The following is a 115,343-nucleotide window of genomic DNA, read 5'->3' as shown; positions in this document are numbered from 1 at the left end:
TCCATCACTATTGATATAAGGCCTACTTTTTATAAGATGTACGTTAAAATAACTTCATATTCTCGGAATTTAAGTCCAAGAGAGTATCTCTGGGAACCAGATGCTTTAAACCCAGAAAATAAAGGAGTCCGTTTTCGATATGTAATTATTCCATCCAATACAGCAACCGGTAAAAATGCTAGTTCACCATCAATTAAAAACTCTTTTGAATACACTAAAAAAGAACTTTCAAATAATGGAATCGATATAAATGATTACTACGCTGTTTGTGATTATTATGGTATAGCATATTAAGCAGATAAAACATAAATGTTGATCCAGGTTTGAGGTTTATATCCACTTTTATCTTTCCGTGCAAATTCTATCCAAGAGAAACGTTTTTATAAAACGCTGTAAATAAAGGCATGAGTAATATTCTTTAACACTAAACAAAACAAAAACCAATGAAAACAATTAAAATAACACTTACAATAGTCGCCCTAGGCTTAACTACTTTTTGCCAAGCGCAGCAAACCCAAGACAAATCAAAGACAGATACCACTAAACAAATGAACCTTCTAGACGAGCAGACAAAGGTCTTTGGTGAAGTTTTTAATCTGATGGGAGCGGGAGCGGATAACCCCGTAGGTGATGCGACTAACTATCTTGAATTGATAGAAAACATGGATATCTCGGATGAGATGAAACAGACCCTTCGTAATCAGTACGAAATAATTAATTTAGGCAACGACCCCACAAAGAAAGAAGAACTCAAAGCAAAGGTCAGTAAGATGTTAAATGATGCTAAATCAGAAGATGTTAAAAACTGATCGTGAACCATAAGTAAAGATTCGAATCTGTTAGCCATCCGTTATAAAGAAGTATCAAAGGCATGCTTTTTTTTACCCCCAAAAGATGAAGAACCTCGGCTCACCCCGAGGTTTTTTACTCCCCAATGTTAACCTTTACTTTCCGCTACCATTAAAGTGAAACTAAACGTATCACCTTAAAAAAAATATCATGAAAACACCAACAACCTTCTACCTCGTGCTACTGTTAGGTATGTTTCTACTAAACGCCGCTTGTTCCAAAGACGATGGGCCAGAAGCTCCACCCCCGGCTGCGGAAGAACAACCAAAAGATGAGGAAAAACCTAGCGAAGAAGAAGAACCTGCCAACCGCGCACCCGAGACATTTAATTTGATCGGGGTAACGGACGGTGCCGTTGGTGTAGATGTATACCCTACTTTTAGTTGGCAGGCCGCTACAGACCCTGATGATGATGCCGTGAGTTATGACCTATATTTAGGATTGGCAGAAGACCCTACGGAAGTCTATGCAGAAAACCTAAGCGATACGAGATTAGAACTAAGCAACCGTTTAAATATCTACGACACCTATTATTGGAAAGTTATTGCAAAAGACGCTAAAAACGCCACAATAAGCAGTAGTATAAACAAATTTACGGTAAGAGGGCTAAATTTCACTGCTGAACCTGTAGTAGAAGAAGCAGCTTTTTCAGGAAGACAGTCTCACACATCAATCGTTTTTGACAACAAATTGTGGGTCATAGGGGGCTATGACGGAAATTTTAAAAATGATGTCTGGTTCAGTACCGATGGGAATATTTGGACCGAAGCTACGGCAGACGCCCCGTTTTCGGCCAGATATGGTCATACCACAGTTGTATTCGATAACAGATTGTGGGTCATAGGGGGCAATGACGGAAATTCTAAAAATGATGTCTGGTTCAGTACCGATGGGAATACTTGGACCGAAGCTACGGCAGACGCTCCGTTTTCGGACAGAAGTTCTCATGCTACCGTTGTATTCGATAACAAGTTGTGGGTCATAGGGGGTGGGATTTTCAGAAATGATGTCTGGTTTAGTACCGATGGAAATACTTGGACCGAAGCTACGGCCGAGACCCCGTTTTCGGGCAGATATGGTCATACCACTGTTGTATTCGATGACAAATTATGGGTCATAGGGGGCAGGGGCACTGGTGGAGGTTTAAGAAATGATGTATGGTTTAGCACCGATGGTATTACTTGGACCCAAGCTAAGGCAGACGCCCCGTTTTCGGCAAGAGATGGGCATACCACAGTTGTATTCAATAACAAATTGTGGGTCATAGGGGGGTATGATTTATACTCTAAAAATGATATCTGGTTCAGTAATGATGGAAATACTTGGACCGAAGCTACGGACAATGCTCCATTTTCTCCAAGATCTGGGCATACCGCCGCAGTATTTGACAACAAATTATGGGTCATTGGAGGCTCTTCAAGTGAAGATGGTCGTATGAACGATGCATGGGCTTTTGATTAAGATTAAAGGAAAAAACCACGGCTCATGCCGTGGTTTTTTCCTTTATCAATTCTGCCTCAAAGAGACTTTCAAAATGTTTCAGCAACTTTTCTTTTACTTCGTTCAGGTCTACTTCTTGTTTCCCCAACTCTACATTTAAAGAAGTAACGGCCTTATCCTTTATGCCACAGGGAATCATTAAATCAAAATAACCTAAATCCGCATTTACGTTTAAAGCAAACCCGTGCATGGTTACCCAGCGGCTGGCACGTACGCCCATGGCGCATATTTTTCTTGCGAACGGAGTGCCCACATCCAACCAAACTCCGGTTTCTCCTTCGGAGCGTTCGGCTTTCAAACCATATTCAGCCAAAGTAAGAATGACCATTTCCTCTAAAAATCGCAGGTATTTGTGAATGTCCGTAAAGAAATTATCCAAATCTAAAATAGGGTAACCTACTATTTGTCCAGGGCCGTGATACGTAATATCTCCTCCCCTGTTGATTTTATAAAACTTTGCGTTTTTTGCATCTAGTTCTTCCTCGCTAATCAAGAGGTTGGCAAAATCACCGCTCTTGCCCAAGGTGTAAACATGTGGGTGCTCTACAAACAAAAAATGATTGGGTGTGGGTTCATTGGCTTGTCCCCTACGATTCTTTATTTTTAAATCTACGGTCTCCTTGAACAGGGCTTCTTGGTAATCCCAAGTTTCCTTATAATCCTTTAAACCTAAATCCTGCAAATAGACCTTCTTGTTCATGCTACAAAGATATGAAAAGGTAATGTCCTAATTCTCTAATTCTACCTCGATCAATATAGACTCCGGGTCTTTCAGCATTTCCATAAAACCAACCTCGTAGATCATGGTCTTTCCGTCCATTGAAAATGTAGCATCCTCCACATTGGTAGATTTTACCCGTTTGGGAAAATGGTATTTAAAGGTATACGTAGAACCGGACAAGAACATTTCGGCACTTGAAAGGCTATCTATACTTTGCTTGAACAAGTCTTGGTCCACAATAGCTGCAGAACGCTTAAATTTGTTCTTTTTAAAGCTATAACTCACTTCCGTAGCTTCGTTAGCGGAATTTTTTGGCATGGGTTTACTTCCTGCCGCCGGACCAATGCTACTTGCACTTTGAAAAGCATTAAAAGCATCGTTAATTTCGGAAACGTCCTTGAAATCGGTAAACATATCAAAGTTCATGATTCCTTCTTCGGCATTGACCAACATATGAAGGCTAAAAGGCTCTAACTTTTTTAATTGAGCTTGCTGTTCAGAAGACAATTGGGCTATACTATCCTTTTTATATCGTAGCAAATCTTTAAAAACCAAGGTAGAATCTATAACTTCTTCCAGCTCCGTAGAATCTGTTGAAGGTAACATTTGGAGCATTTCGCTTCCGTCAAAGCCAATGTTCATCTTTCCCGTTCCATCTTCATTAAAATGTATTTCCTCCGTAAAATTACAGGCTACGAATAATACGGTAATGAACACGATTACCAATGCTCTAAAAAATTTCATAGTATGGATTTTAATTGGGGTTGTTCAAAATAACCAATGCAGCTATAACACCAGGTACCCAGCCACAGAAGGTCAAAAGTAGAACAATTAAAAAGGACCCACAACCTTTTCCGATGACCGCAAGCGGAGGAAAAATAATTGCCAGTAAAACACGTAAAAAACTCATTTTTGATATAATTTTATTGATTGATGATGTACTTCTTTGACGCTTATATCTACAATTTGTTACAGAATACGGAGCAAAAAGAACTCAGTAATTTTAAATTTTACCGCTCTCCAACTCATTCTTCGTAACAAACAAAGTGCCAAGCTCGTAATTTCATATTGTATCATGCATATAGTAAACCACCTATAGCTTATATTTGCAGCCTTAAATAGTAAAAAATGCAACTTTCGGAACAAGAAATTATTAGAAGAGAAAAATTGACCAAATTGCGCGAATTGGGCATTAACCCCTACCCCGCTGCACTATACCCTGTTGATGCTACATCAAAGAGCATTAAATCTGATTACAAGGAGGGTAAAAAGGTGGTCATTTCAGGTCGTTTAATGTCCAGAAGAATTCAGGGCAAGGCTTCTTTTGCCGAGTTGCAGGATAGTGAAGGCCGTATACAGGTATATTTTAACCGAGACGAAATCTGTCCCGGTGAAGATAAAGGCCTTTACAATGACGTCTACAAAAAATTGTTGGACATAGGTGATATCATAGGTATTGAAGGGGAACTCTTTACTACACAAGTAGGCGAAAAAACCGTGATGGTCAAAAACTTTTCGCTCTTAAGCAAATCGTTACGTCCGTTACCGTTGCCCAAGAAGGATTCCGAAGGCAATGTGTACGATGAGTTTAACGACCCGGAAATGAGATACCGCCAGCGGTATGTAGATTTGGTGGTCAACCCTAAGGTAAAAGAAACCTTCATCAAGCGTACCAAGATTACGAACAGTATTAGAGAATTTTATAATGCCGCGGGATATTTAGAGGTAGAAACCCCTATTTTACAGCCTATACCAGGTGGTGCCGCTGCAAGACCGTTTTTAACGCACCACAATGCCCTGAACATTCCATTGTATTTACGCATTGCAAACGAACTCTATCTTAAAAGATTGATTGTAGGGGGATTTGACGGTGTTTACGAGTTTTCAAAAGATTTCCGTAACGAAGGTATGGACCGTACCCACAATCCGGAGTTTACCGTAATGGAACTCTACGTTGCCTACAAGGATTACAACTGGATGATGGATACCACTGAAAAGCTTCTCGAGAAAATTGCTCTTGACGCCAACGGTACTTCTAAAATTACAGTGGGTGAAAACGAAATTGAATTTAAGGCTCCTTATGCCCGTGTGCCCATTCTTGAAGCTATAAAAATACACACCGGTAAAGATGTTGCCGGTATGGGCGAAGAAGAACTTCGTGCTACAGCAAAAGAACTTGGCCTTGAAGTGGATGAAACCATGGGGGTAGGTAAATTGATAGATGAGATTTTTGGCGAAAAATGTGAGCATCATTACATTCAGCCTACTTTTATTACGGACTATCCAAAAGAAATGAGTCCGCTTACCAAAGAACATAGAGATAACCCTGCACTTACAGAGAGGTTTGAGTTAATGGTAAACGGTAAGGAATTGGCTAACGCTTATTCTGAGCTGAACGACCCAATTGACCAACGGGAACGTTTTGAAGATCAACTAAAATTATCCGAAAAAGGAGATGATGAGGCTATGTTCATTGACCAGGATTTCTTGCGTGCCCTTGAATACGGTATGCCACCAACATCCGGTATCGGTATTGGTATAGACCGTTTGGTCATGCTTATGACCAATAATTCTTCTATACAAGAGGTATTGTTCTTCCCGCAAATGAGACCGGAGAAAAAAGCGGTTGAACTTACGGACGAGGAAAAAGCAATTGTTGCCCTTTTAAAACCTACTGGTGAAATGGACTTGGCAGAACTGAAGACCAAAGCCGGACTAAGCGGTAAAAAATGGGATAAGTCTATGAAGGCATTATCAAAACACGGACTTACTTCAGTTGTTGTTGATGGTGACAACAAAACAGTACAATTAAAACAGTAAAACTTTACTTCACTTAATATAAAAGAGCCAATTCATTCTAGATGAATTGGCTCTTTTCGTTTGACCCATTTTTCACTTATTACGGATTTGCAATCTTAAATCACAAATTCACTGTTTATACCTCTGTTTTATCATCTTATTTTTCATATTTTAACAACTACGAAGCACCTTTAGTGCTAAATACGTTATTACGTTACTGGTAATTATCCTCTTTTAATTTTCATTATTTGAATTTAGGCTTTGGGGGATTTTTCCATAAATAGCCTTTAACTTAATACAAAGTATGTTGCACACGTTGCGTAGATTTCCAAGGTCTTAATTTTTTAAGTTTTCTATATTGAAGTCTATTTTGAGCTGAACACAACACCCGGTTATGAAAAAAAATTCATTACATAATTGCCTCAAGTATCTTTCTATGGTAATAAGTGTAGTACTATTCAATGCTTGTCAATCTTCACCTCCCGTTGATTTTAGCACTCAAATAAAACCTATACTCAACAATAAATGTATTACTTGTCATGGCGGTGTTAAAAAGAGTGGCGGCTTTAGTCTACTTTTTGAAAATGAAGCTTTTGCCGAAACGGAATCGGGCGTAGCGGCTATAATACCCGGTAATGCCGCGGGTAGTGAGATGATAAAAAGACTACATGAAGAAGACCCGGAGCTTCGCATGCCTTACGAGAAACCCAAGCTTACAGACGAAGAGATTGAGCTATTGACCCGCTGGATAGACGAAGGTGCTAAATGGGGGCAACATTGGGCGTATTCACTTCCCCAAAAAGTAGAAGTTCCTAAAGTCAATATGGAAGCGAGTTTTGCTTCTGAAAGTGCTTCCAGTTTTGTAAAAAATGATATTGACCATTTTATCCTTGCCCGACTAAACGAAAAAGAACTACAACCCAATCCTTCCGCAGAAAAAAATATAATTGCCAGAAGGCTATCCTTAGACATCGTGGGGCTTCCGCCTAGTCAAAAATTGCTCAATCGTTTTGAGTCTGGAGATTTATCCTATGAAGGCTTGGTAGACACTTTACTTAACAAAAAGACTTACGGTGAAAAATGGGCCACTTGGTGGTTGGATTTGGCTAGGTACGCAGACTCCAAAGGTTATGAAAAAGATTTGGAGCGAAGTATTTGGAGATACCGTGATTGGGTCATAGAAGCTTTTAACCGAGACCTTCCTTACAATCAATTTACCATTGAACAATTAGCGGGAGACCTATTACCGGACCCTTCTCCCGACCAACTCATAGCAACGGCATTCCACAGAAATACAATGAACAACGATGAAGGCGGCACTGATGATGAGGAGTATCGGGTGGCTACCGTTATTGATCGTTTGAATACCACTTTTGAGGTTTGGCAGAGCACCACCATGGGCTGTGTGCAATGTCATAGCCATCCATATGACCCATTCAAGTACGAGGAATATTATAAGTTGATGGCCTTTTTCAACAATTCGCGAGACGAAGACACGCCCGGTGAATCTCCCGTTCTCAAATTCTATACGCCCGAACAACAACAAAAAGTAGACAGGCTAATCAATTGGGCCAAAACACATGGAGGTGAAACGCAGGCCAAAACCTACAAAGACTTTTTACAGTTTACCGAACCCGTCTATAAATCGCACTTTTTTAAGGAAATCAACAATGGCTCCTACGATGACCACGCCTCCGTGGTTTTATGGGATAAGGGAAATTGCATCATAGAAAACGGATACACCAACAATGCCAGCTATGTGTACCTCAACTATCGTTCGCACTACGACGGCACAAAATTCATTATCCGTGAAAGGGATGCCGAGGGCCCGATTATAGGCGAGTTCACCATCAACAAACAAAAACAGAATATTACGGCCCGCTTTCCTATAAAGAAATTGGACCGTCAGGGCGATATTTATATCGAAACCCATAACGCCAATGCCAAAAAGGAAGCCAACCTGATGAATCTTTATTGGGTGACCTTTATTCCCGATTTACCGGGCGAAGGCCAAGCCGGATATAAAGAAATGGGCGTTAACCTCATGGAGGCCCTTAACACAAAAACCCCGACCGTACCTATAATGGTCGAAAATCCCGATTACATGAAGCGTACTTCCCAACTGTTCGATCGCGGCAGTTGGATGTCGAAAACCGATACCGTAGAACCGGGCACCCCAGAGAGCTTAAACGCATGGAACCCCGATTGGCCCGCCAACCGACTCGGACTGGCCCAATGGATCGTAGATAAAAAAAATCCCTTGACCGCAAGAACCTTGGTAAACCGGGTATGGCACCAAATCTATGGCAGAGGCCTTGTCTCTACCGTAGAGGATATCGGTTCGCAATCGGATGCCCCTTCGCACCCGGCCATGCTCGATTGGCTTTCCCTACGGTTTATGAACGAACACAACTGGAGTATAAAGAAATTGGTGAGGGAAATCGTGATGTCGGGCACCTACCGCCAGAGTTCCGAAAGTACTCCCGAAATGTATGAAATAGACCCTGAAAACGAACTTTACGCCCGTGGCCCTAGAATGCGTTTGGGAGCGGAACAGATCAGGGACCAAGCCTTGGCCGTTTCGGGACTTTTAAGTCCTAAAATGTACGGACCGGGCGTTATGCCGCCCCAGCCCGATGGTGTTTGGCAAACCGTATATAGCGATGCCCAATGGGTCGAAAGCAAAGGGGAAGACCGATACCGCAGGGGCATATATACATTTTTAAAGCGGACGAGCCCCTACCCTTCGTTCTTGACATTCGACGCAGGAAGCCGTGAGGTTGCCACGATCAGAAGAACCGTGACCAATACCCCCTTACAGGCCTTGGTTACCTTAAACGACCCCGTTTACTTGGAAACCGCCTACCATTTGGCGAAAAACAACTACCGGCCAGACGACATTGAACAAAGTATTGCCCTGAGTTATAAAAAAGCAACTTTTAAGGAAATAAGCCCTAATAGACTAGAAGCCTTAAAAGCCCTATACCAAACTTCCTTGGCGGAATTTCACAAGAACAGTGAAGCTTCAAAACTATTACTTTCATTTGAAGAGAAGCCTACGGCCGAACTCAGTGCGCTTACCCTTGTGGCCAATGCCATTATGAACTTAGATGAATTTTTAACGAAAGTATAAGCCGTGAAAGACCAAATCGAAAGACTCATTCAAGAGAAACTGGCCCGTGAAGCACAGGAAAAGACCCGAAGGCACTTTATAAAAAGTTGCGCACAAGGACTTGGCGGACTGGCCCTGAGTTCCATTTTCATGGGATGCGACCCGCTCACGAAACAGCCAAAAAAATCAACGACCACATTTTCGGAACGCGACCTTAATCCTTTGGCCACCTTGCCCCCGCACTATGGACCAAAGGTCAAATCGGTCATTTACCTGCACATGGCCGGAGCCCCGTCGCAGCTCGAAATGTTCGATTACAAACCAAAACTTCACAGCCTAGATGGCCAAGATTGTCCGCAATCTTTATTGGCCGGAAAAAAATTCGCCTTTATAAAAGGTACCCCAAAGTTAATGGGCCCACAGGCCGAATTCAAACAGGAAGGCGATTCAGGCAATTGGGTCTCGAACTTTATGCCCCATTTTAAAAAGGTAGTAGACGATGTCGCCTTTTTAAAGGCAGTGCATACCGATCAATTCAACCACGGCCCGGCACAACTTTTTATGCATACGGGTAGCGCCCGTTTAGGTCGCCCCAGTATTGGCGCATGGGCCACATACGGCCTGGGCTCTGAAAACCAGAACCTACCCGGCTTTGTTGTTTTGACCTCTGGCGGAAACACGCCCGATGCCGGAAAAAGTGTCTGGGGAAGCGGATTTTTACCTTCCGTCTACCAAGGGGTGCAATGCCGCTCTAAGGGCGATCCCGTACTTTATCTTGAAGACCCAGATGGTATTTCCAGGGATTTAAAGAAAAGCACCATAGACGCCATTACCAAAATTAACAAGGAGGAATACGCCAAGTATGCCGATCCTGAAATTCTGGCGCGGATCAACCAATACGAAATGGCCTACCGCATGCAAATAGCGGTTCCCGAGGTCATGAATATCAATAATGAGCCCGAACATATTAAGGAGATGTACGGGGTAGAACCCGGCAAAGAATCGTTTGCCAACAATTGTCTGCTCGCCAGAAAACTGGTGGAGGACGGGGTGCGCTTCGTTCAATTGTTCGATTGGGGCTGGGACAGCCATGGCGTGGTACGTTCGGGATCTATCGATAAGGGCCTCCGAAATAAATGTACCCAAATAGACCGGCCCATAACCGCCCTGATCATGGATTTAAAACAACGCGGACTCCTAGACGATACCCTAATCGTATGGGGAGGGGAATTCGGCCGAACGCCTATGCAAGAAAATAGGGGGAATAAAGAAATGCCCTTTAAAGGAAGAGACCATCATGGTGATGCCTTTACCATGTGGATGGCCGGTGGAGGCATCAAAAAAGGTGCTTCACACGGTCAGACCGACGATATTGGTTTTTCCGGAATCGAAGGCCGTGTATCGGTTCACGACGTACATGCCACTATTTTACACTTACTCGGTTTTGATCACGAAGAATTCACCTATGAATTTCAGGGCAGGCCGTTTCGCTTGACCGATGTAGAAGGCAATATCATCAAAGAAATCTTATCTTAAATAACAATTATAATATCAACCCTACCATTTATGAGAATGCCACTGACCCTTGTTGTACTCCTTTTTTCTTTTATAGGACTTTCCCAAAAAAAACAAATACAGTTCTTCCAGACCGATTGGGGCCGACAGATTTCTTGGGATGCCTTTTGCGAAAAAACAAAGGCGGCCGGTTACGACGGTATAGAGACATGGTTTCCTAGGGACGAAAAAAGCCAGAACGAACTAAAAACGGCCCTTGAGAAATACGATTTAAAAGTCGGTTTCTTGAACGGCACCAATAAATCGATTCCTTTTAAGGAAAGTTTAAAGCAATACACCGCGAATTTTAAAACCCTGGTCTCGTGGAACCCTGTGTACATCAATTGCCATACGGGAAGTGATTTTTTCACTTTTGAACAGAACAAGGCCTTTATTGACGCTGCCAACAAAATAGCCAAAGAAAGCAACATTCCTATTTATCATGAAACCCACCGTGGACGATTTAGCTTCAACCTTCCCGACACCAAAAAATACCTTTCTGCCATTCCTGAATTAAAACTGAACTTAGATATCAGCCATTGGATGGTCGTTCACGAGTCGCTTTTACAGAATCAAGATAAAGAGCTCGAAGAAATCGTAAACCGCTCACATCACATCCATGCCCGTGTAGGTCATGCCGAAGGCCCACAAGTAAACGATCCCGAAGCCCCTGAATGGAAGAAAGCGGTAGAGCGCCATATGGACATTTGGGAAAAAGTGATCCGTAAACAATGGGAAGGCAAAGACGTTTTTACGATTACTACCGAATTCGGTCCCGCAGACTATATGCCCACTTTACCCTACACCCAACTACCCGTGGCCGACCAATGGAAGGCCAATGTCTATATGATGAAGTTGCTAAAGGAACGATTCAACATCGATTAAACGATTAGGCATGGATGTTCTGAAACAACTTCTTGGAAGGTTACACCCCCTTGTGGTCCATCTACCGATAGGCTTCATTATGCTAGGGCTCCTTTTGCAAGCATATGACCGTAAAAAGAAAGAATACAACGCGGTATTATCGCTCATTTATCTTTGGGCCGGTATTAGCGCCAGCCTTGCCTGCCTTACCGGTTACTTACAATACCTGGGTGAAGGCTATGCCTTTGACACGGTAAAATGGCATTTGTGGTCGGGCATTGCTACGGCCTTGTTTTCGTTTTTGATGTATGCCCAATTAAAAGGGATCCAAGCGGTTGATTTTTTGTCGAAGCTCCCTATGGTGGGATGGTCCGTTCTCTTCTTTATTTTGGTTTCCTTTACCGGCCACCAAGGGGGGAACATTACCCATGGAGAAGATTATTTGATAGAACCCCTACCAAACTCCATAAAATCGGCCTTAGGCTTTGAAACATTTGAAGAGAAAGAAATCAGTCTCAACGAAACCAATTGGCAAGAGGCCCTCATCTATGAGGATGTCATCAAACCCATATTGAACAACAAATGCGTGAGTTGCCACAACCCGAAAAAAGCCAAGGGCGAACTCTTGTTGAACTCAGAGGAAGGTATTTTGAAAGGAGGCGAGAGCGGGGCCGTAATCGAAGCCTCAAAAGCTTCGGAAAGCGAGCTGTTTACAAGGCTCATACTGCCTATGGATAATGATGACCATATGCCTCCCGAAGGGAAAACACAGCCATCAAAAGAAGAGATAGATCTGGTACGTGCTTGGATAGATGCAGATGCACCTTTTGATAAAACCATAGCCCAATCCGGTCTAGAAAAAACTCTTTTTCTTTCTTTCTTCCCTCAAAAAGAGGATTTTGACCACCCCAACATAGAAATAGCTGCTGTAGCCCAAGAACAGATCAAAGCTATAGAACAGTCTGGTGTACATATTGATCAAATAAGTAATTCTTCTAATTTCTTGAGTGCTTCCTGCATTAATAAACCCGATTTTACAGATGCCGATTTTGAATTGTTACTACCCATTAAGGAACAGATATCCAGACTTGATTTGGGACATACAAAAGTTACCGATGCCATTTGTTCCAAACTGGCTCAATTACCAAACCTGACCATCCTCTCTTTAGACCATACTGCTGTTACCGGAAAGGACTTTCAACTTTTAACTTCATTGGAGCATCTAAAATCCATAAACCTAACAAGCTCGGCCATCAAGGCAAATCAGCTAGCAGTTTTAGACAAACTAAAAAGCTTACAAAAGCTCTATTTGCACGATACGGAAGCTATACCTGAGAACACTTCTTTGAATACTTCAAAAATTACCGTTGTTTTTGGCAATTATCAGCTTCCACCAATAGCATCGGACACTATTGTATATTAATTTTCAAAAGAAAAAGAAAAAGTCTAGTTTTAGGAGCACCAATTCAAAACTATGGAATCCAGTAAAAAAGCGGGACTTTTTTTAGGCCCCATTCTTTTTTTCATTATTCGCTTTTTACCGTTTGACCTGGTCTCCGATAAAGGAGATGCCGTAATTGCCGTTGCCGTTTGGATGGTAGTTTGGTGGATTACCGAAGCGGTTTCCATCTCCGTAACCGCACTACTTCCCTTACTCCTCTTTCCTATATTAAAGATTATGGATATTGGTGAGGTTGGGGCAAATTATGGAAGTCCTATAATTTTCTTGTTCTTTGGTGGTTTTGTTCTGGCCTTGGCTTTGGAAAAAGTGAATCTCCACAAACGCATTGCCCTGAATATTATAAAAATAACGGGTACTACTCCCAACAAAGTTGTCCTTGGCTTTATGATCGCTACGGCGGCATTAAGCATGTGGATCAGTAACACGGCCACTACCGTGGTCATGTTGCCCATTGCCATGTCCGTTATAAATCTTTTGGTGAACGATGCAGACGGGTTTACCAAAAGCGATAGGAATTTTGCCCTTTCGGTGATGTTGGGTATTGCTTTTTCAGCTAACGCAGGAGGTGTTGCCACAGTTATTGGCACCCCACCCAATTCGGTAATGATCGGTCTTCTAGAAAACGAATACAATATAGAAATCTCCTTTTTAAAGTGGATGGTCCTAGGCGTTCCATTCTCCGCCTTAATGATATGGATCAGTTATTTGGTTCTGGTAAAATGGATGTATCCCAATCGAGACCTTGTATTTTCAGCATCAAAAGACGTCATACATAATGAGTTAAGAAAATTAGGCCCAATGAGCGGAAAAGAAAAAATGGTCCTTGCTATTTTTGGTGTTACTGTTTTCCTGTGGATTTTTAGAACGGTCATAAACGGTATTTTCCCTGCCCTTAAATTAAACGACACCATGATCAGTATTATGGCCGCCATTGCTATGTTCGCCATACCCTATAATATGAAAAAGGCAGATTTTATCATTGAGTGGAAAGACACCCAAAAATTGGCTTGGGGCATCTTGATCCTCTTTGGTGGTGGATTGGCATTGGCCAAAGGCATGTCCGTTAGTGGTATTGTAGATATGGTTTCCGCAGCAATTGGAGACAGTAACGTTAGCATACTGTTTACGGCCATACTCCTTATTACCCTCATGCTCTTTATGACCGAGCTTATGAGTAACGTAGCCTTGATTGCTGTACTGGCCCCAGTAGTGGCGGGTATAGCCATTGGTTTGGATATTCCCGTTCTTTATTTGCTGATTCCCGTTACCATAGCCAGTAGTTGCGCCTTTATGCTTCCCATGGCTACCCCGCCCAATGCCATTGTCTTTGCCAGTGGTTATGTAAAAGTGAACGAAATGGCCCGTGTGGGTGTTATCCTTAATATTATTGCTGTTGCCCTATTAGTTTTGATGTTTCAATTTGTAGTGCCTTTACTATTTTAAAATGGGCCAAACATCTGGCCCTGTATCCATATTATCTTAAGGGTAGAGGTCATTACCCGAAAAATCCGGATTTTATGAGAAGTTCGGTCTGCTTGTTCCTTCATTTTGTTATTTTTATCAAATTCGGTATAACAAAAAAATAGCGTTACCACTTATCCACTAATTTAATCGCTCTTGATGAAAAAAATAGTTCTCCCACTACTAGCTTTAGTACTGTTCAGCAGTCATATCATGTATTTGAAATTGGATTCTTATTTTCTAAAACCTAACAAATCTGCAACCATCCAACTGTTTAATGGCACTTTTGACAAGAGTGAAAATGTAATAGACAGAGATCGCATGCTAGATGTTAGCCTGCTAAACAACGGTAAAAGAATTAAAGTAGACGAATCTCAGTGGAGCGAAAAGGATAGCATTACTTTTTTAAACTTCAGAACCGGTGAACCCGGTACTTATGTAGTAGGAGTTTCTACAGCGCCTAGATCTATTGAAATGGATGCCGAGGCATTCAACACCTATTTGGAGCATGAAGGCATACAAGATATGCTAACATGGAGACGAGACAATGATGCTTTAGAAAACGATGCCAATGAGCGGTATTCCAAACATGTAAAAACCATTTTTCAAGTTGGGGACAAACGGACGGATGATTGGCAGAAAGAACTAGGGTACCCCATTGAATTTATACCACTTGATAATCCGTATGAATTGAATACCGGAGACGATTTTAAATTTAAACTGTTATTCAAGGGGAAACCTTTAGCAAACCAACTGGTATACGCCAATTACAAAGGCAATTCGGAAGAACACAGTCATGGAATGGGCGAGAATGCCCATAGCCATACCAGTAATCCTGAAGCCAATACACCAGAAAACAACGAGACAAATCATAGTCACGACCACAACAAGGAAGAAGTCCATAGTCACGAAAAAAAACAAGAAAAACATAGCCACGATCATAAAAAGAAAGAAAGTCATAGCCATGGAAAAGGGGAAGAAACTCATAGCCATGATCATAACACGAAAGAAAATCATAGTCATGGCACAACCCAAGAAACCCATAGCCATGACTCCAAAGAAGAAAACGCCCATAGTCATGATCCAGAGGTGAGCGGCCACACCCACACTTCCGGACAGCAGCTTAGAACCGATTCCCAAGGAATGGCAACCGCTAAACTTACCGCAGATGGAATCTGGTATTTACAGACCATTCATCTAGAAAACCTGGAAGAGGAAGAAATTACACATGAGTCTAACTGGTCCACCCTAACCTTTGAGGTTTCTCATGCGCATGGAGCGGATACACATACCCATGCCCCTGTAGAAGAAGAAATCCCTTCTTACGTTTATTGGGTAGGCAGCTTATTTTTAGTAGCTATATTATTCTTTTGGTTTAACAGAAAACAATAAATGAACCCACTTTTAAAAAAACTTCCGGTAACATTACTATTTCTGCTTACTCCGTTATTATTGGCTGCTCACGGCGTAAGTTCAGAAGACCAACAAATACTCAATAATGGTGGTTTGCTCTCTTACATTTATGTTGGGGCAAAACACATGGTTACCGGGTATGACCACCTTTTGTTTTTAGTGGGGGTAATTTTCTATTTAAGCGGATTAAAAGACATCGTACGCTTTATTACCGTTTTTACCATAGGACATAGTGTAACCCTAATTGGGGCCACCTACTTAGGCATTAAGGCAGATGAACATTTAATAGATGCCGTTATTGCCTTGAGTGTCTTCTACAAAGGATTCGAGAATTTGGGCGGTTTCAAGAAGTACTTAAAATTTGAATCGCCCAACCTTTTATTGATGGTCTTTATTTTTGGGCTTATCCATGGTTTTGGCCTATCAACTAGACTACAGTCTTTTGATGTAGGAAGTTCTCAGTTTCTTGCAAAAATCGTCAGTTTTAATATTGGAGTGGAATTGGGACAGATTTGTGCATTGATTCCCATTGTTTTTATAATCACACAGTGGAAATCCAAAAAGAGTTTTTCCGCTTTTTACAAAGCGGCCAATGTCTACCTCATCATTGCAGGAATAGGCCTATTTATCTATCAGATGTACGGTTATTACTATGGAGGCCACTAAACAACTCATAAACATACACTTGCATATTTCCTAAAGCAACAAAATTAGGAATCGTATATAGGTAAAAAAACAAAACCCCTGATTTCAACAGGGGTTTAGCTAGCTAATTCAAATAATTTACAATGGTTAATTGTTCCTTATATACGGGTCAAACCCGCTAGGTAGATGTTTTTTTGTATCAAAATCTAGAGCAATTTCATCATTCTCGTCAATATAATTGAACCCTTCAACATTTTCAGGGAATGCATACGCATCAAAGCTCTGTGGAAGGTACTTTTCTGTGTTGATGTTTACCTCAGATTCGGCCTCAATAAAACTAATTGCATCTAAATTGACATAGATGTCATTGGCATCAAAATCTTCCGGTAAATAATCCGCAGTATCAAAGCCTAAATCAAAATAGGTATCCTCATCTATATAGTTTATAGAATGAATAACCGTCTCATCTTTTTCGGTCAAAGGGTCAGCTGCAAAAACTCCGTTTGCAAATATAAGACCCAATAGCATACTTATTTTTAAACTCTTCTTGTTCATAACGTTGTAGGTTTGTTTATGAGTCTATATAACGCAGAAACATCTCTTTATTGTTCGTTATATTTTGTGGGAGCTTTCCTAAAAAAGAAGAAATAACCAAATTCGCAATAAGCAAGTTCAAACACTACGAAGTTCGCATTTTAAGGACTCTAAATTTATATTACACACACCTTTTAAAGCTTATTTTTATGGCGATAAATTTTCGTTTTTTTTCCTGACGAACAGTACGTTACATACCGTAAACATAGGTTATCGGGGTTTTTATGCTTTATATCGATTCTTAAAAAAGATTGTCTCAAAAAAGTCACACACACTCCACATCCATTTTCAAACCGGTCCAGAACAAAAAATATCAAAAGTGCTATATTTACGAATATTAGTAAGAATCTCATGTTGGCACTTATCAATTCTATTTCATCACATTAAAACTTCTAATTACAATTTACATGTTCAAAAAAGTTTTCCCCCAATTAGTTTTCTCATTACTCGTTATCAGTTCCTTATCCGCCGAAGCCCAGATTTTCAAAAAGAAAAAAGATGACATTGAAAAGTCGGATAAAAAGGGAGATGACAAAAAAGATAAAATAAAACCATACGGAAAAGTTATAACGAAAGACGCAAAAACCGACAAAGGTCTTTTTGATGTACATATTGTTGATGAAAATCACTTCTACGAAATACCGGATTCCCTTTTCAACAAGGAAATGTTGATGGTGAGCAGGATTTCAAAGACGGCAACAGGCATTGGTTTTGGCGGTGGTAAAATCAACACCCAGGTACTTCGTTGGGAAAGAAAGCCAAAAAAAGTCTTGCTTCGCGTTGTTAGTCATGGTGTTGTTGCCGCAGATTCCTTACCTGTACATGAAGCTGTTGTAAACTCCAATTTTGAACCTGTACTCTATGCCTTTGATATCAAGGCCATTAAAAAGGATACCGTTAACCCGTCTACGGTAATTCAGGTAAACGAACTTTTTGAAAAAGATGCGCAAGCCTTGGGCATGCCAGACTCATACAGAGAAAAGTATAAAGTCTCTCGTTTGGACGAAGCAAGAAGTTATATTGAGTCCATTAAAAGTTATCCTTTAAACGTGGAAGCGCGGCATGTAAAAACGTACTTGGCAAAAAAACCGCCAAGTAACGGCAGTCTTGGTTCTATTTCTATAGAAATAAACAACTCTATGATACTCTTACCTGCCAAACCTATGAGGCGTCGTTATTTTGATGAACGCGTAGGTTGGTTTACAAGCTCTCAAACAGATTATGGTTTAGACGTTCAAAAAAGCAAAACTGTAAAGTACCTAGATCGCTGGCGTTTGGAAGTCAAAGATGAGGACTTGAAAAAATATAAAAATGGCGAACTGGTAGAGCCCAAAAAACAGATTGTATATTATGTAGACAGGGCTACACCAAAAAAATGGTTGCCTTATATAAAACAAGGGATTGAAGATTGGCAGGTTGCTTTTGAAGAAGCCGGTTTTAAAAATGCCATAATTGCAAAGGAGCCACCAACTGTTCTGGAGGACCCAGATTGGTCTCCTGAAGATGTACGTTATTCCGTAGTACGTTACCTAGCCTCTCCCATTCCTAATGCAAACGGCCCACACGTGAGCGACCCACGAAGTGGTGAAATACTGGAATCCGATATTAATTGGTACCATAACGTAATGACCTTATTGCAGAACTGGTTCTTTGTACAAACGGCAGCAATTAATCCTGATGCCAGAAGTACAAAGTTCAAAGATGAGATTATGGGACGGTTAATTCGTTTTGTATCTGCTCATGAGGTAGGTCATACCTTAGGTTTGCCACACAATATGGGCAGTAGCGTTGCATACTCGGTAGATTCTCTTCGCTCGACCTCATTTACTAAAAAATACGGTACGGCTCCATCTATTATGGATTATGCCCGGTTTAACTATGTGGCCCAACCAGAAGATGGAGACGTTGCCCTTATGCCTAATATTGGTATTTACGATAAATATGCCATTAAATGGGGCTACAAACCTGTTCTTGATGTTTCAATAGAAGAAGAAAATAAAATTCTGGACGCTTGGATTTTAGAGCATGCCGGAGATCCCTTGTACCGTTTTGGCCATCAACAAGTAGGTGATATAGTAGATCCAAGCTCCCAAACAGAGGACTTGGGAGACGATGCCATTAAAGCCAGCTTATACGGTATTGAAAACCTAAAGCGGATAGTACCCAACCTAATTACATGGACAAAGGAAGACGGAAAAACCTATGAAGACCTAGATAAATTATACGGACAGGTCATTGCACAGTTCAACCGTTATATGGGGCATGTTTCAAATAATATTGGCGGGGTTTATGAATATCAAAAAACCTATGAACAAGAAGGTGACGTTTACATACCGGTTACCAAGAAACACCAGCAAAATTGTATGGCCTTTTTACAAGACCAACTTTTTGTAACACCGCAATGGCTTATTGACCAGAACATCTTTAACAAGATTCAATACTCAGGTTTTGTGGAAGAAATTAGGGCCATGCAGACCAAAACTTTAGATAATATCCTAAGCTTAGGAAAATTACAACGTTTGGTGGAAAATGAAACCGCCAATAAAGCGGAAGCTTATAGTTTAACAGATATGATGAACCAACTGCGTAACGGCATCTGGTCAGAACTCAATACAGGAAGCGCTATTGACACCTATAGAAGGAACTTACAAAAAGCACACGTTGAACGCTTAAATTATTTGATGACCGCAAAAGACCAAAAGAAACAACCGGATTTTGGGGGCTATCGAAAATCAACGGTGGTGCATACCAGCCAATCGGACATTCGTTCGGTAGCACGTGGTGAGTTACGAAGTATACAACGAATTATCAAAAGCGCTATTAACCGTACCACCGATACCATGAGCAAATATCACTTAGAGGATGTAAACGAGCGTATAGAGCAAATATTAGATCCCAAATGATAAGCAGAGACCATTTTCTAAATAACATATTTAAGACTTCCGATTTTTCCGATGAAGAACTGGCTGCGATTATTCCTAAATTTAAAAAAGTTGCTTTCCCAAAAAACGACTTTATTTTAGAAGAAGGGAAAACCGAAAATCACTATTGGTTTATTGAAAGTGGATTTGCACGTTCTTATGTGGTGAATACTGAAGGCAAAGACATCTCCACAAACTTTTATGCCGTTGGCGATATTGTTATTGATTGGACTTCTTTTTTCCTTAGAAACCCTACTAGAGAGAACATTCAAGCTTTGACTGATTGCGTATGTTGGCAATTAGATTTTGATACTTTTCAGGAACTTTTTCATGGTATACGCAGTTTTAGGGAACAAGGGCGTACTACTTTGGTAAACAGTTATTTCTCATTAAAAGAACAAAGCGTAGCTATGATCGCCGATCAAGCTTCGCAGCGGTATCTGAAGCTCTTAAAGGAAAAACCACATATTGTTCAGAACATTTCGCTTAAACATATTGCTACGTACTTGGGTGTTACGGACACTTCTTTAAGCCGAATTAGAAAAGAGATTTCCAGCGAATAGGTTTTCTTGCCCTATGACAAGTTTTATTTTTTGAAATGCAGGTAGCTTAGCCTCATTGAATTATATAAACCATAAAACTTTGAAACAATGGAAAATCTTCAAGACTTCATGTTGCTATTTCGGATGCAACCAAATGACCAACAGCCCACATCTGACCAAATAAGCGAAATGCAGAAAAAGTGGGGTGCCTTTATTGGTGGCATTGCCGCTCAGGCTAAACTTGTAAGCACTACCCGCTTGGCCTTTGAGGGTGTTTTAATCGATAATAAATTAAACGTTAGCACAGGAATTACCATTGCGGACAACGAAACGCTAAGTGGTAACGTGGTCATTAAAGCCACCACATTTGAAGAGGCTGCCAAAATAGCAAAAGGATGCCCTATTCTTTCTATGGGCGGTTCCGTAGAAGTACGAGGCATAATACCAATGGAAGCTTAAAACACGGCAAAAGATGAAAACAATTTTTGATAACAACACAGTTGCCGAATTGGTTGATAGAATAAATTCTCTGCAAGTTCATAATCAAGCGCAATGGGGCAAAATGAATGCTTACCAAATGCTAAAACATTGTACATTAAGCGAAGAGTTGTTCCATGGAAAAAAAAGCTACAAGCGCTTGTTCATCGGCAAACTGTTTGGCGGCATGGCATTACGCGGCATTGTAAAAGACGAGCAACCGATGAAGAAAAATCAACCTACCCATCCTGAGTTTAAAATTACCGGCACAGGTAACTTTGAAAATGAACGTAAAAAATGGATTGAATTGCTTCAAGCATATGACTCCTTTTCAAACCCTGATTTTGTACATCCATTTTTTGGAAAAATGACCAAGGAGCAGATTGGTGTTTTTGTTTACAAACATACGGACCATCATTTAAGGCAATTTAAAAGCTAGCAGTATGCTACCATTTCTATTTATTGCAACAACCCTTTTGTCCCTAATTCTTTTCTATCAAGGAACAGGAAAGGATAAAAGGGTGCTTGTTTTTAGCATATTTTGGTTACTTAGTATAGGTCTAATTTCATATAATGGATACTTTGAAAACACCCAAGAAAAACCACCTAGGTTCATTTTTGCTGTTATCCCTAGTATAATTGCCTTTATATGGTTTTATAGAACGATTGATTTAAACAGAATTAAGCCTAAGTTTTTAGTGGCTGTTCATGTAGTCCGTATTCCTGTTGAACTCATACTTTTTGAATTGTTCCTTCAAAAGAAAGTTCCTATTCTGATGACTTTTAAAGGGTGGAATTTTGACATTTTAATGGGAATATTGGCCACATTCATTCTTTTTTACATGCTGTACACGAAAAAGAATCCATCTAAATCTTTTATTTTGTCTTGGAATATTTTGGGTCTTCTTTTTCTAACGGCCATTGTCTTGATGGCCGTATTATCGTCTCCATTACCTATACAGTTACTTGCATTTGACCAACCCAATCTAGCAGTCTTACAGTTCCCTTACATCTATCTACCCACTTACATTGTTCCTGTTGTCTTTATATCTCACTTGTTAACTTTAAAAGATACGCTACACGGATAGCGCAAACTTGGCAGCAATTGTTTCAATTTAAAACATTAAAACATAGACGAAATACAGCAAACCTCGCCAAAGTGAATTTCCAAACAACAAAATTGGGCTTGTTGACCACATCCTGAGCTCCCTTTGCAACAACCTGTAAAACTGCTTTCTTCTTTTACTTAACTTGGTATCAGAATCAAAAAATACATACCATGTCTCAAAAACTTAAAAGTTCTCTGTACCTAGCCGGATTCGTAATTGCTTCAGTAATATATTACAATCAAACCAATTCTGACCAGTCTCCCCAGACTGTAGAAATGGCTTCGGCGGACATTGAACAAGTTATGAGTCCTGAGACATTGGATTAAAATACACACACATTGAACGACCTACTATGTGAGGGCGAAGAATTATTTCTTCGCCCTTTTTTTATATCCAAACCCCAGCCTCTCAGATGTTAATTATTACATAAATGGAATATCACTGTTAAACCTTCCACTACTTTTTCACTCTAAGGTGTATAAACAATAAATCAAAAAAGATGAAAAAGATACTTATAGCATTAGTATGTATGGCAGGGTTGACCGCAATGGCGCAAAGAGAAAAAGGTCACCACGATAGAGATGGAATGAAAGATTTGACCGCTGAGCAAATAGCAACTTTACACACAAAAAAAATGACATTGGCCTTGGACCTAACCCCGGACCAACAAGCAAAAATGAAGGCCATTAACTTAGACGAAGCAAAACAGCGAAAGGCAAAACTAGAAGAACGTAAGGCCCAAAGAGAAGAAGGAGAACGCAAAAAACCAACATCTGAAGAGCGTTACGCCATGCAAAATGCCAAATTGGATAGGATGATTGCTCGTAAAGCACAAATGAAAGAGATACTCTCTACCGACCAATTTGAAAAATGGCAAAAAATGAACCATAGAAAAGGAAAGAGACATTCCAAAGAAGGAAGAGAAGGACGCAAAGCAAGAAAGTAGGGGGAAGTTTATTTATACAGTTGGGGCTGCACGCACATGCAGCCCTTTTTTTTGCCCTATACCTAAACGGAGACTTTAGATTTCACTATTTTTAAGCCATGTCCATAAAAACCAATACAGAAGAACTTAAGGGTATTTTTAGTACGGTTTACCAAACTTCCAACCTGAACATCTCAAATTTTGAATTAGAACAGGAAAGTAAAGAGTATAAGGCTTGTAGATTTCAATTGAAAAACCGTACCATTATCTGTAGAGATTCAAAAATTACTCCCAAAAAAGTGGGACAGTTCGTTACTTTTTGGAAGCGAATTGAAAATGGCCCTATTTCCCCGTTTGAAGAGCAAGATACTTTTGATTATTTTATTATTAATGTACAGAAAGGCGATTTGTTGGGGCAATTTGTAATACCGAAAGAAGTACTGATAAAAAAAGGGATTATTTCTACCCAGAAAAAAGAGGGCAAACGGGGTTTTAGGGTATACCCACCATGGGACAAGGCAACAAGCAAACAGGCTACAAAGACCCAAAAATGGCAATTACTTTACTTTCACGAAGCAAAAGACCAACCGGATTTACATAAAATACTCATCCAATATAACGAACTTTAAGCAACTCTAAAATTCAAGTAGTATGAAAAAGATGACATGTAAACAATTGGGCGGTGCCTGTGATGTGGAATTTTCGGCCAATACATTTGAAGAAATTGCCGAACTCAGCAAAAAGCACGGTATGGAAATGTTTCAGAAAAAAGATGGGGCACATCTAAAAGCAATGGAAGAGATGCAAAATCTCATGAAATCTCCTAACGGTATGCAGGATTGGTTCGAAAACAAAAGAAAAGAATTTGCTACAATGCCGGATATTGAATAATCCGGCATTGTAACAACTATCTATAGATTCACTTTCTTTAAAGCTGCAACAGTCTCTTCTATATCTGCATAGCTGAGGGCATCGTTCAAAAAGTAACTTTCAAAAGCACTTGGTGGTAAGTACACACCGTTTTGCAACATACCGTGAAAGTACTTTTTAAAGGTATCATTGTTTCCCTTAGCTGAACTATCAAAATCTACCACGGCTTCTTCCGTAAAATGTACGGATATCATACTTCCAAATCGGTTAATTTGGTACGGAACATCTTTCGTCTTTAAAACAGAATCCAAACCTTCATGAAGGTAAGCGGTTTTTTTGTCCAGACTTTCAAAAACCTCTGGTTTATTGTTAAGTTCCGTTAGCATAGCTAGACCTGCGGCCATTGCCAATGGATTACCGCTCAATGTTCCTGCTTGGTAAACGGGGCCTTCAGGAGCTAAATGAGACATAATCTCAGCTCTTGCCGCAAAAGCACCTACGGGTAAACCTCCGCCAATAACTTTTCCGAAACAAACAATATCAGCATCTATACCTAGTGCTTCCTGAGCGCCACCTTTGCCCAAACGAAAACCGGTCATGACCTCATCGAATAACAATAAAATACCTTCTTGGGTACACAGTTGGCGAAGTCCCTTTATAAATTCATCCGAAGGGATAATACAACCCATATTACCTGCTACAGGTTCAATAATTATGGTTGCAATTTCCCCTTTGTTGGCCTCAACCAATGCTCGTACGCTTTCAATATCGTTGTAGGTGGCCAAAAGCGTATCCTTTGCGGTACCTCGGGTTACCCCAGGGCTGTTGGGACTACCAAAAGTTACGGCACCACTACCCGCCTGTATTAAAAAAGAATCTGAGTGGCCATGGTAGCACCCTGCAAATTTGATGATTTTATCCTTTCCCGTATACCCTCGGGCCAAACGTACTGCACTCATACAAGCTTCCGTACCGCTGTTCACAAATCTAATTTTATCAATATTGGGTACCATGGAAACTGCCAGTTGCGCTAACTGGGTCTCAATCTCCGTAGGCATTCCAAAGGAGGTTCCTAATTTTGCTTTCTCAATTACCGCATTAAGTACAGGTTCATGGGCATGGCCCAAAATTAACGGACCCCATGAAGCGATATAATCAATTAACCGATTATCATCTTCATCATACAAATAGGCACCTTTGGCCTTTTTTACAAAAATTGGGTCGCCTCCTACGGCCTTAAAAGCACGTACTGGAGAATTGACACCTCCAGGTATATATTTTTGCGCCTCGGCAAATAGGGCGCTACTTCTTTGATATAACATCTATTTATTGAAATTTTGAGTCTTAACAGTAAGTTTTTGACCAATATCCAGATTGTTGTCGTACATGTAGTTCCATCGTTTTAAATCATCAACAGAAACAGAATACGCCCTGGAAATTGAATATAACGTATCTCCCTTCTTGACCACGTGCACCTTATTCTGGGTACGCGCCGCTATTACGGGTTTTTCTTTTGGTTTGCCATAGCCTTGTTTGGCAATCTCAGTATCATACTTGTACAATTCATACCGCTCAATAAGCGATATCAATTTTTGCGGGTAATGTTTATCCGTAGCATAACCGGCCTGTCGTAAGCCCTTTGCCCACCTCTTATAATCATCGTTACTGTAATCAAACAAAAATGCATAACGTGAACGACCTTTTAAAAATATACTGTGATCGCGGTACGAATACATGGGGTGGTTATATTTTCTAAAACACTCCCCTTTTTCATCATCATCATGAAAATCATAATCGCCCTCCCAACCGGTATGGCATTTTATTCCAAAATGATTGTTGGTCTTTAAGGCCAAAGCCCCTTTTCCCAGTCCGCTTTCTAACAACCCTTGCGCCAATGTAATACTAGCAGGAATACCAAAAGCCTTCATTTCCATTTGGGCTATTTCAGAAAATGTCTCAACATATTCCTCCGGTGATTCAATACTAAAGTGAATAAATTCACCCGTATCATCTGGCATAGGGTACAGACCGTCATCTGCTTTTTTAGTCTCCTTCTTAACCACTACAGCTTCCGTTTTCTTCCGTGGAGTTTCACTACGGGTGGCTACCGTTCGTTTTGCTTTACATCCAATAAAAAATAGGCTCACAAGAGCTACTGCTATAACGCTACGTATCATAGGCTTAATAATGGTAGATTTTTCTTTTGCAAATTACGGTTCATTCCGTCAATACCTTGGAGCCCTCCTGTATGGATTGCTAAAATTTTTGTGTTAGGGGGAAAATATTCTTTTGTAACCTGATCTACTATACCATACATCATCTTGCCCGTATAAATCGGATCCAGAGGTATTTGGGTCTTACTCTTAAAATCGTTTATAAAATGTATGAGGTGTTCATTGACCTTTGCATAACCTCCAAAATGATAGTCCGTTATAAGTTCCCAATTTTCCCTTGCTGCGAATTTACGAATATCTTCTTGTAAAAAATCGCCTTTGAGCGCCGGAAACCCCAAAACTTTTTGAGCCGCAAAAGCAGAATTACTTATTCCTGCAATAGTACCGCCCGTACCTACAGCACAGCAGATTACATCAAAACCAGCATCGGTATTTGTTAAGATTTCTTCGCAACCTTTAATGGCCAAAGGATTGGTTCCACCCTCGGGCAAAAGATAAAAAGCGCCCAATTCTTCTTTCAAATCCTTGATGAATTGTGCATTATTCTTATTCCTAAAAGCTTCCCTAGAAATAAATTTAAACTGCATACCATGGGAATTGGCCAGTTTTAAAGTAGCATTTTCTTGCCATTTTTGAGCCAGTTCTTCCCCACGTATTACCCCTATGGTTTGTAGACCGTGTAGTTTTCCGGCATAGGCCGTTGCGGCAATATGATTGGAATACGCCCCTCCAAATGTAAGCAGGGTGTTCAGCGCTTTAGATTTTGCCTCCTCTAAATTGTATTTGAGTTTTCTGTATTTATTTCCAGAAATAAACGGATGAATACGATCCTCCCTCTTAAGTACAAGGGTTACCTTTTTTTGTTCAAAAATGGGTAAATGAATTTCTTGATTTTTAACAGTTTCTCGCATACTCCGCAAAAGTAGGGCGAAAAACAGTGGTATTAAAGTTCTGTTTTAATTAGACCGGAAGTATTGTACAGGCTAATTTGAAAGATATTTAATAAAACTAAAGGCTTTGCGTTCGTTAGTATAATTCAAATTTTTCTCGTTTGAATAAGCCTCGCGTTCAAAGCTAATGTTTTGATATGCCTTATAACTATCAAAATAAATGGCCGTTCTAATAAGCCATTCCGATATATAGAAAAAGTAGAAGAAAACAATAAGTAGTTCCTGTTGTTGTTTTAAGTGGATTTTCTCATGATTGATCAAGACAATATCTTCTTTGAGTTCATCATGCTTAAGAATAATGAATGGCCAAAGTGATAGACCAACATAATTCTTATAAAAAAAATGTTTAAAGACTAAGATCATAATCAAAGGTTTAAATGGTACAAAACAAAATTGATTGTTGTTGAACCATCTTAATGGGATAACACAACTTTGTTGCCAATAATTGTAATCATTCGTTAAAATACACCTAAACCCTGTAAAATGTGAGGTTTTAAGATGGATTTAAGTACTCTATCAACAAAATGCAGTAATTTTAACCTAAACAAGGTATAGGAAGATAAATTAATGAAAAAAATAATTCCGCCCGAGGAAGGAGACTTTTACCTAACCGAAGAAGGGTATAGAGTATTTACAAAACAGTACCACTTAAAAAGAGGGTATTGTTGCGAGAGTGGTTGCAGACATTGCCCATACGGCTACGACCCTAAGACTAACCGTCAATAAATACGGTTCTTCGGCATGATTTTTGAGACTATTTTAAAAAGAAAATGATGTGTTAACACCAAATACTATTATCCGTTATGAAAAAGATTAAAATTTTAGTGGTGCCAATGCTCGTGTTGTTGTTTTTAAGCTCCTGCACATCGGTACGTGTGCTTTCGGATTACGACAAAGAGGCTAACTTCAACAGTTATAAATCCTACGCGTTTTATAAAACCGGAATTGACAAAGCCCAGATTTCCGATTTGGACAAAAAGAGAATTCTAAGAGCTATTGAAGCCGAAATGACCAAACGTGGTTTTACCAAATCTGAAAACCCAGACATTCTGATAAGCATTTTCACTAAAGAAAAGGAACAGGTTGACATTTATAACAACTACTGGGGCGGTGGTTGGGGCTGGGGCTGGAACCCATACTACTGGGGTCCCGGTTGGGGCGGAAATAACGTCAGCACTCGTACGGAAGGTTCATTATACATAGACCTTATAGACTCCAAAAGCAAAGAATTGGTGTGGCAAGGTAAAGGCGTTGGCAACCTTACCAACACTAGTAACATTGCCAAGAAAGAAGAGAGAATTAGAGAATTTGTATCAGAAATCTTAATGCAATACCCACCCAACATTGTTGCCACAAAGTAGGTTGGTTTAACTAATATAAGTCTTAATGACTAAAGCTCTTTACATCAAAAAGGGCCTTTTTTACACACAACTTAGTCCTTGTAAATATTAAAAAAAGCGCTCTACCCTTTTTTGTATCTTTATAACAGAAAATTTTGTTGTATGACATACACTAGTAATCCTGTACTTGATAAACTACCTGCACATTTGCAGCAGTATATAAAACCGCAAGACTACAATGAATACTCGGCTATTGACCAGGCCGTTTGGAGATATGTAATGCGCAAAAACGTAGATTATTTAAGTAAGGTAGCACATTCTTCCTATTTAGATGGGTTACAAAAAACAGGTATTTCCATAGACCACATTCCCAATATGTACGGTATGAACCGTATTTTAAAAGAAATTGGTTGGGCGGCCGTTGCCGTAGACGGTTTTATTCCGCCTTCTGCGTTTATGGAATTTCAGGCATACAACGTGCTTGTTATTGCCTCGGATATTAGGCAATTAGACCATATAGAATATACGCCTGCCCCAGATATTATTCATGAAGGCGCAGGGCATGCCCCAATAATTGCCAATCCTGAATATGCAGAGTACTTACGTAGATTTGGTGAGATTGGTTCAAAGGCCATTTCAAATGCCAAAGACTATGAGCTTTACGAAGCGGTGCGCCACCTTTCAATTATAAAAGAGGCCCAAGGCACACCACAGGATGAAATTGACAAAGCCGAAAAACATATTGAAGATCTTCAGAACAATATGGGTGAACCCAGTGAAATTGCACTCATAAGAAATTTACATTGGTGGACCGTAGAATACGGACTTATCGGAACACCTGAAAATCCTAAAATTTATGGTGCCGGACTACTTTCTTCTATTGGAGAAAGTGCCTGGTGCATGACGGATGAAGTCAAGAAAAAACCGTATTCCTTAGATGCGGCGTACACGTCTTTTGACATTACACAGCCCCAACCTCAACTTTTTGTTACTCCGGATTTTGCTTACTTGAGTCAAGTTTTAGAGGAGTTTGCGAATACCATGGCTTTACGCAAAGGCGGATTGAGCGGAATTAAAAAACTGATTGCCTCCAAAGAACTGGGCACCATAGAACTGAGTACGGGCTTACAGATCTCGGGTAATTTTGATAGCGTTATAGCGTATGATGATAAGCCTGTTTTCTTTCAAACGGTTGGAGCTACGGCTTTATCCTTCCGCGACAAAGAATTGGTAGGGCACAGTACAAAACAGCACGCTACCGGTTTTGGCTCCCCATTGGGCAAGTTAAAAGGAATAAACTTGGCTATTGAGGATATGAGTCCGCTTGACCTAAAAGCTTACAATATTTTTGAAGGCCAACGCATTTCCTTAGAGTTTGAAGGACATATACAAATAGCCGGAGAAATCGTTACGGGAACCCGAAACCTGCAAGGAGATATTATTCTCGTCACCTTTAAAGATTGTACGGTAACCCACAAGAACAATGTTCTTTTTAAAAGCAAGGAAGAGCTTTACAGTATGGCCGTAGGTAGCGAAATTGTTTCGGCTTTTAACGGTCCGGCAGATTTGAACAGTTTTGACCTGGTTACCCATAAAGTGTCATCCACGACCATAAAATCAGAAGGCAACGCTTCTCAGAGCCAATTGGAACAATATTACGAACAGGTTCGCCACTTCCGGGAAGGCAAGAACATTACCATCTCCAGACACAAAGTTTTTGAAGCCATAAGGGATAATTACCCTGGTGATTGGCTCCTGCCTGTTGAACTCTACGAGCTTGCCAAAGAAAACGGAGACCATGAGTTTGCCCATGAAATATCCGAACATTTACAAACAGTGAAACTGAACAATCCAAAGGTTGGTCATTTAATAGATGATGGCCTAAATTTGGTAAACCAAACATGTGAAACAGAAAATTTGAACTAGAAACCTATATTTCCTAATTGACCCCAAACCAAACCGCCGTGAAACGAATAACTTCTCTCTTTTTTATAATTTTCAGTACCATCCTATTGGCACAACCCGAAGCTAATTACGATGAGACCAGAATACCAAAATTCTCAGTTCCCGACCCTCTCACCTCTTTTAGTGGGCGAGCGATAACGAATACCGATCAGTGGGAAAAAAATAGAAAACTAGAAATCTATCAGTTCTTCGAAAAGCAAATATATGGCAAGGTCCCTGCCATGTTGGACGAGTACTCCTTTAAAGTCATAGAACAAGATAATAATGCATTTGAGGGAAAAGCACAACGCAAACAAATTGCGGTTGGCTTAAAGAAAAACGGACGGACGTTAAATTTCAACATCCTTTTATACCTTCCTAACGGACATGAAAACGCACCTGTATTCCTAGGCTATAATTTTCATGGGAACCACACGGTAACGAACGACCCCAAGGTAATAATCACCGAAGCTTGGAATGCCAACAACGACGATTTAAAGATAAGCAATAACAAAGCTACAGAAGCTTCGCGAGGCGTGCGTACCAACCGCTGGCCCATAAATAAAATGCTCGAAAAGGGATACGGTCTCGCCACGGTGTATTATGGAGAAATAGACCCAGATAAAAATGACTTTTCGGATGGACTGCACAGTTTATACTATACCGAAGAACAGACCCGGCCAAGGACCAATGAATGGGGCAGTATAGCCGCATGGGCTTTTGGACTTAGTCGCGCTATGGACTACTTAGAAAATGACACTAATATTTCTAATGTAATTGTGTTTGGGCATTCAAGGCTAGGAAAAGCAGCTTTATGGGCAGGTGTAACAGACCCTAGATTCTCCGGTGTGGTCAGTAATAATTCGGGTTGTGGAGGTGCAGCCTTATCCAAACGAAAGTATGGAGAGACCATAGAACACATTACTACTTCTTTTCCACATTGGTTTTCCCAAAGCTTTAAAAAATACAGCAACAGAGAAGAAACATTACCTGTAGACCAGCATCAGTTACTGGCATTGATTGCTCCAAGGCCATTGTACGTAGCCAGTGCCATTGAAGATGAATGGGCAGATCCCAAAGGTGAGTTCTTGTCTTCTCAATATGCCTCTAAAGTGTACGAGCTATATGGAAAAAAAGGATTGTCCCTTACAGATGTTCATGAGGTTGACAAGCCTATTCAGCGAACGCTAGCCTACCATATGAGAACCGGAAAACACGATGTAACCGAATACGACTGGGACCAATACATGACTTGGGCAGATACTTTTGCCAAATAGGTAAAATCTAATCCTTGAAAAGTATTTGGGGCAGATTCTCTTCTACCGGCTGACCATTGTATACCAAAGACCATCCCATGGAATTGGTTAAAATATAGAATTTCTGAAGTTCGCTGATCAGACGGTTTTCAGCGTTCTTTTTTAAAGCCGATGCTTCTACTTTTTTCATAAGGGAAGCATTTACGTTTTTCTTGATTTTATTATAATCACTGGCGTCGAACATATTTAAATAGTCCGAAGTAACATCGTAATACTCAAAATCCGGACTGATCTTTACTTCCGGCTCCGGTATGCTTTTGATGTGTAAAGTCTTGTTTGCCTCATCCACTTCAAAATTAATTTTACTTAAATCATAGGCAATGGTAACATCGGCATTTACCACGACCAACGCTTTCTTTTCGGCGGAAATAAAAGGCCCAAAAAGCATCTTAGAATCTTTGTAATTGTAGACTTCCGCAAAGTGACCTTCGGTAACTATTAATTTGCTTACGTTGTCTATTTGTGTCTGTATGAGCATACTATTTTCTTCAAGGATGGATTTTTCCTCCCTATCGGCAACGCACGAACGAAAAACCAAAACAACGGCCAGGGTAATCAAGACGCCTGCAAATACTTTTTTCATAAGTTGAAGTTACAATACATATTGAAATTGACGAAACGGAAAGCGGATTCTAACACCCTGAATCTTAACTTGAAAAATCCATAAATGAAAACTGCTTTTGAAGATTGGATATTTTAACGTCCAAGGATTTTAAGAACTTTAAATGTTGTTCCGATTTTTGGTGAAAAGGCCTATGAAAGAGTCCTTTCTGAACAGCATCTACCTGAAGCATGGTTTTTTGGGCCTCTTCCGTAATCCAAACCAATTTAAACTTTTCCCAAATATAATTGACCGCCAATGCATTTGGGTGCACCATATCCTCTTTATAAAAACGATAATCGCGCAGTTCGTCCATTTGAATTTCATACGAAGGAAAGTAATCTACTTTTAGCTTCGCAGTTTCAATCACTTCATGAACAGCAGCTATTAAATGTGCCTTGCTACGTTGATTTTCTACAAATCCATCTTTTATATGACGCACTGGTGATATGGCAAGAACAAACTGTACATTGGGGTTCAGAGATTGTACCGATGCTATAATACTGTTTAGACTTGCTGTAATCTCTCCAATACTCAACAGCTCTTTTGAAAATTGTTTTTGAGGAACTTTATGGCAATTGGCTACCACTGCATCTGTTTCCGTATTTCTATACACCCAAGCCGTACCCAGTGTTATGCAAATATGGGTAGCTTGTTTCAGATGATTTCCAGTTTTTTCAATTCCGTCATTTAAGGCATTAAGCAGACTTTCTTTGGAAACCGCACTTAAATCTGAATGGGCATCATAACACTGCCAACGCTCATTGTGAAAAAAAACATCGTCCTCCGTATAGCCCATCCCCAATACGGCACGAGAGACCAAATTGGCAATAGCCAACGGGTGGAATAAAATACCGAACGGGTTCTGAAGTTTGCGAAATTTAAAGTAACTGATTTTTTGCCCAATATTCTCTGAAAAACAGGAACCCAACAATACTAACCTACTTTCATAGTCAATCTGGTTTTGAGTCTTTTGTAAAGGTATTTGGGTTTGGAGTTTCATCTTAATTTTTTGCTTTTTCTACCGCTCAAAGATAGCGCCTAATTTAGAGGATTTTAAATCCTTCAACTTAGATATTGAACCAGTATTCCCATTATACCAATTGCTAGGCATAAAGGAATAAAAACTTTTGAATCTGCATTCGCGAATGTGGTATTCTTTATTTTTCTAAAAAAACCTACATAATTAAATTCGCCTATCGCCCGTAAAATAAAAATAGAAGGAATAAACCAATATCCATAATTTATAATCCAATTAGGTGCCTGAAAATGTATCAAGCCTGACTTCAAAAGATATAAAAGCCCAAACGAAACCAAAACAAGGCCCACTATTAACGTGGCTATTTTAGGAATGGCGAGCGAGTTCAGTTCATTACCTTTTGTTGGAATCGCGCTTTTCAGTGCCCATGTGCCTCCAAAAAGCCAATAAAAATGGATGCCACCGAGAGCAACAAAAACTAAAAATAAAATCGCGGATAAAATCATGACAGTCATAAGTACAGGTTTAAAAAATTACTCCATTTATTTAATGGGAGCTAATTTCTAGAAATACTGCAAAATCAAGACTTAACTTTAGGTAATTAATGCTTTGAAACCTGATTTCTAATTCTACTTAATGATTGTGGTGTTATACCCAAATAGCTCGCAATATGTTTTAAAGCGTACTTTTGAAAATATTCAGGATGATTTTTCATGAGAAGCAAATACCGCTCCGTTGGATTTAAAAATAGCAGTTGTTCCGTTCTCCGTTTACTATTTACGAATATCTGTTCGCTAATAATTCTCCCAAATTTATTCCAGTAAAAAGAGGTTTCGTAAAGAGAATACAGACCCGTTCTATCCAAAAAAATAGCTTCCCCTTTTTCTATGCCCTGTATCCACAAGGTAGAGGGCTGTTGACTTACAAAGCTCTCATAGTCCGTTATGAACTCATTAGCGGACCTCAACAGCAAATTCGTTTCTACCAGTTGGTCATTTATATGGTAAGACCGCAAAGACCCCAAATTGATAAACGCAATAAAGCGGCATATTTGGGGCGGACAGAGCAACTGTTCACCTTCTTCAAACCCAACAACTGAGAGGTAAGGCAATATAGCCTGCCAATCCTCTTCCGTAATAGGAAGAATACTGTTCAATATGCGTTTTAGTTTTTCTATTGGTATATTATTTATATGACTACGCCCTGCCTAGTACTTTGAATGCTTTTTATTGATTTGATATTCAAGACTCAAAACCCGAAATCGCCACAAAGTTAAGGTCTGTACTGCTTTAATGCTTCCATTTTCTGAACTAACCACCAGTTTATCTTTAAATGATGAAATAAACTTAGTCCATTTATTTCCCTTGGAATCGTTCAGTAAAAAATAAAATCCACTATCACCAATTGTTTTCCCCGAAGAGGTTAAAATTAATTCACCGTTCTTTCCCACACTTGGGCTTAAAATAACCGTAGCATTACCATTGGGCAACGGAAATATAGCTTTTACACAAGTCTGCCCTTTTGGAATCGTACAGGTTTCATAAACCCCAGAATACACCACTTGCCCCGAGGTTTTAAAGGTTCTTAGCCAAATGGTACGTTTTACTTTTTTTGTTTGACCATCCAACAAACAAATGATTTCACTTGTCACTGCCTTGGAATCTTTATTGTTTTTAATAGGCACGTTTAATTGTTCGATTCTATTACTGAACAATAGGCGTAAAAGCACACCAAACCCTTTAAAGAAGGGATTCCATTTCACTTTTAAGTCAAGATTATAAGTACTTGTATTTTCATAAAAATCGATTACATTTTCGGACAATTTATCCAACTCTGTTTGAGGTAGTTTAAGTTGATTAATGGATTGCAATATACCTTTAGCATGGGTACTTTTATCTTGATTCAATTCTTCCTTATGCGCCAGCTCTTGAATGAACTTTTCTCCAATTCCGCTTTTTGTTCCAAAAGGCCCTAGAAGCCAATTACTAGTCTCTTCATCAACTTTTTCCCCAAATAGGATAACCCATTGTTGGGTAATCCAATCCTGTACGTTTTGCTTAAGAATAGCAAGCCCCATTTAATCTACTTTAAGATTAGGAACAAAATTCTTTTTACCTTTCCATGAACCAGATTCCGAGATGGGTTTAAAACGCAGAGTGGTAAATTCAAAATGAAAACTCTTCCTATCTCTTTCTTTCATTGCAACCGCATGTCTTTGGGGTTTAGGCACTTTACTATGACCACGCACCATATCTGTCATTTCTTTCTCCGTTCTCCAAATAGAAAATGTGGATACCGTATTGGGAAATCTAAATGAAGCCAAAGAAAGCGTAGTTCCAGGGTGGTCACGGACCAACTTTTCTACAGGTCTGCCCCAATGTAAAAACCGTGGGATTTCAAAGGGTTTCATTCTCGCAATCGTAACCGCTACTACAGGAGAATTTAGGCCATCTAACTCGGATTTATATTCCGGAATATTAAAATCCTTAAATTTTCCCCACTCTCGCACAAAAGACAAGCGAACATGCCAGCCGTTAGCTAGAATTTTACCAAATTTCTCTTCTTCTAAATAATCATCTATAGCATTTTCATTTTCCCATTGGGCAAAGACCACTACCTCCCGAATTAAAAATCTTGATGGGGATACAATAGCAGAACCCAATCTCATAGAAGACATATACTCCACATGAATCAAACCTTTTGTATGCCTAGGAATAGGATTTGAGAATACGCCTTTTACGGCCGTAGAAAATGGTATTTTGGCCAAATGATAAGAAAATATAGTCATACTTAATTTAATATCTACGCCACAGAACAATCCACAAAAACCGTAGCCCATGCCTAATTTCAAAATTAAAGATAGCCCATAAGTTTGACAGAAAAATTCATAAAAACCAGCGTATTCTATATACTACCTAAACTCTTTTCTTGTTTCGTAGATAAAACTTTGCATTAAATTTATTTTTGGACGTAATTTCTTACCTTTAAATACGTTAAAATAAATACACTACACTAGCCAAAAAATGTTTTCAAAGTATTGTTGTAAGAGTTTTATGTTCTTCTTTCTTTTTCTTTCCATACATATGGTTAGATCTCAACACACAAAACCCTTTGATTTTCAACATATTACAGAAGGAATATCACATAGCACAGCTACTGTCTTTTTAGAAGATAGTTACGGTTTTATATGGATTGGAACCAGAAATGGACTGAACAGGTACGATGGCAAGGATTTTGAAATATTCAATAAAACATTAGACAGTGTAACAGGACTTACCCACGAATACGTAGTTTCTTTATATGAGGACGGTGAAAATATACTCATAAGCACCAATGATGGCTTAAGTTTATACGATCGCAGTTTAAATCTTGTTGTTCCATATCCATTTAAGAAAGAGGGAAAGGAAATAGAATCCAAAAGGTTCCAAGGGGTAACAAAACTACATGGTTATTTATGGCTGGGCACGGAAAAAAGCGGACTATATCGATATCAACCCGAAACTGGAGCGATAAAACACTTTAAACTTCCAAATGACTATGTAAAACTAAAAAACAAACGTATAGATAGAGTTCTTCAAATAATGCCCTTGACCAGCGATTATATGTTGGTTATTACTACCTACAATATTCTGGTAATAAACAAGGATATGGAAATCCAGAGCAAACATCAGCAAACAGATGAAATCTTTGCGGCTACCACCATAGATAAAAACAAATATTTACTGGGCACCCTAAAAGGATCTCTTGTAGAACTAGAGGTAGATAAGAATTTAAAAATACATACCAAAAGAAAGGATGTAAGCCCAGGTTATTGTATCCGTTCCTTAACTAAAAGCAGCAATGATGAATTGTGGATAGGAACAGAAAACAACGGCCTCTATATCTACAATAAAAATTTAGAACAGCTACAACATATAGAACATAGCGTTTATAAACCTAATTCCATTTCGGGCAACTCCATTTGGGCACTGCTAAACACTCGCAATGGTATTATGTGGGTAGCCCCGTATAGAAGTGGCCTAAATTACCATGACCCAGAATTATTTAAATTTAAACACTTTACATCAGACCCACTAAACCCCAAATCTTTAAGCAACAAGCTGGTAAATTGTTTTAATGAAGATTCTAAAGGTAATATATGGATAGGAACGGACGGTGGTGGACTAAATTATTGGAACAGAAGTTTAAATACGTTTGAAGATTATTCTCTAAAAAGCGAAAATTTTGGCAGTGATGTAGTGCTTTCATTACTCGAGACAAAACCAAACGAGTTATGGGTTGGCACTTGGACCAATGGTATTCTCATCTTTGATACGAAAAGTAAAAAGTACGAAGAGTTAAACACCCAGAATTCCTTTTTGAAATCCAATATTGTAGTTAACCTCTTAAAGGACAAAAATGGTCGTATTTGGATTGTCCATTATTTTGCGGGTGTACAGGTTTTTAACCCTAAGACAGACGAACATGAAGACATTACCCTGACCTCTGAAGTAGATGGTACAGAAATAAATTCGTTAAACACCATATTTGAAGACAACCACGGTAATGTTTGGATAGGCACTCTTAATTCCGGCTTGTTTAAACTATCAGAAAACAATGGTAATTGGACAAGCACCCATTATCACATTAAAAATTCGTTAAGCAACAATTTTGTCAACTCTATCATACAGGATACCGAAAATACCATTTGGGTCGGTACCCAAGGAGGACTTAACAAATACGTACCTGAAAAGGATTCTTTTGAGATAATCAACAAATCAAACGGACTTAAAAATGATGCTATTAAAGAAATTATAGATGATAAGAATAAACATCTGTGGTTAAGTACGGAGGAAGGTATTATTAGATACCATACGGGTAACGAAAAAACAATGGAATATGGGGTAGTTGATGGTCTGCAGGCCAACCAATTCAACCCTAACGCCTCGTTGGTTACCAGTAAAGGAGAATATATTTTTGGAGGCGTAAATGGGTTTAACATTTTTACGGCCAAGGATGTTATTAAGCGAAAAGATAAACTCACCCTGTTTATTTCAGACCTTAAAATTTTCAACAAATCAGTTCTGCCCAATGATGAATTTGGAGTTTTAGAGAAGGATATTAGCCAAGTTGACTCCCTTACCCTCAGCCATGACCAATCCGTAATAAATATTGATTTTAAGGCGCTTACCATGAGACACCCAGAAAGTGTTGACTATGCCTTTTATTTAGAGGGGTTTGAGAAAGATTGGAATTATGTAGGAAACAATCCCAGTGCCACATATACCAACCTCAACCCGGGAGAATATACGTTACGAATGAAATCTACCAATTCTGATGGTGTTTGGGTAGACAATGAATTAAAGCTACATCTGACTATTACCCCACCCTATTGGCAAATGTGGTGGTTCCGATTGTTATTGGTCGTATTGATTCTACTATTGCTATATCTAGCCTATTACCTCAAAGTCCGAAATTTCCGGAAAAATCAAAAAGTATTGGTTCAAAAAGTAGCGGAACGTACCCAAGAATTAAGGCTTCAAAAAAACAAACTAGAGGAAGCCGCAAATAGCTTAAAATCTAAGAACAAAGAGATTCAACAATTTACCTTTGCCGTCTCCCATGACCTAAAAAGTCCGCTTAACAATATTAAAGGAATTGCCGGCCTTATGTCCATGTCTATTGAGACTGCAGATTTTGAGACGGTAGAAGAATATCTAAACTTAATAGATATTTCCTGCGATAATATGAGCGCATTGATTTCGGATATTACCAAAATTGCGGAATTGGGTAAAGTCGAAAATAAAAACGAACTGTTGAACACCAATGATATATTGAGTTTATCCAAAGATTTGATCAAAGGAAAACTAGACAAAGAAAAAGTTGAACTTATTATTGCGAACGATCTACCCCAAATTTATGGTGACCACAAAAGGATAACCCAGATTTTTTGCAACTTCCTGGACAACTCTATCAAATATATGGGTGACCAAAAAAATCCAACAATAGCTATAGATTATATTGATAATGGTGACACAAACAGCTTCTTAGTACGTGATAATGGATTAGGAATGAACGAGCATGCCTTACAAAACCTATTTACACCATTTGAACGCTTTCACAAGAATACAGAAGGCACAGGCTTAGGACTCTATATGGTCCAGAAAATTGCGGTCTCGCATGGGGGAACCATAATTGCCGAGTCTGACGGCGTTGGAAAAGGAACCACCTTTAAGTTAACCTTGCCAAAAGCGGAAATAGCAGTACAAAAAGCAAAAGATAACGGTCAGCCACCTATCAAGTCTTAAAAATAACCCAGAAGAATTTTACCCTTATTTATCTAATATTTTCTTAACCCATAGAACACATTCCTCTTCATCAACAATGAACCGTGAATTATGATTCCTTTAAAGATTAGTCAAGTCTATCCTTAAAGAAAAAAGCCCCACCATAATTAGCGAGGCTTTCTAGTATGTTACTTTAAATACTCTTTTGCCTTGGCCAATGCCTCATCAATTCCTTCGGGTTTCTTGCCTCCTGCGGTAGCAAAGAAAGGCTGGCCACCGCCACCACCTTGAATGAATTTTCCCAATTCCCTAACAATGGTTCCGGCATTCAAATCCTTTGAAGTCACTAGTTCTTTAGAAATGTAACAAGACAATAATGCTTTTCCGTTTTGCTCCGTTCCAAAAAGAAGGAATAGATTATCCTGGTTCTGACCCATTTCAAAAGAAAGGTCTTTTATTCCTGCGGCATCCAAGTCAATCTTCTTGGCCAAAAACTGAACCCCGTTCACATCTTCCAGTTCGTTTTTTAAATCACCTTTTAGTTTTTTTGCTTTATCCTTCAATAAGGCCTCTACCTCTTTTTTCAATTTGGTATTTTCATCTTGTAAGTTTGAGACAGCTTTTACTGGGTCTTGGGCATTGTTCAGCAATGACTTTATATCCAAAAGGACCCTATCATTATCAGCATAAAAATCCTTTACGGCATCAGAGGTAATCGCTTCAATTCGGCGTATTCCCGAAGCCACTGCTCCCTCCGACTTAATTTTAAAGTGCCAAATTTCACTCGTATTCTTAACATGGGTACCTCCACACAATTCTATAGACTGACCAAAACGCACCGTTCGGACAGCATCACCATACTTCTCTCCAAAAAGGGCCATAGCCCCTTCTTTCAAGGCGTCTTCCATTGGTATGTTTCTTTGCTCCACAAAAGGCAACTGACCATCTATACGTGCATTTACAAAGTTTTCTACCTCGCGTAGTTCCTCCGATGTTACTTTTGAAAAGTGAGAAAAATCAAACCGTAAATACTTGGAGTGTACAGCAGAACCTTTCTGCTCTACATGCGTGCCCAATATTTCTCGTAAAGCCTGGTGCAATAAGTGCGTAGCCGTATGGTTTGCTTGCGTACGTTCGCGCTGTTTCCTGTCCACTACCGCTTTAAATGTTCCGCTTGTATCTGACGGAAGATTTTTAGTAAAATGGATAATTTCGTTGTTCTCCTTTTTCGTATCCAGAATGTAGACTACATCACCATTTGGCATCTCCAAATAGCCCTTGTCCCCTACTTGTCCACCTCCTTCAGGATAAAAAGGAGTTAGGTTAAAAACCAATTGATACTGCTCACCGGCCTTTTTGGAAGTTACTTTTCTGTACTTCACCAATTTTACATTGGCCTCGAGTACATCATACCCAACAAACTCCTGCTCCAAATCTCCTGAAAGCACTTCCCAGTCATCCTTAGAAATCTCCGAAGCCGATTTTGAACGATTCTTTTGCTCTTGCATAGCCGCATCAAAACCTTTTTCATCTAAGCCCAATCCTTTTTCAGAAAGAATCAGTGCGGTTAAATCTATAGGAAATCCGTAAGTATCGTACAGCTCAAAAGCTTTTCTACCATCTACTTCCTTACCCTTTACATTTGCAATTACTTGATCTAGAAGCACCAACCCTTGTTCCAAGGTTTTCAAGAATGAATGTTCTTCCTCTTTTATAACGTTCTCTATCAATTGACGCTGTTCTTTCAACTCGGGAAAAGCTTCCCCCATATTCTCCGTAAGCACACTTACCAAACGGTACATAAAGGGCTCTTTGGTATTCAAAAACGTAAAACCGTAACGCACGGCACGTCTTAAAATACGGCGGATTACATATCCGGCTCCCGTATTACTTGGCAACTGTCCGTCTGCAATGGAAAAAGACACCGCACGAATGTGATCCGCAATTACACGAATAGCAATATCCGTCTCTTCATCTTTACCATACTTGCTATTGGTTATGGTCTCAATTTCGCGAATAATAGGCTTAAAAACATCTGTATCGTAATTGGATTGCACACCTTGAAGCACCATGCACAGACGCTCAAACCCCATTCCCGTATCTACATGTTTTGCGGGCAATGGTTCCAAAGTACCGTCTGCCTTTCGGTTGTATTGCATAAAAACCAAGTTCCATATTTCAACTACCTGTGGGTGATCGGCATTTACCAAAGAGGCTCCTGAAACCTTTGCTTTTTCTTCCGCAGAGCGAATATCCACATGAATCTCGGAACAAGGGCCACAAGGCCCCTGATCACCCATTTCCCAAAAATTGTCCTTCTTATTTCCTAGAATAATCCGGTCTTCCGGCACAATGGCTTTCCATAGATCATAAGCTTCGGTATCCAACGCCAAATTATCGGCATCTTTACTTCCTTCAAAAACCGAAACATACAAACAATCCTTATCAATTTTCAAAACTTCCGTGAGCAGCTCCCATGCCCAAGAAATAGCTTCTTCCTTAAAATAATCGCCAAAACTCCAATTGCCCAACATTTCAAACATGGTATGGTGGTAGGTGTCCTTGCCCACTTCCTCTAAATCATTATGCTTACCACTTACGCGCAAACACTTTTGGGTATCTACGGCCCTAGGATTCTTGGCAATACTATTCCCTAAAAAGAACTCCTTAAACTGGTTCATGCCCGCATTCGTGAACATTAGCGTAGGGTCATCTTTAATGACCATAGGGGCAGATGGAACTATTTTATGCTCTTTTTCTTTATAAAAATTTAAGAATTGAGATCGGATTTCCTTGGAAGTCATAGAGAATTATAAGGTTTTACAAAAATTAACGTTTTAAAGGAAAGTATTTCTATATTTGTTTATCCCAGTAAAACGTCACAAAAATAGGATAAAATAGATTCATGTCTAAGGTAAAGTACTATTACGATCCGGATACACTTTCATATCGCAAGATAGAACCTAAAAAATCTAGGCGCTATCGCAATATTGCCCTGTTTTTTGTAGGGTCATTTCTATTTGGCCTCATGTGCTTGGTATTTTTAATGAATACCAACCTAATCAATACTCCAAGGGAACTTTCGCTAGCGCGTGAAGTGAAAAATTACGAGCTTCAATTTGAGCTTTTGAATAGAAAAATGGGCCAGATCGAAGAGGTTTTGGCTAATATAGAAGAGCGCGACAATAATATTTACCGCTTGTACTTTGAGGCTAACCCTATTCCGGAAGAACAGCGAAGAGCCGGTTTTGGAGGTGTTAACCGTTACAAATCTTTGGAAGGCTTTAATAATTCCGAAATGGTAATCGCCACTACAAAACGACTTGACATCATTAAGAAACAGATGTCCATTCAATCCAAATCATTGGATGAAATCACAAAACTTGCCGAAGAAAAAGAAAAATTCCTAATGGCCATTCCGGCAATTCAGCCGGTTACCAATGAAAGCTTAAAACGTATGGCTTCCGGTTTTGGCTGGCGTTCGGATCCGTTTACAAAGGCACGTAAATTGCATAGGGGAATGGATTTTTCCGCTCCAAAAGGCACTCCTATTTACGCTCCTGGAGATGGTAAGGTCATTCGTGCCGATAACGGTTCATCCGGTTACGGCAAGCACATTCGTATAGACCACGGCTATGGCTACAAGACGCTTTATGGGCACTTGAGCGAGTACAATGTAAAAAAAGGTCAAAAAGTAAAACGCGGAGATCTTATTGGTTTTGTAGGAAATACAGGCCGTTCGGAAGCTCCCCATTTACATTATGAAGTCTGGAAAGATGAAGAACGCATCAACCCCATAAACTTCTACTATGGTAGTTTGACCGCAGAAGAATTTGAGAATATGCTGAAATACGCAGCACAAGAAAATCAATCTTTGGATTAATGCAAATAGAACTTCCAGAAAAGAGGTATTACGGTATTGGCGAAGTCGCCAAGGCCTTTGGTGTAAACACTTCCCTGATCCGTTTTTGGGAGAAAGAATTTGATGCGCTCAAACCCAAGAAGAACGCAAAGGGAAACCGTAAGTTCACCCCACAGGACATAGACAATCTAAAGCTCATTTACCACTTGGTAAAAGAGCGTGGCTTTACATTAGAAGGCGCTAAAATCCACTTAAAGGAAAACCGTCAAAAAACGCTCAATAACTTTGATATTATTGATAAATTAGAGCGAATTAAGGCCGAATTGACCAAAATTAAAGAGCAGTTGTAACAATTGCACAACTTTGTGGTCTAATATTCCAAATACACTTTTTGCTTACAGCAACACATTAACTATAACCTAATATTTTTAAAATGAAAAAAGGATTAATTGTACTTATAGTGCTAGGAGTTATTGCTTTTGGTCTTTATAATTGGGCCGTAGGCTTTAACAATACCGCAGTAGAACTAGAAGCCAATGCCAAAACAGCTTGGTCTAATGTTGAAAGTGCCTACCAACGCAGAAACGACCTTATAGGAAACTTGGTAAAAACCGTACAGGGCGCCGCAGATTTTGAACGTGGCACTTTAAAAGATGTAATTGAAGCAAGGGCCAAAGCTACCTCAACCTCTATTGACGCCAATAACCTAACACCAGAAAAAATGGCCGCTTTTCAACAAGCACAAAGCGGACTTACAGGTGCACTTAGTAAATTAATGGTAGTTGTAGAGCGCTACCCAGAGCTAAAGGCAAACCAAAACTTTCTTGAACTACAAGCACAGTTAGAAGGTACAGAAAACCGTATAAACGTTGAACGAAACAAGTTTAATGAGACCGTAAACCTTTACGACATACACATCTCTAAATTTCCAGGGTCATTCTTGGCGGGCATTTTCGGGTTTGAAGATATGGCTCGGTACAAAGCAGATGCTGGTTCTGAAAATGCACCGGACGTAGAATTCGACTTCAATTAAGATATGTCCAGAGTAGAAGCATTTTTAACCGCAGAGGAAGAGCAAGAAATTGTTGAGGCCATAATAAAAGCCGAAAAAGACACTTCTGGCGAAATCAGGGTACATATTGAACCCCATACGCGGCTAGACCCAATGGATAGGGCCAAAGAAGTGTTTCTACTCTTAAAAATGGACAATACCAAAGAAGCCAACGGAGTTTTGATATACGTTGCCGTAAACGATAGAAAATTCTCTATTTACGGAGATAGCGGCATTCATAAGGTGGTACCGGAAAATTTCTGGAATACTACCAAAGATGTTATTCAAGACCAATTTAAAAAAGGAAACTTTAAGCAAGGTATCATAGATGGTATCTTAAAAGCCGGAAAAGAACTCCAAGCCCATTTTCCTTGGCAGCGCGGCGATAAAAATGAACTCAGCAATGAAGTATCTAAGGGGTAGTCTACTCATCATTTTACTCTGTTGCTATAGTCTGGTCACGGCTCAATTTCAAATTCCGGACACGCCTAAGTTACAGACCAGTGTTTACGACTACATAAATCTATTGAGTAGTGGTCAAAAACAGGCTCTAGAGCAAAAATTGATTCGTTATTCGGACAGTACGTCTACACAAATAGTTATTGCCATTATTAGCTCTACGGAAGGAGAGAACATCAATTTTCTTGGGGCTCAATGGGGCGAGAAATGGGGAATTGGCCAAGATAAAAAGGACAATGGTATTTTTATACTTTTGGCCAGGGACGACCGAAGAATAGCCATTAACACAGGATATGGCGTAGAATCTAGGCTTACCGACGCCCTGTCTCGCCGAATTATTGACCAGGCCATTCTACCCAAGTTCAAACAAAACGATTATTACGGAGGCCTAAACGCCGGATTTGATGCCATTTTTCAAGCTCTTAATGGGGAGTTTGAAGAAGAGCGTTCGTTTGACGATGGCGGTGGCTTTCCTTTGGGACAGTTTTTACCATTTATTATTTTCTTCATTATTCTTATCATCCTATCCAACCGAAACAAACGAGGAGGTGGTGGCAGAAACGGAGGCAAACGCGGAAGAGGCTTAGACCTTTGGGATATTATCATCTTGAGCAATATGGGTCGTAGTGGAGGCTCCGGCAGCTTTGGAGGCGGTGGTTTTGGAGGAGGTTCCGGCGGTGGCTTTGGTGGCGGTTTCGGAGGTGGAGGCTTTGGAGGCGGCGGTGCTTCAGGCGGATGGTAATCTTTTAGCTCTATCTCGATTCCCAAACTTTACCTGAAGTTGATGATGAAAAGAGGGTTAATAACCGATATAGTTTGGTTTGAATAAACACCTCATCAATTTACAATTCTGAGCTGGAACTATATTTAGTCCCTATATACAAAATCCCCATAAACCATTTAGACCAACCAAATTGTTTATGGGGATTATATAAGTCTCTAAAGGAGGATAATTAAATGTCTACACCTATTTCTTTCTCATATAAATAGTAATGGGAACACCGTTAAAATCAAAGTTTTCCCGCAATTTATTCTCCAAGAAACGCTTGTAAGGTTCCCGAACGTATTGTGGTAGGTTACAGAAGAACGCAAACTGAGGGTAGTTTGTTGGCAACTGTGTAATGTACTTGATTTTTACATACTTATCCTTGTAAGCAGGTGGCGGTGTGCGTTCAATAATAGGCAACAATACGTCATTAAGCTGACGTGTCTTAATTTTCTTGGAACGATTTTTATACACATCTACGGCCGTCTCAATAGCCTTATAAATACGTTGCTTGGTCAATGCCGAAATAAAGATGATCGGCACATCTACAAAAGGTTCCATGGCCTGTTTAATACGCTGGGTATATTCCTTCATGGTATTGGTTTCCTTATCCTCCACCAAGTCCCATTTATTCACTAAGACCACAATACCTTTGTTATTTCGTTGTGCCAACCAGAAAATATTTTCCACCTGACCATCAAAACCACGTGTGGAATCAAACATTAACAAGCAAACATCGCAATGTTCAATAGCACGAACGGAACGCATTACGGAATAAAATTCCAAATCTTCCTTTACCTTGGCCTTTCTTCTGATACCTGCAGTATCAATTATATTAAAGTCAAAACCAAAACGGTTGTATTTTGTATCGCTACTATCCCTTGTAGTACCGGCAATATCGGTTACAATATACCTATCTTCACCGATCAAAGCATTTATGAACGATGATTTACCGGCATTAGGTCTTCCTACAACGGCAAACCTTGGCAACTCACTTTCTTCTTTTTCACTTTCAGGAAGCACTTCTACCAAAGCATCCAACAGATCTCCCGTACCGCTACCGTTAATGCTGGACAGCGTATAATAATCACCTAAACCTAACGCATAGAACTCTACTGCATCTTCCGCACGTTTGGCATTATCTACTTTGTTCACCGCAAGAAATACGGGCTTTTTAACCCTACGGAGCAAATTGGCAACATCTTCATCCATGCCCGTAATACCACTTTCAACATCTACCATAAAAATAATGGCATCGGCCTCATCAATGGCAAGTTCTACCTGCTTATCTATTTCCTGCTCAAAAATATCATCGCTACCCTGTACGTAGCCACCTGTATCTATTAATGAAAACTCTTTTCCGTTCCAATCACTTTTTCCATAATGACGGTCACGGGTAACGCCACTTACGGCATCAACAATAGCTTCCCTTCTTTGAATCAAACGGTTAAAAAACGTGGATTTCCCTACATTTGGTCTCCCTACAACGGCTACAATAGCACTCATACTTCCTTAAATTTGCTGCAAAAATAGTATTAATCCCGATGGAATCGCAATTCTAAACCACTAATCGTAAGTAAATTAAAAAGAGAATCCCCAAATCTCAAAATGAAATTAGGGGATTCTGTCTTTATAGTTTGTTGAAACCTACTATTTTATCTCGTAAATAGAAACGGTATTTGATACTTCGTTGGTTATTACCAAAAGGTTTTCACCGTTAGGCGACTCATCGGAAGGAATTACCAAAAGTCCCTCTGGAGCAACATCTTGTGTATTGAAAATCCACTTTAAAAACTCAGGGGCCGAAGGCTGGCTAATATCGTACACCATAGCACCACCGGTTCTTTCCAAGCCTACGAACAACAATGTAGATTCACCAATTTTAAGGGTAGTAACAGACTCAGGTTCCGCACCCTTGTCATCACTTCTATCATCTGCTTCACCTTCATCATTATTGAACAATGCAGGTGCAATTTCCAAAGTTCTTCTTCCTATATCATCACCACTATCATAAACCATTTGACCTTGAGGGCTCCAAATTGTGAACGATCGTGCACCGTAAGAATAGATTTTATCAAAATCGCCATCGCCATCTGTATCGCCATTGGCCGTTGTAGTCTTTAATCTACCTAAATTTTCATCAGCTTGAAGTTCCTCTGCATTTGGAAAAACCGTTGCGTCCAATTCCAGGTCCTTTACTCTTTCCTCTTCTGAATAGCCATCGTAATCACGGGAATCTCCTTCGTTAGCAGAAATGATGTAACCTGCACCTCCAATTTTGGCATAAGTGATAGCATCGGGCATATAAAACCCTAGAACCGGCCATGTTTTAAAGTTTCCAACAATATCATCTTTGTTACTTGCATCCAAAGCATTTTCAGGAAGTGAGTGGTCCTTTACGCCCAAACCAAAAACATCGGTCAAGGTCATTGTGGTCAGATCCACCACGGCCATACCATTGTTTTCCTGTAAGCTAACATAGGCATATTTACTATCATCGGAAACAGCAACATATTCCGGTTCAATATCTTGGGCAACTGTAGCACCGGGACCAAAAACTCTAAAGTCATTACCTATAGACTGACCGTTGTAGCTCGTAAAAGCCAATGTATTTACCTTATTGTTTTCTACATCTATTACCGAAATAGAGCCTTCCGGATCAACGGTATAATCATCATTTGGCTCCCCTTCGTTAGCGGAAACAATATACTTACCATTAGGACTAAATGTAACCATATCCGGCAATGCACCAACAGTATAGGAATTTGTCAAAGCCATAGTCTCTGTTTCGTAAACCTCTATAGTACCATCTGCCTGTTTGTTGCTGTTCTCTACGGCTATGGCCAAAAGACCACCGTGAACCGCAACGCTATTAGGTGTTCCGCTTAAGGAAATAGAAGATTGTTTAGATGGAATTGTAGGTTCGGAAATATCCCAAACAGAAACCTCGGTCTCCACAGGGTTTACCACGAATAACTTACCGGTTTTGGAATCATACGCACTAATCTCGGCGAAGCCCTCATCACCGGAGCCATTTACGAATCCTCCAATCTTTGTAAAAGTAAGTTCTGATGTGTTTACGATTGGTTCCTCATCCGGGTGACCAACATAGTCTTCTAATTTCTCACAGGAAAAAGCTGTAAGTGCCACTAGGGCAAGTGAAATACTTCTAAAATTTTTCATCTTCAAGTTTGGTTATTAATCGCCAAAGATGAAATTTCAGGATCACTTTAAGGTTAGCTAAAAAACAACCAATGTTTAAAAGAACGCTACCAAATGGTTAAGAAGTTTAGTTATTGTAACCAAAACGTTTTAGCTGACGGGCATCACTACGCCAATTTTTATTGACTTTTACGTACAACTCCAAATGTACCTGCTTGCCAAAAAACTGTTCAAGGTCTTTACGTGATTCTACCCCTACCCTTTTTAGGGCAGCACCCTTATGACCGATTATAATACCCTTTTGAGAGTCGCGCTCTACCATGATTACCGCGCGCATTCTAATGATATCCTCATCTTCAAAAAACTCTTCGGTCTCTATTTCTACGGAATAAGGAATTTCCTTTTTATAGTACATCAAGATTTTCTCCCTGATATTCTCGTTAACAAAAAACCGCTCGGGCTTATCCGTCAATTGGTCTTTTGGATAATAAGCGGGCGCCTCTGGAAGCAATTCGATTATACGCTCAAAAATATTTTTAATATTGAAGTTGGACAAGGCCGAAATAGGATGCAATTCTACCGTTGGAAGCATTTTTTGCCAGTACTGTACCTGCTCCTCCAACAACTCTTGCGTTGCGGTATCTACCTTATTCAACAAAAGTAAAACGGGAATCTTACTGTTCTTTATTTTCTCAAAAAAAGCTTCGTCCTTTAATGCCTTTTCGCCAATCTCTACCATGTACAGAAGTACATCTGCATCCTCAAAAGCGGATTTTACAAAATTCATCATGGAAGATTGCAGTTCGTAGGCCGGTTTGATAATTCCCGGGGTATCCGAAAGTATCACCTGAAAATCATCGCCATTAACAATACCCAAAATACGGTGCCTTGTGGTCTGCGCCTTAGAGGTAATTATAGATAGTTTCTCGCCTACAAAGGCATTCATTAAAGTAGATTTCCCCACATTGGGATTACCTATAATATTTACAAATCCGGATTTATGATTTCCCATACTTTATCTTTTAACGCATTCGCGGTTTTGATAGATTCCTATCATACATAACAATACTTCCGGCTACGGCCACATTGAGGCTTTTTACCGATTTAAAACGAACCAAATGGTGCGACTTTTCACAAGCTTGTTTGGAAAGTCCGTGGTCCTCAGCACCCAGCAAATATACGCATCGTCTTGGGTGTTCAAAAGTTTCCAAGTCTACCGCATTTTCCTTCATTTCCACGCCTACCAGCATAGCACCCTTGGGCAAATTTTCATAGAATGCTTCAAACGTTTCATAATGAAAATAAGGCATGGCCTTCACCGCATGGTGCGTATCACTTGCCTGTTTGGCATATCTATTACCAATCGTGAAGATAAAACTGGCCCCTAGATTTTGTGCCGTTCGCCACAACACCCCTAAATTTTCCGGTGTTTTTCCGTTTTGGATACCGATACCAAAAAACTCATGTTCAAAATTATCCGTGCTCACCTTTTAACCTCTGAAAATATTTTCTTGCCTCTTTGTTCACCTTTGGTGCCAACAAAAGTACGGCAATCATATTGGGTATGACCATTAAAGCGTAGGAAAGATCTATAAGGTTCTTTACCAAATCCAAAGAAGCTACGGCCGCAAATACAATCATAAGTACAAAATACCAGTTATAAAACTTGCCGATTTTTGCATTGGTCAAGAAAGAAAGACATTTTACGCCGTAGTACGAATACGTAAACAAAGTAGAAAAGGCGAATGCCGTAACAATTATCATGAGCAAAACATCGCCATAACCGAACAATGTAGTCTCAAATGCCGAAAGGGTCATTACTATTCCGCTTCCATCCTCCAAATAAGCTCCACTTAATATAATGACTACGGCAGTAAATGTACATACCAAAATAGTATCTATAAAAGGGCCGAGCATGGCAACCAACCCCTCTTTTATAGGATTATCCGTTTTAGACTGACCATGGTACATAGGCGCACTACCCAAACCTGCTTCATTGGAAAACATAGCCCTACGAACCCCAATAATGACCAGACCCCAGAACCCCCCGGTTACAACGGTCTTAAAATTCCAGGCTTCCGTGATTATCAACTTTAATGAAGGTATTATCTGCGAAGCGTTCAAGACCATAACCACAACCACCGCCACTAGATAAACCAATACCATGAATGGAACTATGGCTGATGCTACTTTGGCAATTTTGGTAAGTCCACCAAAAATGACGAACGACGTCACCACGGCCAGAACAACCCCAATACCCAACTGCCAATTAAAATCGCCAAAATTGGCTATGGTTTCATTGGGCTCCACAACGCTCATAAAAGTTTCCGTAAACTGGTTTGCCGTAAAAACACCTAAAAACCCGAATAGACCACAGACCGCAAAAAATAATGCCAATGGCTTTGCTTTTGGTCCCAAACCTTGTGTAATATAATACATGGGACCTCCTTGCAATTTACCATTGGAGTCCGTACTACGGAACATAATGGCCAGACTACAGGAATAAAATTTGATACACATACCGATAAGGGCGGTAACCCATATCCAAAACACTACACCCGGACCACCGTCATGAATGGCAATGGCCACCCCGGAAATGTTTCCCAAACCAACTGTTGCAGCAACAGCGGCCGATAGGGCCTGAAAGGAACTTACATCTCCTTCGGACTTATCATTATCATATTTACCTGCCGTTATGGCAATGGCGTGACCAAAGTACCTGTAGGGTAAGAATTTAGAATAGAAGACCAGAAAAAGTCCACCTCCAATAAGTAAAAGAAACATGGGCCACTCCGTAAAGGGTAGCGCTGCAGAAATAAAATCGTTAATTGTATCCATACGTAGGCTTGCTAGTCCCGAAGGTATGGAATTTGGAGATTTTTTAGGGTATGCATAAAAAGATTCTGCTCTAAGTTTGGTTTTAAGTAAAAAACAGTTGTATATTTGCAGCCCGTTACAAATAGTAGCGGACCTTTATCTCGTCAGCGTAATGACCTGAAGTCGCAAGACAAGTGAGATAAAAACCCATATCGCGGGGTAGAGCAGTAGGTAGCTCGTCGGGCTCATAACCCGAAGGTCGCTGGTTCGAGTCCAGTCCCCGCTACTAAACTAAAAGCCTTTCAGGAAACTGAGAGGCTTTTTTTTATGACCCAGGCTTAACATAGGTACAGTAATTTATTTTTCTGAAACTTTAACCTTTTGATCGGCCTTAGTTATTACCATTTAGGTTCTTGCTCCTACAATCCTCCCATGTGACCAGCAAATATTTATTCTTCCCAAAGGAATTATTATAAGAAATCTGCGCCTCAACTATATTTATTTGAAGGAAAAAAAGGAATTAAATATAGTGGTGCCAGCGTTTTGAAAATTGTAAAACAGCCGCTAATAGGGCACGAATAAGAACAACAGTGACACCTGATGTATTAAGACATAGTTTTACCACCCATCTTTTAGAGTCAGGCACAGATTTAAGACAAATTCAGGTTTTGTTAGGTCATGGTTCTACCAAAACAACTGAAATATATACTCATGTTGCTACAAACACTTTTGAAACCATTAAAAATCCACTAGATTAGTACTACTAAAAAAAGGGCTAAACGTAACGAGGTACGTTCAGCCAATTGTTAGCTACAATAGCTTTAAGAATCAATACATATGACATTTATTCGAAAACTGCCTTCAGGAAAATCTCAAATAATTAAGGATGAGACATTTGTACAGATTTTAAACGGTAATTTACCCAGTCCATCTCAATTGATTTCTGATCTGCTTGATGACATGGATATTCAGGTACGGCAGCAAGATCCAGCCATAACCAGAGAGGCTTTAAGTAATGCTCATGGAGACTGGTATGAATGGTTATTAGCAATTTCAGCTTGGAATACATTTGTAAATAACCCAAGTGCTGATTTAGCAATATTGCTACCTAATATTAGTCAATTCGATGTAGCCCACCTATACACACAAGAACTAACCCATTTAATTGAAGACTTAAGGAGTAAAGTTCAAAATGTTGCTCAGGTTCAGCTTATTACATCAAATCCTGATTTTGTAATTATAAAAAGAGAAGTTGCCAATAGAATTATACCAAACCAACAACTTATAGGACGATTCGATACAAATTCCATCGCTTTTTTAAACTCCGTGTACACAAACTTCACCAACAGTTGTGAATTTGATCAAATACTTGGATATATATCTATTAAAACTTCATTTAGACCTGATAGAAGATTACAAATTGCTCATGAAGGAAGTTTAATGAAAGCAATATACATTCATTTGCAAACTAGAAAATGGGTAATCAACCCTCCCGGTCTTAAATACTATGCGGTTGCTACTAGTGTAGGCAATCCTGATAGAAACGCTTTAAGAACTGTTGCTACTCATTCAATAACAACTGTATCTAGCTTACCTCAAGCTGCTGTTGATGATGTGTTTGAGGTGAATTCAATGCAAAACGCTGATCAAGTTTTTCAACAGATTTTGATTTAGTTGGTTGTAATTGTGTTAATATCGATTTTCCCAACGCCTCCGCCAAACCAGGAGGTACTGCATTCCCGATTTGTTTCCCCCCACTAACTAAAGTCACCTTATCTCTGCTCTTAACTTTGAACTCCCAATCATATGGAAATGATTGAAGTGTGGCCATTTCGGTTGTACTTAATCCTCTGTTTTGATTCGGATGAATATACATTCCTTTTGAGGGATTGTACGCTGCTGTTCTAATAGTTACAGATGGTAAACCTTCTACTAATCGTCCGAAAGTGTCATTCCCTTGATGTTTGCCATTTTTCCAGCAATTCGGGAGTAAATCTTGTGGAACTACCTTGAAGTTTTCTCCTTGATTAATGTATTTCATCCTATTAATCACCTTCTCTGAAATGTTCATCAAAGCATAATCATTTCTTAAAACATGATCTTTCGGTATTTTATCAAAAGCATCTTTTACCGATACCCATTTTTCAAACTTATTCTCAGGTTTACGCCCAATACTCTCCATGAATTTCTGATAGTGATTTTTATCTTTGAAATGAGTTGGTATTGGAAAAGATGGCTTTTCTACTCCTTTAATTCCTATCAAAAAAAATCTTTCTCTTCTTTGAGGTACACCATAATTAGCAGCATTAAGAATCGTATGGGAAATCCCATATCCAAGCCCTTTGAAATTATCAACCATGTAGTCGATAACCTCGGAGTGCTTCTGCTGGGTTATGCCTGCGACATTCTCAAAAATAAATGCCTTTGGATCTACTCCTTTTACCATTCTCACAAATTCAAGAAACAGATCTCCGTTCTTTTCATCCTCCTTGCCTAGCTTTTTGCCAATATTACTGAAGGGCTGACATGGCGCACCTCCGACCACAAGAGATGCTTCTCCTTTTTTCAAATTAGCTAAATCAAGAAGTTCTTTTACCTCTATATCTCTAATATCACCCGGAATTCTTGTAGTTATTTTGCCAGATACGACCTTAGCACTAGTCTCAAATAAAAGCCATTCTGGTCGATTATGTCTCAAAGTTTCTCTGCAATCAGTATCAAACTCTACACAAACTGTAGTCCTAAAACCTGCACCTTCTAGGCCAATATCTAATCCACCAGCCCCGGAAAACAAGCTAACAACTGGAAATTTCCCATCCGGTATTTGAACTGTATTAGTTTCAATATATTTAGTATCACTTTTTTTATCGGTATACTCCATAATCATTTACTTGCTTGTTCTATCTGCTTAGTTCGATAATATTTTGCTCTGGATTCTTCAACGACACTATATTCTTTTATTATGGGATCAAAGTCTTTACAATCCAAAGCATTCAAACATTGTAAAAGAAAGGCTGCACTAAATGTTCCTCTGCTAATTTTACTATCAATACTAGCCTTTGTTTCTTTGCCTCCAAACTCCTTTAAAAGAAAGGCTAATTCTTCATTGGAAACCCCTCTTTTAACTAACTCTGACTTTAATAACCGCTTAGCTTGCTCATTCCAATCAATATGATCCATAATCTCATTACTGAATATATATTTGCAAATATGCAATTATATATTTAAATATGCCGGTATAAGGTTCTTGAAATTAATTAGATTTGAAACTCTTCTACGGGAAAAGTGAACTGAAAAAAGAAAACAAATAGTAAAAAAACGACAGTGCTAATCGGGCTACAGTAGCCAACAATGGTAACCGTTGCACAAACCATTGACAAGACAAAAAAACGGATTCATATAAGCCTCTTTACGAGGCTTTTTTTATGTCCGAACAGAAACGGAATTCTAATTTTGGATTCTTGGTAGAAGCGCTTAGTAAATATTGATACTAGCTCCTAATATATCTGGCTGGGAGATTACTCTTCTACGATGTGCAGACAGGGCATTTGGTTATTTGTACGGTTTGAAGGTTTACAGGAAACGATAGTAAGACATCAGTTTCGATATTTTAAAAACGTATCCCTTATTCAAACTTTCAAAATTCTGTATACCCTAAAAGATTGACCCCCTTTAAAAGAACTATATTAGCCTATAGTAAAGAATGTCTGCAAATTACATATTTGTAAATTTGCCTGAACTGTTTATAGGTTATACCATCAAGAAACATGCATACCTCCAATAACCTTTGTTTTTTTCGCCTCTATAAACTTGCCATAGCACTGCTTTTTGGGCTACAGTTTTTGCACGCTCAAGAAACCCCTCCAATCGTTAAATTTTCAGCTTCGGAATACGGAGCGGAAAACCAGAATTGGGACGTAACCCAGAACCTTCAGGGTTATATTTACGTGGCCAACAATGAAGGATTGTTAGAGTATAACGGCTCTAGATGGACTCTATATCCCTCATTTAACAATACTGCAATTCGCTCATTATCTTCCTATAAGGATAAAGTTTATTCGGGCAGTTATATGGAGTTCGGTTACTGGACCAAAAACAACAAAGGGGCAATGGACTACCACTCTATCTCCGAGTCTATAAAAGAAAAGCTCTTTGAAGATGAAATCATATGGAATATTGAGGGACTTGATAAATACGTAATTTTTCAGTCATATGACCGCCTTTATTTCTACGATACCGATTCAAAGCAACTAAACTTTTCTACGGACAAAGAAAACAACTACAGAATATTCAAGGTTGGTCAGAAAATTTACCTTCAGAAATACGACGGAAGAATTTTCAATCTTGAAAACGGAACAGAAAAATTGATTGCGACCATACCGGAAAACCTCAACGTAAAATTTCTACTTAACATGTTCTCCGTAAATAACGGACTAGTAGTATTAACACGTACCAAAGGGCTGTACAAAATAGAAGACCGCACTCTTAAAAAATGGCGCATTCCCGCCGATACCCTGCTTCAAAATGCCCGCGTATTTAGAGGTATTCAGTTAAAGGACAAAAGTTTTATGCTGGGAACCATCTCAAAAGGCATTATTTCAATGTCCACTGATGGACAAATGACAGGGGTAATCAATCAAAAAAATGGTTTAAGCAACAACACCGTACTCAATTTGTTTGAAGATGCCGACGCCAATGTCTGGGCAGCCTTGGATAATGGCCTAGATTGTATCAACAGGCAGTCTTACATAAGAGAGTACAATGACCGAGATGGCACTTTTGGCACAACTTATGCTTCCATCACCCACAATGAAAAATTATATATCGGCACTAATCAAGGGCTATTCTATAAAAATTTAGGTTCTGATGAAAGTCTGAAATTTATAAAAGGGACAGAAGGCCAAGTTTGGTCTCTTTATTCCGAAAACGACCAGCTGCTATGCGGACACAATAATGGTGTCTTTAGCATTACCGGGAATACGGCATCATTGGTTGCCCATATTGATGGCGTCTGGAACTTTAAGCCCATACCCAACAGGCCCCATAAACTTCTCATTGGTCATTATTCAGGCTTGGCCATATTGGAAAAAGATAAAGGCTCATGGAAACTAGACCACAAAATTAAAGGATTTGAAATTTCATCGCGTTTTGTTGAAATTCTAGATACACATGAAATATGGGTCAATCATGAAACTAAAGGAATCTATCGCTTAATACTGAACAACGACTTATTGTCTTTTGATTCTGCCACCTTGCTTCCTGACGTTGAAAAAAGCAAAGCTTCTGGAATAGTAAAGGTTAATAATGATTTGCTCTACACAAATCAAAACGGAATTTTCAAGCTTCAGCCACGCACAAATAAATTTACAAAGGACTCTATTTTAAGCCCACTCATTTCAGATGGGGAATACCTATCAGGAAAATTAGTGTTTGATCAAAGAGAACGGCTATGGAGTTTTAAACAGACCCATATTGGCTATACCCAAAAAGGTCCGTTGAACAATATGGTAGACTTCAATTCCATTCCCATTGGAAATAATTGGAGAAAAATGACTCTTAGCTTTGAAAATATCTCCCAAATAGACAACAACAAATACCTAATAGGCAAAACAAATGGGTACTTATTAATAGACCTTGATAAGGTTCCAAACAAGCCCCATCAATTAATGTTAGACAAAGTTGGTGTTACGAAAAGTGAAAAGGAGACCAGGTATGTCTCTATACTCAAAAAAGGCCAATTTTCTTACAAGGAATCAACACTTGATTTTCATTATAGCGTTCCTCAATACGGTAAGTACACCAATGTTAGCTACCAATATAGATTAGAAGGACTGGATGATTCGTGGAGCGAATGGAGTCCAAAACCATCAGTAACCTTTGAAAAATTGCCTTTTGGAGATTATGAATTTAGGGTCCAATCAAAAATAGGAAACCATGCTTCACTTAATACGGTACAATACAATTTTGTTATCGCCCGGCCATTTTACCTCTCCAATTTAGCCCTGTTGGCATACGCCCTGCTCATATTTGGCCTTGGTTTCATAGTCCACAAGTCATATAAGACCTACTATCGTAGACAGAATAAAAAAAATATGCTCGAAAGTCAACGAGAATTGCAGTTGAAGTACATCAAAAGCGAACAGGAAATGACACGACTGACCAATGAAAAGCTTAACCAAGAAATAGAAAGCAAGAACAGAGAACTGGCCATTTCCACCATGAGTTTAGTAAAAAGAAACGAATTACTAAGAAGGGTTAAAAAAGAACTTAAAAAAAGTAACGATCTATTTAATAAGACACATCCGGTAATAAAACTAATAGATAAAAATCTGAACAGTTCAAAAGATCGGAAAATTTTTATGGAAGCCTTTAATAGTACGGATAGGGATTTTTTAACAAGGGCAAAAGAACTGCATCCTAACTTATCTTCCAATGACCTAAAATTCTGTGCTTATTTACGATTAAACCTATCGTCTAAGGAAATAGCACCGCTTCTTAATATTTCCGTTAAAAGTGTAGAAGTACGGCGTTCTAGGCTGCGAAAAAAACTCAATTTAAATAGAGAAACGAAGCTTACAGACTATATTTTATCCATTTAAAAGTTAAAACAAACAAAATTTCACCTCTACATTACCCCTACAAATTACCAAATTCCTTTCTTTTAAACTCATTTTTCTCTTAATTACCCAAACATATAAATCGCCACGAACACCATAAACAGTGGGACTTCCCTAGTGCAATGCAAGTTCGTTTTTATATGTATGTTTTTGTAGTGCCGTATTTCGCTTTTCAAAAGGTAAATCTCTATACATTGGTAACAGCAGAACTCAATGTTCTTGTTTACATAAATATATAACTAGCTAAAATTTCAACTCTTAATCTTGAACAAAACCAACATTCTATGATTATCAAACTATTTAATCCCAGAAAAAAGCTACTGTGTCTTTGGCTTAATGTATTTTCTGCTATAGTCCTCTATTCGCAAGACCAGCAAAAAATAACTGGGTCAGTTCTTGACCAAAATGGAATTCCCTTAGCGGGGGCTTCCATCGTTGCCAAAGGAACCACCCAGGGCACATCTACCGATTTTGACGGTAATTTCTCTTTGAACGCACCCCAAGAAGCCACTACCCTGATTGCATCCTACATTGGATACGCTACTACGGAAGTACCCATTTCAAAAGGCTCTATAACAATTACATTACAGGAAGATTCCAGCCAACTGGAAGAAGTTATTGTAGTTGGGTACGGTACGCAAAATAAAAGTGACGTTGTCAATGCAGTTGCCGTAACCGATGTTGAAAAAGCCCTATTGACCCCTACTTCTGATGTGAACGAAATGCTTAGAGGTAGAATAGCCGGACTTCAAGTAAATGTAGGAGGCGGAACCCTAAGACCAGGTGGCACTTCCGATATCATCTTTAGAGGACAAGGTTCCATTGAAGGTAGTATTAGTGCCATTTACGTTGTTGATGGCATCATTAGGGACGGAGGAATTGAAGATATAGACTCAGATGATATTGAGTCCGTTGAATTCTTAAAAGATGCTTCTGCACAGGCAATTTACGGCTCAAGAGGGGCCAATGGTGTTGTTTTAATTACTACTAAGCGAGGTAAAACCGGAAAAGTAAGCGTAAACTATCATGGTTTTGTAAGCTCAAAAACAATAGAGCGTAATTTTGACGTCTACAACGGACAAGAGTTTGCCCAATTAAGAAGGGAAGCTGCCCGATCTAACATTGCTGATGGCTCCTACCCCAATGAAGAGGATATTTTTTCCGAGCTAGAATTGGCCTCTATAGCCAATAACGGATTCATTGATTGGGAGGATGAATTGGTAAAGAACGGTTATGTTAACAGTCATGCCGTGAGCATTAGTGGCGGTTCAGAATTTACAAAGGTTTTTGGTAGTATAAATTACTTTAAGGAAGAAGGTATTATTCCAACTTCAAGTTATACAAGAAAAACGTTACGATTAAACGTCGATCAAAAAATTAGCAACAAGTTTTCAGTGAATTTTGACTTAAACATTTTGAACGATGATACTGAAAGAGCCGCTAACGTGAACGTAATTACTACTTCCCCACTGGGCAGAGCTTATGACGAAGACGGCAACCTCACCCAATTTCCAAGCGGTGAGGAATTATCTGCCGTAAACCCCATCTGGAACCTACGGGAACAAGACAATGATGAAAAAGGGAACGACTATGTAATCAACGTCACCCCCATTTGGCAAATCACTAAAGACCTACAGTATCAATTAAAGACCAACCTTACCAGAAGAACTTCGGAGAGAGGACAATACCAATCTTCACTAAGTTCCGCTGGCGACGATGTCAATGGTATCGCCCGAATAGACAACCGTTTGACAGAGTCTTACTTAATAGAAAACATATTGACCTATGATAAGGCCTTTAACGAGAACAACAAGCTTAACCTAACCCTGGTTCAATCTTCCCAAGAAAACAAATACAGTAGAACTTTTACCGAAGGGCAAGGTTTTTCAAATGAAAGTTTGGGCTATGACGGTATATCTAACGCCGTGGGGAACGTTACAGTAGAACGTGACAAAAACCAGCAAAGGCTGGCTTCCTTTATGGCCAGGGCCAGATACAACCTTAATAATAAGTATCTGCTCACCGCAACCGCTAGGGCCGATGGAGCTTCGGTAAATTCACAAGACAATAAATGGAGCTTTAACCCGGCTGCTTCCGCTGCATGGAAACTGCATAACGAAAACTTTTTAAGGGATGTCAATGCCATTCAAGAGCTAAAACTCAGGGCTAGTTACGGTTCTTTGGTTAATGATCTTGGCCGTGCCTATACCTCCTTATTTACCGCGGATGGACAAAACTATACTTTTGACAGGGAATCCTTCTCAGGATACTCGCCATCAGTCATTCTCCCTAACACTGATTTGAAATTTGAACGGATAACCACCCTGAACTTGGGACTTGATTTTTCTTTGTTCAATAGATTCTTAACAGGTAACATCGATTATTACGATGCTCGAACAACCGACCTATTACTTAGGCGAGGAGTACCCTCCATCACAGGTTACCAATACACCTTTTTTAATGCCGGAGAACTACAAAATACCGGTGTAGAATTAAATCTAACGGCCAATATTATCAATACGGATAATTTTAAATGGTCGGTTTCAACCAATTGGTCAAAGAATAAAAACAAGTTGTTGGAACTTTATAATGATGGCAACGGTAACCCCATCACTGAAGATGACACCTATGGGTACTACGTGGGCCAGCCGGTTGGCGTAATTTACCAGTATGAATTTGACGGCATTTGGCAAGAAGGTGAAGATTTTGCCAACGCCCCACAGGCTAACCCTGAGTCGGCGCTTCCACAAGAAAATTTAAGAGCTGGTGACATCAAAATAAAAGATACCAATGGCGTAGATGAAAATGGCGTCGAAACCGGAATACCGGACGGAAAAATAACCCCCGAAGACCGGGTCTTTAAAAGCCCTAACCCCGACTGGTTCGGTTCATTGTCCACTTCCTTAGCGTACAAAGGCTTTGACCTGTTCGTAGATTTCTATGCGGTTGAAGGTACAGCTAAAGTGAATCCTTTTTTATCCGATTTTAATAACGGCGGAACGCTTTCTGGAAAGCTTAATGGTGTTAAAGTAGATTATTATACTCCCGAAAATCCTTCCACATCGTTTCCTAGACCTGATTTTGATAGTACTCCTCTTTATTTAAATGCCTTGGCAGTAAAAGATGCGTCTTACGTGAGATTAAGGACTGTTAGTTTAGGCTACACATTACCCGATGCAATAACCTCAGATCTAAGTTTAGAGCAGATTAGATTTTATGTTACTGGAACGAACCTTTTTACAGATACTGACTATATAGGCTATAGTCCCGAAGTAAATATTAGAAGTACCTTTTCTAATGCCGACACCGGCTATCCAGATGCAAGAAGTTTCACTTTTGGTGTAAGGGTTAAATTTTAAAAAAATAAGAAATTATGAATACCGAAAAACTATACCTAAAATTAAAGAAGATATTTGCCCTACTAAGCTTAGTCATAATAGCTGTATCGTGTGATGACTATTTAGAGGAGCAACCAAGTACCTTGATTGATTCGGATTATATATACACTACCGAAGATGGTTTAAAATCTGGAGTAGTAAGCCTATACAAGTTCAATAGGGATAGATATGACAACAGTACCGAAGATTTTATGGGCGGGGTGTTAATGTCTTCACGAAGTGATCTTGCCTTTAGTAGAACTGGCTATACCGGATTAATGGGCAGGTATGAAAGAGGTGTTTCCCCCGTAGACCAAGGTGCCAACTTTGTATCTTCTTTATTCTGGAAACACTTTTACAACATTGCCAATAAGGCCACGGAGATTATTAATGCGGCCGAGGGCTTAGAAGATATTGATGAGGAGGTAAGAAACCAAGTTTTGGCCGAGGCCAAGTTTTTTAGGTCAACCTCTTATTTCTATCTATATCGCATGTTCAACAATATCTACGTCACCACCAATACGGTTACGGTAGACAATGCTTTTGACGTTATCAATGACAAGTCATCAAAAGAAGAGATTTTTGCATTACTGAACAGCGATTTGGATTTCGCCGTAGAGCATTTGGAATGGAACGATACCTTTGGTCGCGTAACAAAGGGTACAGCAAAGCATTTAAAAGCTAAAGTAGCCATGTGGGAAGGTAATTGGGAAGAAGCCAAATACCAAGCCGTTTCCCTTATAGAAGAAGGCCCCCATAGCCTGATGTCTACAACGGAGGAGGTCTTTTCCGGAGATAAAAACCACGCAGAGGCCTTATTCGTAATACAGTCTCAAGACGATTTATTGGGCGGTGGAGACAATACCATGATCAATGCCAACTATGTTACCCAGTATTTTCAGATTTCTGGAATAGAAGCCAATATAGCACAATCAGGCAGAGGATTCTCAAGAATTCTTCCTAACAAATATTTGCTGGACCTTCTTTCTGAAGACCCCAATGATACCCGGGATGATGATACTTACTTTAGACTAAAATATTATTACACCTCTGGAGATAGCATAAACCAAGAAATAAAAATCTATAAGCCTATTACAGATTTGAACAACCCTAGTGACACCTATACTTCGTACTACCAAAGGCTTCACCCCTCTTGTATAAAATTTGCAGAAGAAAACGACAACCCCAATTCCTACCTTCAAAGAAGCAATATAATGGTATACAGGTTGGCCGAAACCTACTTGATAGCGGCAGAGGCCATAATGCGCTCTAGTGGAGACCCCCTACCCTATATAAACGCGGTAAGGACAAGGGCGGGAGCCGCTCCTTTGAGCACTGTAGATGAGCAGGCCATATTGGACGAACGCGCCCGTGAACTTGCCTTTGAAGGAGAAAGATGGTTTACCTTAAAAAGAATGGGGCAAGAGGTCATTAATAGGCAAATCACGAACTATGCAGGTGATGGTGAATACTTTCCCGCTAACTTGGGAGAAAAAGACCCACGCACAAATTGGAAGCCTTACTACATCAATTTTCCCATAGCACAAATCGACCTTGATTTACTAGGCCCCGGTTACCCACAAAACGACGGATATAATTAAAAGTCCCCCCAAATAATTATTAATTGAGTTGAGTAATTTGGGCATAGGTCTTAAGGCCTGTGCCCAAATATTAATGTTTAAAATGCAAAGTATGAGATGTGTTGTTCTATTAATGACAATGATTCTAGTGGGTTCGTGTTCAACCACAAAAAAGACCGTGGATTTTTCACAAAACAAAGTAGTGGCCCACAGAGGAGCATGGAAGGCAAAAAATTTACCAGAAAACTCCATAGCTTCCTTAAAGGAAGCCATCCGAATGCAATATACAGGTACTGAATTTGATGTACGTATGACAGCAAACGATTCTTTGATAATTACCCATGACCCAGATTACGCAAACCTGGAAATTGAAGAAAGCTCTTATGAAGACCTAAGCAAATTTCCATTGAAGAACGGAGAGATATTGCCCACCCTAAGGCAGTACATTTTGACCGGCCTTGAAAACAATACAAAAACCCGCCTTGTGTGTGAGATTAAACCTTCTAAGGATAAGGAAAGGGGGCTTATAATCGCTGAGAAAGTCTATAATATGATAAACGAGCTTAAGGCACAACATATGGTGGTGTATATAAGCTTTAGCTATGATATTTTAAAGCGATTGGAAGAACTGAATCCTGAAGTACATACACAGTATCTAGACGGTAGCAAATCTCCTGAAATATTGAAGCGTGACGGCATCGATGGGGCCGATTATTACTTATCCGTGTTTAAAAACCATCCCGAATGGATCATAAGTGCTAAAAAGAACAAAATAGCCCTAAATGCTTGGACCGTAAATGAAGAGGAAGACATGGAATGGTTCTTGAAAAACGATTTTGATTTTATAACCACAAACGAACCCGAACTCTTACTCAATAAAACAGCACAACGCTAAAGCGATTTCCACCCTGAACAACCTAGTTACAACCATTACCTTTTCCCGAAGTTTCTTATCTTGTATACATAACTAAAACCCATGCAAAAGTCCCTAATTTCAAAACAGCTAATACCTCTTATTTTTATTGGCCTTATTACCCTTATTAGCTGTAATGACAACAACAAGAAAACCATCGATACCGAGGCGGAAGAGGAATCGCCTACAGGCTATACATTGGTATGGGCCGATGAATTTGACGGGAATGGCGAGCCAAATCCTGCCAATTGGGCCTATGAAATAGGTTTTATCAGGAACAACGAAGCACAATACTATGTTGATAATCCAAAAAACATTCGTGTTGAGGACGGCTTTCTTATTATTGAGGCCCATAAGGAAAAGGTAGAAAACGAGGCCTTCATTTCCGAAGAGGACGATAACTGGATGAAAAAGGAGGAGTATGGAAAATATACCTCGGCCAGTATAACCACCAAAGACCTAAACGAATGGAAATACGGCAAAGTGAGCGTTAGGGCCAAATTACCTAAGGGCACAGGAACATGGCCAGCCATTTGGATGCTGGGCAAAAACTGGAAAGAGGTAGGTTGGCCCCAATGCGGTGAAATAGACATCATGGAGCACGTTGGCTATCAAAGCGATTCGATTTTTGGTACGGTGCACACCGAAGCTTTCAACCACATCAAAAAAACCGAAGTAGGCAAATCTGTTTTTATAGAAAACCCTTATGACGATTTCCACGAGTATTCCATTGAATGGACTCCCGAAAAAATTATATTTCTGTTGGACGGTACTGCGTACCATCAGTTTGAAAACCTCCACAAAACCGATGCCGAATGGCCTTTTGACCAGCCTTTCCATTTAAAATTGAACTTGGCCATTGGTGGTAGTTGGGGAGGATTAAAAGGCATTGATGACAGTATCTTTCCTCAGAAAATGATAGTTGACTATGCTAGGGTATACCAAAAATAGCACGTTACGAGTTAAGTAAATCCATAAAAAGCCTCCCCCGAAACTTTCCACGAAAAGATTCTGCTTATATTATTTATTAAACCCTATCCCATTTTCACTGTCTACTGGTTTAGGCTAAAGAAAATATATGGGGAACGGGGACTTAGTAAATACTATTTTTCTATAATGATATTATTGCTAATTCTAATTATTTAGATTCTCTAAACTTTCTTTCCCCTGTATGATCTACACCTTGCTCACGTTCTAACTGTATCATTTCTTGAGGTCTAAAATTTAAAATTAGGGCTCGCCGTGGGCCGTTGGTGCTATTGCCTTTGCTAAAGTGAAGGGTAAAACCATCATGAAATGTGCACCCTCCTGCTTTTAAGGGAACAGGTTTACCATTTTTAGGCCTTATAGCTATAGATAGCGCCCCACCCTCTTTACTATGAGTATGTTTGAATAAATGATTGTCATATCTAGGAACAAACCACATACACCCATTTTCTTCATATACGTCATCTAATGCAATCCAACAACTTACAGATCTTTTGTCCGGTAAATCTATCCAGTACGCCGCATCTTGGTGCCAAGGTGTTTCTGTATTTGTAAGGGGTGCCTTATTTATAAGCATGTCAAAATCCAAAGCCATATCGTCGCCTAACAAACTTTTTGCTAATACTAAGGCCCTTTTATAGGCTTGTTTTTCCAAAAGTTGCGGTTCAATACGGCTGGGAAGCATAATTTGTGTGATTTTCTCAATAGACTCGCCCTGTGCGGTATAGCCTGACAAATCACTTCGTAAACCGGCAGTAAGCTTCTTATTTTCTAAAAGCTTATCGTACAATTTTCTTATATCAAAAACTTCGTCAATAGACAACAGCCCTTCTAAAGAAGTAAATCCATTATTTACAAAATCCTTTTTCAACATAGCAAGATTAAATTTTATTTAAGGATACTTCTAAGGAATCACCCTCCTGTATTAAGGAACTCTTAAAGACATGTCCGTCATTTCCAACTACTCTAACGCGAATCTTTTTCCCCTCTCTAAGAACTTTAATATGAAAATCAGCCTTAAAAGCTTTTATATGATTTAGTTCCATCTTATCCCATGTACTAGGTAATCTAGGAATTAATCTAAAACTCTTTAGACCTATAGGTACAATACCGAACATACCTTCAGTAAAAACACGACAATACAAACCGCTCTCCGCTGATAGGTGCGCCATATTTCCCTCTGGAAAGGCCTCCACTACATAAGGCACTCTGTCTCCTAATAAGCGTTTTTCCGAAAACTCTTTCAATTTTTTCAGTGATTGATCAGTAGCCCCAGCAAGAAAAGTTCCTCTGAGTGCGTATAATGTTCCTCTATCCCAAAAGACTTTTGATATTTCTAAGTTTTTTTCGTTTTTCTCTACATGAACCCCATTATCCGTCCATAACTTTTCAAAAAGAGCTTCTATAGTTCCTTCTTTTCTGTCAAAAATTTGCACAACCAACGGAAGACAAATCCAATGTCTTAGGTTTTCATGCTCTTTGTAATATTTGTAAGTTTCCAGACCATCAATAGTTTCCCCAAAATAAGATTCAATGTTCTTTCTTAATTTAACCGCTGCCTTTTTATATTCACGGATTTTACTATTAGATTTTCCTAATGAAAGCCCGAGGTCAACGGCTAGATTTAACGCTCCATAATATAAACTAGATGTAGATAAATTAGCATTACCTGTTTCAATCCTTCCTTCCATTTCATCGGATTCCGAAACTACCACGCCATTTTCATTTAGGTTTCTCCTATTATACTCCAAACACCATTCTATTAAAGGCCACAGCTTTCGGGCACCCTCTTTATCTCCTGATGCCAAGGCAAACTGTGCAGCACCATAGGCTATCATTGCCGCATCACCGCGGTCCAAAGTACTGATAGGGGCATCACCTTCCATTTCAAATGAATATCTTATATTTTGATACTCCGGATTAATTTCTTTCGTATACAAGTTGTACATATTCATTGCCGCCCGATTGCCCAAATCATAACCTAGATACGGAAAAAAAGGATTTACGTATTCCGCTTGATCGTTAGCCCAAAAACCAACATAGTAACGCCCACCTCCCGGAGAATGAACCATGCCTAATTTTGATTCGAATATGCTCTCAGAAGCACGAATTTTAGAAAATTCAAATAATGTATTTAAAGTTGAATCTGGTGTTACAAGCTGCAACGAGCTTTTCATTTTATTCAAAAAAATTATACGCTGCTGATAATATTCATCCTTGTGAATAGTTAATTTTGGTTCGTCATTCATCCTTGCGGATACATATACTGAAAATAGATATGATTCCCCTCCAGCTATACGGATATCCTCTGTGAGATTGCTTGTGCCATTTATTTCATATTCTCCCTTAACCCCTCTTAAGTAACGAGTGTTTTGGGTGTTCCTCCCAACAAAATGTACCGTTGAATCAGTAGTATTAACAAGCTCCCATTGTTCAACGAATAGACGTTGGTCCGTTGACGGAAAAAATGTGCGAACCAAAGCTACTCCCTGTTCGGGCTCATGCTCTATTACCAGTGTTCCATTAATTCTAACATTTCTGACCGCACCTGGTGTGTAAATTTTTTCTTTCAATATTAATGTAGGTAAAATATTATCAGAAAAAGTATGGGATAAATAAGCCCTGTAATGCTTCCAATCCGGGTCGTTGGTTTTAATAAATGTCCTTAGTTGAGGAAAAAATACCTGCCTTGAAACCGACAACTGTTTTTCCTTATCTATATTATAGGAAACTATGGCCGATACACGTTTACCAGACATTTCAATATTATCGTCATACGGTATATTTTTTCCCTCGGAAAGATTTAATTTAATCTCATTCTTATTTTCTATTGTCCAATGTTGAGAAAATTGAGCAAACTGAAATTGAACAACGAGCAGAAAAACCAAGGTCACTAAATTATTATTCATCCTAACTATATTATCTATGTTGAATTATTTTATTTCCAGTAACATCCAATTATTGTTTACCACCCCGTCAAGTACATTTTCAATACATAAATTCCAACTAATAAAACCCACAATATTTCCGTCTTCACCAACATGGTCATCACTTGGAGCTAATGGTTGGCCAGTATCCGCATTATAGTTCTCATGGGTAGTTTTGTACTTTTTAATATCGGTCAATAACAAATTGCCCACCGTTTGTGCCAACCAAGCCACCTCATGGTCATATCCATAATTTTTTAATCCTATTGAATAGATATAATTGGCTATAGGCCATACAGGTCCTTGCCAGTTTGAAAAGGGCACAATAATATTCTTGTTGTTATAATCAGGGTCTTGTGCAGAAAGTGTTCTAAAGCCATACTTTGCCTTCATATGATTCTCATTTAACAAATAAGTCTCTATCATTTTGCTCGCGTTGGGTTTTGAAACAATGTTGGTCACCAATGGTAAAAAAGAGGAAAACGTAACCCTTTTATAGAAATCACCTGTTTCTCTATCTACCGTATAAAAAATTGAATCGTCTTCTGACCATAGGATTTTATTAATGGCCATCTTTAGTTCTGCCGCTTTTTGTTCATACAAAATAGCGTCTTCCTTAATCCCTAGCTTTTTTGCTATTGCAGACTGAGCCAAATATTCTTTGTATTGCCATGTGCTTGCATCCGGAGCCAAAAAAGAACGTTTATCTTCTATGAAATAATTAAGTGCCGGGTTATTGTCCGCTCCACTCTGCATGGCTATATCCCAGAAAAACAAACCGGTAACACTATCTCTCTGTGTTTTCTCTCTATACTCCAAAACTCTTTTAATCTGATTATAGTGAGGTTTTATCCATTCAAAGTCATTCAACTTTTTAGAGGCCAGGTAGACTCCTTGAGACAAAAAAGGTTTCATTGCAAACTTCCCAAATATAGGGCGAGGTCCGTTTATTGTTGCGCAGCCGGACACATAACCCTCTTTATCAATTCCCTTTATTAAATTCAACGCCCAAAACTTTAGATATTCAGGTTTATCTTTACTAACAAAATAATTGCCCATAAAAAACCCATCCCAATCCCACATTTGTTTATAGAATCCGGCCGGTATCAGGTATGGATACTCTAAATAGCCTTCTGCTGGCTGTATGACCTTATTGCTTAAATGCTTGAAATTTTCATTTAAATGCGAATAGATATTCTTCAGTTCTTGCTCGTTAGAAGCAGATAATGCTATAGTTTCTTTTTGCGCTATATGCTTTTCGGGTTTTTCTCCACAACCATTTAATAGTATTCCAAATACGCAAAACATTACAAACAATGTGGAAGCATATATTCTTTGTTTGACCAAATCTGTCTTTCTATAGCGTACACTCATATTTATATCAACTTTATTTTAAAATTCTATCGAAACCTGTTTATTACAGCTTCTAAATTTTTCACAACTGCAGGATTTTCATCAGCTATATTTTTTGTTTCCGATACGTCATTATCAAGATTATACAACTCAATACTAGTTGAATCAGTCTTAGAATCTTGGATAGTTACCAGTTTATAACTTCCTGAACGAACTGCATGTCTTGAAATACTTGTCTTAAACTCCCAATACAAAAAAGGATGTTGTTTTTGTTGGTCAACATCACCCAACAAAGTAGGCAAATATGATATTCCATCCGTTGACATGGGTATCTCCTGCCCTGACAATTCACATGCAGTTGGCAAAAAATCCCAAAAAGTTGTTACCTGCCCCGTTTCTCCCGCCTTGATCTTTCCTGGCCACCTTGCTATAAACGGCACTCTAATGCCACCTTCGTATAAATCTCTTTTCATCCCCCTTAGTTGCCCATTACTGTCAAAAAAATTCAATCGCCAACCGCCCTCTTGGTGCGGTCCATTATCGGAAGTGAAAACGACAAGTGTATTTTCTTCAAGATTATTTTTCTTCAAGAATTTCAATATTTGTCCCACATAAGTATCCAACCTGGTTATCATTGCTGCTCCAGCTTTTTTTTCTGAAGGCCATGGTTCTTTATCGTAAATTCCAAAATCCGGTACTTCCATACCGTGCTCATCAATTAAAAAACTCTCATTGTTCGCATGGGGTATGGTGTAAGCGAGGTATAGAAAAAAAGGGGTATCCGCATCCTTTTTTATAAAATCCAAAGCCTTTTGAGTAAATAAATCATTAGAATACTCTTTCTTTTCTACAGCGGCATTACCAATACCTACAGCGTAATTGGTACTATCTGAAACATAAATCACCTTGTTTTGTAAAGGAAACTTTTGGCCATTCTCCATAAGATAGTCCGGATAGTAGTTATGTGCCCTAATCTGATCATAGTATCCAAAAGAGTAGTCAAATCCTTGTGCATTAGCATAACCAGTTGTACCTACATTGCCCAAACCCCATTTCCCTACTACTCCTGTTCGATAACCTGCATTCTTAAGTACCTCGGCTACGGTAAGATCATCATCTTTTATAGGCTTTTCCATAGATTTTATTGTTGTATTACCCATATGCTGACCAGTCATGAGACTATTTCTAGATGGTGCACATACCGTAGCACCTGCATAGTGTTGGGTAAAACGTAATCCTTGAGAAGCCATACGATCAATATTTGGTGTTACTATCGTTTCTTGACCGTAACACCCTAGATCTCCGTATCCCAAATCATCCGCAAGAATGAAGATAATATTAGGCTTTGACCCCTCTACTTGCCCGTACACAGAACTCGTAGTTTTGCTTGAACAAAGACAAGCCATAATCACTATATATACAAGAGTTATATTTTTCATACTAATTTTTTAAAGGAGCAACCAATTTTTCAAAAGGCAGAAAATCTTTCATTTTATCGGTTTTATATTTTACGTTCAATTGATTCTGAATCTTTCTATAATAGTATTCTATCTTCACGATATGTTTACCTTTAGATAGCTTTATCTGAAAATCCTCAGCCACCTTACTTAACTCACTTCCTTTAGCAACAAGGTTATCATCTATGAAAATATTGCAAAGACCATCATCTGTGGTAAGTCGCAAGGTGTAATTCTCATTCTCTGGAATATATATTTGTCCTTTAAGTCTTACCGCATAAGGATTGTAAAGTCCATAAAATCTAGTATCTATATGCCCATCTCTTTCGACTTTGGCAAAGAGTTCTCCATTTATTTTATCTAGACGATTACTACTCATAAAGCCTGTGACACCTTCCCTAACCACATTCAATCCCGAAAAATCCGGTACACTTTCCCAACCTTCCTTGGGAATGGGACTAAATACTTCATACGAATAGGCTGGCTCTATTTTTTGAAAGTACTCCTGCTGAGGATGCCCCAGTGGTTCTCCTGAGCTAGTAAAGGCCTGCACGGTAAGAACTCCACTTTTTTTAAGTTCAATGGAATTTTTATATGACTTTGCTTCTCGCATTTTAGGCAGATTCCAAGAGTCCGAATAGTGCCATTTGAAATCCACTTTCTCCTTTGACTCAAACTTTATTGTGATTTTTTCGGTAAATCGTTGGTCTTCTTCATTTGCCAGACCACTTACTTTTGTTTTTACTGGATTAAAAAGACTAGAGTACAACTGATCTGTATTTTCAAGTGTTTTTAAAAAGTTATTGTAATTCGTATCTATATGCCCGTTCCAAAGATGAGCGGCCAATACTGGCACTCTCTTTCTTAAAACAGGAATAACCTTGAAGTGGTTTTGCTCCCAGAAAGAGATCTGTCCTCCCATAATTCCTTCATCACTATCCACCTCAATATCTTCTATAGAATCATTCCAATGCGACCATTTTTTTAGATTCCAATCATATGCTTTTCTAATCGTTGGGGCAAAATTCATAGCTCCTACCATATACCATGGCACCCATGTAGAGTTGACAATTTTATAACCGTTGTCCAATAAGTTTTGAGGATGATTATACGTAGTATTCCAAACGATAATCATAATATCCTTATCCACCGTAACATGTTTGGACCCCGTACCATGAAAACCTTCCCAAATAATAGTCTTTTTCCCTGTTGCCTTTACCATATGGTTCATTCGGTTTATAAAGTGGCAAAAAAGTTCGTTTGCATCCCCATTGGCGGCTTCCTTTAAATTGTGTTTTAAGGTATACTCATAGTATTCCGGGACCTTTTTTAAGTTTTCCAAATACACCTCATCACCACCAACATGTATATATGGACTCGTATAAAACACCTCAGCAACTTCATTAATAATTTCGTTCATAGCCGTGTAAGTGGATTCTTTGGCCATATTAACCACATATAACGGTTTTGCCTCGTTAGTTTGCTCATCTACGCTTCCAAAAACTTCGGGATAAGTACTCCACAAAATACCGGAATGACCAGGAACCTCAATTTCAGGAATAACAGTTACTCCCCTATCCTTTGCATATTCCACTAGATCTTTCAGTTCTTCCTTGGTATAGAACTCTCGACTACCGTCCGAATTTGTTTTATTTACTTTTGAAAATTTTTCCAAAGGAAATGTAAACCGCTTGTTATCCGTTAAATGAAGACTTAGATACTTTATTTTATAAAGCCAAAGCAAATCTATGGTCTCTTTAATAGTTTCTATAGGATGCCAGAACCTAGCGAGATCTAACATTACAGACCTAAAGTCAGAATTGGGACTATCCGTAATAGAAACTCTTGGTATTACACTTCCACCCTCAGAAACCCTAATCAATTGCACCAAACTGGCAATAGCATTGGCTACCGCTTCATAATTTTGCCCTTCAACTTCAATTTTCCGGCCTATCCTAATCGTATGGGTGTTTTCATTTAGTTTCTTGTTAATGCGAAGAAATATCTTACTACTATTATCCGAGCCCGTTCCCAGTTTCAAGTCCGAATCGGAAATATGATTTACATAATTGACTAATATTTCAGCTAGTGGTTTTAATTTAGATTGATCAGCATGAACTAGAATTGGCCCGCTTAATTTAAAATAGCCCTTTGGTTTGGTAACTTCTTTAGGGCTAGGAACCAAATTCAAAATTTCATTATGTGAATTTGTCGTTTGAGCTTCTCCAAAAAGAGTCCCAAAGAGCAAAAAGAATAGACTTAAAAAGAATGTGTTTTTTAGTATCATGTTTTATTTTTTGAACAAGTGAGCATACTCTGTTTGTAACCTACGGGCTACATCTATAGTCTTACCCGTAGGGGCAGTAGGGTATATTTGATGAGAACGAGTCCACTTATAATCCATCTTCCTTACTTCTGCGTCAAAGGCCTTAGAATCAAAATCCATACCCATGGTCAAGGATTTTTTTAAGTGATTAACAAATAGCTCCCATCTAGGTTTATAGTACCCACTAAAAAGACCATTCCACTGTTTACCCGCATAATCCCTTAGTCCACCCTCTGGATAAGGCTGCCAAATTGTAATTATGGTTCTCGCATTCCATTCATAGTATGATTTCTCTTCAGAGGTAGCACCCCAACTTTTGGCATCTTCCAACCATGTTCCTAGCAAGAAGTTTTCATTAGTTCCGGTAATGGCCTCGAGATCATCCAATAACTTAAACAAGTGCAGAGCACTTTTGCTAAGCCTTTGCAGGTCCTTTTCTTGATAGGACACACTTAAATCATTGATATATTTATGCGTTAGACTAAATAGCAATTCTCTATATACATTGGTAACATCAAAATTATAAGTTTCAACAGCCTGTAGTTCATCTGCTGCATCAAGCAGAAAATCACCAGCCTTGGCCAATTTGTAGACATCAAAATCCCATGCAAATGGGTCTTCTTCAGTTATTTTAAAATCTTTTCGTACATGCCTAATATCTTCTTCACTACCTGCCTCAAAAATCATCAATCTTGGGGTAGTGATCAATGGAGACCACATAGTTCTGGTTCTTCCGTAAACCGACTCTTCTAAAAGTTTCCAGGCCTCTTTTATGGATTGATTTTTTGTTCCGTAACGGACTGCAGCATAATTCTCAACCCAGTGTTTTACGTTAACCCTTGCAGGGTTCCAAGCCTTTTCAAAAATAAAATCCTGTACTATGGGGTTATAGCCCAAACCTTCTGGAATTACTCCAATACCCTTAAGGTTATTATCTATTTCCGATGTAAAAGCTACTTGAAACTGTCTCTGCATCTCTTCAAGATCACCGCTCATATTTACTTTCTGATCTTCATTACAAATTACATTCCATATCCAAGGTTGCCCAAAAAAGGAATCGGTTTTGTTCCATGTTGGATTTTTTTCTCCATAAAGATCTAGTACCAAGGCCTTGTTTTTTGGAATTCCGTTTAAAAACGCCTCCCCTCTTTCTTTGGTCCAGAATTGTTGTCTGAAAAAAAAGAACCAACCTTGTAGAACCCATGTTGCTTTGGGATCAGCTTGGGCCATAGAGCTATAGACACTTTCGCTAACTTGTTTTAAGAATTCAGGATCTTTAGAAGGAGGATCTACCTCTATAAAACAATCTGCATCATACAGATGGTCTGTTCCATAAAATTCAGTCTGTTTCTTTATAAACGCTGTTCCTATTTTTTGAAAAAGCTCATCTGTTGGGTCCAAGAAATAGGTTCCCTCCACACCGGCCCAGTCTTCAATTTGAAAAATATTGGCATCAGGATATAGTTCTTTTAGTGCCTGAGGAACGTGACCCGTAAATGCCTGAAGTACAGGTTTCATCCCAAGGGAACGCATTCTTTTCAATATTTTTAACTGCAACTGCTTTCGTTGCTCAATCCAATTTTGAGGTAAAGGCCCTCCCATACCATCAATGTTACCCATCCAACCCCATGGAAGGTGAGCAGGTCCTACAAAAAAATCATCAATTTGTCTTTGCCCCATTCCAAGGTCTTTAAAAACTTCTTGCCAAACCGCTTCTTGCCCAATCATGGCCAAAGGCATATTTACACCCTTAAGAGCCATATAATCGATCATATCTTCCCACTTATCCCAATTCCACCATGGCATGGTATAGCCATAAGTGCAATAATTGAATAAATAGCGATAATCAAAGGGAGTCTCTTTTATAATTTTAGAGGTCAGCCTTGGAAGTCTTTCCGGTAAATTAAGTTGGTTGTAGTTTAACGAAATTTGGGCATTACAGTAATTTTTCAAATACCAGTCAAGACCAGATGCCATTGCCACTGCACTATTTCCAGAAATAATGATTTTACCACTTATTCCATTTTCTATTTCAAAAATATCTTTGTTTTCAGATGCAGTTATTTCCTTAAAAGCGAAAGATGTGATATGCTTGGGCAAAATGCGACTTAAAATACCATATGCGGCTTGTTCCGCATCTGAATTTCCAACTTGACCATATGTAGTAACAGTAATTAACAGTAATAGTGCACTAACAAATTTTCTCATAAACTATAAAAACTTTAAAGCTATAGGCTTTGTAATAATGGCAATTTGAATACCCACAAACATTAAATCATTACAAAAGGCTCATTGACAGGGCAACATAATATAAGTTGGGGAACCCCCATGCAACAAGCCTTCTCAACTAACTAAACAAAAACACTAATAACTGAATAGAACAGGACCGCCTTGAATGGTCGGTTCCATTTTTACCGTAGGAGCATTCTTAGCAAACCACAATGGGTCTCCAAATACGTTATCAACTATATTCACTCCCTGAATAGCGGCTTCAAAATTGGCCTGATTGAAGTTTTGCATAGTCTCACGTGGATATCCGATTCGTACAGGGTATCCCTTTTCTTTATTTATTCCTATGTCAAAAAAGTCCAATTTAGGCAACCCCGTCCTTCTAATCATTGAAAAGGTGTTTATACTTTGACCAAACTGAGCTATATATCGTTGGGTAATAATTTGTTCCAAAGCATTGGATGGGTTAAAAATCACATCGGACGAAGTCAAATAGGTATCAATCATAACTGGATCAATTTCTAGTTGTTCCATATGCGCCTTAATACCATCCTGATATGCCTGAGCTGCCGAAATCCCTGTCTCAATACCTTTACTGGCTGCCTCTGCCTTAATGAAGAGCAACTCAGAATAAGTCATAATAAATCTTTCTTGCGCTGTGGTATAGGTTTGGGATAATTGGCTTACCGAATCCAATGCAACCCTTGTATAACCACTAGGGTTCTCTTCATCAAAAGCGGGAGGAACGCCAGTGTATGTCTCACTGTCCGAATAACCCGGTGCCGGATCAAGAAACACCTTAATTCTTGGATCTTGAAGATTTCCCAGAGTATTGACAAAACCGGTAACAGCTATAGGTGAATTAGCGCTATTCTCGATATATTGAGCAAAAGGGTCAGAATAAGAACCAATAGTTGTCTCCCATGTCATACCAAAATTATCCTCGTTTCCTTCTAATAAAGGGTATTTTTGTGCGTTCCCGAAAATGGTCTCCAATTTGGGTTTTGCAAAGCCGCTATCCACATCAGAAATTCTTAAAAGAATTCGAACCTGTAAAGAATTAGCGAATTTCTTCCATTTTAGTAAATCGCCGCCAGCATAAGCATCACTTTCTCCGTTTAGGGCTACACTAGCTTCACCGGACAAATCAAAGGTCTGATTTGCTTCTTCTAAAAGACCCAATACCGATTTTAAAATTTCCTCTTGTGTATCAAACTTAGGCTTGTTATACCTTTCTTCCTCCGATATTTCACCGAATTGGGCATCTGAAAAGGGAATAGGGCCCCAAAGTTCGGTCATATTACCATATATCCATGCCTTAAGGGTCAACGCCACTGCCTTATAGTTAGGTTGCGGAGATTCTTCTGTATTATCAAGAATCCTTTCGATTAGAGGTATGGTCTGGGTAACCAAATTTTGGTAGACCCAAAAATCATTAATATCCTCTCTTGGATTAGAAGCTACAAAATCAGTAGGGGCCGTTGTATTGGTGTAATACTGCACCCATTTGGCCGCACCTTTATTATTACTATTAATATTGTCTAACAATTCTCGAGCAGCAAGAATCTGGGCTCCCAATAATAAACTTTCATTACTACCTACTACTTGTGCATTGGGGTTTGTATTTATTTCCTCGAAATCATCGGTACAGGCCTGCAGCAAAACCATTGTAAGACCGACCATCACTATATACTTTATATATTTCATATCGCTATATTTTAATTCTATTAGAAACTAACGGACAAATTCATTCCAAAACTCTTTGTGTTGGGCAAAGACCCCGTTTCAAAACCAGAGCCGTTATTGAGGCTTCCCATATTGGCCGTTTCAGAATCTATACCGTCTAAATTGTTCTTGATCAACCAAAGGTTTCTACCTATTAGGGAAATATTTACATCGGCCAATCCTAACTTTTTAGTAATCTTACTATCTAACCGGTACCCGATAGAAAGTTCTTTTAACTTAATGTTCGTAGCATCTCTCATTAAAGCCGATGTAGGATAATTAAAGTTGGCATAAAGATCTTGTGTACTAATTGCTGTGGTATTTGGCTGACCGGTTTCTACATCTATTCCATCAAAAATAAAGCCTCCTCCATCATCTGTACTTTCTCTTACGGCTACACCATTAATGTTATCACCAGCACTATCCGGGTTTAATCCGTTCAAAGACATATACTGGTAAGTAGTAGAAATAATCTTTCCTCCATACCTGAAATCAAAAAGAAAATTAAGATTGAAGTTCTTGTAATTAAAACTGTTCCTGATACCTCCTGTCCAATCTAAAGGAGCCGAAACACCAAGGTCTCTAGTCCCTCTCCACTGGTTGTGCATAGGAAAGCCATTTCGGGTAAGGACCTTACCAGTTCCATAAATATTGTTCTCTGCACTATATCCGAAGTTATTGAAATCATCTGCCATATTGGGAACATTGGCCAAAGCATCTTGGGTATCCCTGAAATATTCAAACCCAACAATATGCCCATAGGGCTTACCATTTGTAGCCCGTATTTCTGGGCCGAACCAAGCGGCTATATGTTTAAAATCAACCAAGTCTTCGGGAAATCCTGAAACACTACCCCTGTTTCTTGACCAGTTCATATTTAAGTCCCACCTAAAATCTTTGGTTTCAAATGGAGTTATATCCAATTTAACCTCTATACCCTTATTGGTAATAGTTCCTGCATTTATAAATGCGAATCTAGCCCCACGTTCCCATGCATTTTCTACTCGAATAAGCTGATTGCTAGATTCATTATTATAGTAAGCTACATCTAGCTTTACCCTAGAATCGAACAAATACAGTTCTCCTCCCACTTCAAAAGATGTTGATTCCTCCGGAATTAAAGTGGTAGCAGGTATTACATTATCTATACCAGCAACAGGTTGTCCATTAAAGGCATTGGAACTACGAGTGATAAACCTATCTAACGCATAAGGCTGCGTATCATTACCTACTTTTGCCCAGCTTGCCCGTAATTTACCATAACTAAGAATCTTATTCTTAATACTCAGGGCATCAGTAAAAATAAAACTGGTTGAAGCCGAGGGGTAAAAGAATGACCAATTATCTTTTGGCAAAGTAGAAGACCAATCATTTCTCCCCGTAAATGTTGCAAACCAATAATCATTAAAATTGAATTCTACCGAACTGAAAACACTATTGACTTCCTTTTCAGATTTTGCATTATTAACCGTAGCAGGTTTGGCCGAATTGCCCAAATTATAAATTTCTCGCACTAATAAGCCCCCATCTGTAGATGCGAATTTACTTTTACTCTTTTCATTTCTGGTGGCGGCCCCCATCATGACATTCACATTCAGGTTCTTTAGTACATCATGGTTTAAGTTTAACCTTAGGTCTGCGTTTACTTCTTTATTAAGGTCAAGTCCTTCTTGGTAACTACCATTATTGAAAAGATGTTTTGCTACTATTCTTTCATATTCAGTAGTATTGGTATCCTGAAATACATTGGCCTGAATTGATGCCCAATCAGTAACTGCATAATCCAACCCAACGTTAAAACTGAATCTTGTTCGTGTTAAAGGGTTGACATTTTCATACAGGTCCCAATAAGGGTTAGGGCCATTTTGATAGAAACTTTTTTTATTGCCAAATTCATCCTTATAGTCCCTTAAATCTCTTATATCAATATTAGTAGGAATAAAAAGAGCCTGCCACATTCCCCCACTCCCAAAACCATAGTTGGTCCTGTTATCACTGTTCATTGTTGACCCTGTTGCTACAAAATTCAGACTAAGCTTCTCTCCCAATCTAAAGGTTGAATTAAAACTTCCGGTAATACGCTCAAGTCCCGTATTGGGAGTGATGCCCTTTATATCTTGGTGCCCCAAGGAAAGCCTTGCATTAGATGATTCAGTTACATGGGTAAGTGAAAGGTTTTGCTGATAGGTGTGCCCCGTCTCAAAGAAATTATCCAGATTTTTTGCGCCATATGGCAACCATGGCTTAACAACAGCCCCTCCTGTTTGCGGGTCCCATTGAGAAACAGGCTGACCAAGATATTCCGGACCCCATAACCGAGTTTCAGATTCATTAATTCCGGCACCGTTTCCGTCAACATATGAATATTCGCCATTGTTACCCTGACCATATCGTAATTGAGGATCGGGTAAAATTAATGCAGACTGAAAGGTAGTTGTAGAACTTATGTTCACTCCCCAGCCCTTTTGACCCGATTTGCCCTTTTTGGTTGTAATCATAATAACCCCATTGGCTCCTCTTGCCCCATACAACGCAGTAGCACTTGCCCCTTTTAGAATACTGATATTTTCAATATCACTGGGATTAATATCTGATAATGGGTTTCCCAAATCTGATTGCCCGGTTGAAGATGTAAACAAACTTTCTGACAACGACCTATTGCTCAACAACGGTAATCCATCCAGAACATATAAAGGTTGGTTATCCGAAGAAAGAGAGGTTACCCCCCTAATAAGGACTCTTGGAGATCCATCTACCCCATTAGAAGAACCAGAGACCTGAACCCCTGGTGCCTTAGCGGAAAGATTTAAAAGAACATTAGGTTCTCCTGTAGAATTTATCTCCTCTGCGGATATTGCATCTACTGCATAACCAATAGCTTTTTTTTCCTTTTTAATGCCAAGTGCCGTTACCACAACCTCGGACAACTCGCTTGTATCGGGTTCCAAAGACACCGAGAGTTCCGTACTGTTAGACACCGTTTTTTCAAGGTTGCTGTACCCTACATAGGAAAATACCAGAATCTGACCAGGCTTAACTTGTATAGCATACTTTCCATCCAAATCAGTTAATGTACCAGACTGTGTATTTTTAACATACACATTTACATAAGGCATGGGCATATCAAACTCATCTACTACCACACCTGTAACCTCTAATTTATCTGAGGCTTCTTCCTGCGCAAAAATGTTTTGCACAAAAATCAACTGGCAAAACATCAGTGCCAGCAAAAATTGTTTTTTGGTTTGTTTGTTCTTCATACTTGGTCTTATTTAAGTTATCTGTTAGTCATTTATAACCCGTTAATAAATGTTTCCCATGTTCATTTATTGATTGAGCTTTTAGACGATCTGAAATTAGAATGAAGAAGTCTTTTGCACTGATAAACAAGTATCAAATACTGATAAAATCGTATCAAACAGCCTTATTACAAGATATTTACACAATCATTTCGTTAAAACTGTAAAAAAGAAGAAGGAATTGATGTAGACTAACCTTTTCTATATACCCGAATTGAGAATAAAAACTAAATTGATTTGAAGAAAGAAATAATAAACTGTTTGTAAGCTTATTACCAAAACTAGGTTTGAAATTAGAGTAGAATACCCTAAGTAAAAAGGTGACCTAATAACTTTAAGAACAAGAGACAATAGTAATCTTTACTTCTTTATTAGGATTGTAAATATTCCTTAGGGCTGCACCCATAGGTTTCCTTGAAACATCTAGAAAAATAACTGGGTTCTTTAAACCCACAAAGAAATGCAACTTCAGAAATTTGCAATTTGTTTTCCTCCAATAGCTGTACCGCAAATTTTAACCGTATTGACTTAATAAAATTATTAGGTGTTAAACCGGTGAGCGCTTTCATTTTTCTAAAAAGCTGAGCCCTACTCACCCCTATTTCAGTTGCCATGCGTTCTAAAGTAAGATTCTGGTCTTGAATATGCTCCTCTATATACTGTTTTAACTTTAACATAAGAGTTTCATCTACTGAGGTAACGGTAACTCTTGATGGCTCCAGTATCTTTTCATTTTGAAAAACCAATCTTAGCTTTTCCCTGCCTTTAATCAGGTTTGCTATAGTAGCCAGAACAATATCCCGGTTAAACGGTTTGGTAAGATATACATCCGCACCAGATTGTAAACCGCTTACTTTTTGAGAATCAAAAGTTTTAGCGGTGAGCAATATTATTGGAATATGACTCGTATCAAAATTGTTCTTTACTTGTTTACAAAGTTCTAACCCACCCATTTCTGGCATAACCACATCGCTCAAAACTAAATCCGGTATCTCATCTTTAATCAGCTCAAAACCTTCAATACCATTGGTAGCCGTAAATACATTGTAATGTTGCTCTAAAATATCTTTTAGATACATTCGCAACTCGTCATTATCCTCAACAATTGCGACACTATGCTTCTTATCGTTAACAATTGTATTTTCTGTGTCCCTCAGAATTAATGTACTTGGCTTTTCTAACTCCTTATCTTCACTAGATATTGGTTGATTACCAACTAAAGAAGTGCTGTAAATATCCTCATTTTTAGGCAAAATAATAATGAACGAAGTTCCCTTATGCCGCTTACTTTTAATTAAAATTGTACCTGAGTGTAATTCGGTCAGCTGCTTTACCATATAAAGTCCTATTCCTGTTCCAGAATTTATAGTATTATCCTGATAGAATCGAGTAAAAATTTCCTCAAGGTTACTTTCCCTTATCCCTGTACCGTTGTCCACTACTTTAATGTATATATGGTTTTGCAATTCTTCCAACTTATCAGTTCCGCATATAACCTTATACCTATTCAACTTTTTTGTTTTCTGAGGATTAAAACTTCTTAAAGAAATTCTCACCGTTCCCTCTGCAGGAGTTGCCTTAAAAGCATTGGACAAAATATTGTAAACTATCTTTTCAATTTTATCCTGATCATAATACATTGGCAATTTACTGGATGGTAATTTTACCTTGAACCTTATCTTTTGTTGAACGGAATGAAAAGCAAAAGACGCCGTAATAGATTCGATTGTCTGAACTATATCCGCGTGAACTACCTTAAGTTCCAGTTTTCCATATTCATACTTTCTAAAGTCCATTATTTGATCAATCAATCTTTTTAGCCGATCTACATTGTTGTTCAAGACATTAAAGAGTTCGGGTTTTTTACTATAAATTTCCTTGTGTGACATCAAGGTTTTTATAGGATCTATTATCAAAGACAAAGGTGTTCTAAGTTCGTGTGACAAATTGGTAAAAAACACTAGCTTAGATTCATAAAGATCTTGCAAATTTGCCTGTTCTATTTCTTTAATTTTCAATGCATTGTTCTTATTATGGTTCTTTATCAAAATACGAGTGAAAGAAGCTACAATAGTCAAAGTTAACAGCACCCAAAATAACATCATATACCAAGTATTATACCATGCCGGGAGTATCTCTAGGTCTATAGTAAGTGGAACTTTGTTCCAAACCCCATCATTGTTAGTGGCCATAAGTTGAAAGCTATAAATCCCTTTGGGCAAATTACCATAATTGATTGAACGCTTGTTTTTGAGTTCAATCCAATTATCATCTATCCCTACCAACTTGCATTTATAATGATTACTTAATGGATGTAATAAATGTAAAGACGCAAACTCAAAGCCTACTGTGTTCTGTTTTGAAGATAACGTTAGTGACCTAGTATAGGTAACTTCTTTATCTAAAACGTCATTGGCCACATTGTTATCCAACAATTTTCCGTTTACATATATTTTTGTTACAACTATGTTAGGCTTAAAACTACTTTTTTCAAAATTTGAAGAAGGGTCGTAAATATTTAAACCATTGGCGCCTCCAAAATAGAGTTTCCCCTCACTATCTTTATGAATAGCATTACCATTAAATTCTAATGATTGTAAACCATCTTTGATTCCAAAGTTCTCAATTCCTCCAGTACTAAAATCGTATGAGAACAAACCATTATTAGTACTTGCCCATAAATGGTTTTGAGTTCTATTGTAAAGCAAACCATAAACGTAGCTATTGGTAAGATTAGACGGGGCATTGATTCTATTTGCAGAAAAAAGAGGGGCTATTTGCTTTTTTTCTAAATCAATTTTACAAACTCCAAAGTTAGTGCCGGCGAGAATGGTACCATCAACAATTTCGGTAAGAGAATAGACCCCATAATTTTCAAAATATTCTTTGTAATCTGACGCTACTGTTATCCTTTGAAAATTTAAAGATTTACCTATATACTCGGAAAACAAGTATGGATTATCGTAATCATTTAAGTCCAAAAAAGCAACGGTCCCATTTAATGTTCCCATCCATATCCTTTCATTACTGTCCAATAACATTGAGTATACTATTCTCTTATCTAAGATAGTCTCAATGTTGGTATTAGTGATTTTTCTTAGATTTTGCTCGCCAGTATATATATAAAGACCACTTGAAGTACTGATCCATATATTACCAACTTTATCCTCCAAAATATGATATACTTCTTCTTCATGAAGCAAAGAAGGTTTCACTTCATTGAAATATGCCTCAATATCTGAGGTTTCCATATTGTCTCCATCTAAAATATAAACCCCTTCTTGCGTTCCTACCCAAATATTGTCATTGGTATCCTCAATTATGGATCGAATTTGTCCCATCCGGCCATTTTCATCCGGATGAACATTTATGGAAAACTCATTTTCATTTACAAAAAGTCCATTACCTCTTGTCCCTATCCAAAGTCTGCCATTTTTATCTTTAAGTATAGAATGCACATTGGATACATCTTCTTTTTTGTTGGAACAAGTTAAGTTTTCAATCAATTGGAATCTGTTGCTTTCTGCAACTAACGTGTTTACCCCAGCATCGCTTCCAACCAATATCATACCGGATTGATCTTCACAAAGAGTTCTAATAAAATCGTTTTTTAAAACATTTTTTTGACCGATCTCAAACCTATAATTTTGCCATTGGGCAGTTCTCTTAACATAAGAAAACACACCATTGCCCTCTGTTCCCAACCAGACAGTTCCTCTTGAGTCTTCCAAAACCACATTCACCCTTTTCGTTGGAGGCCAATTGTTATATAATTCTGCAATAGGACTTACAACAATTTCATGATTACCGTCAATTGATTGTACCTGTATATCTATAAAGAAAAAACCCCGTTTAGTAGATAAAAGAATATGCTTACTCTTGGTTACATATACAGAATATATATCCGTAAGCTCTTGATTTTCATAAGACAAGACTAACTTAACCGCTCGGTTTTCATTTTCCAAAAGCGAAAAAATCCCATATTCGGTGTTCACAATAACTCCTTGGGAAGAGTTGACTATATCGGTCACTCTTATTTTTTCTATTTTTCTCCCTTTTATGAATAAAGGAATTTCTCTAGCTTGAAATAAACTGTCCTTTTCTGTGAATAATAACCCGCCTCCGGTTCCAATCAACAACCTATTGCTGGAGAGTTTTAATAATGACGTAATATCATTACTTAACTCTTTATTTGTATTTGATGGAAAGAGCTGTTGAAATACACCTGTCCTCGTGTTCAAAAAATTAACGCCTCTTTTGGTTCCAATTACCAATTCGTGACCATCTCTTATAATATCTGTTACCCACGGATTACTTAGCCCTTTGTTGTCGCTAGATGATGCTGAATAAACTTCTGCATCATATCCCGAATATCTAAACAAGCCATCCATTTTACCTATCCAAATAAAACCTAAACTGTCCTTGCAAATGGATGACACCACATTATCCGTAATGCCGTTTTGATCATTTAAAGTTCCTACTTCATAAGCAGGATTTTGACCATATGTAAACAAAGTGAAGAATAAAAAAACCGTAGTTAAACCTGTTTTGATCTTGTGCGAGTACTTTGTATATAGAATAAACCTGACCATTAATTTGCCAACAACATTTTTCAATTCCTTTATAAAAACACCAAAGCGCTATAATTCAAATGAAGAAAATCTACCAGAAGATTATGGTGTTGAAATTACGCTTTAAGTTTAATGTAGCAAAAACTGTCTGCAGAAACTATCTACTTGATGAAATTTGAAAAACTATTTGACAATTTTCATTTAGAGGCACTCTTATTCCCATTTTTAACAAAAAATGAATCCTATTTTATTGGCATTGAACTCAACAAAATTATGAGGAATACAAAAAACTAGATATGATAAACCTATAAATGTATAGAATCAAAATCGCCTTCTAGTTTTAGAGGAGGAAACAATTGTTTTAAACGGAGTTATTGTTTACTTCAGACTTGAAGAAAATTTAATACTAATAAAGTAAACAGTCCGGTAAACGGTTTTAAAGTATATATCTAAAATAGTGCTAAAATTCGGGCATTTTTTCAAACTCATAACCCGAAGGTCGCTGGTTCGAGTCCAGTCCCGCTACTAAGCAAAAAAGGCCTTTGAAAAATCAGAAGCCTTTTTTTAGGCCTTGTATTTCTTTTTTTTTATTACGCTATGCGAACAAAAAAACACCACCTACTAAGCGTTTGTAAAGGTATATTATACATGTAATAATTTCTTATTTCCCTACATAGATTGGCAGTATCCAAGATTTGAGTAAATTACCGTTAAAAGAGATGCATAGCAACTAGTTGCTTGATACAATGTTGTAGCCAATTATACCAAATGAGAAAACTTTTTTTTATCATCATCTTAGTAACTGCTTGTTCACCTAAAATTATGAATAACAATCCAGAAAATGGTCAAAACCGGGTTTATTGGAATGAAAATAGACCTTTGAGGATATTGGATTTTAAGGGTAGTACGGTAAAAAGACCTTTTCAAGCGGCTACATCTTCTGGATTGAGAGTAGAAAACCCTGTTAATGTATGGACAGGAAAAACAAAAGTAATTGTTAAAAGCTATTTCAATCCTAAGTTTTCCTATTTTAAGTCCTCGGAAAGAGACAGCAGCGTTCTTGCTCATGAGCAACTTCATTTTGACATTACTGAACTTTATGCAAGAAAATTAAGAAAGCGAATAGCCGAAAATTGCTCTAATCAATATGAGTATTTTGAGAAACGTGACGATATTTATAAGAAAATAGAACTTGAATTATCCCTAAAACAGGATGAGTACGATTCTGAAGTATATTCAGAACGTTCGTTGCAGTCTAAATGGAATCAATGGGTAGAAAAAGAATTACTGATATTAAAAGACTTTGCTCATGAAGAAGTTCCCTTAAAACATAAATTTTTCGCCCCGAGATAAATAACTGGCTACAATAAAAGTAACCGTTGCACAACTGTATTTTTCAATTGAACCCCATAATTTTCATAATCTTTTAGAAAAATTACAACTAAAAATCAAATAGTTACAAATTTACATAAAGCTAAAAATGTATAATTTTATGAAATTACAGCTTGTGCAACAAGCACAAAACCTATAAACAATACGGGCTTCGGGCGTATTCGCAGGGTTTGCGTAATTTTATGAAGTCCGCAAAATCTTTTGGATTTTGCTTTTAGCGGGACAAAATTTAAAACAAAAAGATTTCGCTACGTGCGTGGCGGAAAGCAAACGCTAGTTTGCTCCCGTACTGTTCATAGCTCAACCGTTGTGTGCAATTTATAATGAAACTCATAGATTATTTTAAACTCAATAAGGAAACATTTAAGTTCTGTCTAAAACTATGCGGAATAATTTTCACGTTGATAGCTGCAACTATTTCGATTGCAGTTGCCATAAAAACTGGAACCAAAGAAAACCCGATATACGTTTTTTTAATAGCAGTTCTTTTTGGAAACTCACTGGGACTATTGATAGCCTTCCTTGGTTTTGTGGCCGGGTATCTTAAAGCCAAAAGTATTTTTGATTTCCACGATGGAATCCCCAAGGATTTGGTTAAGGATTTAGGAATTAAAGTTCGTCCTGTAAAAAATGACTTTAGATACAATTTTATGGACTTCGAACTAGTAGGCGTAAATCGTAATTCACCGCTTATTTTAAGGCTAAGTCCATCGAAAAAAGAGGTTTGGATTACTGTGCCCATTGTATTCTCTCATATTGAAAGCGATACCGTTAAAATAAATCAATTTAACTCTAAATATAAAATAAGAGACATCCAAATTAATGGTCTTGGAATATTCACTTCAACTAATTTGAATAAATGGAAAAGACTGAGCGAAGTGAAAATTATGGAGAAAATTGCAGAATTATATAAAATAGCAGAAGATGAAAATATCACAATTTTTAAATATTATGAAAGAATAACTAGCTACAATCGAGTGGATGGCTCCTCCATCAAATGACGGAGTGCACCCCTCACACCACCGTACGTACGGGTCTCGTATACGGCGGTTCGTAAATCATCAAACCAAGGCTCTTTCCACCCTTGGCACTATCTTCTAATTTAGGCATAGGCTACAACCTGTGCTCCTATGCGAATTTCGAAGAGAATTACGTTCGGTCCTTCCTTACCTGTGAGACCTCTAGGGTAATGCCCTAGCTCATTGCCCGTAAGTACTATGACCTCTGCTGACTTCTCCATGTAGCTACACGTAGCTTTGGAGACCTCCCCAGGTAAGAACATCTTCTTTCGCTCAATAACCGCCGTATCTACATAATCATCCTTTTGGTTCTCTTGGGGCGTTACAATGATGTGCTTGCTTACCCAGATGAACATGCCTCTGTATACGGTTCCTCTTCGTCGGTACCGAGTTTTGCAGTCTCGCTTTCTTCAGATGTAACTTCGCAGTTACCACCCTTGCGACTTACTAATGCTTCCAGAAGTTACTCCAGCGCATAAGGGACTTACACCCTCTAAATAAATCCTTATATTGCTATAAGGTAAAGATGCCCATACTGGGCACACACAAAACCTATAGCAAATGGGGCATAAAGTGTTAAATTTAATGGCTTGGGATTGTTTACTAAGTCCGCCAAATCTTTTGGATTTGGCAATTAAAAAAAATAATTACAGAACAAAAAGCTCTGGCTCGCAGACCAGACGGAAACGAAAAGTTTCCTTGCCTGCCCTACTTGCCATAGCCTAGACATTGTGCATAAGCTGAAAAAACAAAACTGAATGACCGGCCAGAAAATTACACTCAAATATGTTCTTTATGGAATACTTACCGTGTTCTTTACTTGGATTATTCACGAATTTGTTCATTGGGCGACAAGTCAATTATTGGGATACGAATCCATAATGAGAATAAATGGGGTCTCGCCCGCGGATGGAGAAAACCCATCTAATTTGGATAAAATCATTATTTCTGCTTCTGGACCAATAGTTACGATTTTACAAGGGTTAATTGTTTTTATTCTTTTAGAATTTCGGAATTGGAATAAATATCTTTATCTGTTTTTGTTCACAGCGTTTTATATGAGATTTTTGGCTGGACTTATGAATTTTCTAAACCCAAATGACGAAGGTCGGATAAGTTCGTTTTTGGGAATTGGAACTTTTACCTTACCAATAATTGTAAGTGGACTTTTATTTTTAATGGTTTACAAAATCTCAAAAAAATATGACTTAAAATGGAAATTCCAACTTTGGACGACATTAATTGTAATGGTGGTAAGTTCAATATTGATTTTGGCCGACCAATTTTTAGGAATTAAAATACTATAATGAAATAATTGAAAAAAAAAGCCTACACACAACACTAATAACCGTTGCACAAACCATTGACAAGACAAAAAAACGGATGCACATAAACCTTTTCAAGGGGCTTTTTCTATGTCTGGTCAGAAGATAAATCGTAATCTTGAGTACCACTTTTTACATACCCCGTTAAAGCAAGTTGGCCTGTACCCCATAAATTGTGTTAGCATACCGAAAACGGGCTCCACCGTACTCTGGACTCACAACCAAAAAATGAAACTTTCCTTTTACACCTTACCCTTACTGTCCCAATTTGTGTAAATTTATTAAAAATCTTAGGTGGTTTTGAGATAGGCTGCCGTTGTACGTCGCTCTATAAAACACCTTTGTAGATGAATTACCAAACATTTAAACCACATAAAGATTTAGAATCCATAGTCAAATTTTATTGGACTTTGGAGGTGCCTTTTGACCCAAAAAATCAAAAACAAAAAATCGTACCTGACGGCTGTATAGAAATGACTTTCAATTTTGGGGACAAAATTAAAAGGTACACCTCAGAAAATGACTTTATACTCCACCCCGATGCAATGGTAATGGGGCAGAGAACAAAATCATATCACATTTTACCCGTTGGTAACGTTAACACTTTCGCAATCTGCTTTTATCCTATTGGATTTGTAAACTTCGTAAAAACACCTCTTGAAAACTTGGTAGACAAGGAAACGCCTATTACAGAACTTTTTGGACAAGCAGAAGCCATAGAATTAGAGCAGCAGATGGTTCAAGCTATTGACACCCTACAAAGAATTAATATTATTGAATCCTTTCTATTAAAAAAACTCAACGAAAAGGATACCATAAGCAATATCGTGAAATCAACCGTTGATGCTCTTCTCAAAGCAAACGGAACGACTCCAATAAATGTTATCTTGAAAGATAATATTTCAAAGAGAAGACAACTTGAAAGGCTCTTTAAGAAACAAATTGGTATAAGCCCCAAACAATTAGGAAAAGCCATTAGACTTCAAGCAACTTTACAATTGCTACTCAATAAAAAATCAAAAACCCTGACGGACATTGCTTACGAGAATGAATATTTCGACCAAAATCATTTCATAAAGGATTTCAAAGACCTTGTTGGAATAACTCCAAAGGAACTTTCAGACAATGAAAACATGACCCTATCCGCACTTTTCTACAAATAATCCCAATAGTGTCGCATTTCTACTATTTTGACTTTTTGCTTCCTCTTAATTTGCACTTGAATTAAAACTAGCGCATCAATGGAGGTCAAGAGAATAATTTTAGCTTCGTTGGTTTCAGTAGTTTGCTTTGGTTCATACACCAATTCGGGCAGAGCAAATTCTGAAACAATGACAAAAGACACATTTACAAATTTAAAAGTAGCAGATATGAAAAGTTACATTTCAATGTTTGAAATTCCAGCAACTAATATTTCACGAGCAATTAATTTTTATCAAACATTATTGGACATTAAAATTGAAAAAATGGATGTTGAAGATATGCAAATGGGAATATTACCTTATGAAGGACAAATGGTAACAGGTGTTATAATAATGGCAGATGGATACATGCCATCTGCGGATGGTGTAACAATGTACTTAAATGCAGGAGAAAACTTCCAAGTGGTTCTTGACAGAGTAGAGAAGAATGGAGGGAAAATAATAGTTCCTAAAACAGCTCATGCAGACGAAAGTGGCTACTTTGCTATATTCCTTGATTCAGAAGGAAACAAAATGGCTCTTAACTCACCGAACTAACACAGAAAAAAAAGCGAACCCATAAAAAAGAACTGAGATAAAAAACAAGTAAATTCTTCCTAAATCCGAAACATTAGCATTCCAGGCCCAAAGTTTCAAAAATCAGGTTTTTGAGTTCTTTATTGTATTTCTCCTACCACCAAAAGCCAACAACCTTTCATTTGTCTTGCGTGAAGCCTATATAGTTTTTTCGTTAACTTGTGCATAGGGCACAATGTATAGAAATGAAAGAGATTGAAATACAAAATAACTCTAAAACATTATCAGCAACTTTATTTGATGATAACAGTAGCGAGACCGTTTTAATTATTGCTTCGGCTACAGGGGTAAAGCAGGAGTACTATGGTAAATTCGCCAAATTCTCCGAAGATAATGGAATCACCGTTGTCTCCTTTGATTATACCGGCATAGGTCGTTCTCTAAAAAGACCTATCAAAGAACTAAAAACCAACGCTGCAGATTGGGGTAGCAATGATTTAGAGAGCATAATACAATATGTCATAAATAATTACCCAAAATCAAAGAAAGTAATTCTTGGGCATAGCATTGGAGGGCAACTAATTGGGCTGGCTAAATCAGCTAACAAATTGGACAAAATAGTTTTAGTAGCAGCGCAATCCGGTTACTGGAAATACTGGAAAGGAATTGGAAGAATAAAAATGTGGTTCAATTGGTATGTTCTTTTTCCGTTTCTCATAACTATTTTCAGCTATCTTAATTCCAAGAAAATTAGCGGAATGGAAAATCTTCCAAAAAACGTTGCCAATCAATGGCGAAATTGGGGAAAGAACCAAGATTACATTTTTAGCGATACATCTATCAATGAAACTTTCTATGAAACAGTAGAGACAAATGTAACCGCTTATAGTATAGATGATGATGATTTTGCACCTAAAGAGGCCGTGGATTGGATGACCATGAAATACAAGAATGCAAAAAGAAAATCAGTACATTTAGATCCAAATGATTTTCAAGTCGATAAAATCGGACATTTTGGAATATTTAAAGAACGTTTTAAAAATACAATTTGGACCCAACTTTTGAATGAAATAAAATAACAAGGTCTCAACCAAGTATATAAAATCACAGCTCACATTTGCATCTTGCGTTTCATATACTAATCGTTCTACAACAGTACAAAACCTAACCATAATTGAACAATTCTATTTCTACACTAATGCAACTACCCAACCTCCTATCAACAATCCTTGCCCTATTTATTACCACCACTGTCTTTGCTCAAGAAACTCCTTATTTCAAACCCGGAGAGGACCCAAAACAGTCTCAGCAGGAATGGAAATTAGTTGATAACATGTCCGATGAATTTAATGGAAAAAAGATAGATGAAAAGAAATGGCAGATTTCGGGTCAGGGGTGGATAGGCCGTGCTCCGGGATTGTTCCTAGCTGAGAACATTTCCGTAAAAAACGGAAGCCTGCAGATAACCACAACTATGTTACCTGAACCCATAGTGAAAAACAATAAAAACTATACCCACGGCGGCGGTTACGTTGGCTCTAGAAATGGCATGACCTACGGCTATTACGAATGCGAAATGAAAGCCAACAAAACCTTTATGTCCTCTACGTTTTGGTTGATTAATGAAGGAAAAGACCTAAAAGGCTGTGATAAAAGAACAACGGAATTGGACATTCAGGAGTCCGTTGGACAAATAACGAACGATGCCGAATGGATGAAATACTTTGACCAGAGCATGAACTCCAATACCCACAGCAGAAATATCCCTGAAGGGTGTGAATACGAGAAAGGATCAAGCAAAGGCAAAGGAGAGTTAGGCGGAAAAGCTTATGAAGATTTCCATGTTTACGGTGTTTGGTGGAAATCCAAGGATGAGATTATATTTTTCTTGGACGGTAAAATGCAATCCAAAGTAACTCCCCCGGCCGATTTTGATATTGAAATGTACTTACGAATGGTTGTTGAAACCTACGATTGGAATCCGGTACCTAAAGACGGCGGCATGACAGGTTCAAAAAAAGACAGAACCACAACGTACAATTGGGTAAGGTCATGGGAATTGGTGGATGACAAGAATTAGTATCATCTTCACTAATCATACTAAAATTGGTTACAAGGCTACTGTTATAAACACGCCATCAAAACCTAGGTTCAACAGGAGGTATTTCCATCTCACCAAAGGCCCAATATAATTCTTTCCTCTATATTGCAATAAACAATTGAACATAAGGAACAAGGCAATAAATGTCACACGATTTACTTTTAGAACACATAGAAAAGAATGCCCAACTTTCCAAAACGGAACAGGAGGTTTTCTGTAGCTTCTTTCATCCTAAGTCTATAGAAAGAAAAGAATTTTTATTGCAACAGGGGCAGGTCTGTAAATTTGAAGGTTTTGTAACGGAAGGTTGTTTTAGGGTTTTTACCTTGGATAAAAAAGGGAATGAGAACACCCTTTATTTTGCGGTAAAAGATTGGTGGCTGATGGATATTGATAGTTTTATGAACCAAATCCCATCCGATCTAAACATAGAGGCCATAGAGGACAGTAAAATACTCTTGATCAATAGACAGGACAAACTTGCTCTTTATAATTCTTTGCCTGTTGCAGAGAAAATCTTTAGGATCATGTTCCAAAAAGGTTTGGTTTCTTGGCAAAGGAGATTGGTACGTAACCATTGTTTGACCGCCAAAGAACGTTATCTCCATTTTATACAGACCTATCCTGAGATATCATCCAAACTCACGGACAAGCAAATAGCGGGTTATCTTGGCATTAGACATGAATTCTTGAGCAAAATTAAAAAGAGCGTCAAATAATTTTTTTTGAGTTGAACTAGTTCAACTCTTTTGCCAACTTCATTCAAGATATTTGCCTATCTAAAAATGTAAATAGCCATGAAGACCAAAGCTTTATTACCCAAAGGCATAAAAATTCTAGCCTTTCTCGTTCTTTTCAATACAGGTGTCGCCTCTTCTCAAACATCAACGGATATTTCAAACGAAAAGGCCCTACAAGCTGTTTTAGCGGCCAAGGAAAAAGCTGAAGCTTTAGAGGCACCGGTAAATATTGCCGTAGTAGATGCAGGTGCCAACTTAAAAGCCTTTATCCGTATGGACGATTCATTTCTAGGAAGCATAGATGTAGCGATTAAAAAGGCAAAAACGTCCCGTTATTTTAATATCAACACCGGAGACCTAGGTAAGCTTACCCAACCCGGGGGTATTATTTATAATATTGAACTTACAAACAACGGACTCGTTTCGTTTCCGGGCGGAATTCCTATTAAAAACGAACAAGGAAAAATTATAGGTGCCATAGGGGTTAGTGGCGGAACCATTGAACAGGACCATGAAATAGCCTCCGTGGGAGCCAACGCCATACTTGAATAATTTAAAAAACAGCATCATGAGCCGCTTAACACTATGTATAACTATCATCGCACTGTCCCTCTCACAACTGTGTATTTCGCAAAACACAAATGACCTCATGCCCTATCTGCAGGATTTTAAAAGTGTATCTGCGAACAATACGGTAACCATTACAAGCTATGAAAAAAACGGTACTCATTTTGTATATGCCGGAGGTTTTGGGGGTATAGACATATTTAGCTTGAACAAAGAGGGCAAGCTTAACCCAATAGGCACTCAAGAACTTTATAAAAAAGAAGGTCCGGCTAGAGGCATGGTGGCGGACAACATTAGCGGTACGGACTTTTTATTTGTAGCAAATAAGTTCGGTAATGCAATTGAGACTTTTAAGATTTTAGATGATGGTTCTTTAGAACGACTTAGCCTGACCATGGATACTGACGAAACGCACCTTGGGATTGCCATTACACTGCAGGTAGTTCATATGAATCAAGGATCTTACCTGTTTATTGGTGGCTTGGAAGAAACACCTGGGTTGAGCAGTTTTAAAATCCATAAAGATGGCAAACTCACCCACGTGCAATCTATGAAAGATGATGAAAAAATTCATACAGACGGAATCATAGGGATGTTCACACACAAATTAAAAGGAAAAACATTTTTATACACTGGCGGGTTTCAAGACAATGGCGTGAGCAGCTTTAGGGTGTATGAAAACGGTTCTTTTAAAAACATAAATAATATTAGCGATAATACTACAGATAGATACTTAACAGGGGCCTATCCGGTAACCGGGGTAAAACTTGGAGACAATCATTATATCATAGTGGGCCACAGGCACCATAAATACTATAAAAGAAATGGCTTTATTAAAAACCCGGACTTTGTATATCATGGTGATGGGGTAAGTGTTTTTAAAGTGAATAGAAAAGGGGCTTTAGAACCTCACTTTGTTCTAAAAGATGATGAAAACACTAAACTGCAAGGGCAAACCAGAATTGAGGTCGTTTCCGTAGATAACAATGAAGCTATTTTGGCCGTAGGGACTCGGGACGATGCCAGTATTCAACTTTGTAAGTTAACCGAAGACGGGACGCTCACACCTCTAAATTATCTAGAAAATGGTTTTTCTATTTATTATGGTCTGCGGTCGCATCAAATAGATGATGTTAACTTATTAATAGCCGGCTCCAACAGATTTGACCTAAAGAAGATAGCAACGTATAAGGTTGCTCCTAAGGCAGATAGAGGTGATAAAGTCTTAAGACACATCGTTAACCTGAAATACAAAAAAGAAGCTACCGAAGTAGAACTTAACGAAGCCGTGAATGCCTTCTTGAATCTTAAAAAAGAAATTCCTGAAATCGAGAACATAGAATGGGGTCTTAATGATAGTAAAGAAGGAGCTAGCAAAGGGTTTACCCATGCCTTTACGTTAACGTTCAAAGATGACCATGCTAGGGAAATATATTTATTTCACGAGGCACATATTGCCTTGGTAAATAAAATTGGACCTTTAATTGATGATGTTTTGGTTATGGATTACTGGACAAAACCCTAACTACAGGGTGTTTTCAGGATTGTCCTATTTCTAGGGCGGGCACAGTTCCGGTTTTTTAAAAAGTCGTTCTGCATTTTTGAGTTCGATAGTTTTAAATCGAAAAAATGATTACTTATGCAAACGGAAATTGAATACCCATTTCCATTACGCGTAGCGTTTAAAACGACTAGACTTTTTGATGCAAAATTTAAAGACCCATTTTCACCCCGAAGTAACAACCCTAGAAAATAAAACGGTTTTCACAAGATTGGCCACTAGAAGTATCGCCATAAAAGAGCAAAACATCCTCTTGCTCTATACAGAGAGATATGAAGATTATAGCCTCCCGGGTGGCGGTTTGGATACGGACGAGGACAAAATTGCAGGAATGATGCGTGAGCTTTCGGAAGAAACTGGTGCTACGGACATACAGAACATTCAACCTTTTGGCATTTACGAAGAGTACAGACCATGGCACAAATCAGGTTTTGATGTTCAACACATGATTTCCTATTGCTACACTTGCGATATTGGCGAAGAACTAGGCACCCCAAACTTGGAGCACTATGAAACCAAAAACGGAATGAAAGCCGTTTGGATCAATATTCACGACGCTATACGTCACAACAAACAAACCATGGCCTCCAGTGATAAAAAAGGGATGTCCATTGAACGGGAAACTTTCTTGTTGGAACTAATTGCAAATAAAATTCAATAGCCCATACGAACATTAAATTAGCTTAGAATTACCTACCCAGGTTAAATTCAATTCCATCAAAACATAACGCATATCGGTCAATAATTTGAAATCCGTAGCGGTAATTTTACTCAAAATTGCACGCATAGACCCTACGGTAGTTTCAAAAATATGACAGCTAACGAAACCGATAAAAAGTTTAAAATAAAACACTTGCCCAAGTTAATTGTAGACACCTACAAAGCTTGGGAAGCGGACGACCCTTTTAGGTTGAGTGCAATTGTGGCTTATTATGCCGTACTTTCCTTACCGGGACTTTTGGTCATTATCATTAATCTTGTGGGTTCGGTTTGGGGTACGGATATTGTTCAAGGTGAACTAACCCAAGAAATATCCAGTGCCCTTGGTCGCGATGCCGCCGAAGCCATACAGTCTATGATGATCGAAACGCAAAATGAGGATCGGAGTACCATTGCCAGTATTTTAGGTATAGGCACCCTTATTTTTGGTGCCACAGGGGTATTTTATCATTTACAGTTATCCCTTAACCAAATATGGCAAGTGCAGCCCAATCCGGATTCCAGTATTCTAAAAATGCTGATTGACAGGGCCAGGAGTTTCGCCTTTATTCTCGCAATCGGTTTTTTGTTATTAATCAGTTTTTTGGTAACCACCGCAATTTCGGCACTGAACGGATATATACGAAGCATTCTCCCTGATGTTATTGTTTACATCGCCTATTTACTTGATTTTGCCGTTTCTGTGGGTATTATTACCGTTCTTTTTGCCTTAATTTTCCGTTACCTGCCCGACACTAAAATACGGTGGAAAACAGTATGGATAGGTGCACTGATCACAGCCGTATTGTTCGTTCTGGGCAAGTCGCTCTTAGGTTATTATTTTGGTGAAGCAGACCCAGGTTCTACCTATGGTGCAGCAGGAACCATTGTCCTGATTCTTTTATGGGTATCTTACTCTTGTCTCATCCTCTTTTTTGGAGCGGAATTCACATGGGTGTATGCTAAAAGATACGGACATGGAACACCGCTAAAATCTTCGGAAAACCTTATAAAATAGTTAGTTTCAAAGCGAAGTTCCCCTTATTCACCTTCCTATTTTCAAGTAGCAATATGGTTATAGTCAATAATTATTTTGATGTGATTAAACCGTTTTGCCAGTTATCCCAACCTTTGTTTCAATTAGAAATTTGATTTAAAAAAGAAATACTATGAACATAAAAGACAAAGTAATCATTATAACGGGAGCATCAAGTGGAATAGGTGAAGCTACAGCGCTTAAACTATCTAAAGCAGGCGCAAAAGTTGTACTTACCGCACGCCGTGAGGACCGCCTGAAAGATTTAAAGGAAAAGATTGAAAACAATGGTGGTGAAGCCTTGATCGTAACGGGAGATGTTACCAGCAAATCGGACTACGAGGAGCTTGTTAACAAAACACTGGAAAAATTCAACACTATAGACGCCCTCATCAACAATGCAGGTTTAATGCCTTTATCCTACGTTGAAAAATTAAAGACCGATGAATGGGAAAAGATGGTAGATGTAAATATTAAAGGGGTACTGAACGGTGTAGCCGCTGTGCTTCCTACCATGATTGAAAATAAAGGTGGTAACATTATAAATATCTCTTCTAGTGCCGCACATAATTATTTTCCCGGAGGAGCCGTATACTGTGCTACAAAATCTGCGGTAAAAATGTTTTCCGAGGGACTTAGGCAAGAATTAGCACCTAAATATGGTATTAATGTAACATCAATTGAACCCGGTGCTGTCTCCACGGAACTTACCGATACTATTACGGACGAGGATATTAAGGAAACGTTCAAGGAGATGCAAAAGATGACCTTTTTGGAAGCGGAAGATATTGCAGAAGCCATTCATTACGCCTTGGTTCAACCGGCCCGCGCCAATATTAACGATGTCTTTATAATGCCCACAGAACAGCAAAAATAAACCGGTACCCTTAAGAAATGTTGAATCTAAAATTTTACAAAAATGGACATACCAAGTGTAAAGAACGAAGAACAATATGAGGCGTTGCGAGACAAAGGCTATAGCAAGGAAAAGTCTGCAAGAATAGCAAATTCGCCCAATTCGGGAAAGAAAGGTGGCAAAGCCAAACCGTATGAAGAGTGGACCAAAGAGAAACTCTACGAGCAGGCTAAAAATGTGGATATTGATGGAAGGTCAAAAATGACAAAGCAGGAACTCATCCATACCCTAAGGAACAACTAGGCTGCCCTTCTTCCCCTACTGAACATCATTTCACTTAAAATCAGATAGCGCCATGAAAACTATAGACCCAAAAATTATCCGTCAGCTTTTTGTGCTATTGCTAATAGTGCTCATAGGAGGACTCATTTTTAAAGAAATGGCCCCCTATTTTTCGGGTGTTCTAGGAGCTATAACATTGTATGTTTTACTGAAAAAGCCAATGGCTAAGTTGGTAAATAAAGGCTGGAAGCCAGATTTGGCTGCTGGCCTTTTAATGTTCGCATCGGTCATAATCATATTAATTCCAGTTTCTGGAGCGGTATTGATGTTGGGCAACAAAGTAAGCCAAGCCGTAAACAACTCGGAAAAGGTTACCAAAGCCGTAAAGGAACAACTCCAAAATGTGGAGCAATATGTGGGTTATGACCTATCTTCGGAAATTGACGTTTCCGCAGTTTCGGGCTGGTTATCAGATAGCTTACAGGGTTTTGCGGGAAGTACATTTACTTCGGTAATTGCCATAGGTATTATGTATTTCTTCCTGTATTTTATGCTTACCAATAGGAAAGAACTACGGGAGTCACTCTATGAATATATCCCTATCAGCACCAATAACCTAGAAACTATTGGTAGCAAAATAAGACGTATGGTACGCGCCAATGCCCTTGGCATTCCTTTGGTTGCCATTGCCCAAGGTGTAGTTGCTTTGATCGGTTTTCTCATCTTTGGTATTCAGAACCCTTTTTTCTGGGCCGTAATCGTGGCCATTGGGTCTATGATTCCGTTTGTAGGGAATATGCTGGGCACATTGCCCGTATTTATATTGACCCTCTCGGCAGGAGACACTTTTCAGGCTTGGGGAATCTTAATCTATGGTATAGTCATAGTAGGTTCTACGGATAATATCATCAGATTATACATTTTAAGAAAATTAGACGATGTACATCCTTTAATTACCTTGGTCGGTGTTCTCATAGGTATTCCCCTTTTTGGGTTTATAGGGCTTATTTTCGGTCCGTTGTTCGTTAGTCTTTTTCTAATTATCGTACAGATCTACAAACAGGAATATGGCAAACAAGATGGGGAGACCATGTGAAATTCACCGCTTCCCCTTATCCCGAAACTAGGTTTTTCGTACTCAAAAACATCGGTATTCAGAATAATGATACCTGTATTCCATTAGCACTAAAAATAGCTGCTTTTGGGTCAAGCCACCTTTAATCATTTGATTAATATCGTGTAAGCTTAGATTCCAATAGCGCCAACGCACCGGAGAAAGAAACTTTTTCACTAGGTATCCTTTGATGCTAAAAACGGAACAAGCCATAAAACAGAATATAAATTGATTTTTCGCTTAGGCGTATATCACATAAAAAACACAGTTATGAAAATAGGAATTATAGGAAGTGGAAATATAGGAGGAAACTTAGGAAAGCATTGGGCAAAAGCAGGCCATGATGTATTGTTCAGTTCCCGCCACCCGGAAGAATTACAGAACTTGGCACGTGAATCCGGAGATAATGCCAAAGCCGTTAGTGTAAAAGAGGCATTTGAAGCCAATGCAGATGTTTATCTCTTGGCCATACCCTTTAAAGCAATAGATGATATTGCCAAAACATATGCTTCAGGCTATAGTAACAAACTAATAATTGATGCTACAAATCCTTATCCCGAAAGAGATGGAGAAATGGCGCAAGAGGTTAGAGATGCCAACTATTCAGCATCCGAATATACCGCTATGAAGTTCAGCACGGCAAAAACCGCCAAGGCGTTTAATTCCATTAAAGCGGAACATCTACGTGACCGAGCCTTTAGAACTACAGATAAACTGACTATTCCATACGCAGCACAGGATATGGAAAGTAGGTATATAACTAAAAAGCTTATTGAGGATATGGGTTTTGACACTCTGTTTGTTGGCAACCTTGCCGATACCCAGATTATGGACCCTGACCAACCTATTTACGGAAAATCCTTAAGTCATGACGAACTTAAAGAACTAGTAGATTCAACAAGGGCTTATTAAATGCCTGATTGCAACTATAAACAGAACCTAAAAAGAAAAGAATATGCAAATCATTTATGAATACCACGATGTAAGCGCAAGTGAACGTCTAGAGGCCATGGCCAAAGAAAAACTGGAAAATCTGAGTAAAAAATACGACTTCGTACATAGGGCCGATGTATTCTTTAAAACGGAAAATAGAAGTGACGAAGAGAATATGTTTTGTGACATCCGTTTAAGCATGCCCGGACCACGAATTTTTGTTTCATCTAACGCCGAGAACTTTGAAGCGGCACTGAGCGAAACCATCCGTGATTTGGAACATCAGCTTAGAAAAGTAAAAGAAAAGTTGTCGGCTCACTAGCCGTCAACTTTTCAATTTATCAATTTAAAAAAAATCATATGAAACCAACATCAATAATCGGCATTGCGTCAGCATTGGCCGGCAGTAGAAAACTAAAACTTGCCCTTGTAGGTATGCAATTTGCCTATTTAGGGTACAAACTCTTGCAGAACAAGGATTCAGGAAAAGGCAAGAAAAAAAGAAAGAAACTAAAAAGATAACCAATTAGGCAATGTGCATTCATTTAAACACTGCGCCACAGAAACAAAATGACTTGGGAAATAACTTTAATGTTTTGTGTATTACTGGTAACGGTAGTACTCTTTGTATTTGAAGTTTTTCCAGTTGACAAAATTGCCTTTCTAATTATAGTTTCACTAACCCTATTGGGTCTGGTGACACCCGAAGAGGCTATCAGCGGTTTTTCAAACAACGCTACTATTGCGGTGCTCGCCTTGATGATATTGGCCATTGCACTAGAAGAAAACGGGGTCATTAACTGGTTGGCTTCGGGTATGGGCCGGATAAAAGGGCTGCCCCTCTTTATAATGGCGCCTATATTCATGTTCGTAACTGCAGGAATTTCGGCATTTATAAGCACCACAGCGGTAGTTATCGTATTCATCAAAATTATAAATCAGCTATCGGAGCGATACAATATCTCTCAAAGCAAGCTACTACTGCCTATTTCCTTTGCTGGAATATTAGGTGGCTCCTGTACCTTAATGGGCACTTCCACCAATTTAATTGTGAATTCCGTGGCAACGGACTTAGGCGCAGAAAAACTGGGGTTCTTTGAGTTTTCAATTTTAGGGTTGATATTTCTGGGAATTTCAATTGTTTATTTAACCCTTACCTTGCGCTGGTTACCTTGGGGCAAGGGAAAAAATCTAGATGAAGATTATAACCTGAACAACTACGTAACCAATGTCCACATTAATTCAGATTCCCAACTGGTAGGCAAAACGGTTCAAGAAAGTTTTCTTTTTGAGAACCCGGATATATCCCTGTTGAAACTTACACGAAATAATAGAATTCATAATTCGCCCGGTAAGTATGTGACATTTAAGGCCAACGACGAGCTTTTATTAATGTGCGATTTAGAAAATCTTACCCGCATTAATGAGTCCGAGAACCTTAGCCTTAACCAAGAAAATTATTTTGCTCCGGCACAGGAATCAGGACTAAATAAAGACCAAATCACGAAGGAAGAAGGAGACTTGGACAAGCGTGTATTTGTAGAATTCCTTATGCTTCCCGGAGCCCAGTTTTTAGGAAAAACACTGGGCAAACTCCGAAGTTTGGTGATGCAAGACATCGTGCCCATTGCCATTAAAAAACGTAAGACACTTACTAAATTAAACGACAGGCTAGTGCGCAGTAGCATGAACAAGCTTGTACTCAAGGTGGGAGACCGCCTCCTTTTGGAGACCTCAAAAGAAAACCTGGAAAACCTCAGCAGAATGGAGAACGTACTCTTGCTGCAAGAGTTTGAAAATGTACGTTCCAATTCTAAATACAAACGTTATTTTTCGCTGTCCGTTCTACTGCTAGTGATAGGTTTGGCGGCTTCCGGTTTGTTATCAATAATGGTAAGCGCCCTTACCGGTTTTTGCATTCTATTGCTCACGAAAAATTTGGATCTTACCACGGTCTACAAGAAAGTAAACTGGCAAATATTCTTTCTGCTAGCAGGCATGATTCCTTTGGGAATTGCCATGCACAATACTGGCGCCGATGTTTTTATATCGGAAAAGTTGCTCGGTTTTCTATTTGACCAACCGGGTTTTATTGTCATAGGTACGTTGTTCTTTACTACTATGATTTTGAGTGCGGTCATTAGCAACAATGCTACGGCAATTATTATGACGCCCATAGCCATTTCAGTAGCACAGGGCATGCAGTTAGACTTTAAGCCCTTTATTCTGGCGGTAATGTTCGCTGCAAATTTTAGCTTTTTTACTCCGGTAGGGTATCAGACCAACACGTTGATCTATAGCCTTGGAAATTACCGGTTTAGTCACTTTTTAGGAATTGGAGGTCTTTTAAGCCTCATCCTAGCAACGGTGGCCACATTTTTATTAACCAATATGTTGTAACACTATTAATATGGAAAGTAAATTCTCAATAGAAGACGCATTAAGTAAATTATGGAACAAATTAGATGGATGGCTAGATGCTATAATTCTAAAGCTCCCAAACTTAGTAATGGCCATTTTAATTATGGTCCTGTTCTATTTCATTGCCCGTGGTATTCGCAAGCTATTACGAAAATTCTTGCTCAATCGCATTAGCCAGCAATCTATTCAAGATATTATTGCACGGTTTGTATTCTTGGCGGTTATCCTGATCGGGTTCTTTGTTGCCCTAGGGGTTCTTGAACTGGATAAGGTACTTACCAGTATTCTTGCTGGAGCAGGGGTGGTAGGTTTGGCCATTGGTCTTGCCCTACAAGGTACTCTGAGTAACACTTTTGGCGGACTTATCCTCTCCTTCATGCCCAAAATAAATATTGATGATTTTATTGAAAGTGACGGTATTAAAGGATTTGTTTCGGAGATAAGCCTGCGCAATGTAGTTGTGCGCCAACCAGATAACAATTACGTGGTCATACCCAACTCCAAGTTCATAGATGGGCCATTTAAAAATTACTCGATCAGTGATCGAAGCCGTATTGTGGTAAACTGTGGCGTAGGGTACGAAAGTAGCCTACAGCAGGTAGAGGATTTGGTCGTAAAAATAATTGGGGAAAACTTTCCTCAGAAAAAAAGCGAAGAGGTAGAATTTTTCTTCACCGAATTTGGTGATAGCTCCATCAACTTTATGGTTCGTTTTTGGATAGATATGAAAGGCGCCAAACAAGAGCATGCTGCTAGACATGAAGCCGTAAAATTAATCAAGTCTCATTTTGACGAGAAAGACATTAACATTCCTTTCCCGATCCGTACTTTGGATTTTGGAAAGAATACCCTAAATATGAACACTATTAAAGGGGAGTCTTAATCTTTTGCCTACCTAAAACCAACCCTATGAAGTCAACCGAAATAGCCAATGGAATTCTAAAAGCGATTGCCGCCGTGTGCGGCTTCGTTTTACTTTTGTATATCATTTATGAGCTGCAATCCATAGTTGCGTACCTGATAATTTCTGCAATTGTAGCGTTAATAGGCAGGCCCATTGTTACATTTTTGAGGAAGAGTTTAAGGGTACCCAATATTTTAGCCGTTGCTATGACCATGCTGGTCATTGCAGCCCTATTTGGTGGTATTATTATGTTGATAGTACCCCTGTTGACCGAACAGGGGAAAAATCTATATCTGTTCGATTTTGGTATAATTCAAAATGAGTTTGATAAATTATATGTTATGCTCTCCGAATATTTTGGCACTACAAAAAAAGTGGTAGAAGATTTGGTGGAAGATGCCACTTTAAATAAAACGGCGGTAAACGGATTGGGGAGAGATTTAGTTCCATCCTTTATAAAATCCATCTTACAGGTACTGGACAACATTGGTATTGGCCTGTTCTCCGTTCTCTTCATTTCATTCTTTTTCCTGAAGGATAGCAATATCATCCAACGGTCTATTCTAACCTCTGTACCGGATAGCCATAGAATGAAAACTATGCGCTCTTTGGCAAAAATAAAGAATCTGTTGTCCCGCTATTTCGTGGGGCTTTTGTTCCAAATTTTTATTCTGTTCTCCCTTTATGCCATAACCTTAATTTTGGTGGGTGTAGAGAATGCGGTACTCATAGCGTTTATGTGTGCCCTATTCAATATCATTCCGTATTTAGGCCCTATGATTGGTGCGGTAATCATGGTCATGTTTACTATTACGAGTAATCCCGGTGTAGATTTCAGCACTATTATCCTGCCTAAAGTAGGCTATGTTTTACTGGGAGTAACCATTGGCCAACTTATAGACAATTTTTTCTCGCAACCTATCATCTTCAGTAACAGTGTAAAATCCCATCCGTTGGAAATTTTCTTGGTGATATTGGGTGCAGGCCTGTTATTTGGTATCGTGGGCATGATGTTAGCCGTTCCCGGGTATACAGTATTAAAGGTGATTTTAAAGCAATTTGTTTCTAAAAACAAAATAGTTACAGCCCTAACCAAAGGACTGTAACTATTTAATTTAAGTTTAAAGAATTTTCTATTTTAGAAAACCACACCGGAAGCAACAAGTGCCACTATCAAAACCACCAAAAAAGCTATAATGATAAAAAATCCTTTTTTGGTAATCCCGCTCTTTTGAAAGATGTACTCTTGTTTAGGGTCATGGGATTCCTTAACAAACTCGGTTTCTTCGTTTTTAATTTTTTCGTCTTCTACTGTATTGTTCATAATTGTTTTGTTTTATCTGTTTCATCAAATGACTTCACCACTTTATTTAACTCCAAAAAATTGGAGAATAAAAAGTAGATTTATGTCAATATACACTCATTTTTCACTTATTCATGTCCATTTACCAAAACGGTCAATCTAAAAACCGATAGAGCTCAAACCCATTGCTATATAGGGGATATCTTTAACCTCATCCCTTTTCCACACAAAAAAATCAACTAAAAACAGATGACACAGAAGAACCTTTTAAGTCAGTTATTAAAAGCCCCGGAATTGGCGATAGAAAGTCTAAATCTAGTATATGTGGATAATGGCAAAATGCCCATTTCTAGACACCGAAAAGGAAAAGGTTTTGTGTATACCTACAAACAAAAGCCCCTAAAAGATAAGAACGAATTAGAACGAATTACCAGTTTGGTGTTACCACCCGCCTGGGAAGATGTGAAAATCACCCATTTGCAAAACGGACACCTCCAAGCCGTAGGAAAAGACCTTAAGAACAGAAAACAATATAGATACCATCCTACTTGGGTAAAGATCAGAAACCAGACCAAGTTTTATAAAATGAGCCTCTTTGGCAAAAAGTTACCTGTTATTAGGGAGCAAGTAGAAAAGGACCTTGCACAAAAGCAATGGTCTAAAAGCAAAGTGGTAGCGCTCATTGTAAAGCTTATGGACGAGACCCATATTCGTATTGGAAACGAGCAATATGCCAAGCGCAATAAATCTTACGGACTCTCCACCCTAAGAAAGAAACATGTTGAAATCTTTAAGAATAACATAAAGTTTGAGTTCGTAGGCAAAAAAGGAAAGAAACATTCGGTTACGGTACGCAACAAAAAACTCATTCGCCTTATAAGCCGATGCGAGGACATTCCCGGCTGGGAACTATTTCAATATTATGATGAAGATGGTGACAAACAATCCGTAGATAGTTCTATGGTAAACGAATACCTGCATGAGATAAGTGGTGAGTTTTTTACCGCCAAGGATTTTAGAACATGGGCGGCATCCGTTATATTTTTTGATACACTTTTAGACCAGGGCACCGCAGAGACCCAAAAAGAAACCAAACAAAACTTACTAGAAGGTTTTGATGCTGCAGCGGCCGCTTTGGGGAATACCCGCAACGTTTGTCGTAAATATTATGTGCACCCGGTTCTAGTCTCCAAATATGAGGATGGTTCCATAGAAAAGTGGTTTGACAAGGCACAGAAAACCGACTCCGAACAGGAACATTTTTCCACTTCGGAAATGGTCATACTAGACCTTTTTGAGCAATACACTCCAAAGTTTTAACACTCTCTTTTGTTTTATTTCACATTGAAAAACAAATAGATACCTTTTAAATCCGAATATCTTGGATTGCATCAATAATTGATTTTTTCAGATAAAGACCAACGCATCTATTGCTCTAATTTTACAAGTAGAAAGCAAGATGTCATACGGCAAGCATCAATTTTTACAAAGTTGCCGTTCATTAAAATTTGAATAAAGATGAGCACATATACTGAAGAAGTACAAACTAAATTGAACAATATATTAGAGAAGACGTACGATGCGGAAAAAGGCTTTAAAAAAGCTGCCGAGCACGCCAAAAGCACGGATTTAAAAACATTTTTTAAACGTAAGGCCGACGAGCGCTACACTTTTGGACATGACTTAAAGTCGGAAATTGTACGCTACGGACAGGATTTTGAAAAAGGCGGAAGCGCCACAGGAGCAATGCACCGTGGTTGGATGGACGTTAAAGCGTGGTTTAGCGCAGATAATGACGAGTCTATGCTAGAGGAAGCCATTACTGGAGAAAAAGCAGCTGTGGAAGAGTACAAAGCAGTATTGAACGAGGTTTCATTACCTACCACAACAACTACTTTGCTTACTCAGCAAATGAATAAGATAAGTACCGATCTTAACAGCATCAAAAGATTGGAAGACGTACTATAAGGATAGTAAAGATTAAAAATTAAAGGGATGCATTTGTATCCCTTTTTTACATTTTACTAACTATTTATACCATATAATTATGTTCAACAAATTATCTATTCGGGCAGCAAGAGAGCAGATTGAAGATAGATATGACGCCATCTTTGAATTTCCCGATATATACAGACCTAGAGAAATAATAAACGGACTAGAAGAAAGTACCGTTCCTATCATAACCTCAAAACAGCAAAGAACTATAACTACATCCATTTGGGGAATTCTTCCCAAAAAATTTGAAGGAGATTGGGGCGCGTTTCAAAAACACGTGAATACCTTAACCGTACCTATACAATCCTTAAAAGAACGGCCTTGGTTTATTCAATCTGAAGAAACGGAAAGATGCTTGGTTATTGTAACCGGTTTTTACACCACATTTATTGCGGACGGAGAGTTACTCTTCTTTCATATGACCCAAGAATCCTGTGAACCGTTTGCCCTAGCAGCTATTTGCAATGAGCTAGAAGATGGTTTTATGACCTGCGCATTAGTTACGCAACAGGCCAATAAAACTTTTGCCGAAGTTCATAATGCAGGTAACCAGATGCCGCTTATATTACCTGAACATCAACAACAAGATTGGCTAGATTACAAAATTCCCGTTACCGGAATACATACAGAAGAAACATCACGCTCCCTGACTGCAGAGGCCATTTCAGAAGATTTTTTTGAAAATAATGTGTCCGATGCCTTTAACGAATTATCCGTTTTGGGCGAGTCTGATTTTCTCCCTACTCCCCTACACGATCTACTGTTCCACAATAGTATAGACCTAAGTAATTCCTAACCTCAACCGAGGTCTCCTTTTAAGCAATCTCATTGAAATTCAAATTGTTTAAAGGCAAAATCAAAATTTTTAGTGTCAATGTAAACGGCACACAATCTTCATCTTTGTAGTATAGAAGTCGGATAAGTACGACACTAAAAATTTACTAATCTAAAACCATATATTATGTTACGCTGGACAGTCACTTTTGTAATACTGGCAATTATTGCCGCAATATTTGGATTTGGTGGAATAGCAGCCGGCGCTGCAAGTATAGCCAAAGTCCTATTTTTCATATTCCTAATTCTTTTCGTGATTTCATTATTCACCGGAAAGAAAGCGGTCTAACACATTATTAATCTATAAAACCTAAATACTATGAAACGCACACTATATGTAATGTTATTTGTCTTAATGACCGCATCCTTTACTACACTTACGAGTTGTAGGGAACAAAATAAAGATACGGGAGACAAGATAGAAGACGCAATTGACGATACAGGCGATGCCATTGAAGAAGGCGCCGAAGATGTTGAAGACGGAATTGAAGACGCTGTAGACGACAATTAAGAGAATAGTTTGGTTGGTTGTTAAAGCGGGAGTTTCCATTAGGAAGCTTCCGCTTTTTTGCTACGTATGGTTTTAAATTCATAACACGCATTCACATCTGCAAAACGAAAAATATTTTGCACCTAATTTTAATCTAGTTTAACTTTTCTATCGTATCTATTCACAATGCTTTATTTTAAAAATAAAACGCATATCTTTCATCTTAGGAAAATACAGCTCTAAATAGCATATGGTACTCTTTGTAAAATACGATTTTAATAAGGCATGTGAGACGCTTTTAAAAGAACATCTTGATGCTTATGATATTTCGTATACACTGGGCAGTCTGGGCGAAGTACGTATAAAAGGCAACCTACCCGAAGACCAAAAACAATCTCTTACCAATTCCTTAAGAAGGTATGGAATTGAAATTTTGGATGACCAAAAAATAACCCTTGTTGAGCGCATAAAAAATGCAATAGACGATTTTTTAAAGAACAAAGAATTGAGTTCCTTAAAATTTTCTACCTACTTGTCCGACAGTCTCCACTATTCGTATGCACATTTGTCATCCGTATTTTCGGAGAGCACCTATACTTCTATTGAAAACTATATTATTTTACGTAAAGTAGATTTGGCAAAGGAACTGATTTGTAATACGGATATGACACTTACGGAAATTGCTTTTCAGCTAAATTATAGTAGTGTAGCACATTTGTCCGGGCAATTTAAAAAGACAACCGGACTTACCCCGAGTACTTTCCAGAGAATTATGAAGAAGAAAATCAATCATACCGCTAACCCCAACTAATAGTTACCTATGAACACTAAATTGCTGAACATTGCACTTGCAGATGATGATGATGATGACAGAATGCTCTTCAGTGAAGCTATAGAAGAAATCAGCATTAAGACCAAATTGTCTCTTTTTAATCATGGCCAAGAACTTATGGACTACCTCTCCGCTCCGGGTGTTGTCTTACCGGACCTTATTTTTCTGGATTTGAACATGCCCATAAAAAATGGCATGGAGTGCTTAAAAGAAATACGACAAAATTCAAATTTAAAGGACCTTTGCATTGCCATTTATTCTACCTCCTCCTCAGAGAAGGATATAGAAGAAACATTTTTAAATGGAGCAAATATTTATCTTAATAAGCCCAATAACTTTGTTAAATTGCAAAGTTCCGTAGAGCGGATTTTACAATTAAATTGGCAGTATCACACGTCTAACCTTAACAAAGACACCTTTCTATTTCGCATATAGACCTTATGGATTTTAAACGAATATATACCTCTTCCAAGACCTACATAGTTTTATTGTTCGTTGCTTTTGTAATTATCCTATTCACGGCAAGCATGGCGTATTACCAGATTATGCGCATGCAAGATTTAGCCGAGAAAGTAGCCCATACGCTGCAAGTAAACAATGCTATTAGCGAACTATCCGCGCACTCTACACAAGCAGAATCGGAAGAATTCAGGAACCAACTCCAAAGGTCAGAAGGAAATAACACCATTTTTGACGATTATGTAAAAGAGGGAGAAACCATATTAAAGACGCTTAAGGACCTTACGCGTGATAATACCTCACAGCAAATTCGTTTGGCGCCAATGCAAGCATTATTGGATTCTTTACACGAAGAACTCAAAATTCTTGGAGACCACCCAGCTCAGGACTCAATCGTTCTTAATGAATCCGAAAACGAAAAGAAAAGCGATATTAATTTTACGCTCTACCGTATTAGGAACATCAGAAACCAAATGCTGGCGGAAGAGCGCCTATCTATCAAAAAGACCAGGGAAGAATACGAATCCAATAAGTACCTTGCCCCCCTTACCTCTCTACTACTTGCTTTTTTTGCCCTTCTTGTCTTTGTACTTGCCTTTTTAAAGATATACAGGAACAAATTAAGAATTCGTAGTTCAGAAAATTTTCTCAGAAGTGTGCTCGCCACTACGGATAACATTGTAAACTATTACGAACCCGTTTACGATAGGAATAAGGAGAAAATTATAGACTTTAAAATTGTATTTGCCAATGAATGTAACCGTGATTATCTAGGGCTAGACCCTGACGAAATAACCGGACAACCTATATCCAAAGTATTTCCGTTTTTAATGCTGAACGGAGAATTTGAAAAATTAGTGAACTGTTTTGAGCAAAAGGAAAAAATAAATCTAGATCGACAAATTTCCATAGAAGGAGAAAAATTGTGGTTCAAATCGCTCGTAATGCCTTTGGCAGAAGGAATTATGGTAACCGCGCGGAACTCTACGGCGGAAGAAAAAGCCAAAGAAGAACAACTATTCCTTAACCAGCGGCTAGAGGACCAAAATCTTAAATTACTGGACAACCGTGCTTTTTTGAACAACATCTTTAAAAGCATTCCGCATACCATTATGAATTTTGAGGCCATTAGGGATAAAAAAGGTAATATCTCAGACTTTAAAATTTTATTCATTAACGATAAGATTACACCCATTACGGGAGACCTTCCAGAGGAAATAATCAACAAAAACGTATCCGAGGTTTTCCCTGTAATTTTTGAAACCGAAATTTTCGGTTATTTAAAAGATGTGGTCCAAACGGGCAAACCCAAATCTTACGAAGTTCCTTATGAAGTAGATGGCATGCCCAAATGGTTCAGTGCCCGAGCCGTAAAATTAGGAGACGGTGTTACACTTACTTCTAGGGAAATAACGGAAGAAAAAGAAAAGACCGAGCAACTTGTACAGCTCAATACGCAATTAGAGACCCAGAACTCCATTTTTATTGATGCGGAAAACGTAGCCAACATAGGCAGCTACATTTGGTACTTAGATAATGGCGAAGCTACTATTTCCGATAATTTTTATAGGATTTTGGGGTACGAGCCCAATGCAATTAAAATAACTTTTGAAAGCTACCGCAAATTTGTTCATCCAGAAGATCTAGAAGCTTATGACCTCTTAGGTGCCGAAACAGTTGAATTTGGTAAATCAAAAGTGAACGGATACCGCATTATAACCAAACAAGGAGATGTAAAATATATAGAACTTAATGGGCGCGCGCTTATTCGTAATGGCAGAAGGGCCTCTGTGGGCGTAGTAGTAGACGTTACCGAAGAAAAGCAGAATTCCGATCGTGTTATAGAACTCAATCAAGAACTCTCCATACAAAACTCTATTCTTACAGATGCGGAACGATTGGCGAAAATTGGAAGTTTCATCTGGTACGTGGGTACGGATATGATTGAACTTTCAGATAATTTTTATCGCATGTTAGGATTTGAACCCAAAGGGTTTGAATCCTCTTTGAAGAAATTTGGTGAATTTGTTCACCCGGAAGATTTAAAGACCTACCAGCAAAGCATTGAAAAATCTACCCATGAGCTGAGCGTTAATGAACACCGCTACCGTATCATTACCAAAACAGGAGAAGTTAAGCACCTCAAAGTAAATGGTCAGTTTATTCAGAAAGACAATAAACAAATCATGTCTGGGGTGGCACAGGATATCTCATTGAGTATTGCGGCGGAGGAAAAATTACGGGCCAGTAACTTGGAACTACAACAAAGTAACGCAGAACTGGAATCTTTTAACCGGGTGGCCAGTCATGATTTACAGGAACCGCTTAGAAAGACCCAAATGTTCATCTCCCGATTGGAGAGTACGGAGACCGAAAACCTATCGGATAAAGGCCGGGTCTATTTTCAAAAGGTCGTTAATGCCGCCTCCCGTATGCAGGCATTGGTATTGAACCTGCTCACTTATTCTAGAATCGATTCCAAACATGAAGATTTTGAGCTCATAGATTTGAATCAGGTATTATTAAAGGTTAAAGAGGACCTCTCTTCAAGCATTGAGAACACAGGTGCTATTATAAAGAGTGAAGACCTCCCTACACTCCGTGGGGTATCTTACCAGCTGGAGCAACTGTTCAATAATTTAATTGGAAACGCCCTAAAGTATAAAGTAGCGGATGCAACACCTTCCGTTACCATTCAAGCAGAAAAGGTACATGGAAAGCAAATTCCGGAAAACTTCTTCAAGACGGCCAATACCTATTATAAGATTACTATTATAGATAATGGCATTGGTTTTTCAACGGAGTACTCCGATAAAATATTTGAGGTATTTCAACGCTTACACCAAAAATCCGAATATTCAGGTACAGGTATAGGTTTAGCTATCTGTAAAAAGATTGTAGAAAACCATCACGGTTTCATTTATGCCACTAGTGAACTTGGCAAAGGTTCTGCCTTCATCTTCTATTTACCAGCTTAATTCAACTTTTAGAAAGACCTTCGTAGAGTTATACAATTTTAGCATACAAAGCTAGAACAAACTTTGTTTTGCTTTATTTCACCCCATATTAAGGACTTTTTAACCGCTTTTTAGCTCAAAACCCACAATTCTATAACACAAAGCGAAAATTGTGTAAGAGAAAATGAGGGCTTCTCCATGATCTTTGTACCAGAACAAATAATTAATCTGGTATCTATGAAAAATCTAATAGAAAAAGTATCTGAGCAGCTGGCAAGAGTCGGTCGTGTTAGACCTATTAATGAGAGTCCTTCTCATAGTATGAATCCAGAAAGCTTTACAGTAGGAATGGCCCAAAGCGGTCAACAACAGAGAAAAGGATAACCACTTGGTTACATCCTTAGCGTAAAGAAATTAACAACCTTAAAAAGAACACTATGACAACTATTAACTTATCATCTGCAGCAATTAAGAATATGTTTCAACAACTACACCAAAATTTTGGTGGGTCATTGGACGTGAATGTTAAAGAACACATTTTAACTTTGGACAACGAATTAGGTAGAGGACATATTAGAGGTATTACCTTTAAAGGTGGAATTTCTTATTTGGAATTTGATATGGAATTCGCCAATGACTTCACTATAAGAACAGGTTGTGAAGAAAATGCACCTATTTGTTTCGCTTACTGCTCCGGAGGTAGAATTGCGCACAGCTTTAATGACGAAACCAAAAAGAACGTTTTAGAGAACTTTCAGACAGGTATCCTTACCAATGAGAGCAATGCAAGCAACGTTCTATATTTTCAGAAAGATGTACGGGTAAAAACATCTCTTATAGTAGTAAGAACGGTAGCAAGTAACGAAACCGCTCAAAAGAACGGTTTAAACTACAGGCTACAGGAGCTAATGTTGAAAGGTAAGCCTGCTCAAAATACGATCTACATAGGTTCTTATAACTTAAAAATCGCTGATCAGATTGCTCAGTTAAAAGCTATCAAGCAAGAAGGTATCGTAAGAAGCCTTTTGATAGAAGGATTGGTACATATGATTTTGGCCTTAGAGGTTCAACAACATACAGACGACCTTAAGAACAGAGAAAATCAGACTGGAAGCCTTAACACAAGAGAAATGGAGGCTGTGAAGGATATTTCGGACTTCGTACATAACTATCCTGAAAGACAATTATCTATCTCTGAACTTTGTCGTAAATCAGGTCTTTCTCCTTGTAAATTACAAGAAGGCTTTAAGTTGATGCATGGTACAACGGTTACGGATTACATCCGTGAGGTACGTATTGCAAAAGCTGAAGAACTTATTAAAAACACAGATTTAAATATATCCGAAGTAGTATATAGTATTGGATTTACCAGCCGTAGCTACTTCTCCAAAATATTCAGAAACAAATATAACTGTAGCCCAAAGCAGTATAAAGATAAGCAGAACGTAATGGCAGCTTCTGCATAATAAAACATACAGGAATAGTTTGGTTGTTGATAAGAAACCGGTATAGTTTATACCGGTTTTTTTATACCCTTAAATGAACTTGGAACATGACGGGTTATATATTTACGATTAAAACGTACGATTTAATCCTTTAACTTTCTTGCAATTATTACAGTACATTAAAAAGCCCAAGCAAATGTTTAAACACTTGCTTGGGCTTTTATTTTTAAACCAACACAGTAACTAAGCGTTATCTCCTATGGCCTTTTTGTTCAAACGGGTTTCTGCCAGTTTCTCCAAAGTATTGTCCGCGTCATACTCTTCATTAAGCGTCTCCTGTAAGGTTTTGGCAATCTCCCTATATCCAAGTTCTTTGGCGAACCTAACCGCCGTTCCGTAACCGGAAATTTCATAATGCTGTACGCGCTGTATTTCCGCAATAAGACCTACATCCATTAACTCATCACCTTGGGCCTTGTCTATAAAATTCTTAGCTTCGTTAATGAGGCCTTTCATTGCTTGGCAGGTTTCACCACTAGGTGTAATATTCAATTCGCGGCAGATATTTTCAATTCTACTCTTTTGCTCTCTTGTTTCCTCTAAATGATTCTCAAAAGCCTGTTTTAAACGCTTGTCGTTTGCATGTTCCACAATATCGGGCAAAGCTGCCAATAACTGGGTTTCCGCACTGTAAAGGTCCCTCAATTGATGTTCGAATAAATCGTTCAACGTCTTCATATTCCTTCTCTTTACAAAGTTTAGTACTCCTTATTTTCTTTTTCCTAACTAAAGTAGTCTTCATGGGTGCAGAATGTTGACCCAATACAAAAAAAGAATGTTGTAATTCATCAAATCAACTACCCCATTTTAGCCTTTACCTTTTGGAGCAATTAATAAACTTTTCCGGTCAACCTGTGCAGCGGTTCGGTCTTAAATTGCATATGTAATCAAAAAAGAAAAAATTATGGAAGTTCAAGAAGCACAAAAAACCGAGATAGGTATAAAAAAATCAAACCGTGAAGCTGTAGTAAAAATGCTTCGCCAATTATTGGCCGATGAATTTTTACTTTATACAAAAACGCGTAACGCACACTGGAATGTAGAGGGAATTGATTTTCACACTAAGCACGTATTTTTTGAAGAGGAATATGGCAAATTAGAAAAGTTTATTGATGAAGTAGCAGAACGTATCCGTATGCTCGGGTTCTATTCTCCGGGTACTCTAAAAGAGTTTTTAGAGCTGTCTCATTTGGAGGAAAACAATCCTGACCAAACCGATAGTGCAAGCTTTATGACAGTCTTGCTTAAAGACCATGATAAAGTCATCAAATTTATACGAGAAAGCATTGGCGAAAATGCCGAAGCTCATAATGATGAAGGTACTGCAGATTTTATTACCGGTATCTTACAGGCACACGAACAAATGGCTTGGATGTTAAGAGCATCTCTTAAGCAATTTGATTAATAGTAAGTTTAAAGACAAAAAAAACGGCG

Annotated in this window: 104 protein-coding genes, 1 tRNA gene and 1 pseudogene (1 of these 106 only partly in view); 72 read left to right on the top strand and 34 right to left on the bottom strand. The window is 38.6% G+C overall.

What is annotated here, in order from left to right; translation table 11 throughout:
- The 3 genes from KO513_RS14655 to KO513_RS14645 form a co-directional block, all read left to right on the top strand.
- Positions 1-294 carry the end of a collagen-like protein gene (locus KO513_RS14655; RefSeq protein ID WP_215913970.1) on the top strand. The gene continues 393 nt to the left of window position 1, outside the view, so only the last 294 of its 687 coding nucleotides appear in the window; its start codon lies beyond the left edge, outside the window; the stop codon is at positions 292-294.
- Between the two features lie 149 nt (positions 295-443).
- Positions 444-809 (top strand): hypothetical protein, encoded by a 366-nt coding sequence (locus KO513_RS14650; protein ID WP_215913969.1) that lies wholly within the window; start codon positions 444-446, stop codon positions 807-809.
- A gap of 190 nt (positions 810-999) precedes the next feature.
- On the top strand, positions 1,000-2,310 hold the full coding sequence (locus KO513_RS14645) for a Kelch repeat-containing protein (RefSeq protein WP_215913968.1): 1,311 nt from the start codon (positions 1,000-1,002) through the stop codon (positions 2,308-2,310).
- 22 nt (positions 2,311-2,332) lie between these two features.
- Here the strand turns inward: KO513_RS14645 and lipB are convergent, their stop codons facing one another.
- From lipB to KO513_RS14630, 3 genes are read right to left on the bottom strand one after another with little or no spacing between them, the layout of a single operon-like run.
- A complete protein-coding gene (gene lipB / locus KO513_RS14640) occupies positions 2,333-3,049 on the bottom strand; it encodes a lipoyl(octanoyl) transferase LipB (RefSeq protein WP_215913967.1) in 717 nt (238 codons plus the stop codon).
- A gap of 27 nt (positions 3,050-3,076) precedes the next feature.
- Positions 3,077-3,814: a hypothetical protein gene (locus KO513_RS14635; RefSeq protein WP_215913966.1), complete on the bottom strand. Its 738-nt coding sequence runs from the start codon at positions 3,812-3,814 to the stop codon at positions 3,077-3,079.
- 10 nt (positions 3,815-3,824) lie between these two features.
- Positions 3,825-3,980 (bottom strand): YqaE/Pmp3 family membrane protein, encoded by a 156-nt coding sequence (locus tag KO513_RS14630; RefSeq protein ID WP_215438162.1) that lies wholly within the window; start codon positions 3,978-3,980, stop codon positions 3,825-3,827.
- A gap of 218 nt (positions 3,981-4,198) precedes the next feature.
- Here KO513_RS14630 and lysS point away from each other — a divergent pair, with 218 nt between their 5' ends.
- The 8 genes from lysS to KO513_RS14590 all read left to right on the top strand — a co-directional run bounded on the left by lysS (position 4,199) and on the right by KO513_RS14590 (position 16,401).
- A complete protein-coding gene (lysS, locus tag KO513_RS14625) occupies positions 4,199-5,890 on the top strand; it encodes a lysine--tRNA ligase (protein WP_215913965.1) in 1,692 nt (563 codons plus the stop codon).
- Between the two features lie 415 nt (positions 5,891-6,305).
- On the top strand, positions 6,306-9,002 hold the full coding sequence (locus KO513_RS14620; protein WP_215913964.1) for a PSD1 and planctomycete cytochrome C domain-containing protein: 2,697 nt from the start codon (positions 6,306-6,308) through the stop codon (positions 9,000-9,002).
- A 3-nt stretch (positions 9,003-9,005) separates the two neighbouring features.
- The gene (locus KO513_RS14615; protein WP_215913963.1) at positions 9,006-10,517 is read left to right on the top strand and encodes a DUF1501 domain-containing protein; all 1,512 of its coding nucleotides are present in this window, start codon (positions 9,006-9,008) and stop codon (positions 10,515-10,517) included.
- 30 nt (positions 10,518-10,547) lie between these two features.
- Positions 10,548-11,420, top strand: a complete 873-nt coding sequence (locus tag KO513_RS14610) for a sugar phosphate isomerase/epimerase family protein (protein WP_215913962.1) — start codon at positions 10,548-10,550, stop codon at positions 11,418-11,420.
- A gap of 10 nt (positions 11,421-11,430) precedes the next feature.
- Complete coding sequence (locus KO513_RS14605) at positions 11,431-12,822, top strand: c-type cytochrome domain-containing protein (protein WP_215913961.1); 1,392 nt, start codon at positions 11,431-11,433, stop codon at positions 12,820-12,822.
- A gap of 51 nt (positions 12,823-12,873) precedes the next feature.
- A complete protein-coding gene (locus KO513_RS14600) occupies positions 12,874-14,304 on the top strand; it encodes an SLC13 family permease (RefSeq protein ID WP_215438157.1) in 1,431 nt (476 codons plus the stop codon).
- 177 nt (positions 14,305-14,481) lie between these two features.
- On the top strand, positions 14,482-15,714 hold the full coding sequence (locus tag KO513_RS14595) for a DUF4198 domain-containing protein (protein ID WP_215913960.1): 1,233 nt from the start codon (positions 14,482-14,484) through the stop codon (positions 15,712-15,714).
- On the top strand, positions 15,715-16,401 hold the full coding sequence (locus KO513_RS14590; RefSeq protein ID WP_215438155.1) for a HupE/UreJ family protein: 687 nt from the start codon (positions 15,715-15,717) through the stop codon (positions 16,399-16,401).
- Positions 16,402-16,527: 126 nt separating this feature from the next.
- Here the strand turns inward: KO513_RS14590 and KO513_RS14585 are convergent, their stop codons facing one another.
- A complete protein-coding gene (locus tag KO513_RS14585) occupies positions 16,528-16,935 on the bottom strand; it encodes a hypothetical protein (RefSeq protein ID WP_215913959.1) in 408 nt (135 codons plus the stop codon).
- A gap of 446 nt (positions 16,936-17,381) precedes the next feature.
- On the opposite strand from KO513_RS14585, the gene KO513_RS14580 reads away from it, so the two are divergent.
- The 9 genes from KO513_RS14580 (at position 17,382) to KO513_RS14540 (ending at position 23,839) form a co-directional block, all read left to right on the top strand.
- Positions 17,382-19,877, top strand: coding sequence for a zinc-dependent metalloprotease (locus KO513_RS14580; protein WP_215913958.1), 2,496 nt, complete (start codon positions 17,382-17,384; stop codon positions 19,875-19,877).
- Entirely contained in the window at positions 19,874-20,458 is a 585-nt protein-coding gene (locus KO513_RS14575; RefSeq protein WP_252735809.1) for a Crp/Fnr family transcriptional regulator, read from the top strand. The genes KO513_RS14580 and KO513_RS14575 overlap by 4 nt, the downstream gene beginning before the upstream one ends.
- A gap of 87 nt (positions 20,459-20,545) precedes the next feature.
- Positions 20,546-20,896, top strand: coding sequence for a YciI family protein (locus KO513_RS14570; protein WP_215913957.1), 351 nt, complete (start codon positions 20,546-20,548; stop codon positions 20,894-20,896).
- Between the two features lie 13 nt (positions 20,897-20,909).
- A complete protein-coding gene (locus tag KO513_RS14565) occupies positions 20,910-21,353 on the top strand; it encodes a DUF1569 domain-containing protein (protein WP_215913956.1) in 444 nt (147 codons plus the stop codon).
- Positions 21,354-21,357: 4 nt separating this feature from the next.
- On the top strand, positions 21,358-22,002 hold the full coding sequence (locus KO513_RS14560) for a hypothetical protein (protein WP_215913955.1): 645 nt from the start codon (positions 21,358-21,360) through the stop codon (positions 22,000-22,002).
- A gap of 191 nt (positions 22,003-22,193) precedes the next feature.
- A complete protein-coding gene (locus KO513_RS14555; RefSeq protein WP_215913954.1) occupies positions 22,194-22,349 on the top strand; it encodes a hypothetical protein in 156 nt (51 codons plus the stop codon).
- Positions 22,350-22,522: 173 nt separating this feature from the next.
- Positions 22,523-22,969 carry a hypothetical protein gene (locus KO513_RS14550; protein ID WP_215913953.1) on the top strand — a complete coding sequence of 149 codons (447 nt, stop codon included), beginning with the start codon at positions 22,523-22,525 and terminating at the stop codon, positions 22,967-22,969.
- Positions 22,970-23,067: 98 nt separating this feature from the next.
- Entirely contained in the window at positions 23,068-23,577 is a 510-nt protein-coding gene (locus KO513_RS14545; RefSeq protein WP_215913952.1) for a MepB family protein, read from the top strand.
- A 22-nt stretch (positions 23,578-23,599) separates the two neighbouring features.
- Positions 23,600-23,839: a DUF1059 domain-containing protein gene (locus KO513_RS14540; RefSeq protein ID WP_215913951.1), complete on the top strand. Its 240-nt coding sequence runs from the start codon at positions 23,600-23,602 to the stop codon at positions 23,837-23,839.
- A 20-nt stretch (positions 23,840-23,859) separates the two neighbouring features.
- On the opposite strand, the gene hemL is transcribed toward KO513_RS14540, so the two are convergent.
- The 4 genes from hemL to KO513_RS14520 form a co-directional block, all read right to left on the bottom strand.
- Complete coding sequence (gene hemL / locus KO513_RS14535) at positions 23,860-25,140, bottom strand: glutamate-1-semialdehyde 2,1-aminomutase (protein ID WP_215913950.1); 1,281 nt, start codon at positions 25,138-25,140, stop codon at positions 23,860-23,862.
- Entirely contained in the window at positions 25,141-25,995 is an 855-nt protein-coding gene (locus tag KO513_RS14530; RefSeq protein ID WP_215913949.1) for a glucosaminidase domain-containing protein, read from the bottom strand. It lies immediately after the preceding gene.
- Positions 25,992-26,903, bottom strand: coding sequence for a 1-aminocyclopropane-1-carboxylate deaminase/D-cysteine desulfhydrase (locus tag KO513_RS14525; protein WP_215913948.1), 912 nt, complete (start codon positions 26,901-26,903; stop codon positions 25,992-25,994). Before KO513_RS14525 ends, KO513_RS14530 begins: the two co-directional genes overlap by 4 nt.
- A 72-nt stretch (positions 26,904-26,975) precedes the next feature.
- Positions 26,976-27,305, bottom strand: coding sequence for a hypothetical protein (locus KO513_RS14520; RefSeq protein ID WP_215438142.1), 330 nt, complete (start codon positions 27,303-27,305; stop codon positions 26,976-26,978).
- A 204-nt stretch (positions 27,306-27,509) separates the two neighbouring features.
- Between KO513_RS14520 and KO513_RS14515 the strand changes: the two genes are divergently transcribed.
- The 4 genes from KO513_RS14515 (at position 27,510) to KO513_RS14500 (ending at position 31,503) form a co-directional block, all read left to right on the top strand.
- Positions 27,510-27,668 carry a DUF5522 domain-containing protein gene (locus KO513_RS14515; protein WP_215438227.1) on the top strand — a complete coding sequence of 53 codons (159 nt, stop codon included), beginning with the start codon at positions 27,510-27,512 and terminating at the stop codon, positions 27,666-27,668.
- A gap of 77 nt (positions 27,669-27,745) precedes the next feature.
- Positions 27,746-28,303, top strand: a complete 558-nt coding sequence (locus tag KO513_RS14510) for a DUF4136 domain-containing protein (protein WP_215913947.1) — start codon at positions 27,746-27,748, stop codon at positions 28,301-28,303.
- Between the two features lie 141 nt (positions 28,304-28,444).
- Positions 28,445-30,208 (top strand): aromatic amino acid hydroxylase, encoded by a 1,764-nt coding sequence (locus KO513_RS14505; RefSeq protein ID WP_215913946.1) that lies wholly within the window; start codon positions 28,445-28,447, stop codon positions 30,206-30,208.
- A gap of 38 nt (positions 30,209-30,246) precedes the next feature.
- On the top strand, positions 30,247-31,503 hold the full coding sequence (locus KO513_RS14500) for a glucuronyl esterase domain-containing protein (protein ID WP_371735783.1): 1,257 nt from the start codon (positions 30,247-30,249) through the stop codon (positions 31,501-31,503).
- A gap of 7 nt (positions 31,504-31,510) precedes the next feature.
- Here KO513_RS14500 and KO513_RS14495 read toward each other — a convergent pair whose 3' ends face one another.
- The 6 genes from KO513_RS14495 to KO513_RS14470 all read right to left on the bottom strand — a co-directional run bounded on the left by KO513_RS14495 (position 31,511) and on the right by KO513_RS14470 (position 35,910).
- Positions 31,511-32,125 carry a DUF4230 domain-containing protein gene (locus KO513_RS14495; protein ID WP_215913945.1) on the bottom strand — a complete coding sequence of 205 codons (615 nt, stop codon included), beginning with the start codon at positions 32,123-32,125 and terminating at the stop codon, positions 31,511-31,513.
- 64 nt (positions 32,126-32,189) lie between these two features.
- Entirely contained in the window at positions 32,190-33,146 is a 957-nt protein-coding gene (locus KO513_RS14490; RefSeq protein ID WP_215913944.1) for a GSCFA domain-containing protein, read from the bottom strand.
- Positions 33,147-33,208: 62 nt separating this feature from the next.
- Entirely contained in the window at positions 33,209-33,637 is a 429-nt protein-coding gene (locus KO513_RS14485; protein ID WP_215913943.1) for a DUF3995 domain-containing protein, read from the bottom strand.
- 86 nt (positions 33,638-33,723) lie between these two features.
- Positions 33,724-34,278 (bottom strand): Crp/Fnr family transcriptional regulator, encoded by a 555-nt coding sequence (locus KO513_RS14480; protein ID WP_215913942.1) that lies wholly within the window; start codon positions 34,276-34,278, stop codon positions 33,724-33,726.
- Positions 34,279-34,329: 51 nt separating this feature from the next.
- Entirely contained in the window at positions 34,330-35,199 is an 870-nt protein-coding gene (locus KO513_RS14475) for a hypothetical protein (RefSeq protein ID WP_215913941.1), read from the bottom strand.
- The gene (locus tag KO513_RS14470; protein WP_215914044.1) at positions 35,200-35,910 is read right to left on the bottom strand and encodes a hypothetical protein; all 711 of its coding nucleotides are present in this window, start codon (positions 35,908-35,910) and stop codon (positions 35,200-35,202) included.
- 295 nt (positions 35,911-36,205) lie between these two features.
- On the opposite strand from KO513_RS14470, the gene KO513_RS14465 reads away from it, so the two are divergent.
- Positions 36,206-39,409, top strand: coding sequence for a ligand-binding sensor domain-containing protein (locus KO513_RS14465; RefSeq protein ID WP_252735808.1), 3,204 nt, complete (start codon positions 36,206-36,208; stop codon positions 39,407-39,409).
- Positions 39,410-39,576: 167 nt separating this feature from the next.
- Here KO513_RS14465 and alaS read toward each other — a convergent pair whose 3' ends face one another.
- Positions 39,577-42,192: an alanine--tRNA ligase gene (gene alaS / locus KO513_RS14460; protein ID WP_215913939.1), complete on the bottom strand. Its 2,616-nt coding sequence runs from the start codon at positions 42,190-42,192 to the stop codon at positions 39,577-39,579.
- Between the two features lie 101 nt (positions 42,193-42,293).
- Here alaS and KO513_RS14455 point away from each other — a divergent pair, with 101 nt between their 5' ends.
- The 5 genes from KO513_RS14455 to KO513_RS14435 all read left to right on the top strand — a co-directional run bounded on the left by KO513_RS14455 (position 42,294) and on the right by KO513_RS14435 (position 45,502).
- On the top strand, positions 42,294-43,271 hold the full coding sequence (locus tag KO513_RS14455) for a M23 family metallopeptidase (RefSeq protein WP_215438132.1): 978 nt from the start codon (positions 42,294-42,296) through the stop codon (positions 43,269-43,271).
- Entirely contained in the window at positions 43,271-43,600 is a 330-nt protein-coding gene (locus tag KO513_RS14450; protein ID WP_215438131.1) for a MerR family transcriptional regulator, read from the top strand. Before KO513_RS14455 ends, KO513_RS14450 begins: the two co-directional genes overlap by 1 nt.
- A gap of 83 nt (positions 43,601-43,683) precedes the next feature.
- Positions 43,684-44,283, top strand: a complete 600-nt coding sequence (locus KO513_RS14445) for a LemA family protein (RefSeq protein WP_215438130.1) — start codon at positions 43,684-43,686, stop codon at positions 44,281-44,283.
- A 3-nt stretch (positions 44,284-44,286) separates the two neighbouring features.
- Positions 44,287-44,724 (top strand): TPM domain-containing protein, encoded by a 438-nt coding sequence (locus KO513_RS14440; protein WP_215438129.1) that lies wholly within the window; start codon positions 44,287-44,289, stop codon positions 44,722-44,724.
- A complete protein-coding gene (locus KO513_RS14435; RefSeq protein WP_215913938.1) occupies positions 44,705-45,502 on the top strand; it encodes a TPM domain-containing protein in 798 nt (265 codons plus the stop codon). The genes KO513_RS14440 and KO513_RS14435 overlap by 20 nt, the downstream gene beginning before the upstream one ends.
- A 225-nt stretch (positions 45,503-45,727) precedes the next feature.
- Here KO513_RS14435 and der read toward each other — a convergent pair whose 3' ends face one another.
- The 5 genes from der to KO513_RS14410 form a co-directional block, all read right to left on the bottom strand.
- Positions 45,728-47,032, bottom strand: a complete 1,305-nt coding sequence (der, locus tag KO513_RS14430) for a ribosome biogenesis GTPase Der (protein ID WP_215913937.1) — start codon at positions 47,030-47,032, stop codon at positions 45,728-45,730.
- A gap of 144 nt (positions 47,033-47,176) precedes the next feature.
- Positions 47,177-48,709 (bottom strand): choice-of-anchor I family protein, encoded by a 1,533-nt coding sequence (locus tag KO513_RS14425; RefSeq protein ID WP_215913936.1) that lies wholly within the window; start codon positions 48,707-48,709, stop codon positions 47,177-47,179.
- A gap of 106 nt (positions 48,710-48,815) precedes the next feature.
- Positions 48,816-49,700: a GTPase Era gene (gene era, locus KO513_RS14420; protein ID WP_215913935.1), complete on the bottom strand. Its 885-nt coding sequence runs from the start codon at positions 49,698-49,700 to the stop codon at positions 48,816-48,818.
- A 10-nt stretch (positions 49,701-49,710) separates the two neighbouring features.
- Entirely contained in the window at positions 49,711-50,175 is a 465-nt protein-coding gene (locus KO513_RS14415; RefSeq protein ID WP_215913934.1) for an RNA methyltransferase, read from the bottom strand.
- The gene (locus KO513_RS14410; protein ID WP_215913933.1) at positions 50,162-51,526 is read right to left on the bottom strand and encodes an alanine/glycine:cation symporter family protein; all 1,365 of its coding nucleotides are present in this window, start codon (positions 51,524-51,526) and stop codon (positions 50,162-50,164) included. The genes KO513_RS14415 and KO513_RS14410 overlap by 14 nt, the downstream gene beginning before the upstream one ends.
- Positions 51,527-51,718: 192 nt before the next feature.
- On the opposite strand from KO513_RS14410, the gene KO513_RS14405 reads away from it, so the two are divergent.
- The 3 genes and pseudogenes from KO513_RS14405 to KO513_RS14395 all read left to right on the top strand — a co-directional run bounded on the left by KO513_RS14405 (position 51,719) and on the right by KO513_RS14395 (position 53,179).
- Positions 51,719-51,791, top strand: a tRNA-Met gene (locus tag KO513_RS14405).
- A 176-nt stretch (positions 51,792-51,967) separates the two neighbouring features.
- Positions 51,968-52,263 (top strand): annotated as a pseudogene (locus KO513_RS19765) (tyrosine-type recombinase/integrase); the annotation flags it as partial.
- Between the two features lie 79 nt (positions 52,264-52,342).
- Positions 52,343-53,179 carry a Cfr10I/Bse634I family restriction endonuclease gene (locus KO513_RS14395; RefSeq protein WP_215913932.1) on the top strand — a complete coding sequence of 279 codons (837 nt, stop codon included), beginning with the start codon at positions 52,343-52,345 and terminating at the stop codon, positions 53,177-53,179.
- On the opposite strand, the gene KO513_RS14390 is transcribed toward KO513_RS14395, so the two are convergent.
- Together KO513_RS14390 and KO513_RS14385 are read right to left on the bottom strand one after the other, a co-directional pair.
- Complete coding sequence (locus tag KO513_RS14390; protein ID WP_215913931.1) at positions 53,091-54,386, bottom strand: DNA cytosine methyltransferase; 1,296 nt, start codon at positions 54,384-54,386, stop codon at positions 53,091-53,093. The two genes, KO513_RS14395 and KO513_RS14390, sit on opposite strands and share 89 nt — an antisense overlap.
- A gap of 2 nt (positions 54,387-54,388) precedes the next feature.
- Positions 54,389-54,685 (bottom strand): DUF6471 domain-containing protein, encoded by a 297-nt coding sequence (locus KO513_RS14385; protein ID WP_215913930.1) that lies wholly within the window; start codon positions 54,683-54,685, stop codon positions 54,389-54,391.
- Between the two features lie 587 nt (positions 54,686-55,272).
- Between KO513_RS14385 and KO513_RS14380 the strand changes: the two genes are divergently transcribed.
- The 5 genes from KO513_RS14380 to KO513_RS14360 all read left to right on the top strand — a co-directional run bounded on the left by KO513_RS14380 (position 55,273) and on the right by KO513_RS14360 (position 64,943).
- Positions 55,273-58,104 (top strand): helix-turn-helix and ligand-binding sensor domain-containing protein, encoded by a 2,832-nt coding sequence (locus KO513_RS14380; protein WP_215913929.1) that lies wholly within the window; start codon positions 55,273-55,275, stop codon positions 58,102-58,104.
- Between the two features lie 302 nt (positions 58,105-58,406).
- Positions 58,407-61,481: a SusC/RagA family TonB-linked outer membrane protein gene (locus KO513_RS14375; RefSeq protein ID WP_215913928.1), complete on the top strand. Its 3,075-nt coding sequence runs from the start codon at positions 58,407-58,409 to the stop codon at positions 61,479-61,481.
- Between the two features lie 14 nt (positions 61,482-61,495).
- On the top strand, positions 61,496-63,100 hold the full coding sequence (locus KO513_RS14370) for a RagB/SusD family nutrient uptake outer membrane protein (RefSeq protein ID WP_215913927.1): 1,605 nt from the start codon (positions 61,496-61,498) through the stop codon (positions 63,098-63,100).
- A gap of 91 nt (positions 63,101-63,191) precedes the next feature.
- A complete protein-coding gene (locus KO513_RS14365; RefSeq protein ID WP_252735807.1) occupies positions 63,192-63,974 on the top strand; it encodes a glycerophosphodiester phosphodiesterase in 783 nt (260 codons plus the stop codon).
- 81 nt (positions 63,975-64,055) lie between these two features.
- Positions 64,056-64,943 (top strand): glycoside hydrolase family 16 protein, encoded by an 888-nt coding sequence (locus KO513_RS14360; RefSeq protein WP_215913925.1) that lies wholly within the window; start codon positions 64,056-64,058, stop codon positions 64,941-64,943.
- A 187-nt stretch (positions 64,944-65,130) separates the two neighbouring features.
- On the opposite strand, the gene KO513_RS14355 is transcribed toward KO513_RS14360, so the two are convergent.
- The 9 genes from KO513_RS14355 to KO513_RS14315 all read right to left on the bottom strand — a co-directional run bounded on the left by KO513_RS14355 (position 65,131) and on the right by KO513_RS14315 (position 84,809).
- Positions 65,131-65,853 carry a phytanoyl-CoA dioxygenase family protein gene (locus KO513_RS14355; RefSeq protein ID WP_215913924.1) on the bottom strand — a complete coding sequence of 241 codons (723 nt, stop codon included), beginning with the start codon at positions 65,851-65,853 and terminating at the stop codon, positions 65,131-65,133.
- Positions 65,854-65,860: 7 nt separating this feature from the next.
- The gene (locus KO513_RS14350; RefSeq protein ID WP_215913923.1) at positions 65,861-67,888 is read right to left on the bottom strand and encodes a six-hairpin glycosidase-like protein; all 2,028 of its coding nucleotides are present in this window, start codon (positions 67,886-67,888) and stop codon (positions 65,861-65,863) included.
- A 24-nt stretch (positions 67,889-67,912) separates the two neighbouring features.
- Entirely contained in the window at positions 67,913-69,280 is a 1,368-nt protein-coding gene (locus KO513_RS14345; protein WP_215913922.1) for an MGH1-like glycoside hydrolase domain-containing protein, read from the bottom strand.
- A 26-nt stretch (positions 69,281-69,306) separates the two neighbouring features.
- Entirely contained in the window at positions 69,307-70,698 is a 1,392-nt protein-coding gene (locus KO513_RS14340) for an arylsulfatase (protein WP_215913921.1), read from the bottom strand.
- Position 70,699: 1 nt separating this feature from the next.
- On the bottom strand, positions 70,700-73,003 hold the full coding sequence (locus tag KO513_RS14335) for a family 20 glycosylhydrolase (protein ID WP_215913920.1): 2,304 nt from the start codon (positions 73,001-73,003) through the stop codon (positions 70,700-70,702).
- A 3-nt stretch (positions 73,004-73,006) separates the two neighbouring features.
- On the bottom strand, positions 73,007-75,250 hold the full coding sequence (locus KO513_RS14330; protein ID WP_215913919.1) for an alpha-N-acetylglucosaminidase: 2,244 nt from the start codon (positions 75,248-75,250) through the stop codon (positions 73,007-73,009).
- A gap of 156 nt (positions 75,251-75,406) precedes the next feature.
- Complete coding sequence (locus tag KO513_RS14325; protein ID WP_215438061.1) at positions 75,407-76,978, bottom strand: SusD/RagB family nutrient-binding outer membrane lipoprotein; 1,572 nt, start codon at positions 76,976-76,978, stop codon at positions 75,407-75,409.
- A 20-nt stretch (positions 76,979-76,998) separates the two neighbouring features.
- On the bottom strand, positions 76,999-80,256 hold the full coding sequence (locus KO513_RS14320; RefSeq protein ID WP_215913918.1) for a SusC/RagA family TonB-linked outer membrane protein: 3,258 nt from the start codon (positions 80,254-80,256) through the stop codon (positions 76,999-77,001).
- A 410-nt stretch (positions 80,257-80,666) separates the two neighbouring features.
- Positions 80,667-84,809, bottom strand: coding sequence for a hybrid sensor histidine kinase/response regulator transcription factor (locus tag KO513_RS14315; RefSeq protein ID WP_215913917.1), 4,143 nt, complete (start codon positions 84,807-84,809; stop codon positions 80,667-80,669).
- Between the two features lies 1 nt (position 84,810).
- Here KO513_RS14315 and KO513_RS14310 point away from each other — a divergent pair, with 1 nt between their 5' ends.
- From KO513_RS14310 to KO513_RS14300, 3 genes are all read left to right on the top strand, one after another.
- Entirely contained in the window at positions 84,811-84,993 is a 183-nt protein-coding gene (locus tag KO513_RS14310; RefSeq protein WP_215913916.1) for a hypothetical protein, read from the top strand.
- A 695-nt stretch (positions 84,994-85,688) separates the two neighbouring features.
- Positions 85,689-86,219, top strand: coding sequence for a hypothetical protein (locus KO513_RS14305; RefSeq protein ID WP_215913915.1), 531 nt, complete (start codon positions 85,689-85,691; stop codon positions 86,217-86,219).
- A gap of 362 nt (positions 86,220-86,581) precedes the next feature.
- On the top strand, positions 86,582-87,259 hold the full coding sequence (locus KO513_RS14300; RefSeq protein WP_215913914.1) for a hypothetical protein: 678 nt from the start codon (positions 86,582-86,584) through the stop codon (positions 87,257-87,259).
- Positions 87,260-87,360: 101 nt separating this feature from the next.
- Here the strand turns inward: KO513_RS14300 and KO513_RS14295 are convergent, their stop codons facing one another.
- Complete coding sequence (locus KO513_RS14295; RefSeq protein ID WP_215913913.1) at positions 87,361-87,633, bottom strand: hypothetical protein; 273 nt, start codon at positions 87,631-87,633, stop codon at positions 87,361-87,363.
- Between the two features lie 205 nt (positions 87,634-87,838).
- Here KO513_RS14295 and KO513_RS14290 point away from each other — a divergent pair, with 205 nt between their 5' ends.
- The 20 genes from KO513_RS14290 (at position 87,839) to KO513_RS14195 (ending at position 104,640) form a co-directional block, all read left to right on the top strand.
- The gene (locus KO513_RS14290) at positions 87,839-88,003 is read left to right on the top strand and encodes a hypothetical protein (protein WP_215913912.1); all 165 of its coding nucleotides are present in this window, start codon (positions 87,839-87,841) and stop codon (positions 88,001-88,003) included.
- A gap of 32 nt (positions 88,004-88,035) precedes the next feature.
- On the top strand, positions 88,036-88,584 hold the full coding sequence (locus KO513_RS14285; protein ID WP_215913911.1) for a hypothetical protein: 549 nt from the start codon (positions 88,036-88,038) through the stop codon (positions 88,582-88,584).
- A 365-nt stretch (positions 88,585-88,949) separates the two neighbouring features.
- The gene (locus tag KO513_RS14280) at positions 88,950-89,765 is read left to right on the top strand and encodes an AraC family transcriptional regulator (protein WP_215913910.1); all 816 of its coding nucleotides are present in this window, start codon (positions 88,950-88,952) and stop codon (positions 89,763-89,765) included.
- A gap of 78 nt (positions 89,766-89,843) precedes the next feature.
- On the top strand, positions 89,844-90,341 hold the full coding sequence (locus KO513_RS14275) for a VOC family protein (RefSeq protein ID WP_215913909.1): 498 nt from the start codon (positions 89,844-89,846) through the stop codon (positions 90,339-90,341).
- 224 nt (positions 90,342-90,565) lie between these two features.
- Positions 90,566-91,399, top strand: coding sequence for an alpha/beta hydrolase family protein (locus KO513_RS14270; protein ID WP_215913908.1), 834 nt, complete (start codon positions 90,566-90,568; stop codon positions 91,397-91,399).
- Positions 91,400-91,518: 119 nt separating this feature from the next.
- Positions 91,519-92,400 carry a family 16 glycosylhydrolase gene (locus KO513_RS14265; RefSeq protein WP_215914043.1) on the top strand — a complete coding sequence of 294 codons (882 nt, stop codon included), beginning with the start codon at positions 91,519-91,521 and terminating at the stop codon, positions 92,398-92,400.
- A gap of 164 nt (positions 92,401-92,564) precedes the next feature.
- Positions 92,565-93,140 carry a Crp/Fnr family transcriptional regulator gene (locus KO513_RS14260; RefSeq protein WP_215438034.1) on the top strand — a complete coding sequence of 192 codons (576 nt, stop codon included), beginning with the start codon at positions 92,565-92,567 and terminating at the stop codon, positions 93,138-93,140.
- A 78-nt stretch (positions 93,141-93,218) separates the two neighbouring features.
- A complete protein-coding gene (locus KO513_RS14255) occupies positions 93,219-93,713 on the top strand; it encodes a GlcG/HbpS family heme-binding protein (protein ID WP_215438033.1) in 495 nt (164 codons plus the stop codon).
- Between the two features lie 16 nt (positions 93,714-93,729).
- On the top strand, positions 93,730-95,253 hold the full coding sequence (locus tag KO513_RS14250) for a Dabb family protein (protein WP_215913907.1): 1,524 nt from the start codon (positions 93,730-93,732) through the stop codon (positions 95,251-95,253).
- Between the two features lie 178 nt (positions 95,254-95,431).
- Entirely contained in the window at positions 95,432-95,950 is a 519-nt protein-coding gene (locus tag KO513_RS14245; RefSeq protein WP_215913906.1) for an NUDIX domain-containing protein, read from the top strand.
- Between the two features lie 150 nt (positions 95,951-96,100).
- Positions 96,101-97,006, top strand: coding sequence for a YihY/virulence factor BrkB family protein (locus KO513_RS14240; protein ID WP_215913905.1), 906 nt, complete (start codon positions 96,101-96,103; stop codon positions 97,004-97,006).
- 151 nt (positions 97,007-97,157) lie between these two features.
- Positions 97,158-97,901 carry an SDR family oxidoreductase gene (locus KO513_RS14235; RefSeq protein ID WP_215913904.1) on the top strand — a complete coding sequence of 248 codons (744 nt, stop codon included), beginning with the start codon at positions 97,158-97,160 and terminating at the stop codon, positions 97,899-97,901.
- A 42-nt stretch (positions 97,902-97,943) separates the two neighbouring features.
- Entirely contained in the window at positions 97,944-98,183 is a 240-nt protein-coding gene (locus KO513_RS14230) for a DUF7218 family protein (RefSeq protein ID WP_215913903.1), read from the top strand.
- 52 nt (positions 98,184-98,235) lie between these two features.
- Positions 98,236-99,258, top strand: a complete 1,023-nt coding sequence (locus tag KO513_RS14225; RefSeq protein WP_215913902.1) for an AI-2E family transporter — start codon at positions 98,236-98,238, stop codon at positions 99,256-99,258.
- Positions 99,259-99,504: 246 nt separating this feature from the next.
- Positions 99,505-100,188: an NADPH-dependent F420 reductase gene (locus KO513_RS14220; protein WP_371735772.1), complete on the top strand. Its 684-nt coding sequence runs from the start codon at positions 99,505-99,507 to the stop codon at positions 100,186-100,188.
- 43 nt (positions 100,189-100,231) lie between these two features.
- Entirely contained in the window at positions 100,232-100,531 is a 300-nt protein-coding gene (gene hpf, locus KO513_RS14215; protein WP_215913900.1) for a ribosome hibernation-promoting factor, HPF/YfiA family, read from the top strand.
- 38 nt (positions 100,532-100,569) lie between these two features.
- Positions 100,570-100,731, top strand: a complete 162-nt coding sequence (locus KO513_RS14210) for a hypothetical protein (RefSeq protein ID WP_215438024.1) — start codon at positions 100,570-100,572, stop codon at positions 100,729-100,731.
- Positions 100,732-100,779: 48 nt separating this feature from the next.
- Positions 100,780-102,609, top strand: coding sequence for an SLC13 family permease (locus KO513_RS14205; protein ID WP_215913899.1), 1,830 nt, complete (start codon positions 100,780-100,782; stop codon positions 102,607-102,609).
- 10 nt (positions 102,610-102,619) lie between these two features.
- Positions 102,620-103,513: a mechanosensitive ion channel family protein gene (locus tag KO513_RS14200; RefSeq protein WP_215438022.1), complete on the top strand. Its 894-nt coding sequence runs from the start codon at positions 102,620-102,622 to the stop codon at positions 103,511-103,513.
- 26 nt (positions 103,514-103,539) lie between these two features.
- Entirely contained in the window at positions 103,540-104,640 is a 1,101-nt protein-coding gene (locus tag KO513_RS14195; RefSeq protein ID WP_215913898.1) for an AI-2E family transporter, read from the top strand.
- Positions 104,641-104,672: 32 nt separating this feature from the next.
- Here KO513_RS14195 and KO513_RS14190 read toward each other — a convergent pair whose 3' ends face one another.
- On the bottom strand, positions 104,673-104,858 hold the full coding sequence (locus tag KO513_RS14190) for a hypothetical protein (RefSeq protein WP_215438020.1): 186 nt from the start codon (positions 104,856-104,858) through the stop codon (positions 104,673-104,675).
- 228 nt (positions 104,859-105,086) lie between these two features.
- Here KO513_RS14190 and KO513_RS14185 point away from each other — a divergent pair, with 228 nt between their 5' ends.
- The 10 genes from KO513_RS14185 to KO513_RS14140 all read left to right on the top strand — a co-directional run bounded on the left by KO513_RS14185 (position 105,087) and on the right by KO513_RS14140 (position 113,870).
- The gene (locus tag KO513_RS14185) at positions 105,087-106,157 is read left to right on the top strand and encodes a DNA topoisomerase IB (protein ID WP_215913897.1); all 1,071 of its coding nucleotides are present in this window, start codon (positions 105,087-105,089) and stop codon (positions 106,155-106,157) included.
- A 198-nt stretch (positions 106,158-106,355) separates the two neighbouring features.
- Positions 106,356-106,805 carry a ferritin-like domain-containing protein gene (locus KO513_RS14180; protein ID WP_215913896.1) on the top strand — a complete coding sequence of 150 codons (450 nt, stop codon included), beginning with the start codon at positions 106,356-106,358 and terminating at the stop codon, positions 106,803-106,805.
- A gap of 79 nt (positions 106,806-106,884) precedes the next feature.
- Positions 106,885-107,628 (top strand): SOS response-associated peptidase family protein, encoded by a 744-nt coding sequence (locus KO513_RS14175; protein WP_215913895.1) that lies wholly within the window; start codon positions 106,885-106,887, stop codon positions 107,626-107,628.
- A 165-nt stretch (positions 107,629-107,793) separates the two neighbouring features.
- Positions 107,794-107,955, top strand: coding sequence for a DUF1328 family protein (locus KO513_RS14170; protein ID WP_215438016.1), 162 nt, complete (start codon positions 107,794-107,796; stop codon positions 107,953-107,955).
- Between the two features lie 30 nt (positions 107,956-107,985).
- Positions 107,986-108,177 carry a hypothetical protein gene (locus KO513_RS14165; RefSeq protein WP_215438015.1) on the top strand — a complete coding sequence of 64 codons (192 nt, stop codon included), beginning with the start codon at positions 107,986-107,988 and terminating at the stop codon, positions 108,175-108,177.
- A gap of 229 nt (positions 108,178-108,406) precedes the next feature.
- Positions 108,407-108,967 (top strand): helix-turn-helix domain-containing protein, encoded by a 561-nt coding sequence (locus tag KO513_RS14160; protein ID WP_215913894.1) that lies wholly within the window; start codon positions 108,407-108,409, stop codon positions 108,965-108,967.
- 9 nt (positions 108,968-108,976) lie between these two features.
- Positions 108,977-109,423: a response regulator gene (locus tag KO513_RS14155; protein WP_215438013.1), complete on the top strand. Its 447-nt coding sequence runs from the start codon at positions 108,977-108,979 to the stop codon at positions 109,421-109,423.
- 5 nt (positions 109,424-109,428) lie between these two features.
- Positions 109,429-112,425 (top strand): PAS domain-containing protein, encoded by a 2,997-nt coding sequence (locus tag KO513_RS14150; protein WP_252735805.1) that lies wholly within the window; start codon positions 109,429-109,431, stop codon positions 112,423-112,425.
- Between the two features lie 216 nt (positions 112,426-112,641).
- Entirely contained in the window at positions 112,642-112,788 is a 147-nt protein-coding gene (locus KO513_RS14145) for a hypothetical protein (RefSeq protein ID WP_215438012.1), read from the top strand.
- Positions 112,789-112,841: 53 nt separating this feature from the next.
- The gene (locus tag KO513_RS14140) at positions 112,842-113,870 is read left to right on the top strand and encodes a helix-turn-helix domain-containing protein (protein ID WP_215913893.1); all 1,029 of its coding nucleotides are present in this window, start codon (positions 112,842-112,844) and stop codon (positions 113,868-113,870) included.
- 222 nt (positions 113,871-114,092) lie between these two features.
- Here the strand turns inward: KO513_RS14140 and KO513_RS14135 are convergent, their stop codons facing one another.
- A complete protein-coding gene (locus KO513_RS14135; RefSeq protein ID WP_215913892.1) occupies positions 114,093-114,587 on the bottom strand; it encodes a YciE/YciF ferroxidase family protein in 495 nt (164 codons plus the stop codon).
- Positions 114,588-114,813: 226 nt separating this feature from the next.
- On the opposite strand from KO513_RS14135, the gene KO513_RS14130 reads away from it, so the two are divergent.
- Positions 114,814-115,314: a Dps family protein gene (locus tag KO513_RS14130; RefSeq protein ID WP_215438009.1), complete on the top strand. Its 501-nt coding sequence runs from the start codon at positions 114,814-114,816 to the stop codon at positions 115,312-115,314.
- The last annotated feature ends 29 nt before the right edge of the window (positions 115,315-115,343 follow it).

Source organism: Zobellia sp. B3R18, from assembly GCF_018860715.1.
In the GTDB taxonomy this organism is placed as follows: Bacteria; Bacteroidota; Bacteroidia; order Flavobacteriales; family Flavobacteriaceae; genus Zobellia; species Zobellia russellii.
The sequence above is the reverse complement of the archived record's forward strand: the minus strand, read 5'-3'. Positions and strand labels throughout refer to the sequence as shown.

Excerpts from the sequence above, each read along its gene's own strand:
- KO513_RS14650 (WP_215913969.1), top strand. The coding sequence starts at position 444 with ATGAAAACAATTAAAATAACACTTACAATAGTCGCCCTAGGCTTAACT.
- KO513_RS14645 (WP_215913968.1), top strand. The coding sequence starts at position 1,000 with ATGAAAACACCAACAACCTTCTACCTCGTGCTACTGTTAGGTATGTTT.
- lipB (WP_215913967.1), bottom strand. The coding sequence starts at position 3,049 with ATGAACAAGAAGGTCTATTTGCAGGATTTAGGTTTAAAGGATTATAAG.
- KO513_RS14635 (WP_215913966.1), bottom strand. The coding sequence starts at position 3,814 with ATGAAATTTTTTAGAGCATTGGTAATCGTGTTCATTACCGTATTATTC.
- KO513_RS14630 (WP_215438162.1), bottom strand. The coding sequence starts at position 3,980 with ATGAGTTTTTTACGTGTTTTACTGGCAATTATTTTTCCTCCGCTTGCG.
- lysS (WP_215913965.1), top strand. The coding sequence starts at position 4,199 with ATGCAACTTTCGGAACAAGAAATTATTAGAAGAGAAAAATTGACCAAA.
- KO513_RS14620 (WP_215913964.1), top strand. The coding sequence starts at position 6,306 with ATGGTAATAAGTGTAGTACTATTCAATGCTTGTCAATCTTCACCTCCC.
- KO513_RS14610 (WP_215913962.1), top strand. The coding sequence starts at position 10,548 with ATGAGAATGCCACTGACCCTTGTTGTACTCCTTTTTTCTTTTATAGGA.
- KO513_RS14605 (WP_215913961.1), top strand. The coding sequence starts at position 11,431 with ATGGATGTTCTGAAACAACTTCTTGGAAGGTTACACCCCCTTGTGGTC.
- KO513_RS14600 (WP_215438157.1), top strand. The coding sequence starts at position 12,874 with ATGGAATCCAGTAAAAAAGCGGGACTTTTTTTAGGCCCCATTCTTTTT.
- KO513_RS14595 (WP_215913960.1), top strand. The coding sequence starts at position 14,482 with ATGAAAAAAATAGTTCTCCCACTACTAGCTTTAGTACTGTTCAGCAGT.
- KO513_RS14590 (WP_215438155.1), top strand. The coding sequence starts at position 15,715 with ATGAACCCACTTTTAAAAAAACTTCCGGTAACATTACTATTTCTGCTT.
- KO513_RS14585 (WP_215913959.1), bottom strand. The coding sequence starts at position 16,935 with ATGAACAAGAAGAGTTTAAAAATAAGTATGCTATTGGGTCTTATATTT.
- KO513_RS14580 (WP_215913958.1), top strand. The coding sequence starts at position 17,382 with ATGTTCAAAAAAGTTTTCCCCCAATTAGTTTTCTCATTACTCGTTATC.
- KO513_RS14575 (WP_252735809.1), top strand. The coding sequence starts at position 19,874 with ATGATAAGCAGAGACCATTTTCTAAATAACATATTTAAGACTTCCGAT.
- KO513_RS14570 (WP_215913957.1), top strand. The coding sequence starts at position 20,546 with ATGGAAAATCTTCAAGACTTCATGTTGCTATTTCGGATGCAACCAAAT.
- KO513_RS14565 (WP_215913956.1), top strand. The coding sequence starts at position 20,910 with ATGAAAACAATTTTTGATAACAACACAGTTGCCGAATTGGTTGATAGA.
- KO513_RS14560 (WP_215913955.1), top strand. The coding sequence starts at position 21,358 with ATGCTACCATTTCTATTTATTGCAACAACCCTTTTGTCCCTAATTCTT.
- KO513_RS14555 (WP_215913954.1), top strand. The coding sequence starts at position 22,194 with ATGTCTCAAAAACTTAAAAGTTCTCTGTACCTAGCCGGATTCGTAATT.
- KO513_RS14550 (WP_215913953.1), top strand. The coding sequence starts at position 22,523 with ATGAAAAAGATACTTATAGCATTAGTATGTATGGCAGGGTTGACCGCA.
- KO513_RS14545 (WP_215913952.1), top strand. The coding sequence starts at position 23,068 with ATGTCCATAAAAACCAATACAGAAGAACTTAAGGGTATTTTTAGTACG.
- KO513_RS14540 (WP_215913951.1), top strand. The coding sequence starts at position 23,600 with ATGAAAAAGATGACATGTAAACAATTGGGCGGTGCCTGTGATGTGGAA.
- hemL (WP_215913950.1), bottom strand. The coding sequence starts at position 25,140 with ATGTTATATCAAAGAAGTAGCGCCCTATTTGCCGAGGCGCAAAAATAT.
- KO513_RS14530 (WP_215913949.1), bottom strand. The coding sequence starts at position 25,995 with ATGATACGTAGCGTTATAGCAGTAGCTCTTGTGAGCCTATTTTTTATT.
- KO513_RS14525 (WP_215913948.1), bottom strand. The coding sequence starts at position 26,903 with ATGCGAGAAACTGTTAAAAATCAAGAAATTCATTTACCCATTTTTGAA.
- KO513_RS14520 (WP_215438142.1), bottom strand. The coding sequence starts at position 27,305 with ATGATCTTAGTCTTTAAACATTTTTTTTATAAGAATTATGTTGGTCTA.
- KO513_RS14515 (WP_215438227.1), top strand. The coding sequence starts at position 27,510 with ATGAAAAAAATAATTCCGCCCGAGGAAGGAGACTTTTACCTAACCGAA.
- KO513_RS14510 (WP_215913947.1), top strand. The coding sequence starts at position 27,746 with ATGAAAAAGATTAAAATTTTAGTGGTGCCAATGCTCGTGTTGTTGTTT.
- KO513_RS14505 (WP_215913946.1), top strand. The coding sequence starts at position 28,445 with ATGACATACACTAGTAATCCTGTACTTGATAAACTACCTGCACATTTG.
- KO513_RS14495 (WP_215913945.1), bottom strand. The coding sequence starts at position 32,125 with ATGAAAAAAGTATTTGCAGGCGTCTTGATTACCCTGGCCGTTGTTTTG.
- KO513_RS14490 (WP_215913944.1), bottom strand. The coding sequence starts at position 33,146 with ATGAAACTCCAAACCCAAATACCTTTACAAAAGACTCAAAACCAGATT.
- KO513_RS14485 (WP_215913943.1), bottom strand. The coding sequence starts at position 33,637 with ATGACTGTCATGATTTTATCCGCGATTTTATTTTTAGTTTTTGTTGCT.
- KO513_RS14475 (WP_215913941.1), bottom strand. The coding sequence starts at position 35,199 with ATGGGGCTTGCTATTCTTAAGCAAAACGTACAGGATTGGATTACCCAA.
- KO513_RS14470 (WP_215914044.1), bottom strand. The coding sequence starts at position 35,910 with ATGACTATATTTTCTTATCATTTGGCCAAAATACCATTTTCTACGGCC.
- KO513_RS14465 (WP_252735808.1), top strand. The coding sequence starts at position 36,206 with ATGGTTAGATCTCAACACACAAAACCCTTTGATTTTCAACATATTACA.
- alaS (WP_215913939.1), bottom strand. The coding sequence starts at position 42,192 with ATGACTTCCAAGGAAATCCGATCTCAATTCTTAAATTTTTATAAAGAA.
- KO513_RS14455 (WP_215438132.1), top strand. The coding sequence starts at position 42,294 with ATGTCTAAGGTAAAGTACTATTACGATCCGGATACACTTTCATATCGC.
- KO513_RS14450 (WP_215438131.1), top strand. The coding sequence starts at position 43,271 with ATGCAAATAGAACTTCCAGAAAAGAGGTATTACGGTATTGGCGAAGTC.
- KO513_RS14445 (WP_215438130.1), top strand. The coding sequence starts at position 43,684 with ATGAAAAAAGGATTAATTGTACTTATAGTGCTAGGAGTTATTGCTTTT.
- KO513_RS14440 (WP_215438129.1), top strand. The coding sequence starts at position 44,287 with ATGTCCAGAGTAGAAGCATTTTTAACCGCAGAGGAAGAGCAAGAAATT.
- KO513_RS14435 (WP_215913938.1), top strand. The coding sequence starts at position 44,705 with ATGAAGTATCTAAGGGGTAGTCTACTCATCATTTTACTCTGTTGCTAT.
- der (WP_215913937.1), bottom strand. The coding sequence starts at position 47,032 with ATGAGTGCTATTGTAGCCGTTGTAGGGAGACCAAATGTAGGGAAATCC.
- KO513_RS14425 (WP_215913936.1), bottom strand. The coding sequence starts at position 48,709 with ATGAAAAATTTTAGAAGTATTTCACTTGCCCTAGTGGCACTTACAGCT.
- era (WP_215913935.1), bottom strand. The coding sequence starts at position 49,700 with ATGGGAAATCATAAATCCGGATTTGTAAATATTATAGGTAATCCCAAT.
- KO513_RS14410 (WP_215913933.1), bottom strand. The coding sequence starts at position 51,526 with ATGGATACAATTAACGATTTTATTTCTGCAGCGCTACCCTTTACGGAG.
- KO513_RS14395 (WP_215913932.1), top strand. The coding sequence starts at position 52,343 with ATGACATTTATTCGAAAACTGCCTTCAGGAAAATCTCAAATAATTAAG.
- KO513_RS14390 (WP_215913931.1), bottom strand. The coding sequence starts at position 54,386 with ATGGAGTATACCGATAAAAAAAGTGATACTAAATATATTGAAACTAAT.
- KO513_RS14385 (WP_215913930.1), bottom strand. The coding sequence starts at position 54,685 with ATGGATCATATTGATTGGAATGAGCAAGCTAAGCGGTTATTAAAGTCA.
- KO513_RS14380 (WP_215913929.1), top strand. The coding sequence starts at position 55,273 with ATGCATACCTCCAATAACCTTTGTTTTTTTCGCCTCTATAAACTTGCC.
- KO513_RS14375 (WP_215913928.1), top strand. The coding sequence starts at position 58,407 with ATGATTATCAAACTATTTAATCCCAGAAAAAAGCTACTGTGTCTTTGG.
- KO513_RS14370 (WP_215913927.1), top strand. The coding sequence starts at position 61,496 with ATGAATACCGAAAAACTATACCTAAAATTAAAGAAGATATTTGCCCTA.
- KO513_RS14365 (WP_252735807.1), top strand. The coding sequence starts at position 63,192 with ATGAGATGTGTTGTTCTATTAATGACAATGATTCTAGTGGGTTCGTGT.
- KO513_RS14360 (WP_215913925.1), top strand. The coding sequence starts at position 64,056 with ATGCAAAAGTCCCTAATTTCAAAACAGCTAATACCTCTTATTTTTATT.
- KO513_RS14355 (WP_215913924.1), bottom strand. The coding sequence starts at position 65,853 with ATGTTGAAAAAGGATTTTGTAAATAATGGATTTACTTCTTTAGAAGGG.
- KO513_RS14350 (WP_215913923.1), bottom strand. The coding sequence starts at position 67,888 with ATGAATAATAATTTAGTGACCTTGGTTTTTCTGCTCGTTGTTCAATTT.
- KO513_RS14345 (WP_215913922.1), bottom strand. The coding sequence starts at position 69,280 with ATGAGTGTACGCTATAGAAAGACAGATTTGGTCAAACAAAGAATATAT.
- KO513_RS14340 (WP_215913921.1), bottom strand. The coding sequence starts at position 70,698 with ATGAAAAATATAACTCTTGTATATATAGTGATTATGGCTTGTCTTTGT.
- KO513_RS14335 (WP_215913920.1), bottom strand. The coding sequence starts at position 73,003 with ATGATACTAAAAAACACATTCTTTTTAAGTCTATTCTTTTTGCTCTTT.
- KO513_RS14330 (WP_215913919.1), bottom strand. The coding sequence starts at position 75,250 with ATGAGAAAATTTGTTAGTGCACTATTACTGTTAATTACTGTTACTACA.
- KO513_RS14325 (WP_215438061.1), bottom strand. The coding sequence starts at position 76,978 with ATGAAATATATAAAGTATATAGTGATGGTCGGTCTTACAATGGTTTTG.
- KO513_RS14320 (WP_215913918.1), bottom strand. The coding sequence starts at position 80,256 with ATGAAGAACAAACAAACCAAAAAACAATTTTTGCTGGCACTGATGTTT.
- KO513_RS14305 (WP_215913915.1), top strand. The coding sequence starts at position 85,689 with ATGAATAACAATCCAGAAAATGGTCAAAACCGGGTTTATTGGAATGAA.
- KO513_RS14300 (WP_215913914.1), top strand. The coding sequence starts at position 86,582 with ATGAAACTCATAGATTATTTTAAACTCAATAAGGAAACATTTAAGTTC.
- KO513_RS14295 (WP_215913913.1), bottom strand. The coding sequence starts at position 87,633 with ATGTTCATCTGGGTAAGCAAGCACATCATTGTAACGCCCCAAGAGAAC.
- KO513_RS14290 (WP_215913912.1), top strand. The coding sequence starts at position 87,839 with ATGGGGCATAAAGTGTTAAATTTAATGGCTTGGGATTGTTTACTAAGT.
- KO513_RS14285 (WP_215913911.1), top strand. The coding sequence starts at position 88,036 with ATGACCGGCCAGAAAATTACACTCAAATATGTTCTTTATGGAATACTT.
- KO513_RS14280 (WP_215913910.1), top strand. The coding sequence starts at position 88,950 with ATGAATTACCAAACATTTAAACCACATAAAGATTTAGAATCCATAGTC.
- KO513_RS14275 (WP_215913909.1), top strand. The coding sequence starts at position 89,844 with ATGGAGGTCAAGAGAATAATTTTAGCTTCGTTGGTTTCAGTAGTTTGC.
- KO513_RS14270 (WP_215913908.1), top strand. The coding sequence starts at position 90,566 with ATGAAAGAGATTGAAATACAAAATAACTCTAAAACATTATCAGCAACT.
- KO513_RS14265 (WP_215914043.1), top strand. The coding sequence starts at position 91,519 with ATGCAACTACCCAACCTCCTATCAACAATCCTTGCCCTATTTATTACC.
- KO513_RS14260 (WP_215438034.1), top strand. The coding sequence starts at position 92,565 with ATGTCACACGATTTACTTTTAGAACACATAGAAAAGAATGCCCAACTT.
- KO513_RS14255 (WP_215438033.1), top strand. The coding sequence starts at position 93,219 with ATGAAGACCAAAGCTTTATTACCCAAAGGCATAAAAATTCTAGCCTTT.
- KO513_RS14250 (WP_215913907.1), top strand. The coding sequence starts at position 93,730 with ATGAGCCGCTTAACACTATGTATAACTATCATCGCACTGTCCCTCTCA.
- KO513_RS14245 (WP_215913906.1), top strand. The coding sequence starts at position 95,432 with ATGCAAAATTTAAAGACCCATTTTCACCCCGAAGTAACAACCCTAGAA.
- KO513_RS14240 (WP_215913905.1), top strand. The coding sequence starts at position 96,101 with ATGACAGCTAACGAAACCGATAAAAAGTTTAAAATAAAACACTTGCCC.
- KO513_RS14235 (WP_215913904.1), top strand. The coding sequence starts at position 97,158 with ATGAACATAAAAGACAAAGTAATCATTATAACGGGAGCATCAAGTGGA.
- KO513_RS14230 (WP_215913903.1), top strand. The coding sequence starts at position 97,944 with ATGGACATACCAAGTGTAAAGAACGAAGAACAATATGAGGCGTTGCGA.
- KO513_RS14225 (WP_215913902.1), top strand. The coding sequence starts at position 98,236 with ATGAAAACTATAGACCCAAAAATTATCCGTCAGCTTTTTGTGCTATTG.
- hpf (WP_215913900.1), top strand. The coding sequence starts at position 100,232 with ATGCAAATCATTTATGAATACCACGATGTAAGCGCAAGTGAACGTCTA.
- KO513_RS14210 (WP_215438024.1), top strand. The coding sequence starts at position 100,570 with ATGAAACCAACATCAATAATCGGCATTGCGTCAGCATTGGCCGGCAGT.
- KO513_RS14205 (WP_215913899.1), top strand. The coding sequence starts at position 100,780 with ATGACTTGGGAAATAACTTTAATGTTTTGTGTATTACTGGTAACGGTA.
- KO513_RS14200 (WP_215438022.1), top strand. The coding sequence starts at position 102,620 with ATGGAAAGTAAATTCTCAATAGAAGACGCATTAAGTAAATTATGGAAC.
- KO513_RS14195 (WP_215913898.1), top strand. The coding sequence starts at position 103,540 with ATGAAGTCAACCGAAATAGCCAATGGAATTCTAAAAGCGATTGCCGCC.
- KO513_RS14190 (WP_215438020.1), bottom strand. The coding sequence starts at position 104,858 with ATGAACAATACAGTAGAAGACGAAAAAATTAAAAACGAAGAAACCGAG.
- KO513_RS14185 (WP_215913897.1), top strand. The coding sequence starts at position 105,087 with ATGACACAGAAGAACCTTTTAAGTCAGTTATTAAAAGCCCCGGAATTG.
- KO513_RS14180 (WP_215913896.1), top strand. The coding sequence starts at position 106,356 with ATGAGCACATATACTGAAGAAGTACAAACTAAATTGAACAATATATTA.
- KO513_RS14175 (WP_215913895.1), top strand. The coding sequence starts at position 106,885 with ATGTTCAACAAATTATCTATTCGGGCAGCAAGAGAGCAGATTGAAGAT.
- KO513_RS14170 (WP_215438016.1), top strand. The coding sequence starts at position 107,794 with ATGTTACGCTGGACAGTCACTTTTGTAATACTGGCAATTATTGCCGCA.
- KO513_RS14165 (WP_215438015.1), top strand. The coding sequence starts at position 107,986 with ATGAAACGCACACTATATGTAATGTTATTTGTCTTAATGACCGCATCC.
- KO513_RS14160 (WP_215913894.1), top strand. The coding sequence starts at position 108,407 with ATGGTACTCTTTGTAAAATACGATTTTAATAAGGCATGTGAGACGCTT.
- KO513_RS14155 (WP_215438013.1), top strand. The coding sequence starts at position 108,977 with ATGAACACTAAATTGCTGAACATTGCACTTGCAGATGATGATGATGAT.
- KO513_RS14150 (WP_252735805.1), top strand. The coding sequence starts at position 109,429 with ATGGATTTTAAACGAATATATACCTCTTCCAAGACCTACATAGTTTTA.
- KO513_RS14145 (WP_215438012.1), top strand. The coding sequence starts at position 112,642 with ATGAAAAATCTAATAGAAAAAGTATCTGAGCAGCTGGCAAGAGTCGGT.
- KO513_RS14140 (WP_215913893.1), top strand. The coding sequence starts at position 112,842 with ATGACAACTATTAACTTATCATCTGCAGCAATTAAGAATATGTTTCAA.
- KO513_RS14135 (WP_215913892.1), bottom strand. The coding sequence starts at position 114,587 with ATGAAGACGTTGAACGATTTATTCGAACATCAATTGAGGGACCTTTAC.
- KO513_RS14130 (WP_215438009.1), top strand. The coding sequence starts at position 114,814 with ATGGAAGTTCAAGAAGCACAAAAAACCGAGATAGGTATAAAAAAATCA.